The 87903-nt window shown below is 65.3% G+C and carries 70 protein-coding genes and 1 pseudogene; 27 read left to right on the top strand and 44 right to left on the bottom strand.

What is annotated here, in order from left to right; translation table 11 throughout:
- Nucleotides 1-246: 246 nt before the first annotated feature.
- The gene (locus F0185_RS28650; RefSeq protein WP_167230811.1) at nucleotides 247-1017 is read right to left on the bottom strand and encodes a LytR/AlgR family response regulator transcription factor; all 771 of its coding nucleotides are present in this window, start codon (nucleotides 1015-1017) and stop codon (nucleotides 247-249) included.
- Entirely contained in the window at nucleotides 1010-2266 is a 1257-nt protein-coding gene (locus tag F0185_RS28645) for a sensor histidine kinase (RefSeq protein WP_167230808.1), read from the bottom strand. The genes F0185_RS28650 and F0185_RS28645 overlap by 8 nt, the downstream gene beginning before the upstream one ends.
- 371 nt (nucleotides 2267-2637) lie before the next feature.
- Between F0185_RS28645 and F0185_RS28640 the strand changes: the two genes are divergently transcribed.
- Genes F0185_RS28640 through F0185_RS28625 form a run of 4 tightly spaced genes read left to right on the top strand, consistent with a single transcriptional unit; the run spans nucleotide 2638 to nucleotide 7146 of the window.
- Nucleotides 2638-3180 (top strand): DUF4402 domain-containing protein, encoded by a 543-nt coding sequence (locus tag F0185_RS28640; RefSeq protein ID WP_167230805.1) that lies wholly within the window; start codon nucleotides 2638-2640, stop codon nucleotides 3178-3180.
- Nucleotides 3167-3649: a DUF4402 domain-containing protein gene (locus F0185_RS28635; protein WP_167230802.1), complete on the top strand. Its 483-nt coding sequence runs from the start codon at nucleotides 3167-3169 to the stop codon at nucleotides 3647-3649. Before F0185_RS28640 ends, F0185_RS28635 begins: the two co-directional genes overlap by 14 nt.
- Before the next feature lie 26 nt (nucleotides 3650-3675).
- Nucleotides 3676-4512 (top strand): fimbrial biogenesis chaperone, encoded by an 837-nt coding sequence (locus F0185_RS28630; RefSeq protein ID WP_167230799.1) that lies wholly within the window; start codon nucleotides 3676-3678, stop codon nucleotides 4510-4512.
- 42 nt (nucleotides 4513-4554) lie between these two features.
- Complete coding sequence (locus tag F0185_RS28625; RefSeq protein WP_167230796.1) at nucleotides 4555-7146, top strand: hypothetical protein; 2592 nt, start codon at nucleotides 4555-4557, stop codon at nucleotides 7144-7146.
- Nucleotides 7147-7536: 390 nt separating this feature from the next.
- Here the strand turns inward: F0185_RS28625 and F0185_RS28620 are convergent, their stop codons facing one another.
- Entirely contained in the window at nucleotides 7537-9369 is a 1833-nt protein-coding gene (locus F0185_RS28620) for a DUF885 domain-containing protein (protein ID WP_167230793.1), read from the bottom strand.
- 294 nt (nucleotides 9370-9663) lie between these two features.
- Here F0185_RS28620 and F0185_RS28615 point away from each other — a divergent pair, with 294 nt between their 5' ends.
- From F0185_RS28615 to fnr, 4 genes are all read left to right on the top strand, one after another.
- Nucleotides 9664-10335 (top strand): hypothetical protein, encoded by a 672-nt coding sequence (locus F0185_RS28615; RefSeq protein WP_166892284.1) that lies wholly within the window; start codon nucleotides 9664-9666, stop codon nucleotides 10333-10335.
- 80 nt (nucleotides 10336-10415) lie between these two features.
- A complete protein-coding gene (locus F0185_RS35235) occupies nucleotides 10416-10544 on the top strand; it encodes a hypothetical protein (RefSeq protein ID WP_267876030.1) in 129 nt (42 codons plus the stop codon).
- Between the two features lie 72 nt (nucleotides 10545-10616).
- Nucleotides 10617-11864, top strand: coding sequence for an RNA helicase RhlE1 (rhlE1, locus tag F0185_RS28610; RefSeq protein WP_167230790.1), 1248 nt, complete (start codon nucleotides 10617-10619; stop codon nucleotides 11862-11864).
- Between the two features lie 196 nt (nucleotides 11865-12060).
- A complete protein-coding gene (gene fnr, locus F0185_RS28605) occupies nucleotides 12061-12828 on the top strand; it encodes a fumarate/nitrate reduction transcriptional regulator Fnr (RefSeq protein WP_167230787.1) in 768 nt (255 codons plus the stop codon).
- A 25-nt stretch (nucleotides 12829-12853) separates the two neighbouring features.
- Here the strand turns inward: fnr and F0185_RS28600 are convergent, their stop codons facing one another.
- Nucleotides 12854-13423, bottom strand: coding sequence for a hypothetical protein (locus F0185_RS28600; protein ID WP_167230784.1), 570 nt, complete (start codon nucleotides 13421-13423; stop codon nucleotides 12854-12856).
- On the opposite strand from F0185_RS28600, the gene F0185_RS28595 reads away from it, so the two are divergent.
- On the top strand, nucleotides 13407-14225 hold the full coding sequence (locus F0185_RS28595) for a suppressor of fused domain protein (protein WP_167230781.1): 819 nt from the start codon (nucleotides 13407-13409) through the stop codon (nucleotides 14223-14225). The two genes, F0185_RS28600 and F0185_RS28595, sit on opposite strands and share 17 nt — an antisense overlap.
- Before the next feature lie 108 nt (nucleotides 14226-14333).
- Here the strand turns inward: F0185_RS28595 and F0185_RS28590 are convergent, their stop codons facing one another.
- The 15 genes from F0185_RS28590 to F0185_RS28520 all read right to left on the bottom strand — a co-directional run bounded on the left by F0185_RS28590 (nucleotide 14334) and on the right by F0185_RS28520 (nucleotide 30695).
- Nucleotides 14334-14555, bottom strand: coding sequence for a hypothetical protein (locus F0185_RS28590; protein ID WP_187362674.1), 222 nt, complete (start codon nucleotides 14553-14555; stop codon nucleotides 14334-14336).
- A 26-nt stretch (nucleotides 14556-14581) separates the two neighbouring features.
- Complete coding sequence (locus F0185_RS28585; RefSeq protein WP_167230775.1) at nucleotides 14582-15115, bottom strand: FixH family protein; 534 nt, start codon at nucleotides 15113-15115, stop codon at nucleotides 14582-14584.
- Between the two features lie 28 nt (nucleotides 15116-15143).
- Nucleotides 15144-16547, bottom strand: coding sequence for a cytochrome c oxidase accessory protein CcoG (gene ccoG, locus F0185_RS28580; protein ID WP_167230772.1), 1404 nt, complete (start codon nucleotides 16545-16547; stop codon nucleotides 15144-15146).
- Nucleotides 16544-17479 (bottom strand): cytochrome-c oxidase, cbb3-type subunit III, encoded by a 936-nt coding sequence (gene ccoP, locus F0185_RS28575; protein ID WP_167230769.1) that lies wholly within the window; start codon nucleotides 17477-17479, stop codon nucleotides 16544-16546. Before ccoP ends, ccoG begins: the two co-directional genes overlap by 4 nt.
- Complete coding sequence (locus F0185_RS28570) at nucleotides 17472-17654, bottom strand: cbb3-type cytochrome oxidase subunit 3 (RefSeq protein ID WP_166892309.1); 183 nt, start codon at nucleotides 17652-17654, stop codon at nucleotides 17472-17474. The genes ccoP and F0185_RS28570 overlap by 8 nt, the downstream gene beginning before the upstream one ends.
- A 1-nt stretch (nucleotide 17655) precedes the next feature.
- Nucleotides 17656-18270, bottom strand: a complete 615-nt coding sequence (gene ccoO, locus F0185_RS28565; protein ID WP_166892312.1) for a cytochrome-c oxidase, cbb3-type subunit II — start codon at nucleotides 18268-18270, stop codon at nucleotides 17656-17658.
- 14 nt (nucleotides 18271-18284) lie between these two features.
- Nucleotides 18285-19712, bottom strand: a complete 1428-nt coding sequence (gene ccoN, locus F0185_RS28560; protein WP_167230766.1) for a cytochrome-c oxidase, cbb3-type subunit I — start codon at nucleotides 19710-19712, stop codon at nucleotides 18285-18287.
- Between the two features lie 88 nt (nucleotides 19713-19800).
- Entirely contained in the window at nucleotides 19801-19995 is a 195-nt protein-coding gene (gene ccoS / locus F0185_RS28555; RefSeq protein ID WP_167230763.1) for a cbb3-type cytochrome oxidase assembly protein CcoS, read from the bottom strand.
- Nucleotides 19995-22415, bottom strand: a complete 2421-nt coding sequence (locus tag F0185_RS28550) for a heavy metal translocating P-type ATPase (protein WP_167230759.1) — start codon at nucleotides 22413-22415, stop codon at nucleotides 19995-19997. The genes ccoS and F0185_RS28550 overlap by 1 nt, the downstream gene beginning before the upstream one ends.
- Nucleotides 22412-23176, bottom strand: coding sequence for a sulfite exporter TauE/SafE family protein (locus F0185_RS28545; protein ID WP_167230756.1), 765 nt, complete (start codon nucleotides 23174-23176; stop codon nucleotides 22412-22414). The genes F0185_RS28550 and F0185_RS28545 overlap by 4 nt, the downstream gene beginning before the upstream one ends.
- A 10-nt stretch (nucleotides 23177-23186) precedes the next feature.
- A complete protein-coding gene (hemN, locus tag F0185_RS28540) occupies nucleotides 23187-24605 on the bottom strand; it encodes an oxygen-independent coproporphyrinogen III oxidase (protein ID WP_167230753.1) in 1419 nt (472 codons plus the stop codon).
- A gap of 35 nt (nucleotides 24606-24640) precedes the next feature.
- Entirely contained in the window at nucleotides 24641-26275 is a 1635-nt protein-coding gene (locus tag F0185_RS28535; protein ID WP_167230750.1) for a methyl-accepting chemotaxis protein, read from the bottom strand.
- Between the two features lie 215 nt (nucleotides 26276-26490).
- On the bottom strand, nucleotides 26491-26838 hold the full coding sequence (locus tag F0185_RS28530; protein ID WP_167230747.1) for a hypothetical protein: 348 nt from the start codon (nucleotides 26836-26838) through the stop codon (nucleotides 26491-26493).
- A gap of 400 nt (nucleotides 26839-27238) precedes the next feature.
- The gene (locus F0185_RS28525) at nucleotides 27239-27802 is read right to left on the bottom strand and encodes a hypothetical protein (RefSeq protein ID WP_167230745.1); all 564 of its coding nucleotides are present in this window, start codon (nucleotides 27800-27802) and stop codon (nucleotides 27239-27241) included.
- Between the two features lie 214 nt (nucleotides 27803-28016).
- On the bottom strand, nucleotides 28017-30695 hold the full coding sequence (locus F0185_RS28520; protein ID WP_167230742.1) for a bifunctional acetate--CoA ligase family protein/GNAT family N-acetyltransferase: 2679 nt from the start codon (nucleotides 30693-30695) through the stop codon (nucleotides 28017-28019).
- A gap of 173 nt (nucleotides 30696-30868) precedes the next feature.
- Between F0185_RS28520 and F0185_RS28515 the strand changes: the two genes are divergently transcribed.
- Nucleotides 30869-31699 carry a universal stress protein gene (locus tag F0185_RS28515; RefSeq protein WP_167230739.1) on the top strand — a complete coding sequence of 277 codons (831 nt, stop codon included), beginning with the start codon at nucleotides 30869-30871 and terminating at the stop codon, nucleotides 31697-31699.
- On the opposite strand, the gene F0185_RS28510 is transcribed toward F0185_RS28515, so the two are convergent.
- Entirely contained in the window at nucleotides 31662-35702 is a 4041-nt protein-coding gene (locus F0185_RS28510; RefSeq protein WP_167230737.1) for a response regulator, read from the bottom strand. The two genes, F0185_RS28515 and F0185_RS28510, sit on opposite strands and share 38 nt — an antisense overlap.
- Before the next feature lie 167 nt (nucleotides 35703-35869).
- Between F0185_RS28510 and F0185_RS28505 the strand changes: the two genes are divergently transcribed.
- Nucleotides 35870-36742 (top strand): alpha/beta hydrolase, encoded by an 873-nt coding sequence (locus tag F0185_RS28505; RefSeq protein ID WP_167230734.1) that lies wholly within the window; start codon nucleotides 35870-35872, stop codon nucleotides 36740-36742.
- Between the two features lie 81 nt (nucleotides 36743-36823).
- Nucleotides 36824-37258, top strand: a complete 435-nt coding sequence (locus F0185_RS28500) for a hypothetical protein (RefSeq protein WP_167230731.1) — start codon at nucleotides 36824-36826, stop codon at nucleotides 37256-37258.
- 5 nt (nucleotides 37259-37263) lie between these two features.
- Here the strand turns inward: F0185_RS28500 and F0185_RS28495 are convergent, their stop codons facing one another.
- Nucleotides 37264-37863: a PEP-CTERM sorting domain-containing protein gene (locus F0185_RS28495; protein ID WP_167230728.1), complete on the bottom strand. Its 600-nt coding sequence runs from the start codon at nucleotides 37861-37863 to the stop codon at nucleotides 37264-37266.
- 266 nt (nucleotides 37864-38129) lie between these two features.
- Here F0185_RS28495 and F0185_RS28490 point away from each other — a divergent pair, with 266 nt between their 5' ends.
- The 7 genes from F0185_RS28490 to F0185_RS28460 all read left to right on the top strand — a co-directional run bounded on the left by F0185_RS28490 (nucleotide 38130) and on the right by F0185_RS28460 (nucleotide 45346).
- A complete protein-coding gene (locus F0185_RS28490; RefSeq protein ID WP_167230725.1) occupies nucleotides 38130-39296 on the top strand; it encodes a DUF5009 domain-containing protein in 1167 nt (388 codons plus the stop codon).
- A gap of 13 nt (nucleotides 39297-39309) precedes the next feature.
- Nucleotides 39310-40641 carry a glycoside hydrolase family 18 protein gene (locus tag F0185_RS28485; RefSeq protein WP_167230722.1) on the top strand — a complete coding sequence of 444 codons (1332 nt, stop codon included), beginning with the start codon at nucleotides 39310-39312 and terminating at the stop codon, nucleotides 40639-40641.
- Nucleotides 40638-41195, top strand: a complete 558-nt coding sequence (gene kefF / locus F0185_RS28480) for a glutathione-regulated potassium-efflux system oxidoreductase KefF (protein ID WP_370664085.1) — start codon at nucleotides 40638-40640, stop codon at nucleotides 41193-41195. The genes F0185_RS28485 and kefF overlap by 4 nt, the downstream gene beginning before the upstream one ends.
- A 25-nt stretch (nucleotides 41196-41220) precedes the next feature.
- Nucleotides 41221-43029: a glutathione-regulated potassium-efflux system protein KefC gene (gene kefC / locus F0185_RS28475; RefSeq protein ID WP_167230719.1), complete on the top strand. Its 1809-nt coding sequence runs from the start codon at nucleotides 41221-41223 to the stop codon at nucleotides 43027-43029.
- Between the two features lie 184 nt (nucleotides 43030-43213).
- Entirely contained in the window at nucleotides 43214-43432 is a 219-nt protein-coding gene (locus tag F0185_RS28470) for a hypothetical protein (protein ID WP_167230716.1), read from the top strand.
- The gene (locus F0185_RS28465; RefSeq protein ID WP_167230713.1) at nucleotides 43432-43956 is read left to right on the top strand and encodes a hypothetical protein; all 525 of its coding nucleotides are present in this window, start codon (nucleotides 43432-43434) and stop codon (nucleotides 43954-43956) included. Before F0185_RS28470 ends, F0185_RS28465 begins: the two co-directional genes overlap by 1 nt.
- A 127-nt stretch (nucleotides 43957-44083) precedes the next feature.
- Nucleotides 44084-45346 carry a GNAT family N-acetyltransferase gene (locus F0185_RS28460; RefSeq protein WP_167230710.1) on the top strand — a complete coding sequence of 421 codons (1263 nt, stop codon included), beginning with the start codon at nucleotides 44084-44086 and terminating at the stop codon, nucleotides 45344-45346.
- A gap of 6 nt (nucleotides 45347-45352) precedes the next feature.
- On the opposite strand, the gene F0185_RS28455 is transcribed toward F0185_RS28460, so the two are convergent.
- From F0185_RS28455 to F0185_RS28420, 8 genes are all read right to left on the bottom strand, one after another.
- Complete coding sequence (locus F0185_RS28455) at nucleotides 45353-46318, bottom strand: hypothetical protein (RefSeq protein WP_167230707.1); 966 nt, start codon at nucleotides 46316-46318, stop codon at nucleotides 45353-45355.
- Between the two features lie 62 nt (nucleotides 46319-46380).
- Nucleotides 46381-47280, bottom strand: a complete 900-nt coding sequence (locus tag F0185_RS28450; protein ID WP_167230704.1) for a hypothetical protein — start codon at nucleotides 47278-47280, stop codon at nucleotides 46381-46383.
- A 30-nt stretch (nucleotides 47281-47310) separates the two neighbouring features.
- Nucleotides 47311-48240, bottom strand: a complete 930-nt coding sequence (locus F0185_RS28445; protein ID WP_167230701.1) for a hypothetical protein — start codon at nucleotides 48238-48240, stop codon at nucleotides 47311-47313.
- A gap of 55 nt (nucleotides 48241-48295) precedes the next feature.
- Nucleotides 48296-48640, bottom strand: a complete 345-nt coding sequence (locus F0185_RS28440; RefSeq protein ID WP_167230698.1) for a hypothetical protein — start codon at nucleotides 48638-48640, stop codon at nucleotides 48296-48298.
- Between the two features lie 13 nt (nucleotides 48641-48653).
- Nucleotides 48654-49121, bottom strand: coding sequence for a hypothetical protein (locus tag F0185_RS28435; protein WP_167230695.1), 468 nt, complete (start codon nucleotides 49119-49121; stop codon nucleotides 48654-48656).
- 10 nt (nucleotides 49122-49131) lie between these two features.
- Nucleotides 49132-50334: a ferritin-like domain-containing protein gene (locus F0185_RS28430; protein ID WP_167230691.1), complete on the bottom strand. Its 1203-nt coding sequence runs from the start codon at nucleotides 50332-50334 to the stop codon at nucleotides 49132-49134.
- Nucleotides 50312-51166, bottom strand: a complete 855-nt coding sequence (locus F0185_RS28425; protein ID WP_167230688.1) for a phosphate/phosphite/phosphonate ABC transporter substrate-binding protein — start codon at nucleotides 51164-51166, stop codon at nucleotides 50312-50314. Before F0185_RS28425 ends, F0185_RS28430 begins: the two co-directional genes overlap by 23 nt.
- A 10-nt stretch (nucleotides 51167-51176) precedes the next feature.
- A complete protein-coding gene (locus F0185_RS28420) occupies nucleotides 51177-52295 on the bottom strand; it encodes an acyl-CoA dehydrogenase family protein (RefSeq protein WP_167230685.1) in 1119 nt (372 codons plus the stop codon).
- A gap of 401 nt (nucleotides 52296-52696) precedes the next feature.
- On the opposite strand from F0185_RS28420, the gene F0185_RS28415 reads away from it, so the two are divergent.
- From F0185_RS28415 to F0185_RS28400, 4 genes are read left to right on the top strand one after another with little or no spacing between them, the layout of a single operon-like run.
- Nucleotides 52697-52993, top strand: a complete 297-nt coding sequence (locus tag F0185_RS28415; RefSeq protein ID WP_229477242.1) for an ArsR/SmtB family transcription factor — start codon at nucleotides 52697-52699, stop codon at nucleotides 52991-52993.
- A 9-nt stretch (nucleotides 52994-53002) separates the two neighbouring features.
- On the top strand, nucleotides 53003-53260 hold the full coding sequence (locus F0185_RS28410; protein ID WP_167230682.1) for a hypothetical protein: 258 nt from the start codon (nucleotides 53003-53005) through the stop codon (nucleotides 53258-53260).
- Nucleotides 53261-53315: 55 nt separating this feature from the next.
- Nucleotides 53316-54059 (top strand): DUF4386 domain-containing protein, encoded by a 744-nt coding sequence (locus tag F0185_RS28405; protein ID WP_167230680.1) that lies wholly within the window; start codon nucleotides 53316-53318, stop codon nucleotides 54057-54059.
- On the top strand, nucleotides 54056-54496 hold the full coding sequence (locus F0185_RS28400; protein WP_167230677.1) for a hypothetical protein: 441 nt from the start codon (nucleotides 54056-54058) through the stop codon (nucleotides 54494-54496). The genes F0185_RS28405 and F0185_RS28400 overlap by 4 nt, the downstream gene beginning before the upstream one ends.
- On the opposite strand, the gene F0185_RS28395 is transcribed toward F0185_RS28400, so the two are convergent.
- The 5 genes from F0185_RS28395 to F0185_RS28375 all read right to left on the bottom strand — a co-directional run bounded on the left by F0185_RS28395 (nucleotide 54468) and on the right by F0185_RS28375 (nucleotide 61289).
- Nucleotides 54468-55349 carry a calcium-binding protein gene (locus tag F0185_RS28395; RefSeq protein ID WP_167230674.1) on the bottom strand — a complete coding sequence of 294 codons (882 nt, stop codon included), beginning with the start codon at nucleotides 55347-55349 and terminating at the stop codon, nucleotides 54468-54470. The two genes, F0185_RS28400 and F0185_RS28395, sit on opposite strands and share 29 nt — an antisense overlap.
- Before the next feature lie 145 nt (nucleotides 55350-55494).
- The gene (locus F0185_RS28390; RefSeq protein WP_167230671.1) at nucleotides 55495-58761 is read right to left on the bottom strand and encodes a hypothetical protein; all 3267 of its coding nucleotides are present in this window, start codon (nucleotides 58759-58761) and stop codon (nucleotides 55495-55497) included.
- Nucleotides 58762-58821: 60 nt separating this feature from the next.
- Nucleotides 58822-59196 carry a YajD family HNH nuclease gene (locus F0185_RS28385; protein ID WP_167230668.1) on the bottom strand — a complete coding sequence of 125 codons (375 nt, stop codon included), beginning with the start codon at nucleotides 59194-59196 and terminating at the stop codon, nucleotides 58822-58824.
- A gap of 72 nt (nucleotides 59197-59268) precedes the next feature.
- Nucleotides 59269-60276, bottom strand: coding sequence for a YwqG family protein (locus F0185_RS28380; protein ID WP_167230665.1), 1008 nt, complete (start codon nucleotides 60274-60276; stop codon nucleotides 59269-59271).
- Nucleotides 60276-61289, bottom strand: coding sequence for a YwqG family protein (locus F0185_RS28375; protein WP_167230662.1), 1014 nt, complete (start codon nucleotides 61287-61289; stop codon nucleotides 60276-60278). Before F0185_RS28375 ends, F0185_RS28380 begins: the two co-directional genes overlap by 1 nt.
- 666 nt (nucleotides 61290-61955) lie before the next feature.
- Here F0185_RS28375 and F0185_RS35035 point away from each other — a divergent pair.
- Both F0185_RS35035 and F0185_RS28365 read left to right on the top strand, forming a co-directional pair.
- The gene (locus F0185_RS35035; RefSeq protein ID WP_229477241.1) at nucleotides 61956-63872 is read left to right on the top strand and encodes a glycoside hydrolase family 64 protein; all 1917 of its coding nucleotides are present in this window, start codon (nucleotides 61956-61958) and stop codon (nucleotides 63870-63872) included.
- A 54-nt stretch (nucleotides 63873-63926) separates the two neighbouring features.
- Nucleotides 63927-65102, top strand: a complete 1176-nt coding sequence (locus F0185_RS28365; RefSeq protein ID WP_229477240.1) for a glycoside hydrolase family 18 protein — start codon at nucleotides 63927-63929, stop codon at nucleotides 65100-65102.
- A gap of 17 nt (nucleotides 65103-65119) precedes the next feature.
- Here F0185_RS28365 and F0185_RS28360 read toward each other — a convergent pair whose 3' ends face one another.
- Complete coding sequence (locus tag F0185_RS28360) at nucleotides 65120-66004, bottom strand: YqhG/Tai3 family protein (RefSeq protein WP_167230659.1); 885 nt, start codon at nucleotides 66002-66004, stop codon at nucleotides 65120-65122.
- A gap of 22 nt (nucleotides 66005-66026) precedes the next feature.
- Nucleotides 66027-68090 (bottom strand): S9 family peptidase, encoded by a 2064-nt coding sequence (locus F0185_RS28355; RefSeq protein ID WP_229477239.1) that lies wholly within the window; start codon nucleotides 68088-68090, stop codon nucleotides 66027-66029.
- Between the two features lie 183 nt (nucleotides 68091-68273).
- On the opposite strand from F0185_RS28355, the gene F0185_RS28350 reads away from it, so the two are divergent.
- A complete protein-coding gene (locus F0185_RS28350) occupies nucleotides 68274-68984 on the top strand; it encodes a PEPxxWA-CTERM sorting domain-containing protein (RefSeq protein ID WP_229477238.1) in 711 nt (236 codons plus the stop codon).
- A 156-nt stretch (nucleotides 68985-69140) separates the two neighbouring features.
- The gene (locus F0185_RS35030; protein ID WP_229477237.1) at nucleotides 69141-69851 is read left to right on the top strand and encodes a PEPxxWA-CTERM sorting domain-containing protein; all 711 of its coding nucleotides are present in this window, start codon (nucleotides 69141-69143) and stop codon (nucleotides 69849-69851) included.
- Nucleotides 69852-69940: 89 nt separating this feature from the next.
- Here the strand turns inward: F0185_RS35030 and F0185_RS28340 are convergent, their stop codons facing one another.
- The 8 genes and pseudogenes from F0185_RS28340 to F0185_RS35025 form a co-directional block, all read right to left on the bottom strand.
- Nucleotides 69941-70609, bottom strand: a complete 669-nt coding sequence (locus F0185_RS28340) for a hypothetical protein (protein ID WP_167230656.1) — start codon at nucleotides 70607-70609, stop codon at nucleotides 69941-69943.
- Between the two features lie 125 nt (nucleotides 70610-70734).
- Nucleotides 70735-71127: a hypothetical protein gene (locus F0185_RS28335; protein WP_166892419.1), complete on the bottom strand. Its 393-nt coding sequence runs from the start codon at nucleotides 71125-71127 to the stop codon at nucleotides 70735-70737.
- Nucleotides 71128-71291: 164 nt separating this feature from the next.
- The gene (locus F0185_RS28330) at nucleotides 71292-72323 is read right to left on the bottom strand and encodes an OmpA family protein (protein WP_167230653.1); all 1032 of its coding nucleotides are present in this window, start codon (nucleotides 72321-72323) and stop codon (nucleotides 71292-71294) included.
- 21 nt (nucleotides 72324-72344) lie between these two features.
- The gene (locus F0185_RS28325) at nucleotides 72345-75668 is read right to left on the bottom strand and encodes a porin family protein (RefSeq protein WP_167230651.1); all 3324 of its coding nucleotides are present in this window, start codon (nucleotides 75666-75668) and stop codon (nucleotides 72345-72347) included.
- 31 nt (nucleotides 75669-75699) lie between these two features.
- The gene (locus F0185_RS28320; RefSeq protein WP_167230648.1) at nucleotides 75700-85029 is read right to left on the bottom strand and encodes an SdrD B-like domain-containing protein; all 9330 of its coding nucleotides are present in this window, start codon (nucleotides 85027-85029) and stop codon (nucleotides 75700-75702) included.
- A gap of 611 nt (nucleotides 85030-85640) precedes the next feature.
- Nucleotides 85641-86303 carry an SCO family protein gene (locus F0185_RS28315; RefSeq protein ID WP_167230645.1) on the bottom strand — a complete coding sequence of 221 codons (663 nt, stop codon included), beginning with the start codon at nucleotides 86301-86303 and terminating at the stop codon, nucleotides 85641-85643.
- Nucleotide 86304: 1 nt separating this feature from the next.
- On the bottom strand, nucleotides 86305-87645 hold the full coding sequence (gene mtoX, locus F0185_RS28310; protein ID WP_167230642.1) for a methanethiol oxidase: 1341 nt from the start codon (nucleotides 87643-87645) through the stop codon (nucleotides 86305-86307).
- A 114-nt stretch (nucleotides 87646-87759) separates the two neighbouring features.
- Nucleotides 87760-87903: pseudogene (locus F0185_RS35025) on the bottom strand (RNA-guided endonuclease InsQ/TnpB family protein); the annotation flags it as partial.

The following is an 87903-nucleotide window of genomic DNA, read 5'->3' as shown; positions in this document are numbered from 1 at the left end:
CGCAGTTTCGCTCCACGCTTCCTTTCCACACTCGGTCACCCTCATGCAGTTGCGCTTCACTTCGCTCACTGTGGTCAGCTCGCGGCGGGACTTTCACCCACAAGAGTGCGCCCATGCTGGGCGCACAAGAAAGTAGGCACGCCCGGCAGGCGCGCCTTGGGCCGCAGGCCGCCACGCGGCTTGCTGCTCACGTCTATAAGTTTAACAAAAGCAACGATTGAGTCCGTGCGCCAGCGTACAGACTCCCTACATGGCGCGGAACAGGGCCATGAACGGCTGGCTGACGGCCAGCGTTTCCGGCCGCGTGCGCAGGCGCAGCACCCCGCGACCGCTGTCGTCGCGCGCGACCGAGGCAATCGCCTTGACGTTGACAATGGTCGAGCGGTGAATCTGGCGGAACATGGCCGGATCGAGCACCTCGAGCAGTTCGCGGATCGGTTTGCGCAGCAGCGCCTCGCCCTGCGCCGTCATCACCACGGTGTACTTGCTGTCGGCCTGGAAGTAGGCCACATCCTCGACCATAATCAGGCGCGTGTCCGCGCCCGCGCTGGCGGTCAGCCACACCAGCGGCTCGGCCCTGGGCGCCGGCGGCGCCGCCTGCCCCAGCTGGCGCAGCAAGGCGGCCAGCGCGCCGGCGTCCGCCACGCCGCTGGCCAGGCGCGCCCTGACCCGCCGCACCGTGGCCGCCAGGCGCGCAGGCGCCACCGGCTTGAGCAGGTAATCGAGCGCGCCACGCTCGAAGGCGTCGATCGCATACTGGTCGTAGGCGGTCACGAACACCACCTGCGTGGCCGGGCTGACCTCGGCCAGCGCGCCGGCCACCTCCAGCCCGCTCAGTCCCGGCATGCGGATATCGAGAAAGGCCACCTGCGGCCGATGCGCGGCGATCGCTTCGAGCGCGCCGGCGCCATCGTCGCACGCGGCCACGATGCGCAACTCCGGCCAGGCGGCCGCGAGCAGTTGCACCAGCTCGTCGCGCAGCAGCTGTTCATCTTCCGCAATCACACAATCAGTCATGCTTGCGCGCCTCCGTCGTTGCCGGGCCTGTGTACGGCACGCTGATCGTCGCCGCCACCCCGCTCGGATAATTCGATACGATGGTAAAGCCGGCCGCGCTGCCGTAGGCCAGGCGCAGCCGCTCGCGCACATTGCGCAGGCCGATGCCGGTGCCGCCGCCTTCACCCGACAAGCCGCGCCCATCGTCGGCCACCGTCAGCGCCAGCGCGCCATCGTGGACGCGCGCGATGATCCACACCGTGCCGCCGCCCGCCTTCGCTTCCAAGCCATGCTTGATGGCGTTTTCGACCAGGGTCTGCAACATCATGGCGGGAAACGGCGCCGCATGCAACCCGGCGGCCACCTCGACCTGCAAGCGCAGGCGCGGCCCCATCCGGATCACCAGGATGTCGAGGTAGGCGCGGGCGCGCTCGAGCTCCTTGCCCAGGGTCGAGTGCGCATCGTCGGTGCGCGGCAGCGAATTGCGCAGGTAAGCGATCAGGTTGCCCAGCATCTCGTCGGCGCGGGCCGGGTCGCTGCGGGTCAGCAGTTGCGCGCTGGCCAGGGTGTTATACAAAAAATGCGGCTCGACCTGCGCATGCAGCAAGCTCAATTTGGCCACGGTCAGTTCCTTCTCGGTGGCCGTCTGCGCCGCCGCCGCCTGCTCGCTGCGGCGCCGCTCGGCCACCCGGCGCGCCACGGCGCGGCCGATGGCGTCGGCGTTTTCGACATTGGCGCCGGCGTCGACCATGAACCAGTCGGTCCAGGCCCAGCGTTCCGGTTCGCAGATCAGGGTTACGCTGCCGGCGTCGCCATTCGGCGTGACGGTGACGATGACCTGGTTGCCGCTCGGCCCGGCGTGGCCCGTCATCCGCGACAGCCAGCCGCCGCGATAGGGATGCAGGTAACGGATCTTGGCGCGCACCTGCAAGCTGTCGCGCGCGCTGTCGACTTGTTCGGCGCCGGGCAGGTCGCGGATGGCGGCGTCGATGATGTCGAACGTTTCGCCGGCTTCGAACGGCACCTCGATCTGGCGCCGCTGGCGGCTGGACAAGGTGGCGCCGCTCACCTCGCCCGTCAGCAGGCGCACCCGGCGCACGTGCGAAAACGCGTTCACCGCCGCAAACGCCATCGCGCCCAGCACCAGCAGCAGCAGCGCGCCGCCGCTGTCGCGGTCGCTGAGGATGGTCTGCCCGATCGTGATCGCCAGCACCGTGTTGGCGATCGCCCAGGCCAGGGTGATCCGGAAGATAAAAAAGAAACTCGTCATGATCGGCAATCCAGTCAGGGAAAAGTGAAAACGACTATAGCAAGCGTTCGCGGGCAGGCGGCACCGATTCCGACGAAACCGCGCCGGCGCCGACGGACCCCGGCTTTGACCTCCCCGCCGGCCCGGCGCCAGTTTTTCCGGCATGCAAGATAGCACACCGGACAACAGTCGCGCCGCAGTACCATCCGCGCCACTTCGGCGCGGCAATTGCGCAACATTTCAGGGCCGCCTGGCGCACCGCCTTAGATGCATATCAAGCTTTGCCGCAAGGTCGCGCCGGGGTGGTTTTTTGATGGGGAATGGCAGGTACTATTCCCTGGCAGAAAGAGCTTCTGCAAAGAAAAACAACCGACCACAACTTAGGAGCTGGAATGAACACAACGATCCAACAGCAGCGCACCCTGGCCGCCATCGCCATCCTCGTCGCCGGCCTGGGCCTGGGCTTACCTGCACACGCAGCCCAGGCGACGGCGATTGCCGGCGGCACCGTGGTCACCCCACTTGCCATCGCGCCGATGGTCCCGCTGGCCTTCGGCAGCTTTGCCGCCGCCGCCGGCGGCACCATCACCGTCAGCACCAGCGGCGTGCGCACCGTCAACGGCGTGGTGGCGATGAGCGGCTCGGCCACCACGGCCGCCAAGTTCGACATCACTGGCGAACCGAACAGCACTTACACCATCACCCATTCCGGCACGGTCGCGCTGACCAACACCGGCGGCGCCGGCGAAACCATGACGCTGACCAAATTCAGCAACCTGACCGGCGTCGACGCCACCTCGGGCGACGCCACCAGCGGCACCCTATCGGCCGGCGGCGCCCAGTCGCTGTACGTGGGCGGCACCCTGACCGTGGCAGCCAACCAGGTCCCTGGCGTGTATGCCGGCGATGTCATCGCCACCGTTGAATACAACTGACGCGCGCCGCGGCGGCGCGTTGGCGGTGGCGCTGGCCATACTGACAACCGTGCTGGCCGCCATGCCGGCGCGCGCGCAGTTGAACGCCGCTCCCGCCGGCGGCCTGGCCTTCGGCCGCTTCGCCGTCACCTCCGCCGGCAGCGTCAGCGTCGACGCGCACGGCAACCGCGCCTCCGGGGGCGGCGTCGTGCTGCTGCCATCGGCGGCGGCGCCGGCCAGGTTCACCATCAGCGACAGCAAGCCGGCCAACGCCAACCTGGTCTACATCGTCAGCCTGCCGTCCGCCGCCAGCATCAACGCCGGCGCGGCCAGCATGGCGCTGACCGGTTTTACCAGCGCCCCCGCCGGCGGCGGCGTGCTCACCGGCGGCAGCCAGGCACTGTCGATCGGCGCCACGCTGCAGGTGGGCGCCGGCCAAAGCGCCGGCAACTACAGCGGCACCTTCCACATCACCATCGAATACCAATAGCCGATCATCGAACCGCGAGGCCCACCATGCATGCCACTTTTACTTTCCCGCGCGCCGCGCGCCTGCTCGCCGCCACCCTGATGGCCATGCTGCCCTTGCAAGCGATGGCCGGCCTGATGCTCAACCCGACCCGCGTCGTCTTCACCAAAAACCAGCGCGCCGCCCAGGTTGAACTGATCAACAGCGACAGCACTCCCGCCACCTACCGCATCAGCCTCGTCAACCGGCGCATGACCGAGAGCGGCGAATTCACCAACGCCGACACGGCCGGCCCGGACGAGCGCTTCGCCGACGCCATGCTCAGTTTTTCGCCGCGCCAGGTAACCCTGCAGCCGGGCACCGCGCAAGTGGTGCGCGTCATGCTGCGCAAGCCGGAGGCGCTGGCGGCCGGCGAATACCGCTCGCACCTGCACTTCGAAAAACTGGCCGACCGCAGCAGCGCCACCAGTGTCGAACAACAAGGCGCCAACGCGCAGCAGATCGGCGTGGTGCTCAACTCCCTGATCGGCGCCTCGATTCCCGTCATCGTACGGCACCAGACCGAAGGCGCCAGCGTGACCCTAGGCGCGCTGGCGTTGCAGAAGAGCGGCCAGGGCGCGCAACTGGTGTTCCAGATCGCGCGCAGCGGCGACAGCTCGGTGTACGGCGACATCAGCGCCGCCTTTACCCCGCAAGGCGGGGCCGAACAGGTGCTGGCCAGGGCTGCCGGAATAGCGATCTACACCCCCAATCCGATGCGCAAAGCCAGCCTGGCCATGCCGGCCGGCGTCAACCTCGCGCGCGGCACCGTGCACCTGCGCTTTCGCGAACGGGCCGAAGCCGGCGGCGCCCTGCTGGCCGAAGCCACGCTGGCCCTGCCCTGACAGGAGCGCGGCCGCAGTCGCGCCAACGACGTAAGCGCCAGCATGCGATCCCACCGCCCGCGCCGGCGCGCTTGCCGGCTCTGCCTGCTGCGTTTGCTGGCACTGCTGGTACTGGCGCTACCGGCGCCGGCACGCGCCGCCGACGGTCCCGACCTGGTGCTCGAAGTGCGGCTCGGCGAGCACCTGGTCGCCGACGCCATCGGCGCCTACCAGCACGGCGACGACATCCACCTGCCGCTGGGCGAACTTGCGCGCCTGCTCACCATCGCCATCCGCACCGACCCGGCCGAGGGCGTCGCCAGCGGCTACATCCTCGACGAGCAGCGCGGCTTCCGGCTCGACCTGGCGCAGCGCCTGGTCGTCATCGGCGAGCAGCGCACCGGTTTTGAGGCGGCGCGCGTGTTGCGCCACCCCGACGACCTGTACGTCGCCAGCCGCCTGCTGGCGCAATGGCTGCCGCTCGACCTCGAGATCGACATGGCCAGCCTGGTGCTGCGCGTGCGCGCGCGCGAAACACTGCCGCTGCAAGCGCGCCTCGAACGCCAGTCGCGCGCCGGCCCGGCGCGGCGCGCGGACGGCGCGCCCGCCCCCGCCTACCCCCGTCTCGACACGCCCTACGCGCTCGCCGGCGTGCCCTTCATCGACCAGACCATGGCCGCCGACCTGCGACGCGGCGGCAGCACGGTCGGCTACACCGCCTACCTGACCGGCGACCTGGCGGGCATGGAAGCGGCGCTCTACGTCAGTGCCGCCAACAGCGCCGCCGGCGCCGGCGCCAGCGCGCGCATGACCCTGGCCCGCAACGACCCCGACGCCGGCCTGCTCGGCCCCCTGCACGCGCGCACCATCGCGCTTGGCAGCGTGCTCGCCGCCGGCGTGGCCGACATCGCGCACGCCGGTAGCGGGCGCGCCGGCGTGGCCATCTCCAACCGCGCGCTCGGCCAGAGCCCGCGCACCGACCGCCACACGCTGCAAGGCGACCTGCCGCCCGGCTGGGACGTGGAACTGTACTTCAACGACGCCCTGATCGGCTTCCAGCAAGCGCGCCCCGATGGCCGCTACCGCTTCGACGACCAGCCCCTGATCTACGGCAGCAATGAATTCCGCCTGGTGTTCCACGGGCCGCTGGGCCAACTGCGCGTCGAACGCCAGAGTTTCTTGATCGACCAGGCGGCGCTTGCGCCCGGCGCCATCGCCTACAGCGCCAGCGTCCAGGAGGGCCAGCGTGCGCTGGCCCAGGTCGAAGTCGGCGTACTGGCGCAACTGACCGCCAGTGGCGGCGTGGTACGCCTGGCCCTGGACGGCCGCCAGCGGCGCTACGCCAACCTTGGCCTGCACGGCTACTGGCGCGCACTGCTGGCCGACGCCGCGTTCGCGCGCGCCGATGACGGCGGCGCCCTGGCCCGGATCGGCCTCAAGACGCGCATCGGCGGCATGGCGCTCGGCGCCAGCCACGCGCGCCTGGACGGCTTTAGCAGCGAACTGTTTCTGCCCGACGCCGACCCGCTGCGCAGCCGCGACGAAGTACGCCTCGACGGCCTGCTGCCGGGCGACGCACGCACCCCGCTGCCGCTGGCGCTGCAACTGCGGCGCGAACGGCTCGCCTCCGGCGCCACGCGGCACGAAGCCGGCGCGCGCCTGTCCGCCTACAACCGGGGCACCGCCATGAGCGGCAACCTCCACTGGCGCGCCAGCGGCGGCGCGCGCCAGGCCGACGGCAGCCTGCAAGCGAGCCGGCGCGTGGCCGGCGTCGGCATCAGCGGCCAGCTGCACTACGCCATCCTGCCCGACGCCGGCATCTCGTCGCTGGCGCTGGGGGCCGACAAATTCGTCGGCGACGGCTACCTCCTCAACGGCGCCGTCACGCGCACCTTCGCCGACCCGCAGCTGCGCTGGAGCGCCTCGCTCAACAAAGGCGTAGGCAGCCTCGGCATGGGTGTAAGCGCGTTTTACACCAGCCGCGGCGCCTACGGCGGCGGGGTCCAGCTGTTCATGGCGCTCGGCCGGGAACCGCGCAGCGGGCGCTGGCTGCACGACGCCGTGCCGATGGCAGGTGGCGGCGCGGCCTCGGTCCGCGTCTTCCTCGACAAGAACGGCAACGGCGTGATGGATGGCGACGACGAACCGATCAAGGGCGCCGGATTTGCCGTCAACGGCAGCGCCAACGTGGCGCGTACCGGCGACGACGGCGTGGCCTACCTGAACCGGCTGCCGGCGCACCAGCACGCCGACATCGCGATCGACCCCGCCACCCTGGAAGACCCGCAATGGCAGGCGCGCGAAGCGGGGCGGCGGCTGGTTCCGCGACCGGGCAAGGTCAGCCGGCTGGAAGTCGCGGTTGGCGTCACGGGCGAGATCGACGGCACCACCTGGCTGGAGGGTGCGAGCGGCAAGCGCGGGATCGGCGACGTCGAACTCGAACTACTCGACCAGGGCGGCAAAGTGATGGGCAAAACGACCAGCAGCGCGGACGGCTACTACGTGCTCGGCGGCGTCGCGCCGGGAAACTACATCCTGCGCATCGCGCCGGCCCAACTGGCCAGGCTCGGCCTGCAAGACAGCGGCATGCACCTGATCACCATCGACCCCGCCGGCAGCATCGTCAACGGCAAAGACTTCCACGTCACCAAGTAACCCCCTCCAACCGGGGTCTGACCTCTGATTCTAAACATTTCACATTCTTGCGAAAACCCCTTACAACCGGGGTCAGAGCTTTAACTCGCAACATTTCACATTCTTGCAAAACCGGGGGGCCTGAGAGCCCGGTTTCACGACATGCGGCCAATGAATGCACTGGCACCGAAAATGGCATATCCATAGGCAACATTTCTTAACAGCGGTCTGCCTCGGTCAAGAAACAGTTGCCCCCACATTAATCAAACCGAGGCAAGATTTAACAAAATTTCTAGTTAAAGCTCTGACCCTGGTTGGCACGGTTTGGAAATAATTGTCATTCAACATTCAAACCATGGGCTGGATTTAACAAAATTTCGAATCAGAGGTCAGACCCCGGTGGGGCGGGGGTCAGGCGGGCTTGGTTTGGTCGGCGATCCACTGGTCGATGATGTTCGCAAGGACGTCCATCGGCACCGAGCCGTTTTTCAGGATGACGTCGTGGAACGCCGGCAGGGTGAAGCGCTCACCGAGCGCCAGCCGCGCCTTTTCGCGCAGTTCGAGTATCCGCAGCATGCCGAGCATGTAGGCGCAGGCCTGGCCCGGCCACACGACGTAGCGCTCAACCTCGGCCGCGCCAATGCCGTAGTCGATCGCTTGCTGGCGCGTCCAGCCTTTGCTGTGCAAGCCGGTGTCGACCACCAGCCGGCGCGCGCGGAATAGTTCGGACCCAAGCGCACCGAGCAGCCCCGGTACGTCGCCTTCGTACCAGCCCTGCTCCACCGCCAGCCGCTCGGTGTACAGCGCCCACCCTTCGGAGTGCGCGCTGCCGCCGCCAAAAATGCGCTGCGTGCGGAACTTCGGCAGGCCGCCAAGCTCCTGCTGGATCGCGAGCTGGAAGTGGTGTCCCGGCACCGCTTCGTGATACGCCAGGCTGCGCATGCGGATCATGTCGAACGCCGGCCCGCGCAACGGTACCCAGAAGATGCCAGGCAGGCTGCCGTCCGGCGCCGGCACGCTGTAGTGCGCCGAGGCGCTGCCTTCGGTCAGCGCCGGTTCGCGCCGCACTTCCACCGGCGCGCGCGGCATCAGGTTGAATAGTGCGGCGCTGCGTTTTTCCGCATCTTTCACCATGGCGACGTAGCTGGCAAGGATCGCCGCGCGCGGATCGACTCCGGCGGCCGGCTGGAAGGTCTTGTCGAGCGCTTTCATGCGCACGTCGATGCTACCTTCGGTAAACCCCAACTGGCGCAGGTGGCGGTCCATCTCGCCTTCGATGCGCGCCACTTCGCGCAGCCCGATCGCGTGGATCTGCGCCGCGCCCAAGGTGGTGCCGGTGTAGCTGGCCAGTGCATGGCTGTAGGCGGCGGCGCCGTCGGGCAGGCGCGCGATGCCGGCTTCGTCGCCGGTCTTGGGGTGCAGTTCGGCCAGCAGTGCCTTCGTCCTGGCGTAGGCCGGCACAATGCGCTTGCCGACGATCGCCGTGGCCTGGTCGATGGCGGCGGCGCGCGCTTGCGGCGTCAGGTCGGCCAGCGCGGCGCTGCGCTCGGCCAGCGACAGCACCAGCACGTTTTTATCGGCCGCTGGCGTGAGGAAGGCGTCAACCTGCCCCTGCGCGCGTTCGAGGATGAAGCGCGGCGGCAGCATGCCGCGCGCCGCAGCCGCACGCGCACGCGCGCTGGCCTGGTCCATGCGCTCACCGATCTGCGCCAGGCGCGCCAGGTAGCTCTTGACATCGGCCGCGCGCCGCATCGGATGCGCGCTGGTCATGAAGTTGACCAACGCGATATGCGTGCCGCCGAACTGCGAGAACACGAACGCGTGCTCGTCGAAACGCTCGCCGGCCAGATGATTGGCCAGCGACCAGCGCATGGTTTCGGCCGACACGCGGTCGGTCGCATCGAGCGCGCCGGCCAAGAAGCGGTCCAGGCGCGCCACCCCGGCCTTGGCCAGCGCCGTGTAGCGGGCGCGCTGCGCCGGCGTGATCGGGGCGAGCTGGCGGTCCAGCGCCTGCTGTTCGGCGCCGCCGAAGTACTGGTCGACCGTGGCGCGTTGGGGCGACAGGCGCACCCAGTCGGCGGCAAAGCGGTCGGCCCATTTGTCGAAGGCGCTTTCACGGTTCTCCATGCCGGCCGGCGCGCTCGCGCCAGCGGCCGCAAGCACCGGCAAGGCGGCGCCGAGCGACAGTGCCACCAGCGCGGCGGTCAGGCAGGGCGCGGTGGCGCGGCGGAACGGTGTATGCATGCGAAAGTCTCCTGGTGGGTATCATCGGCGTTTTGCCGCGACAGAATTTATCATGGATTCCGACAAGAAACCACCAGCGCGGAAACCAGCGCCGCCCTGGCGTTTCGCCCGTCAATACAGGCCAAACGCCGTGGCCGCACGCGCCGCGGCGACAAACAACGACAATTGCTTACCTTAAGGGACTGGATCGCCAGCCCCGACTGGAGTAGCATGGCGAGCCACGATGCCAGCGCGTCTCGCCGCCTCAACCGGTACAATGCCGCCATCGCCCAGTCATTCGTCAAAGGTCATTGCATGTATATCAAGAATACCGTCATGGCGGTCGCCGCCCTGTTGCTCGCCGCCAGCGCGCAAGCCGAAGTCGCCGTTACCGCCGAAGTCGGCACCACGGGCGTCGGCGCCCATCTGATTTTCCCAATGGAAAAAACCCTGAACGCCCGTTTCGGCGCCAGCTACTTCCAGCACAAGTACAACGATACCGCCAGCACCCTGAGCTACACGATGAAGGCCAAGCTGCAAAATATCGATGTGCTGTTCGACTGGCACCTGATCGATAACAGCCCGTTCCGCCTGACCGGCGGCGTGGTGTACAACGGCAACAAGATCAGCATGGTGGCGCGCCAGGATTCGAACGGCTTTTTCAACATCAACGGCAAGCAATACGCCGCCAGCCAGGTCGGCATCCTCAACGGCGGGATCGAGTACAACAAGGGCGCGCCTTATGTTGGCGTGGGCTGGGGCAATGCCTTGAGCACCGACAAGAAGTGGCAGCTCAGCGCCGACTTGGGCGCGCTGTGGCAAGGTCACCCGAAGGGCCGCTTGACGAATTCGCAATGCACCGCCGCGGCTGCCGCCTGCGCCACCCTGGCGCGCGATGTCGCCACCGAGCGCGTGAAGATGGAAGCCGACGTCGAGGCCTACAAGGTTTATCCGGTCTTGCGCGCCGGTATCAGCTACCGTTTCTGAGCGGCAGGCAACAGGTAAGGAACAGCGCGCCGCGCGGGCGTGGTTTTGGGTAGGATGTCCTTTTTACAAGGGAGTGCGCCATGAAACCACGCTTTCACTCGCTCGCGGCGCTGGCCGCCTGCTGCATGCTCGTACTGGCCACGGCCGCCTGCGGCGACAAGCCGGAACCGACCAAGCCCCAAGTGGCGAGGGCGCCATTGACCCGGTAGGCTTTTGCGCCACGGCAAGCGCCGGACAGAGTAAACTACGCCCTTGTTCTTTCGCTGCAAGGTCGCTTCCCCATGTCTTTTGATTCCCTCGGTCTGATCGATCCCCTCGTGCGCACGCTGGACGCGCTCGGTTACCGCACGCCCACGCCAGTGCAGGCGCAAGCCATTCCCGCCGTGCTGGCCGGGCGCGACATGATGGCCGCCGCCCAGACCGGCACCGGCAAGACCGCCGGCTTCGCCCTGCCCCTGTTGCAGCGCCTGACCTTGCAGGGCCAGGTCGGCGCCAATGCGGTGCGCGTGCTGGTGCTGGTGCCCACGCGCGAACTGGCCGAGCAGGTGCACGAGAGTTTCCGCGCCTACGGGGCCGGCTTGCCGCTGCGTACCCACGTGGCTTACGGCGGCGTGAGCATCAATCCGCAGATGATGAAGCTGCGCAAGGGACTCGACGTGCTGGTGGCCACCCCCGGCCGCCTGCTCGACCTGTACCGCCAGAACGCGCTCAAGTTCGACCAGCTCGAGACCCTGGTGCTCGACGAAGCCGACCGCATGCTCGACCTGGGTTTTTCGCGCGAACTCGACGCCGTGTTCGCCGCCCTGCCGAAAAAACGCCAGACCCTGCTGTTTTCGGCCACGTTTTCGGACGAGATCCGCGCCCTGGCCGGCAAGCTGCTGAGCGACCCTTTGAGCATCGAGGTCAGCCCGCGCAACAGCACCGTCAAGCGTATCCGCCAGTGGGTGGTGCCGGTCGACAAAAAACGCAAGCCGGAACTGTTCTTGTACCTGCTCAACAAGCACCGTTGGGGCCAGGTGCTGGTGTTCGTCAAGACGCGCAAGGGCGTGGACCAGCTGGTCGAGACCTTGCAGGCGCAGGGCGTCGCGGCCGATTCGATTCACGGCGACAAGCCGCAGCCGGCGCGCCTGCGCGCGCTCGAACGCTTCAAGGCCGGCGAAGCGAAGATCCTGGTGGCGACCGACGTGGCCGCGCGCGGGCTCGATATCGACGACTTGCCGCAGGTGGTCAATTTCGACCTGCCGATCGTGGCCGAAGACTACATCCACCGCACCGGCCGCACCGGCCGCGCGGGGGCCTCGGGCGAAGCGGTCTCGCTGGTCTGCGCGGACGAGGTGCAATTACTCGCCGCCATCGAAATCCTGACGAAGCAAACCCTGGAACGCATCGAGGAGCCTGGTTTCTCGCCGGAACACAGGGTGCCGCTCACCAATACCACCGGCGAGGTGCTGAAAAAACCCAAGAAACCCAAGAAAGCCAAGGTCAGCGGCGACGTGTCGACGGTCGACGTGCGTTTCCGCCCGCGCTGAGGCCGGCGCCGCACCATGCGCGGGGGTATGGGTTGCGTTGTTAAGACATGCACAACGCAAATGTGCATAATGCATGCCAGGCCGGGGAAAACACTCATCTGTATCGGGGAAACAGCCCCATCTGTTCCGGTATTCGCCTGTGCGCCGGAGTCGCCGTGGGGTATCATACGGCTCAAGCCACAAACCGTCAGACCCTATGCCCCAGCCTCTCCCCTTCGTTCCGGCAGCCATGCTGAACGTCGCCGCACTCAAGGCAAGCTGCGCAGGATGCAGCATGCATCAGCTGTGCCTACCGATGGGACTCGACAGTGACGATATCACCCGGCTCGACAACATTATCGGCAAGCGCCGCCGCCTGTTGCGCGACGAACGCCTGTACCAGATGGACGAGCCGTTCCGCAACCTGTACGCGATCCGCTTCGGCCACTTCAAGACCTACCAGGTCAATGCCAACGGCGAGCAGCAGATCACCGGTTTCCAGATGGCCGGCGAACTGCTGGGGATGGACGCCATCAGCGGCGACCGCCACCATTGCGACGCGGTCGCGCTCGAAGACAGCGAAGTGTGCGAAATCCCCTTCGTGCGCCTGGAAGAATTGTTCGGCCAGGTGCCGACCCTGCTGCGCCATTTCCACCGCATCATGAGCCAGGAAATCACGCGCGAGCAGAATGTCATGCTGTTGCTGGGAAATATGCGGGCGGAACAGCGCTTTGCCGTATTCCTGGTCAATCTGTCGGCGCGTTATGCGGCGCGCGGTTACTCGGCCACCAGCTTCCAGCTGCGCATGTCGCGCGAAGATATCGGCAATTACCTGGGGCTGACCATCGAAAGCATCAGCCGCCTGCTGTCGCGCTTTAAAAAGCAGAGCTGGATCAGCGTCGACAAGCGCGAACTGACCCTGCTCGACCCGGTCATGCTCAAGGCGCTGGCCGCCGGCACCGAGCAGTGCAGCCCGATGGCGTGAGCCAGGGGCGCTTAGCCAGGGGCTCTCAGGCTGGCAGCCCGCCGCGCGCCAGCGCGGCTGATCCCTGCGCGAGCCAGGTGGCAAGGTCGGCTTCCAGGCTGCCACTGCTGCTCATGGCCAGCACCGAGCATTTTGGATGCCCGGTAAAGCGCAACACCACGAGCGGTACGCCGGACACCGCCATGAATACCCGCTCGCCCTTGCTGGCGTTGAACCATCCCGAATAAAATCCGAAGCCAGCGATGCCGTTGCGCTTGGTTGTGATGCCAAGGCTGCGCACGTCGGGCAGGCGCTCGATGGCGGGCGCCCGGATGTCGGCGCGCGCCAGCCGGAAGGTGTAGAAGGCATGCCTGACCACAATGACATCGGCGCCCAGTTCGACCGAGTGACGCATCAGTATGCTGGCGCAGAGAACCAGGGCGAATAATCCCGATGCCACGAGTATGCCGCCGACCAAACCGGTTTCCATGGCATCCGGCGCTTTTTGGTGCGGAGTCAGGTAATAGAAGAACGTGGCCAGCAGGAGCGGTACCGCGATCAGCATGCCGATCAAAAAAACTTGCTTGTTGGAAGTTGGAATGTCGGTTTTCATCATCCGGGTATCCCGTCATGGCATGGTTGGCTATATTTATCAGACAGTAGCCAGACAGTATAGTTCCAGAACGCGCTGTAAACGGTCCGTTCGCGTCGGCGCAGGATGCACCGCCTTGGGTGCCGATGCAGACATGTCCGAGCAGGCAGGGGAGCCACTCACGGTCGCCTACAAGCTGCCAACACTGCCGGGTGGAAGCCCGTTAAGAACCCGATTAACAGATACCGCAACGAAGTTTGAAATGACAACAACACAAGCGCACAAAGATTGGGTAAGTTTTCTTCGCAACCAGATTGGGGGGGAGTTCGCTGTCACCAAGTACGACGACGATGAACGGACCACAAGCATCCCCATTTATTCGAGCCAGACGGAAGGAGGCCTGGTTGGCGCAACGGTCGGCCTGATGGACCTTGACCAGAGCAGAAATCCTGCCGTCCAGATCCGCACAGAAATCTTGATCGACACGCGCATGGACGACGCGCGAGGGCTTAATCTACTCTCTACAATCGCCTTTTATATCATAAAAAATCAATGGCGGGTTTCACCTGGGACCGTCTTCGAAGAAATTGGCGGGATGTACTTTCCCGGCACTGCGCTCCGTCATATTTACTTTACCGCCCCGTATCAATGGGACGGCATGTCCAAAGTCGTATTGAGCGACCGAACCATTTTCCCGCTGATCGCCATTCCAATTTCGACAGCAGAGGCAAATCTGGCGAGTCAAGATGCTGGAAACGCACTCGAATCACTATGGGATGCCAATCGCGTTGACGTTTTGGACTGGAATCGAAAAAGTTCTGTTTAACGCCAATCGTAAGATATCGGGAAAGCGCAGGTCGACAAATGCCTGCCCTGCCATCTCGGGCTATCAAAGCACATTGAAAAACGCGCGTTGGCCTTTTACGACGAACGCTTAAAACGGCGGATGCGGATCGTCCGGCACCACCACCAGATAATAGGTCAGCATGCTGGCCAGCGCGCAAAAAATCCAGAAGAAGAAAAAGCCGATCGTGTACACCGCCATCGGCGACAAGGCCAATTCACCCAGGTGCAGTTCTTCGCGCGGATCGAACATCGCAAAGAAACAGCCTTCGGCCAGCATCGCCGCCAGGAAGGCGGGCCACAGTACTTTCATCGCAAGACGCATCGACACTCCCCCGTTTAGTTAGCTGCTTGCTGGACGTCGGCCTTGATCGCCAGCGCCTGCTCGCGCGGCCAGTGCCAAGCGGCGGCCAGGCGCCAATCGCGCTTACCCCCTTCGACCACCACCTGCCAGCGCGCGCGCTCGAGCATCGGCAGCGCCACCGAAAAACGCCCTGCGGCGTCCGGGATCACATCGATCTTGCGGTCCTTTTCGGGCTGGGTGGCGTGCGCCAGGTGAATGCTGAACGGCGCGCTCAAGGGCTGCCCGCCGCTGCTCAACATCCCCGCCAGCTTTTCGCTGGCCGGATCGTAACGCGCGTCGAAACCGAGGCGCATGGCGCTGGCCACGCGGTCGCGCCGCAAGTCCTGGTTGATCGCCTTGCCCTGCTTGTAATAGTCGTCGACGACCATGGCGTCCTGGCCGCGATAGGCAATGACGCCGAGGTTCACGCCGGCCACCACCACGATGGCGGGACCGAGCATCAGCAGCCATGGCCAGCGGTGCTTGTACCACGGGCCGGCGGGGGGAGTCAGGGGTGTGGCGGTTTGCATGCGAGTCTCCTTGTTTGCTTATTCTGGCTTATTTGGGCACGATGAACACGGCTTTTTCACGCACCGTGAGCGACGGATCGTCCACCGCGGTGATTTCGAACTCGATATGGTTCGAGCCTTTCGCCGCCGCACTGCGCTCCACCTGCACCCGCACCGGCACCGCGCGCGTGCTGGCGCCGTCGAGCACCGTCTGGTCCGGCGTGGCCAGGCGCACCGAATCGAGGCCCGAGACCTTGATGCGGAAGGTATGCCCCTCTTCCGCCGTATTCATGATCTGCAGGCGGTACACGTTCTCGATCTGGCCATCGCCCACTTCGCGCCCCATCGAACCACGGTCGCGGATCACGTCGACCTTGAGCGGGGTGCGCAGCGCCAGCGCGGTGCCGAAACCGGCCACGATCAGCACCAGCAGCCCGGTATAAATCAGGACGCGCGTGCGCAGGATGCGCTGGCCGATGCGCTTGGCCGACCACTTGTTGTCCATCGCGTTGTCGGTCGAGTAGCGAATCAGCCCGCGCGGCAGGTCGATCTTGTCCATCACGCCGTTGCAGGCGTCCACGCAGGCGGCGCAGCCGATGCATTCGTACTGCAAGCCCTTGCGGATGTCGATCCCGGTCGGGCACACCTGCACGCACATATTGCAGTCGATGCAGTCGCCCTTTTTCTTTGCTTCTTCCGCCGTGGCCTTGGGATTGATGGGACCGCGCGGTTCGCCCCGTTCCTGGTCGTAGGTGACGATCAGGGTGTCCTTGTCGAACATGGCGCTCTGGAAGCGCGCATACGGGCACATATATTTGCACACCTGCTCGCGCAGCCAGCCGGCGTTGCCGTAAGTGGCAAACGCATAAAAACCGATCCAGAACCATTCCCACGGTCCCAGCGCAAAGGCGCCGATGTTCGCCAGCAGCGAACGCACCGGCGCAAAATAGGCCACGAAACTAAAGCCCGTAAACAGCGCCACCGCGCCCCACGCCAGGTGCTTGGCGGTCTTCCTGGCCAGCTTGTCGGCGGTCCAGGGCTGGCGGTCGAGGCGGATGCGGGCACTGCGCGCGCCTTCGATCTTGCGCTCGATCCACATGAAAATCTCGGTGTAGACCGTCTGCGGACAGGCGAAGCCGCACCACACCCGTCCCGCGATCGCGGTGACGAGGAACAGCAGGTAGGCGGCGATGATCAACAGCGCCGCCAGGTAGATGAAGTCCTGCGGCCACAACACCATGCCGAAGATGTAGAACTTGCGCGCACCAAGGTCGAACAGGACGGCCTGGCGGCCGTTCCAGTTCATCCACGGCAGGCCGTAAAAGACCAGCTGCGTGATCCACACGCAGGCCCAGCGCAAGCTTGCGTATCGTCCTTTTGCTTCGCGCGGATAGATTTCCTCGCGCGCCGCATACATCCGGATCACCGCCGGCTTGGTGGGGGCCTCGTTCATTTGGCAGCTACCTCCGCCACTTGCGGCTTGGCCGGATCGTTCGACAGGCTCCACACATACGCCGCCAGCACGTGCACCTTCGACTCGCCCAGGAACTCGTGGAAGGCCGGCATGGTGTTGGTGCGGCCCTTGCGGATCGTTTCCATGATCGTCTCGGCGCTGCCGCCGTACAGCCAGACCTTGTCGGTCAGGTTGGGCGCGCCCAGTGCCTGGTTGCCGACCCCGCCGGCGCTGTGGCAGGCGATGCAGGCGGCGAACTTGGACTTGCCGAAGGAGACCTTGATCGGATCGGCCGTCAGTCCCGACAGGCTCTTGACGTAATGCGCCACGTTTTCGATATCGGACTCGGAGCCGACCGCCGCGCCCATCGGCGGCATCATGCCATTACGGCCCTTCATGATGGTTTCCTTGATCACCGAGGGCTCGCCGCCGTGCAGCCAGTCCTTGTCGGTCAGGTCGGGATAGCCCTTGTTGCCGCGCGCATCGGAACCGTGGCACTGCGCGCAGTAGGTCAGGAACATGCGCTCGCCGATGGCGTGCGCCTGCGGATCGGCCGCCACGGCCTTGAGGTCCTGGCTGGCGTACTTGGCGAACAGCGGGCCGTAGTCGGCATCGGCCTTGGCCAGCTCCTGCTGGTATTCGCCGGTCGACTTCCAGCCCAATTTGCCGGCGTAGCTGCCCAGCCCCGGATACAGCACCAGGTACACCAGGGCGAACACGATGGTGATGTAGAACAGCCACATCCACCAGCGCGGCAGCGGGGTATTGAGTTCGGTCAGGTTCTCGTCCCACACGTGGCCGGTGGTGCCGTCGCTGCCCGGTTCGACCGTGTGGGTCGACTGCGACCACAGCAGCACGCCGCAGCCGACGATCGCCAGGATCGTGATGATGATGATGTAGAGGTCCCAGAAACCGCTGGTGAAATCAGCCATGACCGCTCTCCCCTGTGTTGTCCTCGTTGTCGTCCGCAAACGGCAGCGCTGCCTGCGTTTCGAAGTCCTTGTTGCCCTTGAGGACAAACGTCCACAGCAAGATGCCGCAGAAGGTGGCGAAGCTGATGACGGTCATTACGCTGCTCGCACTGTCAAAAATATGTTCGATTGCCATGTCAGTTCCTGGTTTTGATCTGGATGCCGAGGCCCTGCAAATAGGCGATCAGGGCATCCTGTTCAGTCTTGTCGGCCAGCGCGGCCGGTGCCTGGGCGATGTCTTCTTCCGAGTACGGCGTCGACAGGCGCTGCAGGGCGCGCATTTTCGGAATCACTTCGGCCGGGTTGAGCTTGGTTTTGGCCAGCCACGGGTAGCCCGGCATGTTCGATTCCGGCACCACGTCGCGCGGGTTGTCCAGGTGGGTGCGATGCCATTCATCGCTGTAGCGGCCACCGACGCGCGCCAGGTCGGGACCGGTGCGCTTGGAACCCCACTGGAACGGCCGGTCGTAGACGAATTCGCCGGCCACCGAATAGTGGCCATAGCGCTCGGTCTCGGCGCGGAACGGACGGATCATCTGCGAGTGGCAGTTGTAGCAGCCCTCCCGCACGTAGATGTCGCGTCCGACCAGGCGCAGGGCCGAGTAAGGTTTCAGGCCGGCCACCGGCTCGGTGGTCGACTTCTGGAAGAACAGGGGAACGATTTCCACCAGGCCGCCGAAAGATACGACCAGCAAAACCAGTCCGATCAGCAGCCACGGGTTCTTCTCGATTGACTCATGTGAAAATTTCATTACAAGCTCCGAAATCAGGCGTGTGCGGGTAAAAGGGTCGGAATGCGCGCATCTTCGCTGGCGGTGCCGCGCATCGTCTGGAACGTGTTAAAGGCCATCAGCAGCATGCCGGTCAGGTACAGCAGGCCGCCGCCGACGCGGATCACGTAGTACGGGTAGGTTGCCTTGACGCCTTCAACAAACGTGTAGGTCAGCGTGCCGTCGCTGTTAACAGCGCGCCACATCAGGCCCTGCATCACGCCGGCGATCCACATCGAAGCGATATACAGCACGATGCCGATGGTCGCGACCCAGAAGTGGGTGTCGATCAGGCGCACGCTCCACATTTCCTTCTTGCCCGCCAGGCGCGGGATCAGGTAGTAGATCGAACCCATGGTGATGAATCCGACCCAGCCCAGGGCGCCGGCATGCACGTGGGCGACGGTCCAGTCGGTGTAGTGCGACAGCGCGTTGATGGTCTTGATCGACATCATCGGGCCTTCAAACGTAGCGATACCGTAGAACGAGAGCGACACGATCAGGAATTTGAGGATCGGGTCCGAGCGCAGCTTGTGCCATGCGCCCGACAGGGTCATGATCCCGTTGATCATCCCGCCCCACGATGGCGCCAGCAGGATCAGCGAGAAGACCATGCCGATCGACTGGGTCCAGTCGGGCAGCGCGGTGTAGTGCAGGTGGTGCGGTCCCGCCCACATGTAGGTGAAGATCAGGGCCCAGAAGTGGACGATCGAGAGGCGATACGAGTACACAGGGCGCTCGGCCTGTTTCGGGATGAAGTAATACACCATGCCGAGGTAGCCGGCGGTGAGGATGAAGCCGACCGCATTGTGGCCGTACCACCATTGGATCATCGCGTCCTGCACCCCGGCGTAGGCCGAGTAGGACTTCCAGAACGAAGCCGGCATGACCGCGCCGTTGACGATGTGGAGGATCGCCACGGCCAGGATGTAGCCGCCGAAGAACCAGTTGGCGACGTAGATGTGCTTGACCTTGCGCTTGACGATGGTGCCGAAGAAGACGATCGCGTAGATCACCCAGACCACCGTGATCAAGAGCGCGATGGGCCATTCCAGCTCGGCGTATTCCTTACCGCGCGTGAAACCCATCGGCAAGGTGATGGTGGCCAGCACCAGGATCGCCTGCCAGCCCCAAAAGGTCACCATGGCCAGCGCGTCCGAGAACAGGCGTACCTGGCAGGTGCGCTGCACCACCCAGTACGAGGTTGCAAACAGGCCGTTGATGCCGAATGCGAAAATGACCGCGTTGGTATGCAGCGGACGCAGGCGCCCGTAGCTTAACCATGCGATGTCGAAATTGAGGGCCGGCCAGGCCAGCTGCGCGGCGATGAAAACGCCGACCAGCATACCGATAACGCCCCAAAAGACGGTGGCGATCGTAAAGTATCTGACGATCTTGTTGTTGTAATTTAAAGCTCTGTCCACAAAGGCTCTCCTGAGAATGCAACGATGACAGCAGAAGAGTAAATTTCTCAGACTCAAAAATCCTTGATGTGAATCAAAAACGCCGGAATCACTCGTTGTCGTTGCGCAATGAGTTCTGTGCCGTGTCCGGCGCGGCGGGCAACTCTTCGTCGTCGAGCAGGATGCGCATGCCGGGACCATCGAGGTCGTCGAACTGGCCGCTGTCGGCCGCGCCGAAAAACACCCACGCCGCCAGGATGACGATGAACACGCTCAGGGGGACCAGCAGGTAGAGCGATTCCATTATGCGGTCCTGGCGCGGCGCAGGCGCAATGCGTTAATGACAACCACGGCGGAACTGAGCGACATGCCCGCCGCCGACAGCCACGGATTGATCAGCCCGAAGGCGGCCGCGGGAATCGCCACGCAGTTGTAGACGCTGGCCCAGGCCAGGTTCTGGCGGATGATGCGCAGCGCGCGCGCCGCTCCGAGGGCCGCGTCGTCGAGCGACGTCAAGCGGTTTGAGAGCAGCACGCAGTCGGCCGAGAGCTGCGCCAGCGCGGCCCCGCCGCCCATGGCGAACGAGACATCGGCCGCGCGCAGCACGGCGGCGTCGTTGATGCCGTCGCCGACCATCGCCACCACCGCGCCCTGCGCTTGCAGCTGCTGCACGTAGGCGAGCTTTTGCTCCGGTAGCTGCTGGCCGATGGCGGTCTCGATGCCGAGCGCCGCGCCGGTGCGGCTGACCACGCCCTGGTCGTCGCCGCTTAACAGAATGACGCTCTGGCCACGCGCCTTGAAGCGCCGCACCACCTCGGGCGCATCGGCGCGCAGGGCGTCGGCCAGTTCGAAGCGCGCCAGCACGACGCCGTCGACGCCGAGGTAAACATTACTCACGTCGGGCCAGCGCGGGGCCGGCGCGGCGCCCGCATAGCCGTCGCGCCCGAGGCGATAGCGCACGCCGTCGATCGTGCCTTCCACGCCCTGCCCCGCTTCGCTATGGAGCTCGGTCGCGTGCGGCGCGCCGCTTGGTGCGGCATTGCGGATCGCCAGCGCCAGCGGATGGGCGCTGCCCGCCTCCAGCGCCGCCGCCAGTTGCAGGCAGCGCGCCGCGTCCAGCGTCGCCAGTGGCTCCACGTGGCGCAGCACCGGGCGCCCTTCGGTCAGGGTGCCGGTCTTGTCGAACACAATATGGGTGGCGCGTTGCAGCGTTTCCAGCACGTGCGGCTGCACCACCAGCACGCCGCGCCGCACCAGCGCATCGGTGGCGGCGGCCAGCGCGGTCGGCGTGGCCAGCGACAGCGCGCACGGGCACGACACCACCAGCACCGCGATCGCCACCTGCCAGGCGCGCGCCGGGTCGACCATCTGCCAGCCGATGAACACCGCCACCGTCAGCAGCAGCAAACCCACCACGAACCAGGCGGCCACCTGGTCGGCCCACTGGGCGATGCGCGGCTTGCCCTGGCCGGCTTTTTCGACCAGCTTGACCAGGCGCGCCAGCGTGCTGTCGCTGGCCACGCGGGTCACGCGCAGCACGATGGCCTGGGTGGTGTTGATCGCGCCGCCGGGCAGCTCGTCGCCCGGCACGCGCGCCAGGGCGCGGCTTTCGCCGGTCAACAGCGCCAGGTCGATGTCGGAGTGTCCTTCGAGGATGATGCCGTCGGCCGCGACCGCGCTGCCCGGTTCGACCAGGATCACGTCGCCCTCGGCCAGGCTGGCGGCGGCGACCATGGTGGCCTGGCGCGATGTTGGCCATCCGGCCAGGCGCTGGGCCGCCGCCGGCAAGGCGCGCTGCAGGTCTTCCAGCGCGCGCGCGGCTTTGCGGCGCGCCATCATTTCGAGATAGCGGCTGGCCAGCAGCAGGAAGATGAACATCGTCACCGAGTCGTAGTACACCTCGCCCGTGCCGCGCAGGGTCGCCAGCACGCTCGCGCCAAAGGCGGCGCCGATGCCGATCGCCACCGGCAGGTCCATGCCCGGCATGCGCGCGCGCAGGCTGGCCCACGCCCCTTTGAAAAACGGCTGGGCCGAGTACAGCACCGCCGGAATGGTCAGCAGCAGCGAAGCCCATTGCATCAGGGCGGCCATCGGCGCGTCCATGGTGCCGTCTTCGGCAATGTAGGCCGGCAGCGCGTACATCATCACCTGCATCATCGACAAGCCGGCCACGAACAACTGGCGGAACTGCTTCTTGCGGTTCTTTTCTTGTTTGGCGCCATGCAGCGCCGCTTCGTAAGGATAAGCGGTGTAACCGATCCCGCGCAGGGCCTGGACGATGTCGCTCGGCTTGCAGGCGGCGGCGTCCCATGTCATGTGCAGGCGCTCGGTGGCCACGTTGACCTGGGCCTCGCGCACGCCGGGCAGGCGCGCCAGGCGCCGTTCGATCAGCCACACGCAGGCGGCGCAGCGGATGCCGTCGAGCGAGTACACGCCGTGCGAGAACTCCCCTTCACGCTGTTCGCCCTGGGTCGCCACGACGGCGCTGTCGTACAGCGCCAGCTCGGGCGGCACCAGCTCCACGCCTTCGGCCCGGTCGGCGAACACGCTGCGGGTGCGGTAGTAATCGGCCAGGCCGGCTTCGACGATGCCGTGCGCGACCGCTTCGCAGCCGGGGCAGCACATCGGGCGCGCCTGGCCATCGATGCGCACCGACCAGGTGGCCCCGAGAGCGACCGGCAGCCCGCAGTGGTAGCAGGCGGTGGCGAACGGCTGCGCGCTCAATGGCTACCCGCCGTGATGCACAGCGCGTCGAGCCAGCCGGCCTGGCCGCCGCCGGCCGCGCGCACCAGGCCCAGCACGCCGAACGCCAGCACCACCACGCCGGCGCCGATGCGCACGGCGCGCTGTTGCAGGGCCGCGCGCAGGCGCGCCCCCGCCATGCCCATCGCCAGCAGCATCGGCAAGGTGCCCAGGCCAAAGGCGAGCATCACCAGCGCGCCGTCGGCACCCGAACCGGTGAACATGGCGGTCATCAGCACGCTGTAGACCATCCCGCACGGCAGCCAGCCCCACAAGGCGCCCAGCGCCAGCATCTTGAGCGGGCTGTCGAGCGGCATGATGAAGCGCATCAGGGGCCGCGCGTGCTGCCACAGAATCTGCCCCAGCGATTCCAGTTTGGCGAGGCCGCGCCAGGCGTCCATCAGGTACAGGCCGAGGATGACCAGCATCAGGTTGGCCAGCCAGTAGCCGCCGGCCTGCAAGGCGGTCAGGCCCGCGAGGGTGCGCGCGCCGCCAGCGAGGCCGCCGGCCAGCGCGCCGGCCGTCATGTAGCTGGCGATGCGGCCGGTGTTATACGCCAGCACGCGCGCGCCGCCGTCGAAGGCGGCGCGCTGGGTCATGACGGCCACCGGAAACGGACGCGCGCCGGCAGGCGCCGGGGGCACCGCCGAAAACGCGCTGACGATCCCGCCGCACATGCCGACGCAGTGGACGCTGCCGAGCAGGCCCACCACGAACACCGGAATCAGATTGACTGCGTTCACCCCTGCCCCGTCAGATCGTCCGCGAGTAACGCGGCGCCGGCGCGGCCTGAGTCAGAAACCGGTCGAACACCATGCACACGTTGCGGATCAGCAGGCGTCCTTTCGGCGTCACGCTCAGCCACTCGGGGCCGATGGTTACCAGGCCGTCGGCTTCGAGCACCTTGAGGCGTTCCAGTTCGGCCGCGAAGTAGCTCGAAAACGCGATCGGGTACGCCTGCTCGATGGACGGCATCGACAGCTCGAAGTGGCACATCAGCATCTGGATGATGGTGCGGCGCAGGGCGTCGTCCATCGACAGGCGGATGCCGCGCGCCACCGGCAGTTCGTTCTTGTCGATCAGGTCGTAATAGGCGTCGAGCGTCTTGACATTCTGGCTGTAGGTGGCGGCCACCGCGCTGATGGCCGACACGCCGCACGAGACCAGGTCCATTTCGGCGTGCGTCGAATAGCCCTGGAAGTTGCGGTGCAGCCGGCCCTGGCGCTGGGCCACGGCCAGGTCGTCTTCCGGCTTGGCGAAATGGTCCATGCCGATGTACACATAACCGGCCTGCTCCAGCTTGCGGATCGCCAGGCCGAGCATGTCGAGCCGTTCGTCGGCGCTCGGCATGTCCGCTTCGTTGATGCGGCGCTGCGGCTTGAACAGGTGCGGCATGTGCGCATAGTTATAGATGGCGATGCGGTCCGGATCGGCCTTGATCACCTTGTCGATGGTTTGCGCCATCGTAAATACGTTCTGCTTGGGCAGGCCGTAAATGAGGTCGATGCTCACCGAGCGGAAGCCCGCTTCGCGCGCGGCGTCGATGATGGCCTGGGTTTCGGCCTCGGGCTGGATGCGGTTGACCGCCGCCTGCACCGCCGGGTCGTAATCCTGCACGCCCAGGCTGACGCGGTTGAAACCCTGGCGGCGCAGGCTCAGGACACGCTCGCGCGAGACCGTGCGCGGATCGATTTCGATCGAATATTCGCCGCTGCCGTCGGGCGCGAACTGGAACCAGCGGCGCAGGTGGTCCATCAGCTCTTCCATCTGCGCGTCGGTGAAATAGGTCGGCGTGCCGCCGCCCAGGTGCAGCTGCTCGATCTGGTTCATGCCGGCGAACAGCCTGCCCTGCATCTCGATCTCGCGTTTCAGGTAGCCCAGGTAGGTAACCGCCTTGTCGTGGTTCTTGGTGACGATCTTGTTGCAGGCGCAGTAGTAGCACACCGATTCGCAGAACGGGATGTGCAGGTACAGCGAAAGCGGCTTGACCGTGCCGCGCGTGCGCAGCCCCGCCACCGCATGCAGGTAGTCACGGTAGCCGAAGGCTTCGCTGAAGCGGTCGGCGGTCGGGTACGAGGTGTAACGCGGACCGTTCTGGCTCAACTTGCGGATCAGGTCCGCATCGAAATCGATCGGACGCGGATTGGCGATGGGGATAACGGTGTGCAGCATGGTGGGCTCCTAGGCGATGGGACCGAGTGTAGGGATCAGGGCTCGCGAAATCCTTGACCTGCATCAAAAACGGCTGAGTCGGCATGTGCTTGCCGTTTCGCCGGCGCCCGCCGCACCCGGCTCTCGCCGCCGAACTTGAACACCGAGATCGCCTGCGCCAGGTGCACGGCCTGCTCGGCCACGCTGGCCGCCGCCGTGGCCGATTCCTCGACCAGGGCCGCGTTCTGCTGGGTGATCTGGTCCAGGTGGGCCACCGCTTCGTTGACCTGGGCGATGCCGCTCTTTTGCTCGATGCTGGCGCGCTTGATGTCGCTCATGATGGTGGTGGCGCGCTGCACCGATTCGACCACGCCGGCCATGGTGCCGCCGGCTTCCTCTACCAGGCGGTCGCCGTTCTTGACCTTGGTGACGGAATCCTCGATCAGGTGCTTGATGTCGCTGGCGGCGGCGGCCGAGCGCTGGGCCAGCGCGCGCACTTCGCCCGCCACCACGGCAAAGCCGCGTCCCTGCTCGCCGGCGCGCGCCGCTTCCACGGCGGCGTTCAGCGCCAGGATATTGGTCTGGAAGGCGATCCCGTTAATCAGGCTGATAATATCGACAATCTTGGCAGCCGAATCACTGATCTGCCCCATCGTCGCCCCCACCTGGGCCACCGCCTGGCCGCCCTTGCCGGCGATCGACGACGCCGACAGCACCAGCTGGTCGGCCTGCAGCGCGCGCTCGGCGTTCTCGCCCACGGTCACCGCGAACTGCTCCATGCTGGCGGCGGTTTCTTCGAGGCTGGACGCCTGCGACTCGGTGCGCGCGGCCAGGTCGGCGTTGCCGACCGCGATTTCGCGCGTGGCCGTCTCGATCGAGGCCACATTGCTGCGCACGTCGCCGATGATGGCGCGCAGGTTGACCGCCACCTGGCGCAGGCCGCGCAGCAGCTGGCCCATGTCGTCGGTGCGGTCGGCGGCGCACAAGAACGACAAGTCGCCGCCGGCCAGCGCCTGCACCGCCTCGGCCGCCTGCCGCATCGGCGCCACGATGGCGCGATGCAGGGCGACCCAGCCGGCCAGCGCCAGCAGCGCGCCGCACGCGCCCAGGCCGGCCAGCACGACGCTGCCGGACGCCGCGCCAAGACCGGCAATCAACACGGCCAGGCTGCCCATCAGGATGCCGATCCGTACGCCGATCGGCAAATGCAGCGCGGCGCGCAGGCGCGTGGCCAGGCCGGTGCGCACCGCGCCGCCGTCCACGATCGCCAGTCCGGCGGCGCGGCCCTCCTTGAAGCGCCGGTACAACTCGCCGGCGGCCTTGATCTGTTCGCGCGTCGGGCGCGTGCGCACCGACATGTAGCCGACCGCCTGGCCGTTTTCCTTGACCGGCGTGACGTTCGCCACCACCCAGTAAAAGTCGCCGTTCTTGCGCCGGTTCTTGACCAGGCCTGTCCAGGGACGGCCGTCCTTCATGCTGCGCCACAGGTCCGCAAACGCTTCGGCCGGCATGTCCGGATGGCGCACCAGGTTGTGCGGCTTGCCCAGCAATTCGTCTTCGGGAAAGCCGCTGACCTCGATAAAGGCGGCGTTGACGTAGGTGATCAATCCCTTGGTGTCCGTTTTGGAGACGATGGACTGGCCTTCGCGCAGCTCGTATTCGATACCCGTTACCGGCAGATTATTGCGCACGGAGATACTCCTTTTGCCCTAGAGCATTAATTCAATAGGACGAGTCTAGGGAGCTTGGAGGCTGAAATCCTTGATATGCATCAAAAATGGCCGGGCGACAGGGCTACGCCCGGGTGTGCAAAATACGGGGTATGTGGGTTTTCGCCACACATTCGCATGCCTCGATGGCGGTTTGACAGTAGAAGTATTTACAACGGGTGGCGCACGCAGCCCTCTTACTGCCACACGCCCTTTTCCTCGACCAGGGTCTTGGCGCCCTGCGAGACGGTCAGTTTTCCATCGGAAGTCACCCGGTAAACCGTGGCCCCGTTCTTGAAGATGTAGCCCTTGAATTCGCAAAATGGCACGTCCTTCTCGCACTTCCCTTCCACGGTCTTGCCGCGCAAGACGATGGCCTGGCCGGTCTTCTTGCTCGTTCCCGTGTACGAGACTTTGCCGCACACCCGGTATTCGACCGCGCACTCTTCTTCTATATTGATGATGAACGAGGGCGTGATCAGGATATCGGCGCGGGCGGCGCCGATGGCGCCGAGGGTCAGGGCGAGGAGGATGGCGGGTTTCATTCGATGGTCCGGGATAGAGATGGCAACGGCGGGCATTGTGCCACAGGCGACTACTTCAATGGCATTGCATTTGCCTTCAGGGTGCTCAGATGGCGAGCAAATTGACAATCCGGGCGGGATTTATGTGCGACAATCACGTTGTTGACAGAAAAATATTATTCTGGTCATTGCGCAGAAATATCGCGGTGAATGAATAACAATTAAATATCCGTTGCAGAGGTAGTTTCGCAAACGGTGAGACGGTCAAAATCCAAGGAAACTGATATTTTTTTCAAACACGGCAATCCAGTTCCGGAGTCGCGCAGAGTGACGAGCGATTGTATTGCGTGACCAGAACACGATTATCAAGCAATCTCACCCAAAAATCGGCGGCGCAGGTGAATGGGGGGCGTAAGCGCTATTACTCATCATGACTTGGCTCGATATTGCGCAGGTTTGGCATGCTCTTGATCATCAAGCTGACGCTCGCGATAAACAAGCAGAAAAACAGAAGCCCAACCAATATAATCACTGCTCCGCTCGCCAAATTCGAGCGCCACCGTTCGTCCAGGCCGTCTTTTGCAGCGAGCATCTCGGCCGACGTCTGATGAAAATCAAGTGCGACCTGCCTTGTGTATTTTTTCACTTCTTCAGAGTGTGCCGTGCTCATCCGAATTGCTCCACCCTCGCCCACGTATTCAACCAGCATCCTGCCGTCCGCCAACTTGCGCGCTCTGAAACATAACACAACCATATAACTACGGCCATCATCGGTTTCTCTGAGTAGAACTTGAGACCCGTCCACATAATAGTCGCAAAATTCCAATAATCCTTGTGACCTTCCCAAGCTGCTGATCTGGTACAGAAAAGTAAAACCCGTTCTTTCTGTCCATATAACTATAGCCGAGATAATTGTCAAAACGCCTGCTACAAAAATAGCGCCGCGTCGTACACCGTTAAAAATTGCCATGTCGATTTCGTCCATTTGGCTGTGGCCTTTCAAGACGCGCTCATGCGATTGTCGCGATGCGCGATCAGCGCAATCTGCATGGCCAGCATGGTTCTTCAAGCCATCTTACCCAAAAAGCGACGGCGCAGGTGGCCGGCACATGGGATCATCTGTCCGTCCCTGGCCACGCCGTGCTGCCTTGCACTACCAAAAATGAGCGCAAGCCAACGTATGTAACTGTAGAGCGCAGCTACAAAGTCAATCGCATATGCACCGACCCGTCTTCGGCCGCCTTGCTGATCTCGAAACCGAGCTTGCGCGCCAGCTTGGTGATGCGGGTGTTCTGCGGCAGCGCCTCGCCCACGATTTCGCGCGTGCCGCGGCTGCGGCAATAGGCGATCAGCTTTTCCATCAGCACGTAGCCCAGTCCATGCCCTTTCAGGTCGGAGCGCACCGTCACCGCGAATTCGGCGGCGATGTTATCGGGGTCGCACACCACGCGCGCCACGCCCAGCGTTTCGTTCACGCCGTCGGGACCGGGGCGGGTGGCGATGAAGGCCATCTCGCGGTCGTAGTCGATCTGGGTAAAGCGCGCCAGTTGCGAGGCGTTCAGTTCGCGCACGCGCACGAACATGCGGTAGCGCACGTCGTCGTCGGAGAGCGCGTTGAACATGGCCACGTGGGCCGGGCCATCCTCGGGCTGGATGGGGCGCAGCAGCAGCGCTTCGCCGCACCAGTCGATGCGCTCTTCCAGCTCGCGCGGATAGGGGCGGATCGCCAGCCGGTCCAGGGTGCTGGCCGAATGGTCGGCAAGCGCCACCCGCATGCGCGCGTCCAGCGCCAGCGCACCCTCGCTGTCGACCAGCAGCGGATTGATGTCGAGCTCCACCATCTCGGGCAGGTCGGCCACCATGTGCGAGATGCGCATCAGGGTGGCGATGATGGCGTCCATGTTGGCGGGCGGCCGGTTGCGGTAGCCGGCCAGCAGCTTGGCTACGCGCGTGCGCGATATCAGGTCGCGCGCCAGCACCACGTTCAGCGGCGGCAGCGCCACCGCATGGTCGGCCGTCACTTCGACCGCGATGCCGCCCTGGCCGAACAGGATCACGGGGCCGAACACCGGATCGGTGGCCACGCCGATGATCAGTTCATGCGCCTCGGGGCGGCGCGCCATCTGCTGCACCGAAAAGCCCTCCAGGCGCGCGTCGGGCCGCAGTTCGGCCAGGCGCTTGTTCATGCGCAGGGCCACCGCGCGCACCGCCTCCGCATCTTCCAGGTCGAGCGCCACGCCGCCCATGTCGCTCTTGTGGGTGATGTCGGGCGAGACGATCTTGAGCGCGACCGGAAAACCGATCGCCTCGGCCGCCGCCACCGCCTCGTCCACCGATTGCGTGCTGCGCGTTTGCACCACGGCCACGCCGTAGGCGGCCAGCACCGACTTGGTTTCCGGCTCGCTGAGCAAGGTACGGCCCTCGGCCAGCGCCTTGCGCACCAGCGCGCGCGCCGCTTGCGGGTCGGTCGCGCCATCGTCGCTGGCGGCCGGCGGCACCTGCATCAGCAGGTTCTGGTTGCGCCGGTACTGTACGATCTGCAGGTAGGCGCTGACCGCTTCTTCGGGCGTGCCGAAACTGGGAATGCCGGCCTCGGTGAAGATCGCGCGCGCCTCGGCTACCGCATCGCCGCCCAGCCAGCAGGCCAGGATATTGCGCGACGATGCGCTGGCGATCGGGGCCAGCGCACGCGCAATGTCCGCGCTCGGCACGATGGCCGTGGGCGCATGGATGAACAGGATGGCGTCGGCCTGCGGGTCTTTGAGCAGGATGTTCAGCACATCGACGTAGCGCTGGGCCGGCGCGTCGCCGAGGATGTCGACCGGGTTGGCGCGCGCCCAGGTGGCGGGGAGCACGGCGTCCAGGCGGGCCACGGTGTCCGGCGCCAGCTGCGCCATGCCGCCTTTGCCGCACACCACCGCATCGGTCGCCATGACGCCGGGGCCGCCGCCATTGGAAAAGATGGCCACGCGCTCGCCGAACAGCGGGCGCGCGTGCGCCAGCGTGGCCACGGCGGCGAACAGCTCTTCGGTGCCGAGCACACGCAGCATGCCGGCGCGGCGGATGGCGGCGTCGTAGACGTCGTCCGATCCGGCCAGCGCCCCGGTATGCGAGGCGGCCGCGATGGCGCCTTCGGCCACCCTGCCCGCCTTGAGCACCACGGTCGGCTTGCTGCGCGCGGCGGCGCGCGCGGCCGACATGAATTTGCGCGCATGGCGCACGTCTTCCATGTATAGCAGGATGGCGCTGGTGCCGGGGTCGGAAGCGAGGTAGTCGAGCAGGTCGCCAAAATCGATGTCGGCGCCCTCGCCCAGCGAAATGAACTTGGAAAAGCCGATCCCGCGCGACCTGGCCCAATCGAGCACGCCGGTCACCATGGCGCCGGACTGCGACACGAAGGCGATCCTGCCCGGCAGCGCGCCGGTATGCGCGAAGCTGGCGTTCAGGCCGATGCCGGGCACCAGCAGGCCGACGCTGTTCGGTCCCAAGAGGCGTAGCACATACGGTTTGGCGGCGTCGAGCGCGGCCTGGCGCAAGGTGCGCCCGCCGCTGTCATGCATGCCGGACAGGCCGGCCGTGAGGATGATCGCCGCGCGCGTGCCCGCTTCGCCGAGCTGGCGCACGATGCCCGGCACCGTGGCCGGCGGGGTGCAGATGATCGCCAGGTCGGGCGCCGCCGGCAAGCTTGACACGCGCGCGTACACGCGCAGTCCGGCCAGGCTGTCGTACTTGGGGTTGACCGGGTAGATCGCGCCGGCAAAGCCGCCCTCGATGACGTTGCGCAGCACGGTCGCGCCCACGCTGTTCGGCCGCGCGGACGCGCCGATGATGGCGACCGACTTCGGGGCGAACAAGTGCTGCAGGTTCCTGACGCTCATGATGATCCCTTTTGATTCGGCGTGACGATGGGCGCACAGCGTAGACGGCGCGACCGCCCCCTCGCTTGATGTGCATCAAATTAGACAAAACAAAGGTTTGCGCACGCCGAACACCGCTGGACGCGCTCCGTGCCAGGGCCTACGCTAGGGTATCCCAACCTACAGGAGCCGCCATGCCGTACAAGACCATCCTCGTCCACGTCGATCATGCGCGCCACGCCGAAGCGCGCCTGCTGGCCGCCGCCAGCGTGGCGGCCGACTGCAGCGCCCACCTGATCGGCGCGGCCATGAGCGGGGTCTCGCGCTACGTCTACCAGGATGGCGCCACCGACCTGCTGCAAACCGTGCTCGCCACCCACATGGAGGAACTGAACCGGCGCGCCAATGCCTCGCTCGACGTTTTCGAGCGCATCGCCGCCGGCGCCGCCGTGCGCTCGTTCGAACGGCGCATGGTCGACGACGAACCCGGCGCCGCGCTGGCGCTGCAGGCGCGCTATGCCGACCTGGTGGTGCTGAGCCAGTCCGATCCCGACGATCCGGTCGCGCGCATGACCCCCGGCCTGCCCGAATACGTCATGCTGGCCAGCGCGCGCCCGGTGCTGGTGATCCCGCACGCCGGCCACTTTCCCGTGATCGGCAGCGAGGTGCTGGTGGCCTGGGACGCCAGCACCGCCGCCACGCGCGCGCTGGCCAACGCCCTGCCGCTGCTCAAACGCGCGCGCCGCGTGACGGTAGCGGTGTTCAATCCCGACGACGCGCACGGCCAGCAACCGGGCGCCGACATCGCCCTGTACCTGGCGCGCCACGGCGTCAAGGCCGACGTCATGGCCCAGCACACCAGCATCGACATCGGCGAAGCGCTGCTGTCGCTGGCGGCCGATGTCGACGCCAACCTGATCGTGATGGGCTGCTACGGCCACGCGCGCCTGCGCGAACTGATGCTGGGCGGGGTAACGGCCACCATCCTCAAGTCGATGACGGCGCCGGTGCTGATGTCGCACTAGCATCCTGCTGCGCCAGCCACGCGCGCCCCGCTTCCACCGCCGCATCGAGTTCGCGCGCCGCCTGCAGGAACAGGGCCGCCGTGTCGCCCGCCGGCTCGCCCCTGAGCGACTGCTCCAGTTCCAGCGAGGCGGCGGCGAAGCGCTTGGCGCCGACGCTGCCGATCCCGCCGCGCAGCATGTGCAGCATCTTGGCCGCTTCGTCGTCGCGTCCCGCGTCCCAGTGCACGCGCGCCTGGTCGAACTGCTGGTGGCCTTCGCCCACCACGCGGCGCACCAGGTTGGCCACGGCCGCCAGGTGCTCCGGATTGCCTTTGGCGATGTCGACCAGGGGCCCGAGCCTTAACACCGGCAGCCCCGCCGGCGTTGGCGCCGACACGGGCGCGGCCACCGGCGCGGGCGGCGCGCGCACCCGGCCCAGGCCCGGCAAGTGACGCGCGATCGTGGACAACATCTCGTCGACGTCGATCGGCTTGGCGATGACGTCGTTCATGCCTGCGTCGGCGCAGGCGCGCCGTTCGGACTCGGTCACGCCAGCCGTCAGCGCCAGCACCGGCAGGCTCAAGCGCAGGCCGGCGCGGATGCGGCGCGCCGCCGCGTAGCCATCCATCACCGGCATCTGGATATCCATCAGCACCAGGTCGTAGGCGCCCGGATTGGCCGCCAGCCGCGCCAGCGCCAGCTGGCCGTTGCCCACGATGTCGAGGCGCGCGCCGACGCTCTCTAAAATCCCGCGCGCGACCACCTGGTTCAGGTCATTGTCTTCGGCCAGCAGCAGGCGCGCGCCATCGAGGCGCACGCCGTCGGCGCCGCCATGCACGGGCGGCAGGCCGCTGGCGGGCCGCAGCGCCGCCTGGGCGCGCTGCACCAGTACCTCGTGCACGGTGTCGAACAGGCTCGAACCGGTCACCGGTTTGCTCAGGATGGCGTCGGCCTGGCTGGCCGCGCTGCCTTCCATCAGCTTGCCGCGCCCGTAGGCGTTGACCATCAGCGCGATCGGCAGGCGCGCCGCCGGCATGTGTTCGCGCAGCGCGCGCATGGTGGCCGCGCCGTCCATGCCGGGCATTTGCCAGTCCAGCAGCACCACGTCGTAGTGGCGCTGCGCGCTGGCGGCGCGCGCCACCATCTCGAGCGCTTCGGCGCCCGAGGCGGCCACCTCGGCTTCCCAGCGCCAGCCGGCGATGGTCTTGGACAGATACTCGCGGCTGGTGGCGTTGTCGTCCACCACCAGCAGGCGCAGGGTGCCCAGCGCGGCGTCGGGAACGCTGCCGCCGTCCGCCTCCGGGGCTACCAGCAACGGCAGGCAGACCACGAATTCGCTGCCGCGCCCGGGCGCGCTGTCAAGTTCAATGGTCCCTTTCATCATCCCGGCCAGGTGCTTGGAAATGGTCAGTCCCAGCCCGGTGCCGCCGAAGCGGCGCGTGGTCGACGAGTCGCCCTGGGTGAAGGGCGAGAACAGGCGCGCCTGCTGCGCCTGGTCCATGCCGATGCCGGTGTCGCGCACCCGGATGCGCAGGGTCAACTGATCGCCGGCGCGCGCGGCCACGTCGACCAGCACGCTCACTTCGCCCTGCTCGGTGAACTTGATGGCGTTGCCGGCCAGGTTGACCAGCACCTGCTGCAGGCGCAGGGCGTCGCCCACCAGCGCGCGCGGCACGTCCGGCTCGACCCCGATGGCCAGGTCGAGGTCTTTGTCGCCGGCCGATACGCTCATGATGTCGGCCACCGCCGCCAGCACGTGACCGAGGTCGAAGGGCGCCTCGGCCAGTTCCATGCGCCCGCCCTCGATCTTGGAAAAGTCGAGGATGTCGTTCATGATCCCCATCAGCGACTGGCCCGAACTCCTGATCATGTCGAGGTATTTGCGCTGCTCGGTTTTCAGGTCGGTGTGCGCCAGCAGGTAGGTCATGCCGAGCACCGCGTTCATCGGGGTGCGCAGTTCGTGGCTCATGTTGGCCACGAATTCGCCCTTGGCGCGGTTGGCCGCCTGGGCGCGGTCGCGCTCGAGTTCGAGCTCGGTGGCGCGCGCGGCGATTTCGCCGGCCAGGCGGCGCCGCTCGCTGATGTCGCGCACAAAGGCGTTGGCCACGAAACCGTCGCTGGTCTGGAAGGCGGCCACCGCCATCTCGATCGGGATTTCGCGCCCGTCGCGGTGCAGGGCGCTCACCTCCAAGCGGTTGTTGATCACCGGGCCGGCGCCGCTGCCGGTAAAGCGCGCAAAACCGGCGTCGTGGGCGGCGCGCTGGGCTTGCGGGATGATCAATTCCGACAGGCGCCGACCGATGGCGTCGGCCGCGCTCCAGCCGAAGGTGCGCTCCGCTTCGGTGTTCCAGTCGGTGATGCAGCCGTCCACGCCGAGCGCGATGAAGGCGTCGTTCGAGTTTTCCAGGATGACCCGGATGCGGCGCTGCTCGCGCACCAGCTGGGCCAGCAGCGGGCGCACCTGGATCAGCAGCAGCGATGCGCCCAGTCCGACCAGCGCCACCAGGATGATCATGAGGGTGTTGGCCTTGTCGCGCAGCGGCTGGTACACGGTGTCGAGGTTGCTCTTGACCACCACGCCGAGGCCGAAGGCGCGGATCGGCGTGTAGGCGGCGAACACGGCCACCCCGCGCAGGTCGCGCGTGACGGCCACCCCGGTGCGCCCCAGCAGGGCCTCGTTGATCGGCAGGTTGACCTGGCCGTCGGGCTTGAACATGGGAATGCGGAACGTGGCCGGATAGAAGCGGGTCGGCGCGCACAGGGCGTCCTTGCCGTCCAGGCTGCACAACAGCACGTCCGACGACGGACTGCTGGCGCGAATCTCGGCCAGCAGGCGGTCGATGATTGGCAGTTGCTGTTCCGCCAACATGCGTCCGATGACGCGCCCGCCGTCGCGCATCTCGTTCTCGGTGGCCAGCAGGTAGCGCCCGCGCCACAGCAGGCGCGCACGCTGGCCGCCGGTCGCCAGCGGCTGGGCCGTGCCGGGTGCGCTTTCGGTGAATACGCCGCTGGCGGCCAGCACGGTGCCGTCCAGGCTTTCGAAACGCAGCGCGCTGATGCCGGCGTTCATGAAGCTTTCGGCCTCGCCCAGCAAGGCGGCGCGGGTGGCGGCGTCGCCGCGCCCGGCGGCCAGCAGCGCCACCGGCCCCTTGACCGAGGGCCGGTTGGCGATCGTGCGCGGAAACCACAAGCTCGTTTCCAGCGAATTGCCGACCGTGGCGGCGCTGCTGACGGCCGACAGGCGCATATTGTCGGCGATCGAGGCTTCGTAGCTGTCGCGCATGGCGGCAAAGCCGGCCGCGCCGGCGGAGACGGCCACCAGCGCCACCACCGCAATGGCGCGCGCGGTGATGCGTTTTTCATTGTCCGGGATGGCGGCGCGCACGGTGACGCTACTTCTCAGCGACCATAAACCGAGGCCCAGCACGCTCATGCCGACCGCGGTCGGGGTGACCATGGCGTTGTAGGCGGCCAGCCGGTACAGCACTTCGAGCTTGAGGAAGTAGCCGGCCAGGGCCGCCAGGCCGATCCCGGTTACGGCCGCCGCGCAGCAGGTCAGCAAGCCACGCAGGCGGGCGCCGCGCCGTGGCAGGCGGATCAGGCGCAGGGCGATCCCGGCCAGCAGGAAGCCGAGGCAGGTGTTGGGCGCCATGCGGCCCGGGTGCGGGATGTTGGCGGTGGGCGCGGTGGGCACGCGCACGAAGTCGATCCCCAGGTTCAGGCCGGAAATGTGCTCGACCAGCACCAGCGCCGGCAAGACCAGCAGCAGCCAGGAGCACAGGCGCCACAGCGCCGTGCGCCAGGCGCTCGCGTGCGCCTTCGCGTGCGCGCGCGGCAGGGCCAGGCAGCAACACACGCCGGCGGCGATGAACAGCACGGGACTGTTGATGCCCATCTGGGCCGAACCGGGGATCAGGGTGGCGATCGTGGCGCTGTTGAAGATCCAGCGCGCGGCGACCAGCGTGCCGAGCAGGCCGATGAACAGGCCGGCGCTTTGTTCAGCCGAGAAGGCGGATTTTTTCATGGAGTAGCCAAGGTTCGGACCGGATAAAGATTACCACATGCAAATGCGCGCAGGCATCCGACAAGATCGTTGTATTCCAGCCACGACTATTGATGAGATCGTACTGATGAGCTTGTCCGCCCCCCCGGCGCCGGACGGCGACGCCCGAACCGGTTAAACTGATGCCTATGAACAATTCTAGAAAAGTCGCCGGCGTGGCCGGCCTCGTCAGCATGGTATGGGTCGGGGTGACTGCGGCCATCGCCGCCAACCAGCGCCGCCTGGTTTTCAACCCGACCATCAAGCCCGAAGTCGACAATCCGCGCTCAAGCGGCCACCGCACCCGCGCCATTGTGCTGCGCGCGCGCGACGGCACCAAGCTGTCGGGCTGGCTGATGACGCCCCAGATTCCGGGGCCGCATCCGGCCGTGGTGTATTTTGGCGGGCGCTCGGAAGAAGTGTCGTGGGTGGTGCGCGACGCCGGCAAGCTGTTTCCCGGCATGGCGGTGCTGGCCGTGAATTACCGCGGCTACGGCAATTCGCACGGCGAGCCGGCCGAAGCCCACATGGTCGAAGACGGCCGCCTGCTGTTCGACTGGCTGGCCGAACGCCCGCACGTCGATCCGCAAAGGGTGGCGGTGGTCGGGCGCAGCCTCGGTTCCGGGGTGGCGGTGCAGGTGGCGCTGGAGTGCCCGGTCCATTCGCTGGTGCTGATCACGCCCTACGATTCGATCCTGGCCATTGCCAAGCGCAAGTTCCGCGCGGTGCCGGTGGAATACGTGCTGCGCCACCGTTTCGAGTCGGTCAAGTACGCCTCGGCGCTGACCGCGCCCACCTATGTGCTGCGCGCCGCCTTCGACGATATCGTGCCGCATTCGCACACCGACCTGCTGGTGGCCAAGCTCGGCAAGCTGCACCTGGACGAAACCGTGCCCGATTCGGACCACATGAATATTCCCTACCTGGCAGCGACGCAGGAGCGCATCGCGGCGTTCCTGGGCACCCGCTTCGCCCTGCCGCTGGCCGATACCGTGGTGGCCGCGGCCCTGCCCGCGCAGTAAAGACGCTCCGGTTCGCCATGGGCGTATGATGGACTGGTCGCCGATCTGTCTGTCGGTTCCCGAGACGTACCGGAGCACATCATGATCGACCGCGAACTGAGCAACAAATTCCAGGAAATGGACAAACAGGCCGCGCGCCTGCGCGAGGCGTTTTCCGCCCTGACCACGGCGCACCAGGTGTTCCAGGGTGCGGGCGCGCTGCGTTCGATTTCGGTGTCGGACCAGTTCGACGACGACAGCATCGAGGCCACCTTCAACGGGGTGCGCATCAAGTTCCAGATGCTGCTCATTTTCGGGGCCGACCGGCGCCCGCGCGCGCGCGCGGTGTGCATCCATTGCCACTGCACCTATGGCGCGCCGATGCAAGTCTTGCTCGGCGCATTCACCTTCGGGTCGGACGGCATGACCGACCTCGATCCCGATGTGGAAGGCAATTTTCCGCGCATGGACACCGACGCCCCGGCCATCGTGCTGCGCTACCTGGAAGCGGCGTTTGCCGCCAACAAGACGCTGTAAGCGTCTCAGCGGCGGCGCGCCAGGGCCAGTCCCAGCAGGGCCGTGCCGAGCAGGGCCAGGCTGCCCGGTTCCGGCACCTGGCCCGGCGGCACGGCATTTTCGAAGCGCAGGTTGTCGAGCGCCAGCGCCCCGTTGATCACAGGAATGGTGCGAAACACCACCCGATCGAAGCCGGACAAGAATTCGATGCCGATGAAGGAACCGCCCTCGCCATCGCCGGTGGTATCGAAAAAATGGCTGCCGACCAGGGTATTGCCGAGGTAAGCGTCGATGAAGGTGTCGTCTTCCGGATTGGTGCTCGCGTCCGCGCCCAGCCGGGTGATCACCGATGAAAACGTGATCGTGCCGTCGATCTGGGGCGCGCCGTCGACGTATTTGAGCGCGACGAAGCTTTTCGGCGCCGGGGACGTGGCGAAAATGGCCAGGTCGAAATTGGTGAAACCGAGGCCGAGCGCCGCATACTGGTTGCCGATCGGACCGGCGACGGCGTTCTCGAAGTCAATCACGGTCGGGGCGCTAAAGCCGCCCACGCCGATCACGCCGGCCTGGGCCGTGCCGGCCACGATGGCAGCCATGCAAGCGAGCATCTTCATTTTTCCAAGCATAGTCTCTCCATTTTTTTGATTTTGCGCACAGCTTATGACGCTTGTGGCAATGCTTTAGCAATTTCCGTACCCGAAACAACAAGGCCATCAATTCAGCCACTTAGCGCGACCGGTACCGGTTTGATAAGCTCGACTGTAAAGAAAGCCGACAGGGATAGTGTTATAATTTTAACTTCCGGCAAGGCTCTTGGCCTCGCCTGCGGGAAATGTTACTGTCTGCCGACATCGATGACTTTCCGTTACCGTTACCATTACCGCCACCACCCATGCCCCTCGCCTTCAACGACTTGCCCCGGCAACGCATCCTGTCGGTCGACGCCTTTCGCGGCCTCACCTTCGTGCTCATGCTGTTCGTCAATTTCCTTGCCGGTGCGCGCGGCGTGCCGGCCTGGCTGCTGCACGCCGATGGCGGCGCTAACGGCATGGGCCTGGCCGACATCGTGTTCCCCGCCTTCCTGTTCGCGGTCGGCATGTCGATTCCCTTCGGCGTGAACAGCCGCCTCGCGCGCGGCGACGGCCCGGGCCGGGTGTTCGGGCACAGCGCCTGGCGCGCGCTGGCCCTGATCGTGATGGGCGTGTTCATGGTCAATGCCGAGTCGGGCTACAGCGAAGCGGCCATGCGCATGCCGATCGCGGCCTGGTCGCTGGCCTTCTACGCGGCGGTGCTGCTGGTGTGGGGCGTGTACCGGTTCGACAGCGCCCTGCTCAATGGCTGCCTGCGCGGCGCCGGCGTGGCCCTGCTGGCCGCCCTGGCGCTGCTCTGGCGCGGCGAGCACGGCGCCATGATGACGCCGCAGTGGTGGGGCATTCTCGGCCTGATCGGCTGGGCTTACCTGGCCGTTGCGCTGCTGTACCAGGCGGGGCGCGGACAATTGACCCTGCTGCTGGGGGCCATGCCCGCCGGCGTGGCGCTGTACATGATTGCCAACAAAACCGGGGTCGGCACGGCCCTGTCAGGGCACGCCATCCACAGCGTGATCGTGCTGGCCGGACTGGTGTGCGCGCTGCTGTTCTTCGACGGCCAGCGCGGCGCGCCGCAGCGCCTGCGGCAAGCGGCCGCTTTCGCGCTGGTGCTGGCGCTGGCCGGATGGGTGCTGCACCACTGGTACCCGGTGTCCAAGATCGGCGCCACGCCGCCCTGGGCCTTGTATTGCGGTGCGCTGTGCGTGGCCGTGTTCGCGCTGCTGTACTGGCTGGTCGAGGTACTGGCCGCGCGCCGCTGGACCGTGCTGGTGGAACCGGCCGCGACCAGCCCGCTGATCACCTACCTGCTGCCGTTCGCCATCGGCGCCGTCATCAGCCTGGCCGGCGCGCGCTTCCGCCCGGCGCTGCTCGAGGGCGGCGCGGCACTGTTGGCCGGGGCCGTCTTTACGGCCACAATCGTGCTGGTAGTTGCACGCCTGAACATACATAATTGCAAGCTCAAGATTTAAGCAAGGAGAACAGATGTTGAACACAAACTGCATGACCACCCTGGCCTGCGCCCTCGCGCTGGCCGGCGCGACCACGGCCGCGATGGCGGCCCCGGCGCGCTCCGCCTCCCCGGTCGAAGTCGGCTCGTACTACACCGCCTGGAGCACCGAGAGCGGTTTTCGCCTGAAGCAGCTCGACCAGGCCGGCGTGGCGGAACGCTTCACGTTCCTGAACTACGCCTTCGCCAATCTGTACAAGATGCCGGATAACACCTACCGCTGCGACAGCGGGCGCGACATCAAGGATGCGGCCGACGGCGGCGGCATGCGCGCCACGCTCGACTACGCCCGTCCGTTCACGGCGGCCGAATCGGTCGACGGCACGGCCGACACCGCCTCCCAGCCGCTGGCGGGCAATTTCAACCAGCTGCGCCAGCTCAAGGCCAAGCACCCCAAGCTGAAAGTCATGCTGGCCATCGGCGGGGCCGAATGGTCGCGCTGGTTCTCGGCCGGCGCCGCCACCGAACCGCTGCGGCGCGCGCTGGTATCGTCCTGCATCGACCTGTACATCAAGGGCGACTTGCCGGTCCTGAACGGGCATGGCGGCAAGGGCGCCGCGGCCGGGCTGTTCGACGGCTTCGATATCGACTGGGAATATCCGGGCGTGCCGCTGATGGCGTACAACACCATCAGCCCGGCGGACAAGCAGAATTTCACCTTGCTGCTGGCGGAATTTCGCAGCCAGCTCAACACGCTGGGCAAGAAGCAACGCAAGAAATACTACCTGACGGCGGCTGTCAACAGCGGCGCCAAGACCACCGACGCCACCGAGCCGGCCAAGTATGTCAAGTCGCTCGACTGGATCAACCTGATGACCTACGACTTCAACGGCAGCTGGACCAGGCAAGGCCCGACCGGCTTTCACTCGAACCTGTACCCCGATCCGGGCAGCCCCGACACCGACAAGCAGAGCGTGCACACCGGTGTCGAGCGTTTCCTGAAAGCCGGCGTGCCAGCCAGGAAACTGGTCATCGGCGTGCCCTTTTACGCGCGCGGCTGGACCGGCGTGGCGGCGGCGCGCTACGGCCTGTACCAGAGCGCGACGGGTCCGGCCAAGGGCTTCGAGGAAGGTACCGAGCGCTACTCGACCATCGCCGCGCGCAAGGCGCCCAAGTTCTACCATCCGGTCAGCAAGCAACTGTGGACGTACGAGAACGGCACCTTCTGGACCTACGACGACCCGCTCGTGATCAAGGAAAAAGCCGCTTACGTGCGCGACCACCGCCTGGGCGGCATGATGTCGTGGGCCCTGGACCAGGACGACGCCGGCTTCGCGCTGTCCAAAGCCATGCTCGAGGCGAAGTGACGGCGCGCGATGGCGCGCCGCTGCGCAAGGTACTGGTCGTCTTCGCCCACGCGGCGCCGCAGCGCTCGCGCGTGAACCGGCGCCTGCGCGACGCCGCGCGCGGCGTGCCCGGCGTCGAGCTGGTCGACCTGTACGAGAGCTATCCCGACTTTTACATCGACGTGGCGGCCGAGCAGGAAAACCTGGCCGACGCCGCCGCGCTGGTGTTACTTCATCCGATACAGTGGTACGGCATGCCGTCCCTGCTCAAGGAATGGGTCGATGCGGTGTTGACGCCGGGTTGGGCCTACGGCGCCGGCGCCACCGCGCTGGCGGGCAAGCGCTTCTGGCTGGCCGCCTCGACCGGCAGTCCGGCCGAGGCCTATGCGCCGGACGCCGCGCACGGCCACCCGTTTGCGGCATTCCTGCCGCCCTACCGCCAGATTGCCGCCCTGTGCGGCATGGAATGGCTAGCCCCCCACATCCTGCATGGCGCCCATCACGCCAGCGAGGAAACGCTCGACGCCCACATCGACACCTTCGTCGCCCGCCTGGGCGCGCTAACCAGCGCATGACCTCCCCTAAGAAAGCTCTGTAACAATGGAACACGGTTTGCTGCTTAACGCACTGATCTACCTGGCGGCGGCGGTGATCGCCGTCCCGATCGCCAAAAAACTCGGCCTGGGCGCCGTGCTCGGCTACCTGCTGGCCGGCATCGCCATCGGCCCGTGGGGACTGGGCCTGATCGGCGAGGTCGAAGACATCTTGCACATTTCCGAATTCGGGGTGGTGCTGCTGCTGTTCGTGATTGGCCTCGAACTCGAACCGAAGCGCCTGTGGTCGATGCGGCGCGCCATCTTCGGGCGCGGCGCGGCCCAGGTGCTGGGCGTGACCGGCGCCCTGTGCGCTTGCGCCATGCTGGCCGGGATCGACTGGAAGGTGGCGCTGATTGCCGCGCTGGGCCTGTCGCTGTCGTCGACCGCGATCGCCCTGGCCACGCTCGACGAGCGCAACCTGATGACCACCCCGACCGGCTCGGCCAGCTTTGCCATCCTGCTGTTCCAGGACATGGCCGCCATTCCCATGATCGCCATCGTGCCGCTGCTGGGCGTGGCGGCGGCCGAAGGCACAGAACAGGGCTGGCTGGGCGTGCTGAAGGTGGTCGGCGTGATCGGCGCGCTGATCTTCGCCGGGCGCTACCTGGTGCGCCCGCTGCTGCGCATCATCGTCAAGACCGGCATGCGCGAGATCTTTACCGCCTTCGCACTGCTGCTGGTGATCGCCATTTCGCTGCTGATGCAATGGGTCGGCATGTCGATGGCGCTGGGCGCCTTCATGGCCGGCATGCTGCTGGCCGACTCCGAATACCGGCACGCGCTCGAGACCGACCTGGAGCCGTTCAAGGGCTTGCTGCTCGGGCTGTTCTTCATCGCGGTCGGCATGTCGGTCGACTTCGGCGTGTTCATGGCGCAGCCGTGGCTGATCCTGGGACTGGTGGCGGCGTTCTTGTGCATCAAGATCGCGGTCCTGTACGGCATCAGCAAGATCGCCGAGATTCCACGCAGCCAGCAGGCGCTGTTCGCCTTCATCCTGTCGCAGGGCGGGGAATTTGCGTTCGTGGTGTTCGGCGCGGCCGAAGCGGCCAAGGTGTTCAGCGCCGAGGTGGCCTCGATGCTGGTGGTGGTGGTGGCGCTGTCGATGGTGGTCACGCCGCTGCTCTTGATCGCGCACGACCGCCTGATCGCGCCGCGCTACCGCGCCGACAAGAAACGCCAGGCCGACAAGATCGCGCCCAACGACGAGCATGTGATCATCGCCGGCTTCGGGCGCTTCGGCCAGATCCTCGGGCGCCTGCTGGCGGCCAACGGGGTCAAGCTGACCGTGCTCGATCACGATCCGGACCAGATCGACCTGGTGCGCCGCTTCGGCATGGAAGTGTTTTATGGCGATGTGACGCGGGTCGATCTGCTGCACGCGGCGGGTGCGGCGCGGGCGCGCGCGCTGGTGGTGGCGGTCGACGATATCGACGACAGCCTGAAACTGGTGGACGCGGTGCGCAGGACGTTTCCGGACTTGAAAATCATGGCGCGCGCGCGCAATGTGACCCATTATTTCGACTTGCGCGACCGCGGCGTGACCATCATCCAGCGCGAAACGTTCGAGGCGGCGCTGATGCTGGGGCGCGATGTGCTGCACGAGTTGGGCTTCGGCGCCTACCGGGCGCGCCAGGCGGCCAGCAAGTTCCGCATGTTCAATATGCGCAGCCTGGACAAGATCTATCCGTATTACAAGGACAAGGAACAGTTCCTGTCGGTGGCCAAGCAGGCGCGCGAGGAACTCGAAGCCATGTTCGCGCTGGACGCGGAACTGGCCGAGGATGACAGGCAGAATGGCTGGGATGGGAGCTAGCGGGCGGGCCACCTGTTTATCGATGGCATGACGACAAGCCACAGCGTACGCCAGGGATATTTGCGCCAGCACAAACCCAGGCACTTCAAGGTTCGTGCAGTCCTTGTGCGGGTCGCATCGCGGGCTAGAATGGTGTGAACTTGATACCGGGAGGTACGTGATGCTATTCACTATCGACAGAAGCATGCTCAAGGCAATCAATCGCCGCGCGAGCGAAATCCTGCGCGGTGAGGATAAAAACGCCAGCGCTGGCGAAGCGGACGAATGGCCTGTATTACGCATAGAGCTGAGCCGGGAAGAAATTCGCGCAGCGGCGATCATCGCCCAACAGCGACTTGGGTGGCCCGACGCTGCAGTGGTACCGAACAGGAACGTCACCGCCTCCAACGACATGGAGGCGTGATGGTCACCCCCAGCGTCTTCAGCCTGCTGCTCCCACATCCCCACGATACCCTTGCGGCGCTGGCGTATGCATCGTACAAACATCACGAAATGCAGACCTATGCGGCGATCGAGGCGCAGACCGGGCATCCGCCCACACCGGAAGACGTTGACACCTTCGAGCGTGCCGCGACAACACCCGTTTGTCTTGCCATGTACCATAGGCAGGCAGACAGTTTCATGAACGCGTTTGTCAATGCCACGCTTGACGCCAAAAGAGAAGCGCTGCACGCGGATTTCACAAGCACGGCAATTGGTCGACAACTGGCAGCAATCCAGGCGGAGCTGCGTGCACGCAGAGGGCCACTGGGCCTGTTCCGCGACGTGGGCGCGAACCTGAGTGTGAACGTACTGACCATCCTGCTGATTGCCGCGCTTGTGTTTGGATACAGGCTACTCGACGACGGCCTGGACCGCTTGAGTTTCCGCACAGGTGTGACGCAAGCAACTCCCCGCCCATCGCTCGATGAGGAAAACAGGCACTGATCGATCTCCGCACGCACGCGCCAGCGTTCCCGATTGCCGGCGTTGTGGCCGCCACCGGCATCGCACGGTGGAACTTCTGTAGAATCCCACGCACTGAACATGTCAATATCGATAAAAAAGTGCGTCCATGAACATCCCTGAAAAACTCCGCTCGATCAAAGCCTCGCTCTCCGAACGCAGCCGCGAACGCAAGCGCCTGCGCGGGCCGGCCGACCTGAACTACGCCATCGCCGATTCCATCGAGCTGCTCGACGCCGCCGCCTGGCAGGCGCTGGCCCGGCACGCCGGCTTCTTCATGTCCTTCGACTACCTCAAGGCGCTCGAACAGGTGCTGCCGCACAACCTGTCGCCGCGCTACGCCCTGATCTACAGCGGCGCCGGCGCCGACCGCATGCCGGTCGCGGCCGTGTACATGCAGATCGCCGACATCAGCCTGGCCCAGGCCCGCCCCGACAAGAGCGGCTCGGCTTCGACCCGCCCGGCTGCGCTCGACGAGCTGGCCAAGAAGACCACCCAGCGCATCCTCACCTGCGGCAACTTGCTCACCTTCGGCCAGCACGGCATCGCCATGGCGCCCGACGCCGATCCCAAGCTGGCCTGGCATGGCGTGGCCGAAGTGCTGTACCGCGTGCGCCAGGCCGACAAGCTGGTCGGCAAGACCCACTTCATCATGATCAAGGACTTGCACGCGCCCCACATCGACCACGCGGCCCACCTGGAACACCTGAGCTACCGCTACGTGGAAACCGAGCCGAACATGGTGCTGGCCCTGCAGGACGACTGGAAGCACTACGACGACTACCTGGCCAGCCTCGCCTCCAAGTACCGCAGCGGCGTGCGCAACGCCGTGTTCAAGACGCTCGATGAAGCGGCCTGCACCGTGGAACAGTTAAGTGACCTGGACGCCGTGCGCGACCAGATCCACGGTCTCTACAAGGAAGTCCAGGTCAATGCGGGTTTCCGCCCGTTCGAGCTGCGCCCCGAGTATTTTCCCGCGCTGCAAAAGGCCGCCGGCGAGCGTTTCCGCTGCAGCGTGCTCAAGCAAGAGGGGGCGATACTGGGCTTTTTGATATCGGTGGCCGATGGCGATACCTCCATCGCCTACCATATCGGCTTTAACCGCGCGGCGGCGGCCGACCTGCCGATCTACCTGCGCCTGCTGCACGCCGGCATTGCCGACGCCCTGTCGATGGGCTGCAAACAGGTCTCGTTCGGCCGCACCGCGCTCGAACCGAAGGCGGCGCTGGGCGCGAAACCGCAACCCTTCGGCATTTTGGTGCGGCACCGCCAGCCCGTGCTCAACAAGATGATCAAGCACCTGTTGCTGGGCATCGAGCACGATGACGCGCCCGAGCGCAGTCCGTTCAAGAAGGCGGCCAAGACCGCCTGACGCAGCTCAGCGCTTTTTCGCTGGCGCGGCCGATCGGGTCAGCATATAGCGGGCCCGCTTGCTGTCCCAGGTGAAGACCTGCTTCGATTTGCTTTCCAGTAATCGCAACTGGAGATCGGCATAGCCGTTGGTCGTGCTCGGGAGAACGGACAGCACATTCGTGCCTTCGTACTCGTCGTGGTCCCTGGTGCCGTCCTTGTTCCAGTCGCCCGCGATGAGCTTGTGGAAGGAGACCGGCTCCGACAAGATATTGACCAGCTTGTTGCCGTCGATCCTGAGCAGGGACAGTGCTTCAAAATCGGCGCCTCCGCCGGCGTAGCCCTCGTTCCAGCCAAGACGCAGCCCGATGGCCGTTTCCGTCGGCGTGATCTTGTAGGGGGCGAAGTCGAAACGGCGATACTGTTCCGGCATCAGGCCGCTCTCCCCGCTTGCGGGCGTATCGTCGTCCTCCCCGGGACCTTCGACCTGACTAAATGCCCAGCTGGTCTTGATATCGTAGGGCTTGCCGTAACTGGCGAGCAGCGTCGGCGCCGCACTGCCGGCCTGATATTCCACGACACCGAGATACACCGCCGGATCGATGGATGCGGGCGTCCCGCCAGACCGGGAAGTGCCGTCGCAGGACGGTCCCGTGCTGGACTTGCGCGACCGTTCAGCGTCCTTTTCGTTGCGGCTGAAACAAGCGATCACGACGAAGCTGTTGGCGCGGTACGGCCAGGCTTTTGCACCGACGAGCATGGCGAACGACGCGTCCCGGCCGGGCGCGACCAGGGCGATCAGCTGCTTCGCGTTCAAGCCGGCGGGAAGCACCGTCCCGAACCCGTCGGGCTTGACATCGGCCGGGGTCCGGGCCTTGCCCTTGACAGTCGCGGCGGTTTTTTCCGGCGGCCTGGCCCGATCGACCGTCTGCGCGTACGCCAGCGAGGAACATGCCAGCGCCATCAGGCCGGCGCCAAGTATTTTAATGTGCATTGACAGACTCCTTGATGAACATCGATTGAAACCACCTGCATGCCGGCCGGCCGCCACGGCGCTCAGCGTTGTTTCGCCAGCGGCGCCGGCATATACCTTGACGCCGCGCTATCCCAAACGAAGGTTTTCTTCCACCTGCCCTTGAGCGTCTTCAACTGGAGGTCGTGGTAGCCCCCGGTGTTACCGGGAAGGATCGTGAGCACGTTCCCCCCTTCGCGAACGATGCCCTTGCGGTTGCCATCCGCGTCGTACCCGTCGTTGCTGTCCGTTTCGAACGCGATCGGCTCGGACAGGATATTGACAAGCTTGCCGCCATCAATCCTGAACAGGGAAAGTGCGTCGAAGCTGCCCATGCCGACGCCGGTATAGCGTTCATTCCAGCCGACGCGCACGCCGATGGCGGTTTGCGTCGCGCTGATCTTGTACGGAGCGAAATCGAAGCGGATATATTCTTCAGGCAGGATAGTGCTCCTGCCCGCGCGCACCGCATCGTCCAATACAATCGGTCGCGCAAGGGCGCTGGCGTTCCAGCCAGTCTCGATATCGAGCGCTTTGCCGTAGCTGGCCACCAGCGCCGGCTGCGCGCCGCCCGCCGCGAACGCCACGACACCGAGGTAGACGGCTTTGCCGATCTCCTCGTTCTCGCCAAGGCGGTCGCGGTATTGGCGGCAGCCCGGTAAATTCCCCTCGCTGCGTTCGGCGTCGAATTCCTTTTTGTTGCGGGCGAAACAAGCAATCGCCACATAAGTGTTGGGACGATACGGCCATGCCCGGGCGCCGACCAGGGTGGCCAGCGAGGCATCGCGTCCGGGTGCGATCAGGGCGATGATGGCCTTGGCGTCAAGGCCGGGCGCAAGCGCTGTCCCGAAGTTATCCGGCGGCGGGACGGCGGCCGTTTGCGCGCACGCCAGCGGCGCCGCAAGCAGCGAGATGAGCGCTGCGCTCTTGAGATTTAACAACATGGAAACTCCTCGACGGTACAGGGTGGCGCCTCAGCGACTTTTCGCTCCCGGCGCCGGCTTGGCGGGCACGTATCTGGCCGCCTTGCCGTCCCAGGTGAAGACTTGCTTCCACTTGCTTTTGAGCATGCGCATTTCCAGGTCGGCGTAGCCGTTGGTCGTGCCCGGAAGAATGGACAGCACGCTCGTTCCTTCCGCAATTTCCCGCTCCCTGGTGCCATCCTTGTGCAGTTCCCCGGCCAGGTTGCTGTGAAAAGCGATCGGTTCCGACAGAATATTGACCAGCTTGTCGCCGTCGATCCGGAACAGCGCCAGCGCTTCATAAAACGCCCCACCGCCGGCATAGCCCTCATGCCAGCCGAGGCGCAGTCCGATCGCCGTTTCCGTCGCGGTGATCTTGTAGGGAGCGAAGTCGAAACGATTGACCGTTTCGGGCAGCAGGCCTCCCGCCGCGCCTGCGGGAAGGCCGGGGTCGCCGTCAGGGCCGTCGAGGCCGGAGGCATCCCATCGGGTCCTGACATCGTACGGTTTCCCGTAGCTGGCAACGAGCGTCGGCGCGGCGCCGCCGCCCTGGTACTGCACCACACCCAGATAAGTCGGCCGGTCGACATAGTGCGGCACCTCGCCTGGCTGGTACATTCTTTCGCAGCTCGGCTCCTTGCTGTATTTCTGCTCCGACGCGCGTTCCGCTTTGCTGCGCACGAAACAAGCGATGACCACGTAGGTATTGGCGCGATGCGGCCAGGCTTTTGCGCCGACCAGGGTGGCCAGCGCGGGGTCGCGGCCAGGCGCGATCAGGGCGACCAGCTGTTGCGCGGTCAGGCCGGCGGGAAGCACTGTGCCGAGCCCATCCGGCTTGGCAGCAAGCTTGCGCTGGCCGCCGGCCCGCTCGGCCGTCTGCGCGGACGCCGGCAACGAGCACGCCAGCGCCATCAGGCCGGCAACAACGATCTTGAGTTGCATGTCGCATTCCTATCCGAGATTCACAAAGCAGGCGGGCATTGTAGCCTGCGGCGCATCAGGCCGCGCCGGGCACGTCCAGTGTCGCCGAGGTGGCAACGATAAAATAGCTTGCCAGCGCCATGCCGCCCGTACTGTCGGCATCGATCGCCACCACCAGCTCGTCCTCGCCGAGCGCGGTGACGGCGCCCAGCGCCAGACGCTCGTCCGCTCGGGCCAGACGGAATACGGGATGGTGAAAGACGCTGGGGCAGGCGAGGTAAGACACCCCGCCGAACGCCACCATGTGCCGGACGGCCGACAAGGAACTCCCCGCCGACAGGTGCAAGGCGTCGCCGTCGAACGAGCGGATGCACCAGTCCCATCCGCCGCGACGGTTAAGTTCTTGAAGTAGCTCGTTCAAGGTCGCTTCCCTTCTACTTCTGCTGGTCGGGCATGGCCGGGAACCAGGCGTACTCGTTGGCCGGATGATCGGCAAACCTGAACGTTCCGCGGTCGGGCCGCACCCGATCGAGCGCGTCGCCATCCGCGTCGATTCCGGCTCGGACCGTACCGGCAACCGTATCGATGGTCATGCCATTGCCCAGGCCATCGACGATGTAGATCCTGCCGGCGTGGCGATGCACGTAAAGACTGGCAAAGCCACCCGGATCGGGATACGTGGTTGACGCCAATAATTGCTTGTCCCTGTAAACGCTCACTTTTTTCTCGTGCTCGTTCAGCAAGGGGTGCGTATCCTTGATCGCCACCACGATGCGGAAACCATCGATGACGGTGCCGGCGACGTAGGCCGGTGCCGGCGCGTCCGATGCGGCGGGCGACACATCGCATGCCGCCAAGGCCAGCGCGAGGCATAGCAACAGCGCCTTGAGCATCGTCATCATCGGCGCGGCCTCACATGAAATTGCGTGTATGCAGCGCCGACAACTGGCGCGCCTCGGCCTTCGAAAACCCCAGCCGCTCCAGGCGCGACTGGCGCCCTTCGGCCATGTCCACCATCAGCTGCTGCACCCGCACATAGCCGGCCGCGATCGCGCCCGGGGTCAGCGCGCCCGCCGCCAGCAGGATCAGGGAATCGAACACTTCTTCGTTCAGTCCCGAGCTGGCCGCCAGCGCATCGTTGCGCGACTGGACCGCGTTGGCCAGGCGCGTGCGAAAGGCCGGCTCGCGTTCGAGCCGCGCCGCCAGGTGCGTCATGCCGAAGGCGACATGGCGCGCTTCGTCGCGCGCGGCCAGGCGCGCGATCTGGCGCGTGACCGGGTCCGGCGCGTACGCATGCAAGAAGTGCAGCAGGCTGACGAACGTGCCCTCCCCCAGCACCGACAGCAAAAACTCGGCCACCGAAAAATCCTGCTCGTCGAGCAGCGTCTTGAGCGAGCTTTGCCCGCCCGCCGTCGACAGGCCCGGCTCCCTGCCCTTGAGCCGCACGCGCCGCGTGAACACCTCGATGTGGCGCGCTTCGTCAGCCACCTGGATCGCCAGCACCGCCTGCACTTCTCGAAAATGCGGATGCACCTGCCCCAAAAAGCGCGCCGGCACCACCAGCGCCGCCACTTCGTTTTCGATCATGTAGGTCAGCACCTGCACCACCGCGTCTTCGACCATGTCGGGCAAGGTGAAGTCGGCCTTCCAGTCGATGGCCGTCTCCGGGTCCCACTGGGCGGCGGCAGCCTGCGCGTACAGGTCGGCCGCGCGCTCGGCCCACACTTCTTCCTTCTGGTCGAGGCGAAATTGCATGGCCGGCGACCCCGCTTCGACGGTGGCGCCGCGCGCGGCCAGGCCCCACTGGGCCTTGGCCTGGTCGGCGATGGCGCCATCGGCACGCGGGTCGGCATGGCCGCTGTGCAGCGCGGCGCGCCAGCGGCCGGCCGAGGCGCCGCCGCGCGTCACGCGCACGAGCTTGCGCCCGTCCACGTCATGCGGCGCGCACGGGTGCCCCTGGCTGCGGCACCAGGCGCCCAGTTGCCCGTCCCAGCCCGCGCCGCTGCCCGTGACATCGAGCTCCTCGCCCGGCGCCAGCTGCTGCAAGCCGTGCTTGACCAGCAGGTGGGCGCCGGCGTCGAAGCCCAGGTCCTCAATATCGATAGTCGGTGGCAAGGATCTTCCCTTCCGCGTCGTAGAAAGCTTCGTCGTCCACCGCCCGCACCAGCGCGTCGTAGCCGCTCGTGCGTCCCGGCAGCCAGGTTTTCAGGCCCTCGAGTTCGAGCAGCGGGCGCACTTCCGGGTCGTCCCAGCTCATGGCCAGCAGCAGTTCGCCGAAGCGCGCGATTCTCTCCGCCGGCGCGCCGGGGCTGACCGTGAAGTTACAGTGATCGAACGGCGCCGTGCGCGCCAGGATCGTGGTGGCGCCGGCCGGCAGCACGCCTTCGCGCGAAAAGGCCATGTGGTTACTGTCGATCATCCAGGCGGCGTCGATCTCGCCGGCGATGAGCGCCAGCGCGGCCTCGCGTTCGCCGCCGATATGGTCGCCGTGCTTGCCGCCCAAAACGTCGAAGCGGCGCGCCGTGTAATCGCGCCCGGCCAGCATGCCGTGCTGGCGCAGCAGGTCGAGCGGAATCAGGTGCGCCTGCGGCGAGTCGATGGCGCCAAACCCGATCGTCTTGCCCTTGAGTTGTTCCAGCGTGAGCAGCGGGCCGGTCCGCGTGACCAGCACCGAGGTCAGGTCGCAGTCGCTGTCGCGCATGGCCAGCGCGCTCACTTCAAGCCCGCGTGCGCGCGCCATGCGGTCGGCCCGCACCCAGGCCAGCGGCGAATTCCACGCCAGCGCAATGCTGCCGTCGAACTGCGCCTGAACCTGGCGCTCGTAGTTGGAGTACAAAATGTAATCGAATTCGAAATCATGGCGGCGGAAGTACTCCTTGAAGCCTTCCCAGATCGTCACGACTTTCGGTGCGTAGGCCACGGCGCCCATCATCAATGGTGTGTTCATCGCGCGCTCCTTAACCGAACACCGGCATGCCGCAAACGGCCTTGCCGATAAAATCGAACAGCACGTCGGAGGTCGGCGCCATGACCGAGGCGGCGCGCGCGTCGCGGAAGTAACGTTCGATGCCGACATCCTTGCGGAAGGCCGCGCCGCCGCACACGCGCATGGCGGTGTCGGTCACTTCCAGCGCCGCTTCGGCCGCTGCCGCTTTGACCTGCATCACGCGCAGCATGGCGTCCGGACGGTTGGCGGCCAGCGCGGCGAGCGTATCGTCGCGCAGGGTGCGCACCATGTCGGCCTGGATGCGGGCGCGCGCCAGGTAGGCGCGGATGGTCGGCAGTTCCGACAAGGAGCTGCCCAGGTGTTCGAGCTTGCTGCCGGCCGCGTGCGCGCACGCCGCTTCCAGCACCGCCTCCATCTGCCCCAGCGAGGACGAGGCGATCAGGGTCGAGAACACCGGCAGCACCGCGCCGATCATGATGTCGAAGCCGCCGCCGTCCACGCCGAGCATGGCCGCCGGGGTGACGCGCACGCCGCTTGCGCTGATCGGCGAGGAACGGTTGCCGCGCAAGCCCATGCCGTCGAACGCTTTCGGTTCGGAGAGGCCGGCGCTCTTGCTGTCGACCAGCCACAGGGTGCTGGCGCCTTCTTTGGCCACCGGCGCGGTCGACCAGACGTACGAATCGGCTTCGCCGGCGGCGGTGACCATCGACTTGCTGCCGTCGATGACGATGCCATCGCCCTCCTGGCGCGCAGTGCCGACCGGCGCCCAGAAGTGGCTGCGCGAGCCGTTGTCGGACCAGGCCAGGGTGCTCAGGTGGCGCCCGCAAGCGACGTCGCGGCGCACGTTTTCAGTGGCGAATTTTTCCAGCACGGTGGCCGCGCACAGGTGCATGCAGACGATCATCGCGGTCGACGGGCAGGCCTTGGCCAGGCGCTCGATCAGTTGCGCAGCCTCGGGCAAACCGAGGCCCATGCCGCCCACGTCCTTGCTGCTGACAAGGCCGAGCAGGCCGGCCTGGCCCAGCGCGTCGATGGCGGCGCGCGGAAAGCGGGCTTCGCGGTCGGTGTCGGGGGCGGCTGGCAGCACGATGGTGCTGACGATGGTGTCGAGTGTGTGAAGATAAGTCATGGCATCCCTGTAAAAATGGCGGATAGGTGCCACCAGCAAGTCGCAGACACGGGCAAGGCGGGGCCGCTTCCGCGCTGGGAATCGGCCGACGTGGCGCACCTCGACAAGTTCTGCTCGACCTGCCTGTGGCAGCGCTTGGAAACGGTACTTTTGCCGCGTTAAGTCATCGCACCAGCCACACGCGGGCCGTCGGACCCGGTCCAGCGTTCCATGGAAGCTGGCAGCGGCGTTACGGCAGGCTGGTTCGACACAAACACAACAATCGCCGCGAGTCTATCAGACTCGCCCTACTGGCGACAGGGTCATTTTTACCCATTCCGGACAATTCGCTTGACCCGCTGTCATGTGTCAGATATTGTTTACAGGTGAAAGAAAATATACCAACAATCGACGGAGACCAGTTGCTGGCGATCCTGTCGGCCCTCGCCAATCCGCACCGGCTGCGCATCATTGCAGCCCTGTCAGCGGGCGGACGCAATTACGTCAGCCAGCTTGCGCGCGACCTTGGCATCAGCCGGCCCCTGCTGCACCTGCATCTTCAAAAACTCGAACACGCCGGCCTCGTGACCAGCCGCCTCGAACTGTCGCACGACGGCAAAGCGCTTAACTACTTCGAAGCGGCCAGCTTCGCGGTGGCGCTCACGCCCGGGACGATCGCCGAGGCAGCCAGGTCGCTTACCATCAACCCTGAAAAATAGAGCCCAATTATGTCCGAACACGTCTTTTTGATCACCATCGGGCTGCCGCTCGTGACCGTCCTGCTCATTTTCGGCATGAAGTATCTGGCCGCCATCGTCCAGGCCAGGGCGCGCCTGGCCAGCGACGAAGCCTACCGCCAGCTCGCGGCGCAGGCCGCGGCGGCACAGGCGGAAACGTCGGCCGCGCTGGGCGCCATCAACGCCCATATGACGGAGGTGAAAACGCGCGTGGCCGCCGTCGAGAAAATGCTGCGCGACGTCGAGTAAGCCTACACCGCGCTTGCCGCGCCAATCGATTTTTGCACCTCACCAGGAGAACACCATGCCGTACCAGCAGTGGATTGAACCCGGCGGTAAAGAGGCCCTGCGCACCGCGCGCATCGCCGGCGCGCTGTACCTTGTCATCATCGTCATCGGGCTGCTGGGCGAGACACTGATCCGCAACAGCCTGGTCGTTTCCGGCAATGCCGCCGAAACCGCCCGCCGCATCCTCGCCTCCGAATGGCTGTGGCGCGTCGGCGTGGCCGGCCAGCTCTTGCTGCTGCTGTGCGCGGTCGCGCTGTCGCTGGCCTGGTACGTGCTGCTGCGGCCCGTGAACAAGCACCTGACCCTGCTGGCCATGTTCTTCGCGCTGGTGTCGCTGGCGGTCGAAAGCGTCAGCGCCCTGCAACTGCAAGGCGCGCTCTCGACGCTGCTGGCCGCCGGGCGCCTCGGCATCGACCCGGGGCAGGCGCAGGCCATGGCCTACCTGGCCATCGTCGGCCATTCGCATGCGTTCGCGGTGGCGCTGATGTTCTTCGGGGTCGAATGCGTCATCGTCGGCCACCTGCTGCGCAGGTCCGGCTATTTTCCGGCGCCGCTCGGGATGCTGATGCAGCTCGCCGGCCTGTGCTACCTGCTCAACACCTTCATCATGGTGCTCTCGCCCACCCTGCATGAAGCAGTTTTTCCGGCGATCCTGGCGCCGTCGTTTATCGGCGAAAGCGCATTCTGCCTGTACCTGCTGTTCAAGGGCATCAACATCCCGGCTTGGGATCAACTGACTATTGAAGGAGTCGCATCATGAACCAGATCAGCACAGTAAGACTGTCCCTGTTACGCGCCATGTACCTGCTGCTGGTGGTGGGACTGGGCCTGACCATGTGGCCGACGATCATCGCGCCGCCCGGCGTGACGGCCAACGCCGGCACCGTGGTGCGCTCGCTGCTCGGCGCCTTGTGCCTGCTGTCGGTGCTGGGATTGCGCTATCCGCTGCGCATGCTGCCGCTGCTGCTCTTCGAGCTGGCCTGGAAGATCATCTGGGTCCTCGCCTTCGCCCTGCCGATGTGGATGGGACCGGGCCTCGACGCGTATGCCGCCGAAACCCTGTTCGCCTGCGCGATCGGCATCGTGCTGGTGCCGCTGGTGCTGCCGTGGCGGCACATCGCGCGCCAATACTGGCGCGCGCCCGGCACGCCGTGGACCGTGCCGGCGCCTACAACAGCAGGCCCAGGCCCGCGATGAAGCCGAAAGCGTCGGTCCACACGGCGGCGCTGGCGCCGGTGATCTCGATGCCGGCGGCGCTGGTGGCATAGACCACCGCCAGTTCGCCGCCGGCCGGGGCGGCGCCGTCCATGCCGGGCTGGCCGAGCCGCGCGCCCTGCTGCTCGTTGACGCCGGCGATCAGCGCCATCAGGTCGTAGAGCTGGACACCGCCCTCCCCGATCACTTGCACGCTGAGCGCTTCGGGCGCGGGATTGTCGTACCAGCCGCTCAGCGCCATGCCTTCGGCGGCGCCGGTGTGCACGAGCAGGTCGCCGCCATTCCTGCTGACGAGCACATTCGCCGCAACGATGCCCAGGCCGAGCGAGATGGTGGCCGGGCCGAGCGCGCACAACACGACTGTGTCAAAGCCGTCGCCGGCGTTGAAGGCGAGCGTGAAGTCGGCGCCCCAGGCGGTGATGGTGTCGTTGCCGGCGCCGCCGATGTACAGGCTGCGGCCCGCGCCTTCGATGATGTCGTCGCCGGCGCCGCCGTCGAACAGGTTATTGCCGCGTACATCCTGCAGGATATCGTCGCCTTCGAGCCCGAACAGCAGGTCGGCGCCTTCGCGCCCGTGCAGGATGTCGGCGTCGTCGCTGCCGCTCACCACAGCTTCGCGCGCGCTGTCGTCGGGTACGTCGTACGGCAACGCGAACCAGTAAGGCGTGCCGCCATCGTCGCCGCTCAGGATCATCGCTTCGATGTCATACAACGGGAGCGCGGGCGCCCAGCCGGCGATGGCGGCGCTCGCATCCGGGTCCGGCCAGAGGGGCAGCGCGTCCGGTTCAGCGGCGAACGGGGTGTCGGACAGGCTCACTGCGATGTCGGTCGTCATAAGGTCTCCAGGAAAAGCGGCGGTGGATGCCGGGTTGGCATCCACTTACTCTATATTTACCAGTGGAAACTTTATGAGGGCAGCGCAGTAGATGCACGCGCTCTTATTGATTTACGGCAAGCAACTGCACTTGCACTGCCGGGCGCTACGCCGTGGCGGCATCGAGCAGCGCGCCGACGGTGGCACGACCTTCCTTGAACGGGGCGATCACGTCATCGTCTTCATCCTCGTAGAACAGGGCGAGCGCCTTGTCGATCAGTTTCAGGTCGGCCTTCAGGTCGTCGGCCGAACGCGCGGCGTCGGCATGCATGGTCCCCAGCCTGAAGTAGGCCGAGCGCAGGGCGGCGCGCAAGGGTTCCATGAGCTCCCCGAACAGCCACAGGTCTTCATGCTGCAGGCGTTCGATGGCCTGGTGGCAGGCCGCTTCGTTCAGGTCCCATTCACCGAGCTCGCAGGCCACGAAGCGCTTCTTGTCGAGCACCTGCGCCCAGAAACAGGCGTCGCGCGAACCGGCGTCGGCCAGCATGCGCTCGCCATCCTCCACCGCCGCCAGCGCGCGCCGGTAGTGGCCGGCCTGCATCAGGCGGTCCAGGTCGCGCATGATGGCGTCGAAGCGGCCCTTGTTGAAGTCGACCGGTTCGCCCGGCTCGATGAAGCGCACTTCCTCGTAGGCCGGCCATTCGTCGCCCGGATGCAGCCGGGCTGCCTTGGCCGACTCGCCGCGCAGATGGTGGCCGTAGCCTTGCAGGTAGCGTGCGGTTTGCTTGTCGTCGCGCGTGAAGCCGCTGCCCGCCTTGACCGCGCGCACGGTGGCGCAATCGGCCATGGCGGCGTCGATTTCGGGCACGCCGCGGCAGAGGGCGCGTTCGGCGCGCGTGAGGTACAGAAAGCCAGGCGCGAACTCGCCCGCGTGCTGCGCGATCAGGCGCTCGAACACGGCGCGGTGCACGGCCGACGGCACCGACGGCTCGACTTCCTCGCTCGCCAGCAGCGCCTCGACGCACAGGCCGACGCTGCGCAGCGCCAGCGGCACGAGGGCCAGGTTGGCGGGGTCTTTGTCGACGGCGGCGGCGCAGATGGCTGCGCTGCGGTACGCCACCGGAACGTGATCGAGCATGCGCGGATACATGTCGCTGAAGGCGTCGCACATGGCCTGGTGCACGAAGCGCAGCGGGATCTTGTCGAGATGGATGCGGTGGCGCTGCGCGCAGGCGTCGGCGATGGCCTGGGTGAAGCAGGCGTCCGGGATCTGCCAGGGCGACAGCCCCGGCGAAGCCTGCGCAACCTGGCCGAGAATGAACGCCTCGTCCCAGAACACGCTCCAGCACACCTCGGCGCATTCGGTATAGGAGGCGAGCTTGTAGGTCGCCGGCGCATGGCGCGCCACGATCTGGTCCCAGTCGGCGTCCTGGCCATAGCAGTGGCGGGCGTGCTCGTACAACCCGGGACCGAAGCGGCTGCCGCTGATGGCGTCGAGCGCGCACTTGTGGCGCGAGATCGCGTGTTCGAGCAGGGGCGCGCCGAGGTACATGGCCGGCATCTTGTTCTCCATATGCCAGGGCGTGCCGAACGCGATCGATGCCGCGATCAGGTCGTCGTCGATGAGCGCGCCCGGCACCTCGTCGAGCGCGCCCGGCGTGGTCTTGATCGCGGCCAGGCACAGGGCCTTGTCGACCAGCGCCGGCGGCACCCTGGCGATCGACTCGCCGCACGCCACGGCGCGCAGGCACACCTCGTAGTCGATGATCGCCTCGGGCACGTGCGCCAGGCTGAAGCCGACCAAGCCGGGGCGCGCCTCCAGGCAGACGGCCTTGTCGACCAGCGCGCGCGGCACCCATTCGAGGTTGTACGGCGAGCGCGCCACCACCGCCCGCGCCAGCGCCGGCGTAAAGGCGCTGGCCGGAAACGACGCCAGGAAGCGCAGCCAGTCGCCCTGGCGGCCGTTCTCGTCTTCCCCGGTGCGCGCCTCGAGCATGTCTTGCAGCAGCGCCGCCGTGCGGAACTGCGGCGGCACGCGCCTGATCTTGATGGTCTCGTTGGAGGCCATGAAATGGCGCCAGTACGCTTCGTCCTTGAGCGGCATGCCTGCCGCACCGGGCTCGATCCGGTCCCAGTCGAAGCGGCATGGCTCGCCAGCCAGGAAATCGGTGTCGGTTTGCTCGTCGTAGCCGGGCGCCAGGTCCGGATCGATCCTGGCCGCGTCGGCGTGGAACCGGCGCGCCTGGTCATGCTCGCCGCGCAGGAAGTGCACCAGTCCCATCAGCCACAGCGACACCTCGTCGCCGCAGTCGTCTTCCAGCGCCAGCGCCAGGTCGGCCTGGGCGGCATCGAGGTCGCCATCGAGCAGATGGGCCTCGGCGCGCACGCGGTAAGCGAACGCCGTGCCGCTCACCGTGACCCAGTTGCCATCGACATGGTCGAGCGCGCGCGTGGCCATCTCCCTGGCCAGCGGCAGGCGACGCAGGAGCAGCGCGCAGCGCGCAGCCATGACGCAGGCGTCGTTCATCAGGGCGCTCTCGTCTTGCGGAAAGGTGTCGCTGGCCATGGTGTAGGCATCCTGCGCCTGTTCGATGGCGCCCTCGTACCACAGGGCGTCTCCCATGCCGTTCCAGGCCAGCGAGTAGGACGGCGAGATGGCCGCCGACTGCTTGTACAGCAGATAGGCCAGGCGGGCGTCATCCACGCTGAGCGCTTCGTCGGCGGCGCGCTGGAGCGGGTAGCACGCCATGTCGAAGCCGGCACGGTAAATCGATTCTCCCTTGCGCAGGGCCGCTTCTATCCGCTTGAAGTCCCAGCTCGCCTGGTCGGAGTCGGCGGCGGTGACTTCCGCCGTGAACCGCGCGGCCAGCACGTGGACGGTGTCGTGCCAGGCGACCACCGGATTGGGCCGCTCCAGGTTGTGCGACTCGTCCCAGTCGGCCAGGATGAAGATCACCGCGTCGTCGTTCAGGCCGACCTGTTCGATGTCGTAGAACCAGCAGAACAGGAAGCGCGTCTCGATGCGGCATGCCGGGGCGATGCGCCGGGCGCCCCGGTCGTCCGAGCTGATGCAGACGCAATCGCTGGCCAGGATGCGCCCGCGCACGGCGTCGGCGCGCCATTTCCACGACATCAGCACCGAATCGCAATGCAGGTCGCCGCTGACGAAAAACACCCCGCTGACCCTGCCCTCGACGTGCAGATCGCCATCGACGGCGACACGGCGCGTCGGGTGCTTCAGGATGTCAAGGTACTCGTCTTGCGTCAGGCTCAGGTGGCCGGTGACGAGGATGACGTCGAGCGCGTCGTCATCCTCGTCACCCTCTTCACGCCCGTCGTCACCTTCCGGCAACGCGAAACGGGCGCGCAATGCCTGCATGCTCAGGCGCGGGTAGCTGGTCCAGGCGGACAAGCGGGGAAATAGCGGCGTCATGCCATCCTTGTGATTGTGTGAGATCGGCGGCATGCGCAGGAGCGGCGTTGCCGCCTGCAATCAGTCTTTTTTCTTCATCAGCCCGGCCAGCGCCGCGAACGGGTTGTGGGTGGCGGGCGCCACCTCGGCCGACAGCAGGCCGGCGCCACGGTCCGCTTCCAGGTAGCGCGAGTGCTCGTTGTCGTGGCAGTACAGGCACAACAGCTCCCAGTTGCTGCCGTCGGGCGGATTGTTGTCGTGGTTGTGGTCGCGGTGGTGCACCGTCAGCTGCGACACGTTGGCGTTGGTGAACTCGCGCATGCAGCGTCCGCAAATCCACGGGTACATCTTGAGGGACCGTGCGCGGTAACCGCCTTCGCGCGTTTCGGCCGCCTTGCGCGCCTCGGCCACGATTTTATCGAGGCGGGCGGCGTCGGGTTTTTTGCCAGGGATCATGGTGTAGCGCTTTCAATTCGTGTCTGTAGGGCGAAGGATACAGGATCGTCAAGGGCGCGGCCAGCGAGGCGCTTAGTAGCTGTCGACGTAGTACAGGACCCTGGAAAAATCGCGCCGTTCAAGGTCGTTGCGGCGAATGTAGAAGGCGCCCATTCCCATGTCGCCCCACATCATGCGCAAGCCCTGGTCCGCTTCGCTGCCATGCAATTCGAGCAGCACGATCCAGTCGTCGTCCGGCCACGAGGCGCGCGGATCGTCCTGGGCCGGGTTGCTGTAGCCGCCCACCTGGGCCACAACCTCCTTGTTGGCATAGTGCGCGTACTCGGCCAACAAGTCTTCGCTCAACCCGCCGAACTGCCGGAAAAATGCGTCGCGCGGCTTGCCCAGGTAACGCTGGAAGCGATAATCGTCGACCGACACCGGCGCGGTGTCGCGCTTGAACACCAGCCCGGCCGTGCCGCTGAACGGCAGCGCGTCGGTCGGCGCGGCGGGCGGGCGCGCAAGTTTTTGCGGATTCTGTTCGACCCGTGGGTGGTGCACCACCCGGAAGTAGCGCTGCGCGGACAGCAACGCAAGATAGCGCTGCTCGTCGAAGGGAGTGGGGAAATCCGGCGCGGAGCCGTAACTATGCGCGCTCGATTCGCCGCCTGCGATGAAAAATTGCAGCATGCCGGTCGCGGGATAGCCGTCCAGGGGCGGCATCTCCGCAAAATTGAGCTGTGCCAGCAAGGCCAGCGGAACGCCATCGGGGTCGCGCGGATAGGCCTGTCCCTTGGGCAGGTAGGCGGGTCCACCGAGCCTGCTGTTCCACGGCGCCAGGCGCTGCGGTGCTTTCAGCGTTATGTCGATGTAGGCAAGCCGGGAGGCGTCGATCTTGCCGGTGTAGGGCGCCAGCTCCGGCGGTAGCGCACCGTAGCTGACCCGGCGCGCCTTGTCGCGCACCGGCGCCGATGCGGGTTCGGGTTCGGGTTCGGGTGCAGGTTCTGGATTGTGCGGCGAGCAGGCCCCAAGCGCCAGTGCCGCCGCCAGCCACACGCAGGCGCCGCGTGCGCGATGACGATGCGGGTCCGCGTGCGTCATCAGAGGTTGTCCCACGAGTAGACCACGTTCGAAAAATCGCGCCGCGCCAGGTCCTTGCGGCGAATGTAGAACACGGCCATGCCGCTATCGCCCCATTCGCTGTCGAAGCCGCCCTTGACGCCGCCGCCTTGCAGCTCGAACAGCACCAGCCAGTCGCCGTCGGGCTGGGCGGTCCGCACGTCGGTTTGGGTCGGATTGCTGTAACCGCCCAGCTTGGCGATTGTATATTTCTGCGAAAACGTCTCGTAGTTTTCGGAAACCGCATCCTGCCTGGCGCCGAACTGCTTGAACAGCTCCCAGGGCGGCTGGCCAAGGATGCGCGCGAAGCGGTAGTCCTGCACCGACACCGGTTCGGTGCGGATCTCGAAAGTGAGCGCGGAAGTGCCCGCCATCGGCAGATTGTCGCTGGCGATGACCTTCGTGGGCTGGAGTTTGTTGCGGTCCTGCACGACTGTGGGGTGGTACACCACGCGGAACCAGCGCTGCCTGGCGAGCGACAGGAATGCGCGTTCGGCATTGTACGGCTTGGCGCTCTCGCTCGATGCGCCGTAAAAATGCCCCTTCGATTTACTGCCGGAAATATAGAACTGCAGCATGCCGCGCCTAGGATACCCCTCCAGCGCCGGCATCTCGGCAAAATTGAACTGCGCCAGCAAGGTCAGCGGGACGCCATCGGGGCCGGCGGGATATTCCTGTCCCTCGGGCAGGTAAGCTGCGCCGCCCAGGCTGCTGTTCCACGGCGCCAGCTTGTCCGGCTGGTGCAAGTCGATGTGGATATACGGCAGCCGCGAACGGTCGATGGCCTCGGCATAGCGCGCCAGCTCCGGCGGCAGCTGGCCGTAGACGACAGGCGGCAATTTCTGTTGCGCCGGCGCGCCCCTGGCGGGTCCCGGCGCCGGTTTTTCCGGCGCGCAGGCCGCGAGCGCCAGGGCTGCAAGCATCAGGGCCGCCGCCGGCAGCAAGCGCGCGCAGCGCGGCCGGAAGTGCGAATCGTTCAAGTCACGGGGTGGCAATCGGGTTCCAGTGTGGTAAGGGTGTTCGCCCTGCCGCGTGCGGGCGCGCTGACAGAATGCCACGTTTGTGGCGATGGGGAGAAATAATTTCATTTATTCAGATAGGTGCCGGCAGCATCCATCCCGCTCCAAAGCGCCATCAACGCACGCGAATTTGCCGCCAATGTCGGGCCAATGACGATCATCCCCGTCGTTAAGCGCAAATCAAGTGGTATGGGAGCAAGCCCATCGTGCCGGACCGGTCATCGCCGTGGACGAAAAATCCACGTCGCCAAGTGGTCTTGTCCGGATCTGTCACCAGGGCAATTTTGCAGTGCGTCGCGGGCCATGCGCGGCAGCGCCAACAAGCGATACCGGCACGCCATTCCTCCTTTCCTTTACCCAATTTACATTACGTTTCGCCTCTGTTGACCTCGCTTTAATAGGCGGTGATACTGCGACCACTTGAGCGGCGTCTTCACCAAATCGATGCGCCGGACGAGAATCGTGCCCTCAATGCTGATCCGGGAGCCGAAAAACAGCGCATTTTGGAAGCGCTACCAACACACGCGATCGTCAGTTTCCGCGTGCCCGGCAGCGCCGACCCGTGCGCATCCAACCACAAAGGCCGCCATCGCTGCACCAGCGAGCGCAGACAACGGCCACGTTCGACAAGGTGACCGTCCCATGAAAAAACTGCTGCATTACCTCTCCCTCGGCGTGCTCGGCATTAGTTTGCTGAACGGCTGCGGCGGCTCGTCCTCCGGCGGCGATTCCGCACCGGCGCCGACCATGTCCGCCACCACCACTGTCCGCTCGAGCAACATCGGCACGCCGGACGCCATGCCGGCAACGGCCAAGGCCGCCGTCGCCAGCGCGGCCCCCTCGACCACGGAATGGACTTTCTGCGCCGACGAGAATGGCGAGTGCATCTTCACCGGCAACCAGACCGTGCGCTACGGGGCCGGCTCCAGCTTCACCAGCAAGAAGTTCGACTGGGCGGCCAGTTGCAACAACGCCACCTTCGGCAGCGATCCGGCCCCGGGCGTGGCCAAGCATTGCGAAATCACCAGCAGCTTTGCCTTCTGCGCCAACGAGAACGGCCAGTGCGGCTTCGGCGACACGCAGACCGTGCGTTTCGGCGCCGGCAGCACCTACGTAAGCCAGACCGTGACCGGCGGCGCGGCCTGCACCACCGGCGTGTTCGGCGATCCACTGCCCGGCAGCGCCAAGCATTGCGACCGCGCGCCCACCACCTGGACCCGCTGCGCCCTTGAAAACGGCCGCTGCAATTTCAGCGGCACGCAGGTGCTGCTGTACGGCGCCAACGGCAACTTCTTCACCAAGACCCTGAGCGGCGGCACCGACTGCAACAGCGCCGTCTTCGGCGACCCGATCGCCGGCGTGGCCAAGCGCTGCTACCTGCCGGGCGTGCCGATGCCGTCCACCTCCACCCCGCCCCCGACCGATCCCGGCACCTGGAACCAGTTGACCACCTTCAAGATGGTCAACGGCACGCGCGGGCAATATCCCGACAGCCAGGTCTACTGGGCCATCATCGGCAAGGACTGGAGCACCGGCAAATACGTCCACGTCGATGCCGGCGGGCGCTTCATTCCCATGGCGCTGGGCGACAACGGTGCGCTCAACAAGAACGGCAAGCCGTACACCAACTACTTCCACAACCTGGCCCAGCTCAAGTCGATCACCATCCCGCCGCTCAATTCGGCGCGCCTGTTCCTGAGCGTGGGCAGTCCGATGTATCTGCAGGTCAATGCCGACGTCAACGGCAACCTCGGCTACGCCGGCGCGAATATCGAAAATCCGTCCGATCCGAACATCGACGTCTACTTCGACTTCATCGAAATGTCGATCGGGGCCAAGGATGGCTTCTTCGGCAATACGACCCGGGTCGACCACTTCGGCTTCCCCCTAACCCTGCGCCTGCAGGGCCTGGGCGGCTACGACCAGACCGTGGGCGAGACCGAAACGCGCGCCTCGCTGATCTCGCAATTCGTCGCCAGCGTGCCGGCCCAGTTCAAGGGCCTGGCCCAGGCCCCGTACGCGCCCTACCGCATCATCGCCCCGGCCCACGCCAGCTTCCAGAACAACGGCGCCAACGCCACCTACCTGGACGGCTACATCAACGCGATCTGGAACAAGTACACCAGCCAGAAGCTGGTCTTCACCAACGACCAAGGCACTTTCAGCGGCCAGGTGGTGGGCGGCGTGTTCCAGTTCACCGACGGCGCCGGCACCTACAAGGTGCGCAAACCGACCACCGCCATGGCGCTGCTCGGCAACGGCGCGCTGGACGACCCGAGCGGCACCGTCGGCGGCACGCCCGCCTACCACAAGCAGTTGCAGATCCAGGCGCAGCTGTGCGCGGCCCTGAACCGCCATGTGGTGGAAGACCCGGCGCGCTGGAGCGACGCGGCCTGGTTTTACCCGGCCGGCCAGCCGGCCAACTGGTACGCCAAGTTCTGGCATGACCACAGCATCAACAAGCTGGCCTACGGCTTCGCCTACGACGACGTGTGGAATTACAGCTCGTCGGTACACAGCACCGCGCCGACCACGGCCACGGTGACCATCGGCTGGTAAAGCCGCCCGGACCGCCGCTGGCGGTCCTTTCTCATTTTTCCAACCGGAGTCGATATGAAGAAACTACTGAAATATTTGGGCATGGCGGCCATCGGCGGCGCCATCCTGAGCGGCTGCGGGGGTGGATCGTCCGGTGACGCGCCGCCTGCCGTCTCGGCGGCGCCGCTGGCGGCGTCCGCAGCGCCAAGCGCCACCAACGGCGCAATCGAGGGAGTCGGCACGGATGCGGGATCGTCGGCCGCGCTGGCGCCTTGCGCCGCCGTCACCTGGCAAGCCGGTGTCAATTACCCGCTCGGGACGGTGGTGTTGTATGCGCCGAACGGCCTTTACTACAAGGTGGTGCAGGTCGCCGGCAACGGCAGCGACGGCACCACCCCGACCATCAGCACCTGGTACTGGGCGCAGACCACCTGCGCCACGCCGGCGGCGAAAAAGATCGTGGGCGGCTACTATCCGAACTGGACGCCCTCCCCGATCCGTATTCGCGACGTCCATCCGCGCTACAACCTGATCTACCTGTTCCACGCGGTTCCCGTGGGCGGCTCGCCCGGCACCACCGGCGCGGTCACCTTCAGCGCGCCGGGCGACGGACGCGGCGCGGCGACCAACCTGAAAGCCGACATCGCATATGCGCGCACGACGCAAGGCCGCAAGATCATCCTGTCGGTGGGCGGCGCCGGCAATGGCATGAGTTTTCCGAACCGGACCAAATCGCAGGCGTTTGTCAACAGCATTGCCGCCATCCACACGCAGTTGGGCGGGATCGACGGCATGGACTGGAATACCTTCGAGGCGGACCAGAAGCCCGATACCGCTGAAATGATCTGGATTAGCCTGGAACTGAAAAAGCGCTATCCAGGCTTCATCATTTCCGCGCCGCCGGCGCCGTGGAATGCCATCGACAAGGAGTTCTGCCGCGCCATGGTGGCCGCCGGGGCGATGGATTACGCCGCGCCGCAGTACTACGACGGGCCGGGCCTGAACGATCCGGCGTATGTGGCGGACAATGTCAGGCAGTGGGTCAATTTGCTGGGGGCGAACCGGGTGGTGGTGGGCTTCGGGATCAGTAACGCGGCCAATTACATGAGCCGCGAGCAGGCGGTGAGCGCATGGAACCAGGTCAAGGCCAACCATCCGGATATCCGCGGCGGTTTCAACTGGCAGATCCACACCGATGAAGAACAGGGTTGGGTGTTCGCCAACAGCGTGGCGCCGCTGATCAATCCGTAACAGGCAAGCCTGCCGGTCTAGCGTTGACGGACCGGCGGGCGCCGCATATCGACACGCGTCAGCCACCACAAGCCGCCCTGGAAGGTGTAGTCGAACGGGCCGCTGCGTATCACGCTGCCCTCGCCCGGCGCCTTGCCTGCCCGCTTCGCGCGCGCGGGTACGCCGGGCGCCACGGTGCCCCTATCGAAATAACTGAGGCTGAGAAGCCTCACCAGGGCTGGCAGGCGCGCGTCGTTCCGCTGGTACGACAGGCAAGCGCCCTTGGTCTCGCACACGGCCAGCGGAAACGCGGCAAAGCGGGCAAACGATTCCACCGCCTCGCTTTGGATAAAACCGTTCACCCAAAGCGCCGTCTCGGCCACGTCGAGCGCGCTGGCGTTGGCCTGCCTGTTTTCGTCCGCAATACGGCGACGCAAGCCGTGGCGGGGCGAATACGCGCCCTTCTCTTCATCGATCACATCGTCGACGCGCCACTGGCCGTTTTCGCGCACCAGCACATAGCGCAGCGCGCGCTCGTAGTACGGATCGTCCGGAAACACCCGAAAGCGCACATCCACCGCGTTGACCCCGGCCGGCTTGGCCGCGAAGCCGGACGAGGCCAGGGTCAGCGCCGGATCGCTCTCCTGCGTGTGCAGGAATTCGTCGCCGTCGACATCCCAGCCGCATTTGCTGTCCTGGCGTTCGGTCCTGGCGCAGGCGGCGCGGTTGGCGGCCATTAACGCACGCAGGCCGCTCGAATAGAACGCCCCGCTGTCCACATGGCGCTTCCTGGCCGCTGCCGGATCGGCAAAATAATCGCGGTAGAACGCGCCGATGAAGGCCGCCGGCGTGCCGGCCGGCGCCCGCACGGCCGGCGCGGCGGCGCATGGCGCGAGCGCCCCGCCCAGCAGCGCCGCAAACATCCAAGCGTGCCGCTCGCCCATCTCAGCGCGCCAGGTGACGGTCGAGCCAATCCTTGACCGTGTGATGCCACAGCACCGAGTTGGCCGGTTTCAGGACCCAGTGATTCTCGTCCGGGAACACCAGCAGCTTGCTTTCCACGCCCTGGCGCTGCAGCGCGGTGAAGGTGCCGAGCGCCTGCGAGGTCGGAATGCGGAAGTCCAGGTCGCCCTGCACCACCAGCATCGGCGTCTTCCAGTTCTTGACGAAATGGACCGGGTTGAACTTTTCGTACAGCGCCGCGTTGTCCACGTAGGTGCCCTTGTTTTCCCACTCGGTGAACCAGAGTTCCTCGGTGGCGTAGGCCATGCCGCGCGCGTCGAACACGCCGTCGTGGTTGACCAGGCAGCGGAAGCCCTCCGGCCAGTTACCGGCGATCCAGTTCATCATGTAGCCGCCGTACGACGCGCCCAGCGCGCAGCTGCGCTCGCGGTCGAGCCACGCATATTTTTTGACAGCCGCGTCCATGCCCTTTTTCAGGTCTTCCAGCGGTGCGCCGCCCCAGTCGCCGCTGATCGAATCGGTGAAGCCCTGGCCGTAGCCGGTGGAGCCGTGGAAGTCGATGAACACGGTCGCGTAACCGGCGCCGGCGTAGGTCTGCGGATTCCAGCGGTAGCTCCACGAGTTGCCGAAGCTGCCCTGCGGGCCGCCGTGCACCAGAAACGCCACCGGATACTTCACGCCCGGCTTGGCGTCCCACGGTTTCATCACGTGGCCGTAGACGGTTTCGCCCTTGGCGCCGGTGAAGGAAAACTGTTCCGATTCGCCAAAGCGCACATCGGCCAGCAGCTCGCTGTTCAACTGCGTCAACTGGACTGGGGCGCCGCCATTGGTGCTCTTGAACAGCTGCGCGCCCGATTGCAGGTTAGCCTGCGCCATCACCACGGTCTTGCCGCGCGCGTCAAACGCGCTGACGTAGCCCTTGTCGCTCAATGGCGCCACCTTGCCGCTGGCGGCGTCGATCGAGAACAGGCGGTGCTGGCCCAGGTCGTCGGCGGTGGCGAGCAGCGCCTTGCCATCGTCGCGCCATTTGTAGTCGGCAATCGAACGGTCCCAGCTTTCTGCCACGACGCGCTTCTTGCCGCTGGCGACATCGAGCAGCACCAGGCGGAAGCGGTCGGCCTCGAATCCGGGGCGGCTCATGGCCAGCCAGGCCAGCGTTTTTCCATCCGGCGAAAAGGCCGGTTTGCTGTCCCAGGCCGGATTGTCGGCGGTCAGGTTGCGCGGCGCGCCGCCGGTGGCAGCGGTTTGGTAAATATCGAAATTGGTCGACCAGGCTTCGGTCTTGCCGGCTACGCGCACGTTGAACACGACGCTCTTGCCGTCCGGGCTGAAGCGGTATTCCTCGCGGTCGCCGAATGGTTTCGAGGGCACGTCGCCGTCGATGCTGCCCGACAGGCTGACCGGGGCGGCAGTGACCCTGCCGGCGGCGTCGATCGCTGCGCTGTAGAGCACATTGTTGCGGCCGTCCGACCAGGTATCCCAGTGGCGCACGAACAGGCGGTCGTAGACCTTGCCGCTCGATTTGTTTTTGGTCTTCTCGTCCAGGCGCGTCTTGGTGCAGGCCAGGTCGGTGCAATCGCGGAACACGGCCAGGCTCATGGCAAGGCGGTCGCCGGCCGGCGAGAGGCGGAAGTTATCGACGTCGAGCGGCAGGTCGGTGACCTTGACGGCCTCGCCACCGGTGCCGCTGCTTGAGACCGGCTGGCGCCATACCTGCGACGAGCCCGAGCGGGCCGACAGGAAATAGATGGCGTCGCCCTTGGGCGACCATTCGGGATCGGTGCTGTTCGATTCGCCCTCGGTCAGCCTGACCGGGGTCGGCTTGGCGCTGCGCAGGTCGATCATCCACAGTTGCGTGTTGCCGCGGTTCTTCTCCACATTGGTGCTGCGCACCGTGTAGACCACGCGCGAGGCGTCGGGCGAGAGCGCCGGTGAACCGACCCGCTCCATCTTCACCAGGTCTTCGATGGTGAAACCACGCGGCGCGGCCAGCGCGCTACCGGCGGCCAGCGTGGCCGCTCCCAATATGAACAAACGTCCCATCATTGCAATGTCCCCAAGAGTCATAAAAGTGCCAGACGATACGAAATGGCCCCGGCATCATACCAAGTTCGTATCGCAAGAGCAGCCGAAAGATGGGGCTTGGGATAGGTAGCAAGGCCCAATGCCTGTATTGATTGCAAAAATGAAATGTACTATAATGCAACAATAGATGATTATTGGAATACTATGAAATATATCGCGACTGCATTGACGGCATTGGCATTATGCGCGCCTGCCCAGGCCAAGGTTCACGTCTTTGAATTTACGACGACGATTGAATCGGTACGAAACGTGTTTCAACAAACGGAAGAAGGCGTGAGCACCGGCAGCGTGCCCGGCAGCGTGGTCGCAGTCGATCAGCAAGTCGTGGGGCGCTTCTCGTACGATTCAGAGATGGCGTTCGATCCGAATTACAGCACGTATGGACAGCTGCCTGACGCCACTGCGTCAGGGGGATATACGTACCAACCCGCGCCAGCTACGACGGACAAGTTGACCTTTACCGTGTACGACAAAGGCGTTCCGACATCGACCGAGTCGCGCGCGCTGAGCCATATCCGTATTGAAAACGATATGTACTCATGGGATCCATTGGACCGCTTCATGTTGGGCGCAGGCGGATGGCCATTTTCCACCTATATCATCCTCGACAACAGCGCTGGCACGTGGCTGCCGAATGGCGAGCTCCCGCTGCAACTCTCGCTTGGCGATGTCAACCGCGCCGAGTTCTCGCATACCTGGCTGCGTACTAGCGACAACGCGCTGATGAGCATGACCGGGCGCCTGCACTCGCTGACCGAAATCGACGTCTCGCCCGTTCCTGAACCAGGCACCTGGGCCATGCTGCTGGCCGGCCTGGGCATTCTCGGCTTCAGTGCCCGCCGCAAGCGCGCCTGAATCCGGCGCGCAAGCGCAACAGCCGCACCGCTTGGTCGCTGATGAACCACGCGGCACGGCTAGCGCGCCACCGGTAGCCACCTTGGATGCATGAGCGTGGGTGGACCTTTAAGTGCAAAATAGTAAATTTATAGATATATCGGCAACTGGACCAACATGAAGTACATCGCAGCATTATTATCAGCATACGCCTTGAGCTTGCCGGCGCAAGCGGCCCTGCAAGTCTACGAGTTCACCGCATCGGTAACGGGCCTGGGCGACGTTCGTGCCCTTCAGTGGGTGCAAAGCATTCGAGGAAAGCAAGAAGGCACTGTCATTTCCGTGGGAGACCGCATTGTTGGGCGTTTCAACTACGACAACACTGCTAAAGCCGTGGACTACGTGGACAATTGGCTGCCACATCGTGATGCCACTACGTATTACTACACGCCCGAAACCTCACCAACGAATTTCTTTACGTTCACAGTTTTGAAGAGTGGACAGACAGTTCGCGTTGGCGATGCGAACACGCCAACTAGTGGCATGGCGTTCGAGGACGCGAACCCGAATGATGCTGGCGTGACCGATGTGCTGTCAATGAATGGTGGAGGGTTGGACGGCGACTTGGTTTCGTTGAATTTTTCTGGCTTGAGCGCAAACTGGGTTTCCAATGGTGGCATACCGGCCCACCTTTCCCTGTCCGATATGGCAAGCGCGAACATCCAGCATGACTATGGCAATTTCAGCGACGGCCGCATTTTTCTCCGGGCGAACATCACCTCGCTGAACGAGGTTTTGATCACCCCGGTGCCCGAACCAGGCACTTGGGCGATGCTGCTGGCCGGCTTGGGCATTCTCGGCTTCAGCGCCCGCCGCAAGCGCGCTTAAGAGGAGCGCCTGAAAAAACCGCTCGGCTTACTTCCAACAGATGAGTGAGCAGGCGACCGGCCCGCGCAGCAGGTCGCTCGTCATTTGGCTCACCAAAGTTTCCACCACGGCGCTTGTGCCGGCGCCGCGCGTGCCGCTTCCTTGGCTGCAATGGACAAGGTGGCCTCCAACTGCGCCATGCGGTGGCGCACCTTGGAGAGCGGATGATCCGGGAACATCTGGTCATATTGGCTGTTGTCGGAGGGCAGTACGCGCAGCGGCTGCGCGCGCATATGGGCAAACATGTCTTCGACGCTGTCCATCAGCAAGGGCTCGCTTGGCGACGCACTAGTCGGGCTTTCCCCTGTCATCACGCACACAGTCGCTTCACGCACGCCAGTTGTGCCTTGCTCGACGGACTCAACATTGATTTGTGCCGTCGCATTGCCCAGACGAATCCACAGAATGCTTACGAACATCATTCCCATACTGTCCGGAAGCGGCGAGCGGTACTTGAACAACCCTCGCAGCGCGGTATGACCACCGGCGCTGACGACGTCCATTTCCAGTAAAGCGCCGCCGTTGCTGGCGCTCTGTTGAGAAAAATAGCGCGTGGCGGCGTCGATGTCGTGCGGGTGAAAGGACCAGTTCGTCGGATTCTTCGGTACACGTAACACGATATAGACGCCGTTCGCGTTACTCCAGCCGAAATGATCTTCGGACTGCTCCCGCAGCGTGCAATCGGCAACGTCGAACTTCACTGAGATGTTGTTGGACATCGGATTCCTTGTAGCCTGAAAATGGGGTGTCAGTTGTCGGAAAATATTGCGGCTTGTGTTCGAGCGCCGATGGCATTCGCCATGCCGGCGGGGCCGAATGCGGTGCCAGGATGCCGGGCGTCCCTTTATTGACTGTCTGGAGAAGGTCGCTTCATGCCCCGGAATGATTTCCTCACCGCTTCAATATCATCCCTTTCCTTCTGAATCGCCTCGATCGTTAACCTCGTGTCAAAATTTCCGATATTCCAACAGCCTTTCACCGCTTGACGAATTGTCTCGTCCTTGCTGACATTGTTCGCGTAATCATTCACGCAGTTAATCAAAAACCTGAGGTCGGATCGCCGGGGCGCAATATTGCCATCTTTGTTGATGCTTTTTGCAATGGATTCGATCACAGCGACGCGCTCTTCTGGCGAAGCCTGGCCCCAGTGCGCAAGGGGATCGTCCTCGACAATCGCGAACGCCAGTGGTGCGATCACGAGCGTCGACATAACTAAAAGCACTTTAAGAGTTTTCATGGAATATCCAAAAAGGCGATCCACCGAAGGCACCGGACAACCGGGGTCAGAGCTTTAATTAGCAACAAAAATGTTGCTAATTAAAGCTCTGACCCCGGTTGTAGGTGGTTTCTGATTTTGATGGCTCAATCAAGCGCCATCGCAAACATGACTCCGTTTCGCTGTTACCGCTTGATGCCGGTCACTTCGACTTCAACCCGGCGGTTCGGTTGCAGGCAGCCGATCAGCGCGGCGCGTGGCGCAACGCCGTTGCAGGCTTCGACCTGGTCCGCTTCGCCCTTGCCGGCGCTGATGATCTGGCCGGCAAACCCTTTGCTCACGATGTACTGGCGTACCGTCGCCGCGCGCTTTTCCGACAGCGGCTGGTTGTACGCTTCCGTCCCCAGGCGGTCGGTATAGCCGGTCAGCTTGATATCCGAAATCTGCGCATACACGCCATCGAGCCTGGTCATCATGCTGTCGATGCGCGCACGGCCCGCCGGCAGCAAGTCGGCCACGCCCGATTTGTCGAACCTGAACAGCGCGTCGGCCGCCAGGGTCAGCTTCTCGACCGACACCACCGGCGCCGCACCCGGCAATGGCGTTACCGCAGCCGCCACCGGCGCGCCGCCGCAGGCCGCAGCCGAGGCTTGCGCCGCCTGCAACTGGTCTTCGGCGATCTGGATGTACGGATTCGCATGGCGCCAGCCCTGCTGGTTGAATTCATTCCCGGCATGCACCAGCTCGACTTCGCCGCAAGCGACCTTCTGCGCCGCGCAGGCAAAGCCCGCGCCAGACTTGACGCCGCCGAAACGCGCCCACAGGTCGTCGCGCAGCTTGGCCGCATCGTTTACCAGCGGCGTCTGGTCGCCCGGATTGGGAGTGGCGCCCGTCTCCAGCGCGCCGACAATCGCCGCGCCCTGCTCCAGCGCCTGCTGCGGGAACGCCGAGCGGTCGTTGCGGGTGTACTCGTGCAGCGACACGTCGAGCCAGCATTGCGCCTTCGACAGGTAGTAATTATTCACCGGTACGCCCTTGTCGTTGAGCGCTTTCACGCGCTGCTGCAAGGCCTTGTAGCCAGCCTGGTCGGCCACGATCGCCTGGTCGGAGATGCGCTGCGCCGGCGCGCTCAAGGTTTGCGCAAAGGCGCCTTGCACGGCCACGGCCATCGCGGCAAACAGCACTGCGCGCGGGCGGGAAATAATGGTTGGTTTCATCGTCATTCTCATTTCAGGAAATTAGCGGGCCAGCGTGCGGTTCGTTTCTGGGTCCTTGCCTTTGAACACATTCTCGTCAAACTTGAAGCGCAGGCGCACGAACCATCCCTTGGAGGTGTAGTCCGCCGCGCTCAGGTCGCGCTCACGGAAGCCGCTGACGTTAAAGCCCGCCGACAACCACAGGTTCTGCTTGACCAGGTAGCCCACTTCGACCCCGCGCGCATATTGGCTGCTGCCTTTGTTCTGCGGGCTGTGCAGGTAGGCGGCGAGCACGCCGACGTCCCAGTTTTCGGTAATGTCGTACACCACGCGGCCCGACGCCATCCACGCGCTGTAGGTCTGCTGCCCCACCGGCAAATTGCGCTCGCGGCTGGTCTTGGCGGCCAGGCGGCCAGTGCTCCACCACGGACGGCTCGGGTGGTAGTCCAGGTGCGTCGAGACGATGTGCGCGGCGTAATTGTCGCCATCGGCGCGCGCACCATCGCGCACGTTTTTGTACTCGTAGCGCGCCAGGCCGTTGAACTGGTTATGGTCCACCGGACGCCAGGCAAAGCCGAGCTGCGCGCGTTCTTGCAGGCTGTTGGCCAGGGGCTTGCCGCTGATGTCGTCGTTGTTGCGCGTCAGCAGGGCGTAGTTGCGGGCCAGCACGGTCCAGTCGCGGTCGAGCTTGCGCACGAAGGACAAGGTATTTAACCATTGGTCCTGCGACTGGTTGCCGATCTCGCCCGGGCTGTCGAACAGGCGACGCCATTCGAGCTTGGCCGAGGCTTTCCACAGCGGATTGGCGGTGTAGTCGAGCGCGGTGGCCAGGGCCACGCCCTTTTGCTGGCGGCCATCGAACACGTGCAGGTATTCGGCGTTGGTGCTGAGCGCCAGGCCTTCCGAGACGTTCCAGGTGTTGCGCGCGCCGCTGGCCAGTTGCAGGTCGCGCCCGTCGGCCAGTTCGGTATCGAGCGCATCGCGCAGGCGGTATTCGGAGAAAATGCTGGCGCCCGGCAGGTAGGTCGATTCGACCCCGGCCACGAAGGCGTTGCTCTTCTCGGCCGGATTCAAGGCGTAGCGCGAGGCCAGGCCGGTCTGGTTTTCATAGCGGGCATACGCACGGCTGCGCTCGGACAATTGATACTGGGCACCGAGTTCGTAGCGCTTCTGGTTACCGTCCGACACGCCATGTTCGACCACCGCCGTCAGGCTGAGCAAGTCGGTGGCCTTGTACTGGGCGCCGATGGCGACCGTGTTGGCGTCCAGGGTGCCGCGCGTACCCGGCGTGGTGGTCGCGCCGACCGGTGCGAAGGTGGTGATGGCGCCGCCGTTGACCGGGCTGATCGCGCTGTTGGTGTTGCCGAAGCCGAAGAAGCCGCCGCTCGGATTGAGTCCGTTGGCGTTCGAGACCACGCCGGTGTTGCTGGCCATGCCGACCTGGTTGCGCAGCTCGCCTTCTTCCTTCATGTGTTGCAGGGAGAAGTCGAGCGTCAGGCGCGGATCGGCTTTCCACAGCATGCCGACGCGCACGGCGTCGCGCTGGGCGACCACTTGCTGGTCGCGGCTTTGCAGCGCGCTGGCGTATGCCGTGGTGGTGGACGTGAATTTGGCGCTGACATTGACGCCGGCGTCGCTGTGACCGGGGCTGATGCCGGCCGCGGTGTTGTTGAATTCGTCGTCGGCACGCTGCCAGTAGGCCCGCGCCTCGACCGTCTCGCCCTTGTGCGACAGGGCCACGCGCGCGGCCTGGCCCGTCGCCGAACTCGACAACTCGCCCGCCTGCCCGCTCGGCGTGGTAAACACCTGGCCGTTTGCGGTGTAGGTGGTCGATTCGCTCTGGGCGAATTCGGCCACGAAACTGGTGCTTGGCGCCAGTTTCACGGTCGCGTTCACGCTGTGCAGGCGGTATGGCGACTGCGGATTCTTGTCGTCGACCGAGGCCATGCCGACGCTGATGCTGTCGTTCAGGCGATATTCGCCGTCGATGCCCATCACCCAGAAATCGTCGCCGCCCTGCTCCACCTCGTAGGTCACGCGGATCGATTGCGGATCGCCTTCGGGCGTGACCGACGGCACGGCCTGCTTGAACAGGATGCGGCCCGAAAACGGCTCGAAGCTGTAGTCTTCCAGGCGGCGCATGGGCGTCACTTGCTTGACCAGGTCGGTCTGGTTCTTGTCGCGCACGATCAGTTCGACGCGCTCGGAATTGGTCAGCGCGCCATTGTTGCGCACGGCGAAAGGACCGGAGCTGCCGTTGGCGCGGTATTCTTCGATCACCTGCTTGGCGTTGTCGTGGAAGGCGAAGCCGCCCAGCTTGCCGCGTGCGCCATCCCAGTTGCCGCGCAGGCCGGTGGCGGTGCGCTGGTACTGGCCGAGCTTGCGCGCTTCCAGGCCGACGTTCGGACCCGGCACCGACGACATGGTGCCTTCGCTGGTCGAAAAGTCGCCGTACAGCACGTAGCTCTTCTTGTCGTCCACGCGCACGTACAGGCGGCCGGCCGAGCGGGCGTCGAACGCGGTCGTGGCGCTGTCGCCGTAGACCGGGTAGAACTCGTTCGGGTTGATGTCGCGTTGCAGCTTTTCCTTGGTCTGCTGGTCCGAATCGTAGGCGGCCGTCAACAGCTTGCTGCCGAGGATGGTGCCTTTGACAAAGAACGCGGAACGGGCGCTGGCATTCGCCTTGCCGCTGTTGAACTGGCGGCTCCAGCGCGTGATGTCTTGCTCGAAGCCATCGTTAAAGCGTGCCGGTGCGAGGTCGCCGGCGTTCAGGTTGCGCTTGGAAATCACGCCTTCGATCAGGCCCACGGCCAGCATCTGGCGCAGTTCCGGAACAAAGCTGATCACGCCCTGGGTGCTGATCTTGCCACCGTCCACGCGCAGCAAGACTTCCTGCGCGGCGGCCGGGGCCAGCAGGCGGAACTGCGCCTTGCCGCCCTTCACGCGCAGCTGCATGCCGGGCGTGACCTTGTTGGCGTCGCCGTTTTGCGGACCCAGGGCGTCGGTGGCGGCGCCGTCGAGCAAGATGCGGCCAGCCGATGCTTCCAGGGTCAGCAGCACGTCATCCTTGAGCGGCTGGCCGTCTTCGCCCAGCACCTGCACGCTCACGCGCACTGGCGATTGGCCATCGGCTGGCACGCCGTCGCGGTCGGTTTCGACCAGGATGCGCGCCACCTTGGCGCTGGCGTCCAGACGCCCGCTCCACAGTTGCGGCGCCGCCATCTGGGCGCGCAGGCCGGCGTCGGCCGGGGCCGATGGCAGCACTTGGGCGCCGGCGTTCGGGAAAGCGCAGGCGACTGCCAGCGCGCCCGCCAGCAGGCGACCGGTGCCGCTGCGTTGAATAAGAAGAAGTTTTTTGTTCGTCATGATGTTCATCTGTGCCAGGCGGGATGGTTGCTTATTGCGCACGGGCTTCTCCCGCGCCGGCAGGGATTGCTCCCCGGCGTGGCTTGACCAGTTCCTGGTTGGCGCTGTCGGTCGCCTGCCGCGGCGCGGCAGGGGCTTTGCTGTCGAACTTCAGGCCCGGCAGGCGAACGGCTTCCGTTTCCGGGGCGCGCGTTCCACCCTGGCTGCGGCGGGCTTTCAACTGCTCGATGACCGGCGCCGAGCACGAACCTTCGGCAAAGTCGGCGCGCAGCAGCTCGCCATTCTTCGCGTCCAGCCAGATGCTGTTGGCGTCGCCCAGGTTGCGGTTGCTGGTCGTCGTCAGGCGGCTGCCGCGTGGCAGGGTCAAACTGTCGGCCTTGATCACGTGCGATTTCGGGCTCAAGCCGCAGAAGCTGTACTTGCCTTCCACATCGGTCGTGAACGAGGTGCCGTCTTCCATGTACAAACGCACACCTGGAATGCCCAGCTCTTCGCTGTCCTGCACCGAGTTACCGTTGCAGTCCACAAATACCTTGCCGGCAACGCATGCTTGCTCGGTGAACACACCACCGGTCAGGCGCACCTTGTACTCGGCGCGGTTGGACGGGTAAGCGCTTGGTACCGGCTGGTACGAGCCCGGCGTGACGCAACCGCTGGCCACGTTGCAGGCATACGCAATCGCGCGGTTGATGCCGTCGCCCTGCAGGCTGCCGACGCCGGCGCGCAGGCGGTAGGTCAGTACCGCTTGCTTGTTGCTGGCCAAAGGACCCAGGTTGAAGGCCAGTACGGGACCCGCCACCACGGCCGGATCGGCCACCGGCTTGCCATCGACCTTGACGGTGCCAGGCACCAGCGAGAAGCCGGCCGGCAGGCTGTCGCGCACCGTTGCCTGTGCTACCGCGGTGCCGCTGGTCTGGCGCACGGTCAGGGTGTAGAGCAGGCTTTCGCCGAACTCGAGTTGCTGCTTGTCGCCGGTTTTGGTCAGCGCCAGGCCAGCCGCTTCGATTTTGTCGATCGGCAGGTGGTTGTTGACCACCGGTGCGCCGTTCGGACCAACCGTGAACGTGTAGTAATACTGGGTCGTGTCCGCCCCGCCCGGCACCAGGCCAACGCAGGCGCCCGGTTTGTGCAGGTTGACACCGGTTGCCGGAGCACCGTTGGACTTCTGGACCAGCGCCACATTGGCATTGGCCGCGACCGGCAGCGCACCCTGGCACGACGGAATCTTCGCCGATTCGGCCGGCACGTAGCCAATCGGATAGGTGCTGATCGCCAGCTTGTAGGTACCGGCCGGCGCGCCGTTTTGCAGGAAGAACTGGTACACGCCGTCGCTGCCGGTGGTCTGGTTGACTGCCGCCAGGCCGCCCAGCAAGTGACGCGCCGGATCGAAGCCGGCCGGACCGCTGACGGTCACGACCGCGCCACGCACCGGTTGACGGGTGACGCTGTCGTACACCACGCCCGACGGGTTCAGCGGCAAGTTCTGCTCGGTAATGTCGCTGTTATCAAGCAAGGTGATGTCGCGGATCACGCCAGCGGCCGGCTTGCCTGCGTTACCGGCCGAAGTCGGAACGTTCGGCATGCCATTGCCATCCTTGGTGAAGCTGATATCGAAGCCAGGACCGGTCGGCAGGCCCGTGCCTTCGTAGCCAGGACAACGCAGGTTGTCGAACTGGTAGAAACCGTTCGCATCGCTCTTGACCGTGCAGATCGGTTTGCCGTTCTGGGTCAGGGTCACGGTCCAATCCTTCACGCCTTCATGGTCGTTCGGACGGGTGCGGGTATGGCCGCGGTCCATCCAGACATAGCCGCTGATGATCGGGGCCTTGACTTCAGGACCCGGACGCACGCGCTCGCCGAACAGGTTGCCACCGATTACGCCGTTGTTGGCCGCCAGCTTGTCGCTGGTGACGTCGATCTGCGCGATCGTATTTTGCGACGGCGCGGTGCCGAAGCTGCTGTTGTCCACCGTGCCGCCCGCGACGCCGGCGGTTTCCTTGCCATCCATGTACTTCGAGGTCGGCAGGTCGGTTTGCGACTCGACCAGGGTGTAGCGGCCGGGAACCAGGTTCTCGAACACATACTTGCCATCGGCGCCGGTCACTGCCACGCAAGCTTGCGCGCAGTTCTCGCCACCCGTCATCGTCACGTGTACACCCGGCAACGGGGTTTCGCCCGCGTCCATCTGGCCGTTGTTGTTGGCGTCCACATACACATAGCCTTCCAGGCGTGCGCGGCGTTCGCCGAACAGGTAGTCCACGCCGTTTTGCGCCACGCCCAGCTTGATCGCGCCGATGGTGTTCTTCGGCGCGGTTGCGTCGAAGCCGCTGTTGTCGACCGTGCCTGCAACGGCGCCGTCGATCTTGCCGGCGGTTTCCTTGCCGTCGATATAGGCGGCCGGATGGGTTTCCACCAGGCTATAGGTGTCCGCTGGCAAGCCAACGATCAGGAAGCGGCCATCGTCGCCGGTGGTGGCGCGTCCCGCTTCGCCCTTGCTGCCAACGGCGCTGACCGGCACGCCGGCAATGCCAGGCTCGCCCGCGTCTTGCACGCCGTTATGGTTGTCGTCGCGATACACCACGCCCGCCAGGCTGGCGCCCACTTCGCGGAAATCGTAGTCTTGCGCATCGGTGCCGCTGGCGATCACGATGGCCGTGGTCTTGTTCGGACCCGCGTCCAGGGTGCCGCCGGCGGTGCCGATGGCGCTGCCGGTGTTGGTCGGGAATTCGCCATAAGCGGCTGGCTGGGTTTCGACCACGGTGTAGGTGCCCGGAACCAGGTTCTCGAACAGATAGCTGCCGTCGGCGCCCGTCTGGGTGGTGCGTGCGGGAATCGGCACGCCTTTGGCGTCGACACCGGTCAGGGTGACGGTCACGCCGGCCAGGGCTTCGCCCGGCTCGCGCTTGGCATTCTTGTTGCCGTCAACGTACACATGACCGCCGAGCTTGGCCGGGCCGACGACCACGTTCGGATCGAACTCGCGGAAGTCGTAACCGGTTGCCGCGCCGCCAGCGGCGGGAATCAGGATCGCGGTGACCGCGTTCAGGCCGGCCGCGCCGCCGCCCAGGGTACCGATCTTGGTGCCGGTGGCGGCCTCGAAGTCGGACCACTTGGCTGGCTGGGTTTCGACCAGGTTGTAGTTGCCAGGGATCAGGAACGGGAACAGGTAGTTACCGTTGCTGTCCGTCTGCACGGTCATGGTGACCGGGGCGCCTTTGGCATCGACGCCGGTGAGGGTCAGGGTGACGCCGGCCAGCAATTGCTCGCCGCTGTCGCGCTTGCCATCTTTATTGGCGTCCACATACACGGTACCGGCCAGCGAACCGTTGGCGCCAGGCGCATTGCGCTCGCCAAACAGATAGTTCACGCCTGCCGCGCCTGGCGTCAGGTTAATGCCGCCGATGCTGTTTTTCGGGGCGTTGATGGTGCCGCCGAGCGAGCCGGCCGTATCGCGGCCATCGTCCACGCCGCCCGGCTGGGTTTCGACGATGCTGTAGTTGCCCGCCATCAGGCCGGTGAACAGGAAGCTGCCATCGGCGCCGGTAACCACGGTACGCGGGGTCGGGCCGACCAGGCGCACGGTGACGCCAGGGAATGGCGGCTCGCCGCTGTCGCGCACGCCGTTGTTGTTGACGTCGAAGTAAACGCCGCCGGCAATGCTGGCGCCGATTTCGCGGAAGTTGTAGTTCACGGCGGCGTCGCCCTGCACCAGTTGCAAGCCACTGATGCTGTTCGGTACGGCTACGCCGGCCGCGACGGCGCCGATGGTGCCCGGCAGCGAGCCGGTATTGCCAGGGAAATCGTTAAAGCCGGCCGGATGGGTTTCGGTGACGGTGTAACCGGCGCCGCTGCTCGGACGCAGCTTGTCGAAACGGTAGCTGCCATCGGCCGCGGTGGTGGTGGTCAGGCTGACGGCCGCGCCGCGGTCGTCAAGGCCGGTCAGGGTGACGGTCACGCCGGCAATCTGTTCGTCCTTGTCGATCGACGCATTCTGGTTGCTGTCCGCGTAGACAACACCGCTGACGCTGGCCGGCAGCAGTTCGCCGAAGTTAAAGTCGCTGTGGGTTTTTTCCACCGCGTAGGCGATGGTGCCGATCACGTTGGCCACATTGTCGACGCAAGCGGCGCACGGCGCGGCGCCGACCTTACCCTTGCGGGTGATGCCGTCCAGGTAAGCGACAGGCTGGGTTTCGGTGACGGTGTAGCCGGCGCCGTTGGCGTTGCGCAGGAAGCTGAAGCTGTACGAACCGTCGGGGTTGGTGGTGGCCGTGCAGGTCGGCGCGCCGCAGGCGTTGCCGCCGCTGGCCGCCGTGCCGCTCAAGGCCAGGGACACGCCGCCGATGCCGTCTTCGCCGGCGTCCATGACGCCGTTGTTGTTCTTGTCGGCATACACAAAGCCGCTCAGTTTGCCGGTGGCTTCACCGAACAGGTAGTTGATGCCCTTCTGGCCGGCGGTGAGCACCACGCCATTGAAGGCGCTGTCGCCGATCACGCCCAGGTTGCCGGGCACGGCGGCGCCGGTGCCGAGCGTGTTGGTGGCGTCGATGAAGTCGACCGGCTGGGTTTCGACGACGGTGTAGCCGGCGCCATTGCTGGCTGGCAGGCCGGTGAAGCTGTAGTTACCGTTGGCGTCGGTCTTGCCGATGCAGGTGCTGATGATGGTGCAGACATTCGCACCGGTCGCGGTGGTGCCCGACAGGGTCACGGTCACGTTCGGCAACGGGGTGTCGGCGCCATTGAAGGTGTCGCTGCGGTCGGCGTCCAGATAGACCTTGCCCGACAGGGCGGCCGTCGATTCGCCGAAGTTGTAGTTGCTGCCGAACTGGCCGGTGCCGATCACGATGCCGCTGAACTTGTCGTTCGTCATGCTGCCGCGAATGACACCATTGACGGTGCCGACCGCGTCGATGCCGTCGGCGTAGTTCGACAATGGCGCCGTGGCCTGGCTTTGCTCGGCCAGCACGTAGCCGGTGGCGTCGCTCGATGGCAGGCCGGTGAAGCTGTAGCTGCCGTTGCTGTCGGTGACGATGGTGCACGGGTTCGGCGAAATCGCCACGCACACGCTGGTGCCGGTCGAGGTATTGCCCGACAGGGTCACTTGCACGCCCGGAATGCCGGGTTCGCCCGCATCCTTGACGCCATTGTTGTTCAGGTCGGCATACACGGCGCCGCCCAGGCCCTGGCCGGTTTCACCGAAGTTGTTGTTGATCGCATTGTCGCCCGAAGCGAGCACCACGTTGCCGATAGTGCGCTTGGTCAGGCCGAGTACCGGGGTATTCGCGGCCAGCACGGTGGCGCCGTCGTTGCCGCCCTTGCTACCGATGGTCATGCCGGTGTGGGTCACGCCCGACAGGGTCTGCTGCACCACCTGGTAGGTACCCGGGCGCAGGTTGGCGAAGCTGTACGAACCGTTAACGCCGGTCTGCACGATGGCGTTCACCGGGCCGAAGTCGTCGGTACCCGAGAGGGTCATGGTCACGCTGGTCACGCCGGCGCTCTCATCGGTTGCCGGAACGTTGGTGACGTCGCGCACGGCGTCCTTGTCGAGGTCGACGAAGACGAAGCCCGACAGGGTCGCCGGTTTCAGTTCGCCGAACAGGTAGCCGGTGGCGTTGGTGCTGGCCGGCAGCACGATGTTGCTGATCTCGTCGGCCGTGGCGTCGCTGGCGGTACCAGCGGCGGTGCCGGCGGCATCCTTGCCATCGAGGTAGGTCGCCGGCTGGACTTCGGTGACCTTGTAGGTACCTGGCGAGAGGTTATTGAATACATAAGCGCCGCCGGCGGTGGTGATGGTGGTGACGTTGCTGACGGCATTGCCGTAGATATCGGTACCGTCCAGGCGCAGGGTGGCGCCGGCAATGCCGGTTTCGCCCGCCGCCTTGGCGGCGTCGTTGTTGGTGTCTTCGTAGACGAAGCCGGCGATCGAGGAAGGCTGCACGGCAACCGTGGCGCAGCCGCGGTTGTCGACGGCGCTGCGTTCGACGTCACTGGTGGTGGCGGTGCCGCAGTTTTCCAGCGCCGGGTTGGCGACGGTGGCAATCACCGGAATGCGCACGGTGGCCGACTTGTTCGCTTCGAGCAAGCCGAGGTTGCAGTTGATCGTGGCGCCGGCGCCAGCGCAGGTGCCGCTGGTCGGCGCCGCGTTGTTGGTGCTCCAGGTCAGGCCCGCGTTGTATGGCGCCGCGTTGTACGGCGCGGCCGCGCCGCCGGTGTAGACCGTCAGGCCGGCCGGCAGCACGTCATTGATCACGGTGCCGTTGCTGTTGCCCGGACCGGCGTTGTTCAGGGTCAAAACCCAGAAGAATGGCTGGCGCAACTGCACTGCCGTGGCGCTCACGTTGGCGGCGCCGTTCCAGGCGAAGGCGGCCTTGGCCATCTTCAGGTCGACCCGCATCTTGATGGTGGTGCTCTGGTCGGCCGTGTTGTTCGGCGTCAGCGCTTCAGGTTCGCGCGAGGACACCGTGACCGTCGACTGGTACGTGTCGCCCGAGCCGGTCGGCTGGCTGTCGACGCGGAAGTCGAGGTACAGGTCGGTGCTGGCATTGTTGCCCATCAAGATATCGGAAGTCGGGAAGTTACAGCTCACCGTCATCTGCGCCGGCCCCGTTACCTGGGTGTTCACCAGGTTGCAGTAATTGGTATACGCCTGTCCATCCGGCAGCAGTTTGCCGCCCAGGAAGGTCATGGTCTTGCCGGCAGGCGGCTTCATGACATAGCTCAGCTTGAGGTGGGTGGCGACCGACGGACCGCGGTTGGTGATGGCGTTGCGGTAGGTGACCACGTTGTCCGGGAATACAGCACCGCCGCCAGGCACGAAGCCCATCGGATCGACGTTGTCGGTATTGTTGACCAGCAGGTCGAGCGTGGCCGGGGTGACTGCCAGCGTGTTCGACGAGGTGTTGTTGCCCATGTCGCTGTCGTTGCTGGTCGTTGCGACCGTGGCGGTGCTGCCAATGGTGCGCGGATTCGGCTGGTTATCCATATAGTCGGGACGCGTCACGACCGTGATCGTGCGGGTCGCGCCGGAGTCCATATTGCCCATGGCGCAGCTGATGGTCCGGGTGGCCGGATCGTAAGGCTGGCATACGCCGCCGTTGCTGGGACTGATCGACAGCACGGTCATCGAGCCTTCGGGAATCGTGAACACATCGGTGACGGTCACGCCGTTCGCGGTCGACGGGCCGTTGTTATTGATCGTCATCACATAGGTGGCGTTGGTGCCGGCCGGTACCGAGCCAGGAGTCACGGTGTTGACGACGCTCACGTCGGCGACCGGGTCGACTTGCACGTCGGCGGTAGCGACGTTATTCGCCGGGACCGGATCGCCCTGCGCGTTGGAACGCACGCTGGCCGCGTTCACCCATTTGTTGCCGGGCTGGCCACTACTGTCGAGCAGGGGACGCGTGACCGTCACGGTGATTTCCACGTTGGAGCCGACCGCCATCGTGCCGCTGCTCAGGAAACAGGTCACCATCGCACCCGTGGTGCAGGTGAAGCCCGCCGGACTGGTGCCGCCGCTCTTGGCTGCGTTCACCACGGTTTTGTTGGGAATGTAGCCAGGAATCGGGTCGGACAGCACCACGTTGGTCGATTCGCCCGGACCGGCATTGGTGATGGTCAGCTTGTAGGTAATGGTCGGCGCGTTCCAGTTGAGGGTGCCCGGGGCGGCCGTCTTGGCCAGTTGCAGATCGGCGGCGTTGGGAGTCTGGGTCGATTGCGAGGTCGCGCTGACGCAGTTATTCGCGACGATCGGGTCGATCTTGGCGCCGTTGCTGTCGGTGTAGGCCGCGCAGGCGGTATTGGTCAGGGTGCCGGCGAGGGTCGCGGTGGTGGTCAGGACCAGGTTCGAGGTCTGCGCATTCAATGCCAGCGGCAGGCTGTAGGTACAGGTGATGTCCTGGCCGGCTTGCGGCGCGCAGGTCCAGTTGGCGCCGCTGGCGCCGACGAAGGTTTCGCCCGCCGGCAAGGTGTCGACGATCTTGACTTCACCGGCAAGCGCCGCGCCCGGACCCTGGTTGGTCACGCGCATGGTGCTGACCATACTGCCGCCCTGGGCAACCGGGTTCGGGGTCTTGGTCTTGGTGATCGACAGGTCGATGCCGTCCGGCACGATGCTGATATTGACCGAGCCGCTGTTGTTGCTGGTGTCGCCATCCGGCGTGTCGCTGCCGATGGTGGTGGTATTGGTGGCGTTGGTTTGCGCCTGCACGCTCGGCGCGGTGGCGCTGACGACGATGTCCTGGGCGTCGCCGACGGCATAGGTCGGGCGGGTGCAGCTGACGTTCTGGCCGTTCACGGTGCAGGTCCAGCCGGTGCCGGTGGCGCCGATCACGACAAAGCCGGCGGGCACGCTGTCGCTGACCACCACGTTGGTGGCCAGCATCGGGCCCAGGTTGCGTGGCGCCAGGGTGAAGCTCACTGGCTGGCCGCTGCCGACCAGGCCTTGCGAGACGGTCTTGGTCACTGCCAGGTCGGTGCCGACGGTGATGATGGTGTTGACCGAGGACGCGTCGTTGCTGTTATTGAAGTCGGTCGCGCTGCCGCTGATGGTGACCACGCCGGTGGTGGTGATGGTGCCGGTGGTGGTGCCGGTGGCCTTGGTGTTGATGGTAATGAGCTGCAAGGCGCCCTTGACCGCGCCCGGCGTGGTACACGTCACCACCTGCCCCGCCGCGCCGCACGACCAGCCGGAACCGGTCGCGCTCTGGTAGGTCAGGTTCGGGCTCAAGGTGAAGGTGGCCTTGGTGGCGCCGGCCGTATCCGGACCATTATTGGTCAGGTTGGCGGTGTACACCAGGGTGCCGCTGGCCATCAGGCTGCCGGGCGAGCCGCTCAGCACCAGCGCCAGGTCGGCGCCGTTGTCGATGGTGGTCAGCTGCGACAGCGAATTGTTGCCGGCGTTGCTGTCCGGATCGGTCGTGCTCACCGCAGCCAGCATGCTGACCGTCTGGCCGGCGCCGGCCAGGGTGCGCACGGTCAGGTCGATCTCCTTGAGGTCGGCGGTTCCCGCGCCGGCCCCATCGCCCGCCACCGTGGCGTAGCTGCAAGTGACCTTGTTGGTCCCGGCAGCGTAGACGCAAGCCGGATCGGTCACCGACACGAAGCTGGTCTGCGCATCGAGCGTGAACACGATCTTGACGTCATTGGCGATGTCGCTGGTGTTGTTGGTCACCGAGGCGGAATACACAATCGTGCCGCCGCGCACCGCCGGATCGGGCGTGTCGGTCAGGCGCGATACCAGCATATCGACCGCGGCGGCCTGCAATGGCAGGCCGAGCAAGGCAATCGCCGCCAGCCGGAGCAGGCCGGCAAACACGGACGATGATCGGGACTTCAACATGGGCAAGGCACTTTTAAACATGATTGGCTTCATCAATTGAGAATGCGGGCAATAAATCGCCCGCAATGCACGCGGCATCGCTGACTGCGATTGGGAATCGAACGGGAACTACTGTGCGTTGGAAAAGACAGGCTGTAGAGCGGTGGACATGAATGCAGAAACAACACTTTTCTTGCGCGACGACATTATATTCATACAAACAACATCTTACAAAGTGCTTAATGGAAATGAGACAAAAATGCAACACCGACAAGTCTGTGCGCATAGAGTCAACACTCTAGATATTTCCACATGGAAATTGATGCGAAGAAGTGGGTACTTCATAGGAGGATCAGCACGGCGCCGCCCTACCCTCCTTGCATGATCGGCGCCGCGCTTTCCCCTATGAGAGCCCGTCTCTGGCGTCGATCCCTTGCAGGGACAACAAGAGAGGCCAAGGTATTGAGATTTCTTATTGGAAACTAGGCGACATGCTAATTTCGGTGCTTTTTATCATCTTCCATGTGTTTTTGGAAATTGACAAGCGTCCTGATTGTCATATGTAAGTACAGTGCCGAAGCTTGAGCGGCCTGCCAGTCGCCGCTCATCGACGTGCGGCTCGCGGCGCCCATCGATGACCGATCCGGCCAAGGTCAAGGCTTGCTTTTGCTTTCAAGTAGCAGCGTACGGATGTCGTTCAGCACCACGCCGGGCTGAAGAAAGGAAGTGGAATAGATTTCGCGCACGGTGCCGCTGGCATCGATCAGATACACCTTGAGCAGGTGCGACAGGGTCGGCGCGCGCTGCCCGGGCGCGCGCTCGGCGGCCACCGACACATCCTGGCCGAAGCCGTCCAGGATCGGCGCCAGCTCGGCGTTCGAGCGGCTGGTCAGAAAGCGCCAGTCGACCCCGCCGCGCTCGCGCGCATCAAGCCCGCCATAGCTGCGCATGGCCGGCGGCGTATCGTAGGTGGGATCGAAACTCATGCTCACAAAGCGCACCTTGTCGCGCGTGCGCGGGTCCTGGCCCAGGGTCTTCTTCAGGCTGTGCAAGGTTTCGTACGCCAGCGGGCAACCCTTGGCGTCGGTGCAATAGGTGTAGATCAGGGAAAACAGCGTGACTTTACCGGTGGTAAATTCCGACAGCCGATGGCGGCTGCCATCGCTGTCGAGCACGATGCCATCGGGCGCCTTGTGGATGCGTTCGAGCTTGTAGGCACCCGGCGCCGGCAGCGCGAACTGCGCCGGCGCCGCGCTGGCCAACGGCGTCAGCGGCGTGAGCGCCACCAGCGCCAGCGCCCATGCCGGCAGGCCCAAGTCAGCGGCCCGCCACGCGCACGACGGGCTGCGACGCGCCCTGCCCCGCATCGGCGCTGGTGCGGCCGGGAGCGGCGCCGAACTTCATGTGGTGCGCGCGGCCCAGTTTCAGCTTGGCGAAGTCGACCTTGAAGGTTTCTTTCAGTTCCTTGCCATCCCAGGCGAACAGCTTGACGAACTGCTCGTCGTCGGAGCCCTTCTTGTCCCAGTTGGCCAGCAGCGAACTGCTGATGTACAGGCGCTTGCCGTCCCAGCTTTGCGACACCATGTTCACCTGCGAACCGGTGCGCTTGGAATAGGTTTCTTTCGGGGCTTCCGGATTGCTGATGTCAAAATAGTGCGTGGTGCCATCCATGAAGGTGTTGACCCACAAGCCCTTGCCATCGGCCGTGATCGACAGGTCGACCGGCAACGGCACCTTGGCCGGGTCGCCGATCGTGGCCACCTCTTTCGCCTGCCAGGCGCCGGCCGCATCTTTCTTGACCAGCCAGATCTTCGAGGTCAGCGCGGTGGCGGTGATGGCCCACTCGTCGCCTTCCTTGAGCGACCAGCGGATTTCGAGCGGCGCGCCGGGTACGTTCAGCACTTTTTCGGGCTGCATCGATTTCAGGTTCCACATCACCATGGTGTTGCCGAACTGCTTCATCGCCGCCGGATCCTTGATCAGCTTGCCGAGATCGGTCATGTAATTGACCGCGCCCGTGAAACTCGAGCTCAGCATCGCGTTCTTGCTCGGGCTGATCGCGATATCGTAGCCGTAGCCATCGCCGCCGTTCGTGGTCGGCATGGCGTGCCTGGCGATGAAGTCGCCCTTGCTGTTATAGACCGCCATGCCGGTCACGCCGCCGCGGTCCTTGTCGTTCGACAGCGCGCCGATCAGCATGCGGCCCGGCAGCGCGTAGAACGTGTGCGGGCCGACATAGCCCGAGCGCTTGGCGAAATCGTCGATCGTTTTCACCAGCTTCGGCCTGGCCGGATCGGTGTGCACGTCGAACACGTAGATCTTGCTGTCGTCCAGCCCGCCGGCCCAGAGAAAGCGGCGGTCGTCCGTAAAGCCCATGTGATGGGCCTCGCCGCGCTTGCCGACGGATACCTGGGCGATCACCTGGCCGAATTTTTTCGAGGCCGGATTGACGTCCATGGTGACCATCTTGTCGAAACCGTCGCCCACGCCCTTCACGCCCAGGGTCCAGACGTACAGATAATCTTCCTGCCCCTTGATCAGGCCCGACATGTAAGGCGAATTGCAGGTTTCGTCGGCGCGCGCCGCCACGGGAACGGCGGCCACGCCGAGGGCGACAGCGGCGAGCAAACTCAAACGTAAAAATTTACTGGAACCCATTGCTGATCTCCTGATCAAGCTTATGAAGACGCTAATGTACGCCTGTTTGACCTTGCTCCGCAATGGGTGAAAAATTGTTCGCCTGACCTTGTGCCAGTTGACATCCTCCCCTCCCTAAAGGAAGGGGATTCCTACGGCGCCGCGTGATGATCTACGGGTCGCTTCGGTGGGTTCCTGCTTCATCGAGCGGCCTGACTGCGCCGACTCTCCACAGGCTAAGACGCGATGTCCTCGCGCTAAAACATTCATCGCGCCGAC

Origin of the sequence: Massilia rubra (assembly GCF_011682065.1) — a bacterium.
Taxonomy (GTDB): Bacteria; Pseudomonadota; Gammaproteobacteria; order Burkholderiales; family Burkholderiaceae_D; genus Telluria_A; species Telluria_A rubra.
Note: the sequence above shows the minus strand (reverse complement) of the source record. Positions and strands in the feature narration are given on the sequence as shown.

Excerpts from the sequence above, each read along its gene's own strand:
- F0185_RS28360 (WP_167230659.1), bottom strand. The coding sequence starts at position 66,004 with ATGTTTGCGGCGCTGCTGGGCGGGGCGCTCGCGCCATGCGCCGCCGCG.
- F0185_RS28435 (WP_167230695.1), bottom strand. The coding sequence starts at position 49,121 with ATGATGACGATGCTCAAGGCGCTGTTGCTATGCCTCGCGCTGGCCTTG.
- F0185_RS28420 (WP_167230685.1), bottom strand. The coding sequence starts at position 52,295 with ATGACTTATCTTCACACACTCGACACCATCGTCAGCACCATCGTGCTG.
- F0185_RS28490 (WP_167230725.1), top strand. The coding sequence starts at position 38,130 with ATGCCCCTCGCCTTCAACGACTTGCCCCGGCAACGCATCCTGTCGGTC.
- F0185_RS28470 (WP_167230716.1), top strand. The coding sequence starts at position 43,214 with ATGCTCAAGGCAATCAATCGCCGCGCGAGCGAAATCCTGCGCGGTGAG.
- F0185_RS28455 (WP_167230707.1), bottom strand. The coding sequence starts at position 46,318 with ATGCACATTAAAATACTTGGCGCCGGCCTGATGGCGCTGGCATGTTCC.
- F0185_RS28630 (WP_167230799.1), top strand. The coding sequence starts at position 3,676 with ATGCATGCCACTTTTACTTTCCCGCGCGCCGCGCGCCTGCTCGCCGCC.
- ccoS (WP_167230763.1), bottom strand. The coding sequence starts at position 19,995 with ATGGAATCGCTCTACCTGCTGGTCCCCCTGAGCGTGTTCATCGTCATC.
- F0185_RS35035 (WP_229477241.1), top strand. The coding sequence starts at position 61,956 with ATGAAAAAACTGCTGCATTACCTCTCCCTCGGCGTGCTCGGCATTAGT.
- ccoP (WP_167230769.1), bottom strand. The coding sequence starts at position 17,479 with ATGGCTGATTTCACCAGCGGTTTCTGGGACCTCTACATCATCATCATC.
- F0185_RS28485 (WP_167230722.1), top strand. The coding sequence starts at position 39,310 with ATGTTGAACACAAACTGCATGACCACCCTGGCCTGCGCCCTCGCGCTG.
- F0185_RS28615 (WP_166892284.1), top strand. The coding sequence starts at position 9,664 with ATGTATATCAAGAATACCGTCATGGCGGTCGCCGCCCTGTTGCTCGCC.
- F0185_RS28340 (WP_167230656.1), bottom strand. The coding sequence starts at position 70,609 with ATGTCCAACAACATCTCAGTGAAGTTCGACGTTGCCGATTGCACGCTG.
- F0185_RS28650 (WP_167230811.1), bottom strand. The coding sequence starts at position 1,017 with ATGACTGATTGTGTGATTGCGGAAGATGAACAGCTGCTGCGCGACGAG.
- hemN (WP_167230753.1), bottom strand. The coding sequence starts at position 24,605 with ATGCTGCACACCGTTATCCCCATCGCCAATCCGCGTCCGATCGATTTC.
- F0185_RS28640 (WP_167230805.1), top strand. The coding sequence starts at position 2,638 with ATGAACACAACGATCCAACAGCAGCGCACCCTGGCCGCCATCGCCATC.
- F0185_RS28495 (WP_167230728.1), bottom strand. The coding sequence starts at position 37,863 with ATGCTTGGAAAAATGAAGATGCTCGCTTGCATGGCTGCCATCGTGGCC.
- F0185_RS28520 (WP_167230742.1), bottom strand. The coding sequence starts at position 30,695 with ATGAGCGTCAGGAACCTGCAGCACTTGTTCGCCCCGAAGTCGGTCGCC.
- F0185_RS28450 (WP_167230704.1), bottom strand. The coding sequence starts at position 47,280 with ATGTTGTTAAATCTCAAGAGCGCAGCGCTCATCTCGCTGCTTGCGGCG.
- F0185_RS28465 (WP_167230713.1), top strand. The coding sequence starts at position 43,432 with ATGGTCACCCCCAGCGTCTTCAGCCTGCTGCTCCCACATCCCCACGAT.
- F0185_RS28570 (WP_166892309.1), bottom strand. The coding sequence starts at position 17,654 with ATGGCAATCGAACATATTTTTGACAGTGCGAGCAGCGTAATGACCGTC.
- kefC (WP_167230719.1), top strand. The coding sequence starts at position 41,221 with ATGGAACACGGTTTGCTGCTTAACGCACTGATCTACCTGGCGGCGGCG.
- F0185_RS28645 (WP_167230808.1), bottom strand. The coding sequence starts at position 2,266 with ATGACGAGTTTCTTTTTTATCTTCCGGATCACCCTGGCCTGGGCGATC.
- F0185_RS28595 (WP_167230781.1), top strand. The coding sequence starts at position 13,407 with ATGTCGGTTTTCATCATCCGGGTATCCCGTCATGGCATGGTTGGCTAT.
- F0185_RS28380 (WP_167230665.1), bottom strand. The coding sequence starts at position 60,276 with ATGACGCACGCGGACCCGCATCGTCATCGCGCACGCGGCGCCTGCGTG.
- F0185_RS28445 (WP_167230701.1), bottom strand. The coding sequence starts at position 48,240 with ATGCAACTCAAGATCGTTGTTGCCGGCCTGATGGCGCTGGCGTGCTCG.
- F0185_RS28320 (WP_167230648.1), bottom strand. The coding sequence starts at position 85,029 with ATGTTTAAAAGTGCCTTGCCCATGTTGAAGTCCCGATCATCGTCCGTG.
- F0185_RS28590 (WP_187362674.1), bottom strand. The coding sequence starts at position 14,555 with ATGAAAGTACTGTGGCCCGCCTTCCTGGCGGCGATGCTGGCCGAAGGC.
- F0185_RS28410 (WP_167230682.1), top strand. The coding sequence starts at position 53,003 with ATGTCCGAACACGTCTTTTTGATCACCATCGGGCTGCCGCTCGTGACC.
- F0185_RS28525 (WP_167230745.1), bottom strand. The coding sequence starts at position 27,802 with ATGGACGAAATCGACATGGCAATTTTTAACGGTGTACGACGCGGCGCT.
- F0185_RS28400 (WP_167230677.1), top strand. The coding sequence starts at position 54,056 with ATGAACCAGATCAGCACAGTAAGACTGTCCCTGTTACGCGCCATGTAC.
- rhlE1 (WP_167230790.1), top strand. The coding sequence starts at position 10,617 with ATGTCTTTTGATTCCCTCGGTCTGATCGATCCCCTCGTGCGCACGCTG.
- F0185_RS28395 (WP_167230674.1), bottom strand. The coding sequence starts at position 55,349 with ATGACGACCGACATCGCAGTGAGCCTGTCCGACACCCCGTTCGCCGCT.
- F0185_RS35030 (WP_229477237.1), top strand. The coding sequence starts at position 69,141 with ATGAAGTACATCGCAGCATTATTATCAGCATACGCCTTGAGCTTGCCG.
- F0185_RS28405 (WP_167230680.1), top strand. The coding sequence starts at position 53,316 with ATGCCGTACCAGCAGTGGATTGAACCCGGCGGTAAAGAGGCCCTGCGC.
- F0185_RS28335 (WP_166892419.1), bottom strand. The coding sequence starts at position 71,127 with ATGAAAACTCTTAAAGTGCTTTTAGTTATGTCGACGCTCGTGATCGCA.
- F0185_RS35235 (WP_267876030.1), top strand. The coding sequence starts at position 10,416 with ATGAAACCACGCTTTCACTCGCTCGCGGCGCTGGCCGCCTGCTGCATG.
- F0185_RS28510 (WP_167230737.1), bottom strand. The coding sequence starts at position 35,702 with ATGAAAAAATCCGCCTTCTCGGCTGAACAAAGCGCCGGCCTGTTCATC.
- F0185_RS28425 (WP_167230688.1), bottom strand. The coding sequence starts at position 51,166 with ATGAACACACCATTGATGATGGGCGCCGTGGCCTACGCACCGAAAGTC.
- F0185_RS28460 (WP_167230710.1), top strand. The coding sequence starts at position 44,084 with ATGAACATCCCTGAAAAACTCCGCTCGATCAAAGCCTCGCTCTCCGAA.
- F0185_RS28350 (WP_229477238.1), top strand. The coding sequence starts at position 68,274 with ATGAAATATATCGCGACTGCATTGACGGCATTGGCATTATGCGCGCCT.
- F0185_RS28390 (WP_167230671.1), bottom strand. The coding sequence starts at position 58,761 with ATGACGCCGCTATTTCCCCGCTTGTCCGCCTGGACCAGCTACCCGCGC.
- F0185_RS28600 (WP_167230784.1), bottom strand. The coding sequence starts at position 13,423 with ATGATGAAAACCGACATTCCAACTTCCAACAAGCAAGTTTTTTTGATC.
- F0185_RS28585 (WP_167230775.1), bottom strand. The coding sequence starts at position 15,115 with ATGCAAACCGCCACACCCCTGACTCCCCCCGCCGGCCCGTGGTACAAG.
- F0185_RS28620 (WP_167230793.1), bottom strand. The coding sequence starts at position 9,369 with ATGCATACACCGTTCCGCCGCGCCACCGCGCCCTGCCTGACCGCCGCG.
- F0185_RS28500 (WP_167230731.1), top strand. The coding sequence starts at position 36,824 with ATGATCGACCGCGAACTGAGCAACAAATTCCAGGAAATGGACAAACAG.
- F0185_RS28625 (WP_167230796.1), top strand. The coding sequence starts at position 4,555 with ATGCGATCCCACCGCCCGCGCCGGCGCGCTTGCCGGCTCTGCCTGCTG.
- F0185_RS28505 (WP_167230734.1), top strand. The coding sequence starts at position 35,870 with ATGAACAATTCTAGAAAAGTCGCCGGCGTGGCCGGCCTCGTCAGCATG.
- F0185_RS28385 (WP_167230668.1), bottom strand. The coding sequence starts at position 59,196 with ATGATCCCTGGCAAAAAACCCGACGCCGCCCGCCTCGATAAAATCGTG.
- ccoG (WP_167230772.1), bottom strand. The coding sequence starts at position 16,547 with ATGAACGAGGCCCCCACCAAGCCGGCGGTGATCCGGATGTATGCGGCG.
- F0185_RS28355 (WP_229477239.1), bottom strand. The coding sequence starts at position 68,090 with ATGATGGGACGTTTGTTCATATTGGGAGCGGCCACGCTGGCCGCCGGT.
- ccoO (WP_166892312.1), bottom strand. The coding sequence starts at position 18,270 with ATGAAATTTTCACATGAGTCAATCGAGAAGAACCCGTGGCTGCTGATC.
- mtoX (WP_167230642.1), bottom strand. The coding sequence starts at position 87,645 with ATGGGTTCCAGTAAATTTTTACGTTTGAGTTTGCTCGCCGCTGTCGCC.
- F0185_RS28330 (WP_167230653.1), bottom strand. The coding sequence starts at position 72,323 with ATGAAACCAACCATTATTTCCCGCCCGCGCGCAGTGCTGTTTGCCGCG.
- F0185_RS28325 (WP_167230651.1), bottom strand. The coding sequence starts at position 75,668 with ATGACGAACAAAAAACTTCTTCTTATTCAACGCAGCGGCACCGGTCGC.
- F0185_RS28515 (WP_167230739.1), top strand. The coding sequence starts at position 30,869 with ATGCCGTACAAGACCATCCTCGTCCACGTCGATCATGCGCGCCACGCC.
- F0185_RS28530 (WP_167230747.1), bottom strand. The coding sequence starts at position 26,838 with ATGAAACCCGCCATCCTCCTCGCCCTGACCCTCGGCGCCATCGGCGCC.
- fnr (WP_167230787.1), top strand. The coding sequence starts at position 12,061 with ATGCCCCAGCCTCTCCCCTTCGTTCCGGCAGCCATGCTGAACGTCGCC.
- F0185_RS28365 (WP_229477240.1), top strand. The coding sequence starts at position 63,927 with ATGAAGAAACTACTGAAATATTTGGGCATGGCGGCCATCGGCGGCGCC.